Here is a 113624-nt window from a genome sequence, read left to right as displayed (position 1 = left end):
AAGATTAACTTGGTCAATCGGTGTGTTTTTTAGTTCTTTCCAATATTTTCCGGGTGTGTCATTAAAAGAGATTTTTCCTTTTGCTTTTGCATATCCACCAGCTGTAGCGGTAAATAATTTACTGACCGAACCTAGTTCAAAAATGGTACTGCTATTTACGGCTTTTTTATCCTGAACAGATTGTAGGCCATAATATATTTCATATTTTTTATTATTTTGAATGACCCCCACGGCCATACCAGGCACATCATATTTATCTAATAAAGGCTTAAAATTTTGATCTATCAGTTTTTTAACTTCTTGTTCTTTGGGGGTGTTTCCCGCATAAATTGAGGTACTAAAAATAAAAAGAGGCGGTAAAAGTAGGCAAGAAATTTTTTTAAATCGCATGATGAACTCATAAATTATTTAAAAAGAAAGATGCGTACTTTTATAACAAAAATCACTTAATTTAATTGTTATGTTTTATAGATTAAGTGCTTTAACTAGATATAAAAAAGCCCAACGTCGTCGGGCTCTTATTTTTGCATTAAAACCAGATTAATAACTTTCTGGTACTGCGCTTAAAAATTCACGGCGTGCTTCTTTATCGGTTTTAAAATCGCCGACAAATGAAACTGTACGAGTTGTAGATTCTTGTTTACCTACACCACGCATCATCATACACATATGTGCTGAATCGATAACTACAGCAACACCACGAGCGCCAGTCACTTCAGCAACGGCTTCTGCGATTTGTTGAGTCAAATTTTCCTGAATTTGCAAACGGCGAGCAAACATCTCGGTAATACGTGCAAATTTAGATAGACCGAGAACTTTGCCTTCCGGTAAATAGGCTACATGAACACGGCCGTAGAATGGGAGGAGATGATGTTCGCAAAGCGAATAGAATTCAATATTCTTCACCAATACCATTTCATGGTTATCTGATGGGAAAACAGCATTATTGGTGACTTCTTCTAAAGTTTTACTATAGCCAGAAGTTAAATATGAAAAAGCTTTAGCCGCACGCACAGGCGTATCTTTAAGGCCGGGACGATCAAGATCTTCACCGACGGCAGTCAGGATATTTGCGTACGATTGCTGCATTGACATAAGACGTATAAGTTTACTCTATTAGACAAGCTCGGCATTGTATCAGAAACATGACCTGATGTTCATAACTCCTCGCACTATATTTATTCTGGTTTTATGCGTGCTTAATAAAAGATGAATAAATTTCATGTTTTTTATCGTTAATAGTCAAGAGTTTGAACGTCAAATGTGTATTTAATGTTGATAGGTTCTAAATGATCGCCTAATGGCATCATATTTGCACAGATGCAGTGTTATAGAGCATAAGGATAAAACATGTCAGAACGTCCAATCACCTTCTTTTTCCGTGGTAGCCAGCAGCAAGTTGAAAATGTAACACCCACAATGACAGTTTTACAATTTCTGCGAGAGTATATCCAAACTGGTAAGACCAGGCAGACCGCCACAAAAGAGGGCTGTGCTGAGGGCGATTGTGGTGCATGTACGGTAGTGATTGGTGAGTTGGTCAATGAAAGCTTGCAATTACGCAGTGTGAATGCTTGCATTCAGTTTTTACCCACTTTAGATGGTAAGGCTTTATTTACAGTAGAAGATCTTTGTACATTATTGCCTAAAAAGGATGGGGCACTTCATCCGGTTCAACAGGCGATGGTCGATATGCATGGTTCACAATGCGGGTTTTGTACTCCCGGTTTTATCATGTCTTTATGGGCAATGTATGAAAATGAGCAACACTGTCCAAGCAAAGATCAAGTCAGTAATTATCTTTCTGGAAATTTGTGTCGTTGTACAGGCTATCGCCCTATTTTCGATGCAGCACAAAAAGCATATGACTATCCACGTATTTTATTAAAACGTCAAAAAGTAATTGAAGTATTAAAAGAGATCAAAGCATTGCCTGCGTTGCATTTGAATGATCATGGTCAACAATTTTTTGCACCAAAGACTTTACAGGATTTTGCCGCTTTACGGTTACAGTTGCCGCAGGCACGTATTGTTGCTGGTAGCACAGATGTTGGTTTGTGGGTCACAAAGCAAGGCCGTAATTTAGGAGATATGCTTTATATCGGTCAGGTTGAAGAACTCAAAAAAATTGTAGTCACAGATCATGCTTTAACGATTGGAGCAAATGTAAGTTTGAGTGATGCACTCATCAAAATTTCAGATGTTTATCCTGACTTTCAAGAATTACAGCGCCGTTTTGCTTCCATGCCGATTAAAAATGCAGGAACGCTAGGTGGAAATATTGCCAATGGTTCGCCTATTGGTGACTCAATGCCAGCATTAATTACGCTAGGTACACGATTGATTTTGCGCGCAGGTAAACAGACCCGTGAAATTGCTTTGGAAGACTTTTATATAGATTATCAAAAAACAGCATTACAACTTGGAGAGTTTGTTGAGGCAATTATTGTTCCGCTTCGTGAAGGGCAGACGCGTTTTAAATTTGCCAGCTATAAAATTGCTAAACGTTTTGAGCAAGATATTTCTGCGGTATGTGCGGCCATTTCATGCGAGTTAGATCATTATGATGTCGCTCACAATGTAAAAATTGCTTTTGGTGGCATGGCAGCTATTCCCAAACGTGCAAAATATGCAGAAGCCATATTGGAAGACCAGCAACTTACAGCGGAATTGATGGCTAAAGCACAGCAAGTGTTATCGCAAGATTACCAGCCTTTAGATGACGGACGCGCTAGCTCGGCATATCGTTTACAAGTCGCAAAAAACTGTTTACAGCGCTTTTATGTAGAAAAAATCCTGTCTCAAACGATCACTCGTGTGAATGACTTGATTGCTGTGGTGGAGATCTAACATGAATCAAACGATTGACTTCAGTGTTTCTAAAAAATCGGCTAAAGCTGGCGACTCCATTCCACATGAAAGTGCGCATTTACATGTGACTGGACAGGCAACTTATATTGATGATTTACCCGAGCTTGAAAATACGATGCATCTGGCAGTGGGATTTTCAAGTTGTGCCAAAGGCAAAATCAGTAAGTTTGATTTGGATGCCGTACGTCAGGCTGATGGTGTTTATGCAGTTTTTTCGGCAAAAGATATCGAGGTTGAAAATAATTGGGGACCAATTGTTAAAGATGACCCGATTTTTGCCGAGGGGCAGGTTGAGTTTTATGGACAAGCTTTGTTTGTGGTTGTTGCTGAGACTTATCAGCAAGCTCGTCAGGCAGTTCGCTTAGCAAAAATTGAGTATGTGCCTGAAACTCCGATTTTAACCATTCAAGATGCGATTGAAAAAGAATCGTGGGTTTTACCGCCTGTAGAATTTAGCCATGGTGAAGTTGAGCAGGCATTTCAAAACGCAGCACATCTACTATCAGGTTCTATTGAACTGGGCGGGCAAGAGCATTTCTATCTTGAAGGGCAAATTTCCTATGCGATTCCACAAGAAAATCAGAGCTTAAAAGTCTATTGCTCTACACAACATCCAACCGAAATGCAGTTACTGATTTGTCATGCACTAGGCATGAATATGCATCAGGTCAGTGTGGAAAGTCGCCGTATGGGTGGTGGTTTTGGTGGTAAAGAGTCACAGTCGGCACAGTGGGCATGCATTGCATCTTTGGCAGCACAAAAAACAGGCCGTCCGTGTAAATTACGTTTAGATCGAGATGACGACATGAGTGCTACAGGCAAACGTCATGGTTTTGCTTATGAGTGGTCTGTGGCTTTTGATGACAGTGGTGTTTTGCAAGGCTTGAAGGTTCAATTGGCTTCAAATTGCGGTTTTTCAGCTGATCTTTCTGGGCCAGTGAATGAACGTGCGATTTGTCATATTGGCAACGCTTATTATTTAAATGCGGTTGAGCTACGTAACTTACGTTGTAAAACCAATACTGTTTCCAATACGGCATACCGTGGTTTTGGTGGACCACAAGGCATGTTTGTCATTGAAAATATTATTGATGACATTGCTCGTTATTTAGGTTGTGACCCTCTTGAAATTCGACAGCGTAATTTCTTTGCTGAGCAGCCTGGCGCCGGACGTGACCGTATGCACTATGGGGCAGAAGTCCGTGATAATGTTGCTCCTCGACTGGTGGCCGAATTATTGCAAAGTAGCGATTACGCGAAACGTAAACAGAGCATTCATGCCTTTAATCAGAGCAATGACATCATTAAGCGTGGTATTGCGCTAACACCATTAATGTTCGGTATTTCGTTTAACGCCGTGCATTACAATCAGGCAGGTGCACTAGTCTATGTGTACATGGATGGCACTGTTGCGATTACGCACGGTGGTACAGAAATGGGACAGGGGTTATATACCAAAGTACGGCAGGTTGCTGCACATGAGTTGGGTTTACCCATCGATAGTGTTCGTTTAATTGCAACCGACACTTCTCGGGTGCCAAATACTTCGGCAACTGCAGCATCGAGTGGAGCAGATCTAAACGGTAAAGCTGTTCAAAATGCTTGTATTAAGATTCGAGAGCGTCTGGCAAAACTTGCAGCAGACATAAGTGATAGTGACGCAGAGCAAGTCCAGTTTGAAGATAGTATGGTTTCAACAGCGAATGGTCATTCATGGACATTTCCTGACTTGGTTCAACGGGCATATATGGCACGTGTACAACTATGGGACAGTGGTTTTTATAAAACGCCAGAAATTCACTATGATCAGGTCAACCATTTAGGGCGTCCATTTTTCTATTATGCTTATGGCGCAGCGGTCAGCGAGGTCGCAATAGATACGCTAACTGGCGAAATGAAAGTGTTACGTGCTGACATTTTGCATGATGTTGGACGGTCAATTAACCCTGCAATTGATATTGGACAAATTGAAGGTGGTTTTGTCCAAGGGATGGGGTGGCTCACGACAGAAGAGTTGTATTGGCAGCCTCAAGGACCGCACGCAGGACGCTTATTTACCCATGCGCCTTCAACGTACAAAATCCCGACCAGTTTTGATATTCCGCATATTTTTAATGTCAAACTGTTTGATAACCAAAATCAGGCAGATACCATCTATCGCTCCAAAGCGGTAGGTGAACCCCCATTTATGTTGGCATTATCTGTTTTCTCTGCAATTCGTCAGGCTGTACAGGCGGCTATTCCAGAAAATGCACCGCTCGTACTCAATGCTCCGGCAACTGCCGAAGAAATTTTACGTGCAATTGCGATTGGGCGGGGACAAGCTTTGGCTAAACGTCCACAAGCTAAAATGTAGAAGATTATGCAACATTTACAATGGTGGACTGATTTTGTAGCGTGGCAAGTCGATGCTCTACCTATGGTATTGGTCACAGTGGTCCGCGCTGATGGTTCAACACCACGAGAAGTTGGTGCAACAATGTTATTGCGGTTTAATTTGCAACAGCAATGGCAGCAGTCAGATACGATCGGTGGTGGGCATTTAGAGTTTCAGGCCATTGATATTGCTAAAGCAATGTTAAAAGAATCGGAAACTTGTGTGAGGTGTATTGAACGGTTTACCCTCAGTGCTCGGTTGGGGCAGTGTTGTGGTGGAGTAATGTGGTTATTGTTTGAAAAAATATCACCCTCTGTAACTCCGTCAGATTTATACATGAGTTTGCAAGCATGGCGAGCTGGAAGGCATATATGGCGTACCGTCTCAAATCAGTATGCATCCACTTGGCAGATTATGGATATGGAACAACAACCAAGTTTCAAGTTTCAACCTGTCAGTAATGAAGAATGGCAATTTGGCCAGCAGATTCAACCATATGCCATGCAAGTGCTGATTTGTGGTGCGGGGCATGTGGGTGAAGCAATCGTCCGTTGTTTATTGCCTATTGGTGTTCGGGTGAAATGGATTGATCCACGTGATGATATTTTCCCATCCGATTTACTGGAAAAGGTTCAATGTTTAACGACTGATACGCTTGAAGCCGAGATCGAGCATTTTGACCGTTCAGGTGCAATTTTAATATTAACTCACGATCATCAATTAGATTTGCAACTATGTTTTGCAGCCTTGAAACCTACGACAAAACCATTTGCTTATGTTGGGATGATTGGCTCAAAAAGTAAAAGGGCTATTTTTGAGAAACGTATGCAAGTACGCGGTTATACTCCGGAAACATTACAACGCTTAGTTTGTCCTATTGGTATAGAAGGGATTTCATCGAAACAACCTGCAACGATTGCCATTGCAGTAGTTGCTCAATTATTGCAGGTGTTTGATATAAAAAAATGATCCCAAAGGATCATTTTTTTTGTTCGAACTTCGGATTTTTTTCTGCTCGTTTAAGCAGTACGAGAACAGCACCTGTGCCGCCTTGATTTTCTGGAGCACTTACAAAAGCCAAAACATCGCGGTGTTGACGTAACCATCCGTTGACATAGGTTTTTAAGACCGCTTCTGGGCCTTTTCCATGCACAATTTTGATGACATTTTGATTTTCATCTTTTGCCATTTGGATAATTTGTAAAACTGCATCACGTGCTTGTTCAATGGTACAGCCGTGTAAATCTACAGCTTCAAACCAACGCATCTTGCCTGCTTTTAAGTCTTCAAACACTTTATGTTGAAGAGTCGCAATGCGATAGCTTAACGTTGCTTGGCTTGCGACTGGATTTAAAGCAGCTTGTGTATCAGATAGTTCGGCATGTTCGGTGTCACGACCACCTTCGGCAGCTGCCCGTTTCGCTAGAGTTTGTGCGTCGACTTTTCTGGCACGAGGTGTTTTTACATCGGCAACATTACTATTGTTGATGCGTTTAACGCCAGCAACAGCCTGTTGAAATAGATGTATACCTTCCAATTCTTCAGACTCAGCCTGAGCTTTTTTAGACTCAGGCTGATTTGCGATTTTGCTTGAATGAGGATTGGAGATTTGCTTTTTAAATTGCTTCAATAACTTTTGTTGCTCTTTAGAAAGCGATGAATCTTTATTACTCATATATCTTCATTAAACCGTTTGAGATTGTCCAAAAAGTGCAGTAAAAGCTTGATCTGGACGTGGTTGTTTCATAAAACTTTCGCCCACCAAGAAACTGTGAATATCATGCTCTTGCATCATACGCACATCATCTGGTGTCGCAATACCACTTTCAGTGATTAATAAACGTGAGGTCGGAAGTAATTTTTTCAATCGAATGGATGTATTTAAATCTACATCAAACGTTTTTAAATTACGGTTATTCACGCCTAATAAACATTGCTCAGAAAGCTTTAAAGCTCGTTCCATTTCTTCTTCATCATGAACTTCAACCAATACATCAAGTTGATATTCAAACGCAGTTTTTGACATTTCTTCGAGTTGCTGGTCAGACAAACAAGCAACAATTAATAAAATACAGTCCGCATGCAAAGCACGTGCTTCAACTACATTATATGGATCGACCAGAAAGTCTTTACGTAAAGCAGGTAGGGCACAATGATTGCGAGCGATGGCAATATTTTCATCTGCACCCTGAAAGAAATCAACATCGGTCAGTACCGATAGACATGCTGCTCCAGCTTGTTCATATTGCTGGGCAATTTCGGCAGGATTAAAGTCTGCGCGAATGATTCCTTTTGATGGAGAGGCTTTTTTTATTTCAGCAATCACACCAGGGCGCTTATGTTTTAAAGCGTTGGCAAAGCCACGCACTGGAGTCGCAGCTTTTGCTAATTCTTCAACATCTTGCAAATTACGTTGTTTTAAACGCGCAGCAAGTTCCTCATGTTTACGGTCAACAATTTTACCTAAAATGGTATTTTGAATATTAATCATGAGAAATCCTTAATCTGCCTGAGATTGCTTTAATGTTTTGGTAAATTCAGCCAAAACACTCATTTTTTCTAAAGCTTGTCCGCCATAGATAATATCTTGAGCGAATGTAACAGCTTGAGCATAGGTTTGAGTAATGCCTGAGACATAAATACCTGCCCCCGCATTAAGCGCAATCATATTTGCTGCTTTTTCACCAATGTCAGATTTATTTTTACCCAATGCATCTTTGATCAGCTTTAAGCTTGCTGCAGCATCTGCTACCACTAAACCATTTAAAGTTTGTGATTCAATCCCGACATCTTCTGGATTAAGCGTCCATTCGGTAATTTCACCATCTTTGAGTTCAGCAATAGCGGTAGGAGCAGCAAGGCTAATTTCATCAAGTCCATCTCTTGAATGAACCACCATGACATGTTCAGCACCAAGCTGCTTCATAACCTCGGCAATTGGACGGCAAAGTTCATCTGAAAATACACCAATCACAAAGCGTTTTACGCCGGCCGGATTCGTAAGCGGGCCGAGTAAATTGAAAATGCTACGAACACCAAGCTCACGACGTGGGCCGACAGCATATTTCATTGCTTTGTGGTGGTTTGGAGCGAATAAAAAGCCTACACCCATCTCACGAATGCAGCGCTCAGTTTGTTGCATATCTAAATCAAGGTTAATACCTGCTTGTTCAAGTAGGTCAGATGAACCTGATTTACTTGAAACGCCTCGGTTACCATGCTTTGCAATAGTTGCGCCTGCTGCTGCAATGACAAAGCTTGATGCTGTAGAGACGTTAAATAAGTTTTGCCCATCGCCACCTGTGCCTACAATATCAACTAAATGTTTGATATCGCTAACATCGATCTTGATCGCAAATTCACGCATGACACGTGCAGCAGCAGTAATTTCGTCAATACTTTCACCTTTCATGCGAAGGCCCATCATCAAAGCACCAATTTGTGCTTCGGTTGCCTCACCTTGCATGATGCTACGCATAATGTCTTCCATTTGCGGCTGAGTTAGGTGAATATTTTTTGTTATATGGTTAAGTGCTTGTTGAATATTCATAGGGACCACTTATGCATAAATATCTAAAAAGTTTTTAAAGATTTGATGGCCATGTTGACTCAAGATCGATTCAGGGTGGAACTGCACGCCTTCAACAGGCAATGTCTTATGTTTAACACCCATGATTTCTTCCATGGAGCCATCTGCTTCATTGGTCCAACACGTTATTTCAAGGCAATCAGGCAGTGTTTGCTGATCAATCACCAATGAATGATAACGAGTTGCTGAGAAAGGGCTAGGAAGATTACTGAAAATACCTTTATTGCTATGGTACATATCAGATAAACGTCCATGCATCACCGTTTTGGCTCTTACAATTTTTCCGCCAAAAGCTTGCCCAATACTTTGATGCCCTAAACACACGCCAAGCAAAGGAATTTTTCCAGCAAAATGATTAATTGCAGGAATTGAAATACCAGCTTCGCTTGGAGAGCAAGGACCCGGACCAATCACGAGATATTTTGGTTGCCATCGTTCAATATCCTCTAATGTGACTTGATCATTGCGAACTACTTTTACTTCCTGATTCAACTCGCCAAAATACTGGACGATGTTGTAGGTAAAAGAGTCGTAATTGTCGATCATTAGAAGCATGATGAACTTAACCTCATGATAATTAATATATATTTAATAAGTGACTAAAATAGTTACCCATATTGATACCCGTTTTCAGAAAGGGCTTTCTAGATATATAAAATAAGAAGCCGCTTTCTAATGGGCTAATATAGCAAAAAAAGAAGTAACCAGTTTAACTATTTCATTCGTTAGAAATTTGCAGAAAAAAAGGCTTTGGGAAGGTGGAGCTTTTTAAAATTATAGATAAGTATTAATAAGACAGAATATGCTTTTTATTAGAAATAAAAATTATTCTGCCTTATTCACACAAGAAGATTAAATTTTACGTGTGTTATAAATCAGCCAATCTAAAACATCGCCAGATAAATGTTCGGCCAGTCTTTCTTGAACAGTTTGATGATAACCATTTAACCAGTCTTTCTCTTCATTCGTTAGCATGTCAACGACGATACAATCTAAATGAATCGGGCAAAGGGTCAGCGTTTCAAACTCTAAAAATTCACCATAAGTTTTTTCAAATCCAGAGTGAAGTTTGTTTGCAACCAGATTTTCAATACGAATACCGTATTGTCCCTCATGGTATAAGCCTGGCTCGTTAGAAATAATCATTCCTTCACGCAATTTGCTATAGGCATGAATAGGTGCGTAATAAGAAAGAACTTGCGGACCTTCATGAACATTAAGCGCAAAGCCTACACCGTGGCCTGTTCCATGTCGATAATCTAAACCATGTTGCCATAAAGTATTGCGACAAATTGAATCGAGTAAAGGAGCGGCTAAACCTTCTGGATAAATCGTTTTTGCCAAGGCAATGTGACATTTTAAAACCAATGTGTAGTCACGTTTTTGTTGCCCTGTTGGCGTGCCTACAGGAACAACACGAGTAATATCCGTTGTTCCATCAACATATTGGCCGCCAGAGTCAATGAGTAATAGACCATCACCTTCGATAAATGAATAGTGCTCTTCAGTTGCACGGTAGTGGGGTAGAGCACCATTAGCATTAAAGCCAGCAATCGTTGAAAAACTCGGTCCTATAAATCCATCTTGCTGAGCACGGAAAGCCGTAATTTTCTCATCAATAGTTAGTTCTGAAATGCTTTCACCATGATGAAGGGCTTTCTCTAACCAGTGGAAAAAGTGGCAAAGCGCGACTCCGTCTTTCACCATGGCATGACGGATATGGGCAATTTCACTTTCATGTTTACGTGATTTAAAAAGTGTACTCGGGTTGATGTCGTATACAACTCGAATATCTTTTGCGATGACTTGTTCATGAAAAATCGAGACTTTGGCTGGATCTAAAAGTACTGAAGCATCAGAGATATTCGATAAAAACTTAGCTGTATCTTCGTAGTTACGAATTTCAATACCATCGGCTGCCAAAGCTTGCTGAATGCGTACATCAACTTTTTCAGCATCAATAAAAAGAATAGCTTGCTCTGAATTAATATAAAAATGAGAAAGAAAAACAGGGTTATATTCTACATCTTGCCCGCGTGCATTTAGGACCCATGCAATATCATCTAAAGATGAAATAAAATGACCCGCAATATTCTTGTTAGCTAAGCTCTCGCGAATTGCCTGAATTTTTTCTTTACGAGAGAGGGCATTTAACCCTTCAGGCATTAAATGGATTTTTTCTGATGGAAGTTCTGGACGGTCTACCCAAATCTCTCCGACTAAATCTTGCTGGGTTTCAAGTTTATAGTGATTAAGTCGTGCAGTATGTTCGAGCGCCTTAAATTGTTGAATGGATAAAGTATGCCCATTTACCACAATGACTGATTCTGATTGTAGATTTTTTTCAATCCAAGCGAGATGTGTTGAAGATTCATCACTTGTTAATTTTTGAAGATCAAAGCCACTTCCAATAAGTTGTTGCTCGGCTTGTACCCAATAGCGACCATCCGCCCAGAGACCAGCAAACTTTTGTGTCACCACAAGCGTACCAACCGAACCACTAAAACCGCTTAACCACTGCCTTGCTTTCCAGTAGTCTGGTAAATATTCTGACATATGGGGATCGGCACTCATCACAATCAAAGCATCAACATGCCGATTGCGCATGAGTTCACGAAGTTTCTCAAGTTTTTCTGGAACAGTTAAAACGCTCATATAGTTTCCAAGTCAGGTTGAACTTTGCTGGTACTTTTGTTCATTAATCTATTGATAGGTTTCTTTAATAAAAATAACACGATTGCACCAACGATTAATGCCAAAACGCATCGCATAAAGAGAGTCGGTAAATGATCAATACCATCTGACGATACGTGCCCGCCAATGAGACCAGCGATGAGATTACCTAAAGCTGAGCCAGTAAACCATAGTCCCATAATTTGGCCTCGAATTACATCAGGTGCAAGTTTAGTCATGGTTGATAACCCAATCGGGCTTAAACAAAGTTCTCCCATGGTAAGCAAAAACAAAGTACCGACTAACCAAAATGGTGAAACTAAGCCGCCAGCAATTGCGAAACGACTAGCAAAGGACATAACGAGAAAGCCGCCAGCTGCAAGTAACAATGCAATGATAAATTTACTGATATAGCTTGGATCTTTATTTGATTTACCCAGTCTTGCCCAAAGCCATGCTGCAATTGGAGCGAATATAATAATAAAAAGGGCATTGATGGATTGGAACCATACAGTTGGGATTTCAAATCCGAAAACCATACGATCTGTATAGTCTTGCGCAAATAAATTAAAAGAAGTGGGTTTCTGTTCAAAAGCAGACCAGAACAATGCTGATGTTGCTAATAAAACAAAACAAATAATAATTTTAAATTTGTCATGTTGCTCTAAATTCAAGAAAAGTAATAAATAAGCAAAGTAAGCAATAATGCCGATACCAATCCCAATTGTTAAATAAGTTGCTACCGCGACCGGATTAATATGAATGACACCAAATAAGGTAAGCGTAATAATGACTGCAACTGCGAATAAAAAGCTAAATACAATTTTAGGCGCATTTTTATTTTCTACGACAGGCTTATTGCAGTTGTCAGTTTGTTGGCGCAACTGATTGAAAGACTGTAGCTGTGGAATCGCTAATGTACGAAAAATAAGTAAAGCAATCAACATTCCAAGGCCGCCAATCCCAAAACCTAGATGCCAGCCATGATCGCGAGCCAATATACCTGTAATAAGTGGGGCAATAAACGACCCCATATTAATCCCCATGTAAAAAATGGAAAAACCAGCATCGCGCCTACTATCCTGAGCTTTGTATAATGTTCCCACAATTACCGAAATACAGGTTTTAAATAATCCTGAGCCAATAACAATAAGGACTAAACCGAAATAAAAAAAGAATTGATCAAAAATGGTAGTGAGGGCAATAGATAAATGACCTAGTGCAATAATAATAGAACCATACCAGACCGACCGTGCCTGACCTAACCAGTTATCGGCAATCCAGCCACCAAAAACTGTCATTAAATACATAGATCCAGCAAATAACCCAACAATCGCGGCTGCAGTTGGACGGTCAAGGCCTAAACCACCGTCATTAACCATTGCGATCATATAAAGAACGAGTAAAGGCCGAATACCATAATAAGAAAATCTTTCCCAAAGCTCTGTAAAAAATAAAGTTTTTAATGGTTTTGGATGGCCGAAAAAAGCTTTATCCGATTGTTCAAAGTCATATTTCATTATTCAAATCCTTGAATGCTTTTAAGTTTTTTATAAACATAACTTTTGGTTTGTTTATTTATAACAAAAATTTATGCATATAGTTTTTAGTTTTTTTTAATAATAAAAGCAAGTTTGGCCTGTATAAAAAAAGTGAATGAAAAAGAACATGAATAGTAAAATTTAATTTTTGCCGAGTAATGTGAGATCTACTATATGTGGTCTTATTAACTGCTTAGATAGCGACTAAATAGTCCATTTATTTAGAAAAATTCATAAAAATGAAAAATAATTATTAGATTTTAACTAAAGCACAAGGCTTTTAACTGATGGTTTAAGTCATAAATTTAAGTTGCTGAAATAAACAAAAGAAACTCATTGAGGAAAATTGATGTCAAAGGAGTGATTATTTTCAGGTAATCCGATAAGAATCTCAGCATTATATATAAGAAAGTATTATGATCATGGACGACTGTTAGAAATTGATGCAGTGCGTTATATCAGCGCAACAATTTTGCACTAAATTAGGGCAATAATGAGCTATTTAAATATGCCATAATTTGAAAATGTGTGAATATGGTGCATTTACACAAGCAAACAGTATAATGGGTTCAAGACAAGGGGCCTAAATCATGAATACTTATAAGTAATTCAATGTTTTAGGTAAGTCTTATGAAGTTGGTATGAGAATTGCTTAATAAATACCAGCAACTAACACGCACTCAACAAGTGCAACAAAATTTCATTGGAGCAAAATGAGCATGGCGAACAAGGTCCTTCAACTCATACAAGAAAGTGGCGCAAAATGGGTCGATTTTCGCTTTACTGATACTAAGGGTAAAGAGCAGCACGTAACTTACCCAGCTGATTCTATTGATGAAGATACTTTTGAAGACGGTAAAATGTTTGATGGTTCTTCAATCGCTGGTTGGAAAGGCATTGAAGCATCTGACATGATTTTACGTCCAGATGCGGAAACTGGTTTTATCGACCCGTTCTTTGCTGAACCAACTGTAGTTGTGACTTGTGACGTTATTGAACCTTCAACTGGTCAAGGTTATGAACGTGATCCACGTTCGATTGCTCGCCGTGCAGAAGAATACTTAAAATCTACAGGTATTGGTGATACTGCATTCTTTGGTCCAGAGCCAGAATTCTTTGTATTTGATGAAGTGAAATGGGACATCGATATGTCTGGCGCTCGTCATACATTAATCGCTGAAGAAGCTGCTTGGTCTACTGGTAAAGATTACGAGTCTGGTAACTCAGGTCACCGTCCACGTGTTAAAGGTGGTTACTTCCCAGTTCCTCCAGTTGACTCTGCACAAGATATGCGTGCAGAAATGTGTGCAAAAATTGAAGACATCATGGGCCCAGGTCGTGTAGAAGTACACCACCACGAAGTTGCTTCTTGCCAATTAGAAATTGGTGTGAGCTTCAATACGCTTGTCCGTAAAGCTGACGAAGTTCAACAGTTTAAATATGCTGTTTGGAACGTTGCACACCAATATGCAAAAACTGCAACCTTTATGCCTAAACCAATGGTAGGTGATAACGGTTCTGGTATGCACGTTCATATGTCTATCTCTAAAGATGGCAAAAACTTGTTTGCTGGTGATGAATATGCAGGCCTTTCAGAAATGGCATTGTATTTCATCGGTGGTATCATCAAGCACGCTCGTGCATTGAATGCAATCACAAACCCATCTACAAACTCATACAAGCGTTTGGTTCCTCACTTCGAAGCACCAATTATGCTTGCTTACTCAGCACGTAACCGTTCTGCTTCTATCCGTATTCCATACGTTTCTAGCCCTAAAGGTAAGCGTATCGAAGCTCGTTTCCCAGACCCAATGATGAACCCGTACTTAGGTTTCGCTGCATTGTTAATGGCTGGTATCGACGGTATCCAAAACAAGATCCATCCGGGCGAAGCTGCTGATAAGAACTTGTATGATCTTCCTCCAGAAGAAGAAGCAAAAATCCCAACTGTTGCTCATAGCTTAGATATGGCTCTTGAAGCACTTCAAGCAGATCACGAATTCTTGTTAAAAGGCGGCGTGTTCACTAAAGAAATGCTTGATGCATACATCGAACTTAAAACTGAAGATGTACGTCGTCTTAACACGACTACTCACCCAGTTGAATTCGATATGTATTACAGCCTGTAATACATATTTCATAAAAAAGCCTGCTTATGCAGGCTTTTTTTATTGCTTGGAATGTTGATTGAATTCTCTACGTTTTTTATCAAAAATTTGGAGTAAACTAGGTGCGAGTTTTCATGTGAGCAGATTATGCGTAAACGACAACCAGTACTTAAACAGGAAAAGGCTTTAAATCCTGAGTTGAAAACATGGTTGTATGCTTCTGGTTCTCTGACTCAACAATTAACTGAGCTTGGTGGTGGACAGTTCAGTGTGAAGCCCTTTAAAGAACACTTTCAGCGTTTAACTTTTGCAGATAGTCAATGGATGAACATGCCTCATGCTCATACTTCATGGGTGAGGGAAACCTATTTATATGGCTGTGAAGCAGAGCCGTGGGTGAAAGCAAAAAGTATTTTTCCAATTCAAAGCTTACGTAAAAGAGCGCGTATATTTCAGCACATTGGTTCTAAACCGATTGGCTTTTTTCTATTTCAAAGAATAACTCCGCTTTGTGACCGTCGTGTCATTCATTTGCCAGAAGGCTGGACGCGACAAAGTTGCTATACTTGGCATGGATGTAAATTTATCGTCCAAGAAACATTCTTACCGGCTTTTGAAGCTTTTTTAAATCAGCAGCACGACAAGGAATTACTATGACGACTGCAACAGGCACAACATGGCGTCAGCGTTTAGAAGCTTATTATTATCTATGTCGATTTGATAATCCAATTGGTACTGAACTGGTGTTTTGGCCAACCATGTGGGCACTTTGGGTTGCATCAAAAGGAATACCTGATTTAGGTATTTTATTTGTCATGATTTTAGGCATCATTTTTATGCGCGCTGCTGGATGTGCGATTAATGACTTTGCTGATCGTAAAGTAGATGGTCATGTAGAGCGTACTAAAACCCGTCCGCTCGCAACTGGAATTATTCGTGCAAGAGAAGCTGTATATGTATTCTTGGGCCTTGTTTTAGCAAGTGCGTGTCTGTTGTTCTTTTTACCGATCGAAACCTTCTACTGGTCATTTGGGGCATTGTTTCTGGCGTTTATTTATCCATTTATGAAACGCTATACCAACTTACCTCAAGTATTTTTAGGCGCAGCATTTTCATGGTCTATTCCTATGGCCTTTACCGCTGTAGGTAAAACTCCAGATTTAACTTGCTGGTTGCTCTATTTTGGTAATTTGGCTTGGACTGTGGCTTATGACACTCAATATGCAATTACAGACCGTGAATATGATTTAAAGATTGGTGTGAAATCTACAGCTATTCTTTTTGGTCGATATGACATCCAGATTATTGCGTTTTTACAAGCATCTAGCCTTGTTTTGATTGGTACTGCGCTATATTTAGAAAATATTTTATTCCCATGGGCAATTATTGCTTTAGCTGTAGTCGCATTTGATTTTGTATATCAAACAATTAAAACCAAAGACCGCAACCCTCAAGTCTGTTTTTGGGCATTCCGTCACAATCGTTGGGTAGGATTAATCATTTTTCTAGGAATATTTTTAAATTTCATATAGTAAAAATGACCGTGAGGTTGAAAAGTGTTCTATGCAGAGCACTTTTTTTATGTCTTAATATTTGTGCATAAAAAATATGCGGAATAAAGAACACATAAAAAGGATATTCTATGAAACGGTCAAAAATTGCTTTAGCTATAACATTATCAATTTCAGCATTATTTCTTACAGCGTGTAATGACGATGATGATGACTATATTGGTGTTAATCCCGATAAAACTTATGTTTCTGAAAAAGCCTATTCTAAGGATACCTTAAGTGGTGCTTCATCTATAAAAGTAATGACTTATAACATGATGAATGTACAAGGGAAAACAGCTGAAGCAACTGCTTTAGTCATGTTCCCGAAAGTTGCTCAACCAAAGGATGGTTATCGCGTAGTGGTATGGGAGCACGGCACTGTAGGAGTAGGGGATAGTTGTGCACCAAGCAATAATACGATTAATCCACGCTTCAAAATTTTAGCTGATACTTTATTAGCTGCTGGATATGTGATTGTAGCCCCAGATTATGAAGGTCTTGGTACAAAAGGAATCCATCCATATCTTAATTTAGCGAGTGAAGCAAAATCAGCATTAGCAGCTGTTAGAGCAGTAAAAGATCGTTATGGCTCACAATTAAACGGCGATTGGATGTCTGTAGGTCAGTCACAAGGAGGTCAGGCATCTATAGGTACTGCTGAATATGCAAATACAGATATAACATATAAAGGTGCAGTTGCAGGCGCGCCTGCGTCGAGTTTGGGAACAATTATTCTTGATGTAGCACCAAATGCATTAGCATTAATTGAGCAGCAAGAAATTGCAGGTAATGTAGCTTTAGATAAACGAGTTTCTATTGACTCTTATGCTACTCTGCTAGCTTATGCTGCTTTAACTGGTGTTGGTATTAAAGCCTATGAACCACGTTTTGAATATAGAGATATATTTCAAACAAGAGCGAAGTCTTTAGCTGAGTTTGCAGAAGGAACTACAGGAGAAAATGGTCTTTGTTTAGATAGTGCTGATCCGAGCCTTAGTCTAATTAATAAATTTAAAGATGATATTATTAAATTTATGACTGATAACCCAGGTAAAAAAGTTATGGATTATCCGGGACTTGATGTTACTAATTTCAGGTCAAATGAGACGGTTCAGAAATTTTTACTCGCAAGTCAGCCTGGTACAAAGCGTTTAGATAAACCGGTATATATTGCTCAAGGTAAAAATGATACCAATGTGCCTTATCCAATTACTCAAATGATGGTAGCTGGATTGGTAACTTTAGGTTCACCTAACATTAAACTAGATTTAGTAGAAAATGCTACGCATACTCAAGCAATTGTTTGTAAAAATGCTGATATCTATCAATTTATTCAAACTAATATGCCCGCTAAGACAAATGCAGTTGTAGATCCATCCATAATTGATGCTAGTGGAAAACCAGAATGTACTGGAGTCGCACAATAATTTTTTGGATTTAAAATATTCAAATTAAAAGGGTCCTAAAGTGGGCCCTTTTTTTGTTATATTGTTACGCATTCTGAAATCGATACTATTTGAGTTTGAAGAACTTATGAGCCAGCAACCTATTGAAAAAAAATCTGTTCCTTGGTTATTAATGGGATTAGGTTTACTTATTCCTTTTCTGATTATTGGAATACTTTTCTTGGCTGCAAAAAGTGATGCTAAGAATAAAAAACAATATGAACAGCAGCGTTTAGAGATGGCAAAAAGAATAGCTGAGAAAGAAGCTGCAAATTCTGAAACAAAATAGCTTGTTAATGAATGTCCTTTTGTAATTGGCGTACAGTAGGAATATTTGTGTAACGCTTTACAAGGTAACCTGCTTCAGTGAGCATTTGATCACGAATACGGTCATCTTCTACTTTTTCAAGATGGGTAGGGTCATCTAGCTCAATAATGGCCATGACTTCCATATTATCATTTAGTACAACAAAGTCAGTGACTTTACGGTTGAACTGACTACGAATTTTATAGTCATTACTGGTAATTAATGCACTAAAAGCCACTTGTGCTAACACATGATAATTTGGAAAACTTTGTTTTAAACGTATAAACATTTGAGTTTCAAAATTTGTAATGACAGGACGAGCAAAGAATTTTTGTCTTGGAAATAAATATGGACGTAAACAGACAAGAAGAAAAATACAGGTGCTTATGCAACCCAAAACAATAAAAAATAAATGACTCGATTCGAACATGTTAAAGCATCATACAAATAAAAACCCACTCATGATGAGTGGGTTTTTAAGAATCTTGGCTCTCCCACCTGGGCTCGAACCAGGGACCTGCGGATTAACAGTCCGTCGCTCTACCGACTGAGCTATGGGAGAATCTGGAAAAGGATTTTAGGCAGGAAAGGGGGCTGGGTCAAGCCTTAATAGCAGAATTAGAGTGAATATCTCATCGTTTGGTTTAAAAATACTCGAAACGTTGATTTTATTAAGAATAATAAAAAGTACTAAAAAAAATCAGAAAAGAAAAAGCCCGCAATAAATGCGGGCTTTTAGAATCTTGGCTCTCCCACCTGGGCTCGAACCAGGGACCTGCGGATTAACAGTCCGTCGCTCTACCGACTGAGCTATGGGAGATTAGTAGATGGCTCTCCAACCTGGGCTCGAACCAGGGACCTGCGGATTAACAGTCCGTCGCTCTACCGACTGAGCTATTGGAGAATCTGATGCGCATTTTATGGATGAAATCTAAAAGCGTCAATAAGAATATTAAAGAAAATGAATCGTTTGCTTGATTAATATGCTTTTGCTGTATTAAAAATAAAAAAACCACCCAAAAATAGGGTGGTTTTTTCATAAAGAAATAAAATTATTTCTCTACACCAGCTGGTTGACCTGCAAGTTTTGCATTTGCATAGTCCCAGTTGACAAGGCTTTCTAAGAAAGTTGCGATGTATTTAGGACGTAAGTTACGGAAATCGATGTAGTAAGCATGTTCCCATACGTCAATTGTTAATACAGCAATTTGACCATGTGCAAGTGGAGTGTCTGCATTAGAAGTTTTAGTAATAGATAATTTACCATTTACTTCATCAGCAACTAACCAAGCCCAACCTGAACCGAATTGAGTTGTTGCAGCAGCAGTAAATTCTTCTGCAAACTTTTCGTAGCTACCAAAAGCTTCGTCAATTTTAGCAGCGATTGCGCCAGTAGGCTTACCACCACCGTTTGGCTTCATGCTGTTCCAGTAGAAAGTGTGGTTCCAAACTTGAGCAGCATTGTTGAAAATACCAGCTTTAGATGCATCACCAGCAGTTGCTTTAATGATTTCTTCTAAAGTTTTACCTTCAAGGTCAGTCCCTTTGATTAAGTTGTTTAAGTTAACAACATAGGTATTGTGGTGTTTATCGTGATGGTATTCTAAAGTTTCTTTACTAATATGTGGCGCTAAATCATCATAGCCATATGGAAGTGCAGGTAAAGTAATGGTTGTCATGTTCCTATTCCTTGCATTTGCTGGGTTATACAATTAAGTGGCTCTATTGTAAATGATTCTAGTCACAATAGGGCATCGTTTTAAAGAACTATACACAATAAAGATCTAATTAATACGCATAACACAGATTGAAAAAAAGACTTAATTAAATCGGATTATTCAATTCAAAATATTCAGCTTCAATTGAAAACTGTTTTGAGATCGCTTGTGTCAAACGCTGAACTCCATAACGCTCAGTAGCATGGTGACCACAGGCGAAATAGTGAACTCCTAATTCTTTTGCTTCATAAAAAGTTCGTTCACTGACTTCACCTGAAATGTAAGCATCACAATTTTGCAAAGCAGCTTTAGCAATAAAATCTTGAGCCCCACCTGTGCAGAAGCCCACTTTTTGAATGCTTTGTTTTTCTGCTGGCAAATGAATCACCTTAAAATCAAAACTGTTTTGTAGTTTTGTTTTAAATTCATCCACAGAAACTGCTTGCTCTAAATAACCAATATTACCAATTGGATGTTTCTCTGTTAAATCGAGTGGTTCTAAATTCTGCAAGTTTAGTTTTTCTGCAATGGCTACATTGTTACCCAAAGTTGGGTGGGCATCTAAAGGTAGGTGGTAAGCGACTAATGAAATATTATTTTGAATGAGTTTTTTAATGCGATTGCCTCGCATTCCCGTAATTGGATACGGTTCGCCTTTCCAAAAATAACCATGATGTACGAGTAATAAATCTGCATTTTGAGCAATTGCTGCATCAATTGCATCTTCGGAAGCAGTAACCGCACAAACGATACGTCTTACTTCAGTTGAACCTTCAATTTGCAGGCCATTTGGTGCGTAATCTTTAAATTCTGCCGCTTTTAAGGTTTGGTCGCACCACTGAATAATTTCATGCAAATTCGCCATGATATTTCCTGAATTGAGTAGTAAATAATTGCTAAAGCTATAGAAACATATTTTGTTGTGTAACTAAAGCTAGACAAATCTTTTTTGACTTTTTTATGTATATCGACATATTTAATTTAAAATGCTTAACTGAAAACTCTTTTTGTTCAATATATTAATTTAATTAAAAACTTCTTTGCGTAGAGGATATGAACGTGCGCCGCACCTTTACATGGTTACCTTGGGTGTTACTTATTATTGTAATTGCCAGTTTTATTGCATGGCAAAAATACCATCAGCCGAAACCAACTGTTGCAGTTGATGGGGTGCAAATGCCTGCTGAGAAAGTTGAACCACTCGTTGATACTTCGCGAGCGGGCGGGGTGGTATCTTATAGCGCTGCGGTAAAAGTTGCAGCGCCGGCAGTTGTTAATATTTTTACGACCCAGAAAGTTAAACAAAATCATCCTTTATTAAGTGATCCGGTATTCCGCGAATTTTTTGGAAATCAGCTTCCTGAACAACAACAGCAAAATGAAAATAGCTTAGGCTCTGGGGTTATTGTACGAGCTGATGGTTATATTCTGACGAATAATCATGTGATTGCTCAAGCAGATCAAATTGTAGTGGCATTACATGATGGCCGTCGTGCAGAAGCAACCATTGTTGGAACAGACCCTGATACTGATTTAGCTGTAATTAAAATCGATTTAGATAAATTACCTGTCCTACCATTTAAGCTAAGTGGTAATGAAGTAGGTGATGTGGTCTTAGCAATTGGTAATCCATTTGGTGTAGGGCAAACGGTAACTCAAGGTATTATTTCTGCCACTGAGCGCTCTGATTTAGGTATCAATACCTATGAAGACTTTATTCAAACAGATGCTGCAATTAACCCCGGTAACTCAGGTGGAGCATTAATTGATGTCGCTGGGAATTTAATTGGGGTAAATACGGCTATTTTTTCTCAATCAGGTGGTTCTTTAGGAATTGGTTTTGCAATCCCAGCTAAAGTTTGCCAACAGGTATTAAACTCGATTTTGAAAGATGGCCGTGTAGTACGTGGATGGTTAGGGATTAGTTTGGTACCGCCTACACAAGCAGATGTATTAGCACCTAAACAGCAAATTGGTGTTGTGGTTGCAGATGTCTTGAAAAATGGGCCAGCTGCATCAGCAGGTATTAAGATTGGCGATAAAATTATTCAGGTGAATAATGAGCAAATTACTTCAGCGTCTCATTTGATTAATTATGTTGCATTACAAGCACCTAACAGCGAAATTAATGTAATTGTTGAGCGAGATGGGAAGCAACAAAACTTTGTGGTGACAGTAGGGGAAAGAAAAAACCAAAATACTCAATCACAATTTATACCGCTGCCTAAACAGTAAAGATAAAAAAAGCCTCGTAATGAGGCTTTTTTCTTGGTGTCAATTACGTATGAGATAATGCTTGATGTTGATGTTTGAACTCAGTTAAAGCATCAATACGGTACTGAATTAGCATTTCACCAATCTCAGCACCTTTAATGTTTTCAGGTAAATCCTGAACTTTAATAGAGCGAACGATTTGCATCGCATCTAACATGTACTGAGCTTGAGGATACGGACGGTCTTCTAAACCTAGTCTTCCTTTAGCATCACATTCACATGCTTGTACAAATGCTTCCACTCTCTCAGGACGACGTAATACATCTAGACGCTGTAATAGACGCCATACAGTTCCTGGTTTTAACGACATAATCTGATGGCATTTTAGATGTTCTTTACATACTGATAATGCCAACTGTCTAGTTTGAGTTGGAACTTTTAAACGTTCACATAACTCGGTAACAGGTTTGACTCCACGTTCTTCATGCATGATGTGGCGAGGGAGTTCATTAGCTGGAGTTAATGCTTTACCCAAATCATGTACTAACACAGCAAATCGAACATCAAGCGAATAGTTTGATTTACAAGCTTGCTGTAACGACATTAAGGTATGTATGCCGCAGTCCACTTCCGGGTGATATTCAGGGCGCTGTGGTACACCAAATAATGCGTCAATTTCAGGGAAAAGATGTTTTAATGCCCCACAGTCACGCAATGTTTGAAAATAAACATCTGCATGATCTTCTAAAAGTGCACGAGAAGTTTCTTTCCATACACGCTCTGGTGTTAAGGCATCAAGCTCACCTGACTCAGCCATGGTTTGCATAAGCTGCATGGTCTCTGGTGCAATTTGAAAACCATATGAAGAATAGCGAGCCGCAAAGCGTGCAACACGTAAAACACGTAAAGGATCTTCAGCAAAAGCTTCTGAAACATGACGCAAAGTTTTATTTTCTAAATCTGTTTGACCGCCATATGGGTCGTATAGCTTGCCATCTTGATCCATTGCTATGGCATTGATAGTTAAATCACGGCGAATTAAATCTTCTTCTAAACTTACTGTGGTATCGGTAAAAAATTGAAAGCCGTGATAGCCTTTACCAGATTTTCTTTCAGTACGTGCAAGTGCATATTCTTCTTTCGTTTCAGGATGAAGAAACACAGGAAAATCTTTGCCTACAGGTTGAAAACCTTGGGCGAGCATGTGTTCCGGCGTTGCACCGACAACAACATAATCTTTTTCTTGATAGGGATGCCCAAGTAAAAAATCACGGACGGCACCGCCTACTAAATACACTTGCATGAAAAAACCTCTATTCTTCAAGCAATCATGCTACAGAATAGAGGTTTTCTCAAGTCATTAGAGATGCTTTTCGTAAAAAGCAGTTTCTAAATTACTTTTCTTGTTGTTGGATTTCAGCAACAGTTAAAGCAGTCATATTGATAAGACGACGAGTCGTTGCTGTCGGTGTCAAAATATGAACAGGTTTTGCTGCACCAAGTAAAATTGGGCCAATAGTAACGTTGTTACCAGAAGTCGCTTTCAACAAGTTAAATGAAATGTTTGCTGCATCTAGGTTTGGCATAATGAGCAAGTTTGCAGAACCTTTGAAACGTGAGCCTGGGAATGCAAATTGACGAATGTTTTCGTCTAATGCTGCATCACCGTGCATTTCACCTTCAACTTCAAGCTCAGGAGCTTGCTCAGATAAAATACGATAAACTTCACGCATTTTTTGAGCACTTGAGTCAGTCTGGTCACTACCAAAACTTGAATGAGAAAGTAGGGCTACACGTGGAGTAATACCAAAGCGGCGTACTTCTTCAGCCGCTAAAATAGTCATTTCAGCAAGTTGTTCAGCAGTCGGGTTTGTATTTACGTATGTATCAGCAATAAACAAGTTACGATCTTCAAGCATTAATGCATTTAAGGTGAAGAAGTTATTCATACCTTCTTTTAGACCGATGACATTACGTACAAAGTCAAGGTGAATGTTATAGCTACTGTAAGTACCACATAACATACCGTCTGCTTTACCGAATTTAACCAGTAAAGATGCAATTAAAGTTGAACGGCGACGAGCTTCACGTTGAGCATATTCAACAGTAATGCCTTTGCGTTGCATTGTTTGATAGTAGTCTTTCCAAAACTCTTCATACATCGGGTTTTGTTCTTGATCTACGATCTCAATATTTACGCCATGTTGTAAACGCAAGCCTAATTTTTTGATATTAGCTTCAATAACAGCAGTACGACCTACTAAAATTGGTTTAGCTAAATCTTCATCAACTGCGATTTGCACTGCACGTAATACGCGCTCATCTTCACCTTCAGCATATGCGATGCGTTTAGGATCAGTTTTTGCTTGAGCAAAAATCGGTTTCATCAAGAATGCAGAATTATAAACAAACTCAGATAATTTTTGACGGTATGCAGAGAAATCTTCGATCGGACGAGTTGCAACACCTGAATCCATTGCAGCTTTAGCAACAGCAGGGGCAATTTCTAAAATTAAACGTTGATCAAGTGGACGTGGAATTAAATAGTCACGGCCAAATGAAGCAGATTTTTCACCATAAGTTGCTGCATCGGCTTCTACGTGTGCCATACGTGCAATTGCATGTACACATGCAATTTTCATGTCTTCATTAATCGTTGTTGCACCAACGTCAAGTGCACCACGGAAAATGTAAGGGAAACATAATGCGTTGTTTACTTGGTTTGGATAGTCAGAACGACCAGTTGCCATGATTACATCAGGACGTACTTCATGTGCATGTTCAGGTAAAATTTCTGGATCTGGGTTTGCCAAAGCAAAAATAATAGGGTTCTCAGCCATCTGTTTCACCATTTCTTTGGTGAGAATACCAGCAGCAGAAAGACCCAAGAACATATCAGCACCAGCCATTACTTCATGTAACTGAGTTGCTTTGATGTCTTGAACATAACGTTTTTTTGATTCATCCAAGCCTTCACGTGAAGTAGTGAGTAGACCGCGAGAATCGGCAACAATGATATTTTCTTTATTTACGCCTAAAGCACAAAGTAAATCTAAACAAGAAAGGGCAGCAGCGCCTGCACCTGAAGCTACAATTTTGATTTCATCAATTTTCTTATTTACAAGTTGCAATGCATTAAGCAAAGCTGAACCTACAATGATACTTGTACCGTGTTGATCGTCATGGAATACAGGAATTTTCATGCGTTCGCGAAGTTTCTTTTCGATATAGAAACATTCTGGCGCTTTAATATCTTCGAGGTTGATACCACCGAAAGTTGGTTCAAGAGAGGCAACAATATCTACAATTTTATCTGGATCGTTTTCTGCAATTTCGATGTCAAATACGTCAACACCAGCAAACTTTTTGAAGAGAACGCCTTTACCTTCCATTACAGGTTTAGACGCTAATGGGCCAATATTACCTAAACCAAGAACAGCTGTACCGTTACTAACTACGGCAACCAAGTTTCCGCGAGCTGTATATTTTGCAGCAGCAGATGGATCACGTTCAATCTCTAAACATGGCGCAGCAACTCCTGGTGAGTAGGCTAAAGCCAAATCTCGTTGGTTGACAAGTTGCTTACTTGGGGTGACGCTGATTTTCCCTGGGTTTGGATATTCATGGTAATTTAAAGCGGCCTGTTTTAAAGATTGATCGTCCATCTGAGTCTCTATTTGATACAAAAAAGCAAACTAGTCAAATTGCTCATTTAGGGAGAGGCAATTCAATTTTTTACTATGCTTTAATTTTTATCAATTAAGAGAATAGTAGACGAATTGCCAATAGCCCCGTAGTGAGCTAAATGCTAAAGAATATAACACTACTTCTTTATTTCTCACAGTCAAAAACGCTCATTTTTGGAAAAAGCAGCATAGGTAAAATAGATGATTAGAACAATTAAGAAATATGTGGTTTTGTTTGCAGATAAGGAATAATTTGCTCAGCAGGAATCGGGCGACTAAAGAAATAACCTTGTAAAAAATCACATTGCTGTTTTTGTAGATAGGTGACTTGTTCTTCTGTTTCTACACCTTCGGCAACCAATTTAAGCCCCATGCTTTTACCCATCGCGATCATTGCATTTACAATTGCTTCTTGTTTGTGGTCACCAATTTTAGAAATAAAAGCACGATCAATTTTTAATACGTCAATTGGGTATTCTGTTAGATAGGCCAAAGAAGAATAACCCGTACCAAAGTCATCTAAGGCAATTGAGATATTTCGTTGTTTTATCGCATGTAATAGCGTTTTTACATTGGCAGTATTGTCTAAAAGGGCTGACTCTGTAATTTCAAGTTCTAGGTCTGAACCCTGTATATTATATTTTTGCAAAACTTCATCTAGATCATTGAGTAATAAGCCTCGATGTATCTGTTGAGCGACAATATTTACAGAGACTTGAATATTGAAATAACCCGCATCTTTCCATTCTTGTAGTTGCTTTCCAACTTTATCCAAAACAACTTTACCAATATCTGAAATTAGGCTACTACGCTCAGCAAAAGGTATAAACATATTTGGCATGACTAATCCTTTTTCAGGATGTTGCCAACGAATTAATGCTTCAAAACCGATAATAGATTGATCATGTAGATTAATTTTGGGTTGGTAATAAATGACAAATTCATCATTTTGTATGGCTTTACGTAATTCTTGCTCTAAATCGGCAGTTTTATATGAGTTATTTGTTTTATTGCAATAATAGCAAATTGTATTACCACCTAAGCGTTTTGCTTCGGACAATGCTTGTTCCGCATGGTGGTTGAGGTGATCAATTTGTCTACCATGTTCAGGAAAACATGCGACACCAATAGATGCAGTAATAAAATATTCGTGATTATCAATATAAAAAGGTGCATTGAGCGCTTGTAAAATATTTTGGCAATATTGCTCAATATTTGGATGAATTGGGGAAATTTCATAAATAATTGCGAAATCATCACTATTTAAATAGGCAACTAAAATTGCATTGATATTGATTAAGCGCAATCTTTGAGCAAACTGCTTAAGTAATTCATCACCACTATCATTATTTAAAAATTCATTGAAAGCTCGGAAGCGGTCAATGTTCACTCGTATTAATGCTAAGTTTTTAATGTTATATGACGGATTTACAAGATATTGATGTAATTGATTGTAATAGTAAAGGCGGTTAGGCAGGTGGGTGAGGCTGTCGTAATTTTTTAAATAAGATAGATGTTGTTCTTGACGTTTTTGCTCAGTCAGGTCGCGTGCAAACCCGATATAATTGGTAATTTGATTGAACTCATCTTTGACTACATTGATATGCAACCATAAATATACGCTTTTACCAGAACTAAATTTTTCGTCAAACTGACCCATATATTCTCCTGTCTCTAGGAGTTGCTGTGTTATTGATGTATGAAACTGCTGTTGTAATTCTTTTTGATTGATTGTTATGCTAAATAATTCTTTATTAACAAGTTCTGATTTAGAAAATCCTGTTAATTTTTCATAGTAGGGATTTACATCAATATAGTTTAGGCGCTCATCTAAAATAAATATTCCTTCCGCAGCTTGCTCAAGCACAATTGCAGATAGTCTTAGATGTTCTTGATCTTTCTTCTCTTGATGTATATCGCGAGTCATTCCAACCATACGAAGCGCTTTTTGTGTTTTAGGATCTCTAGTGATGACACGGCCTACATCATGAATCCATCGCCAAGAACCATCTCTACGTAAAATTCGAAAGGTGATATTAAAATGATCTGTAATGCCTTCCAAATGTTGTTTTAAACGTTCGTCAAAAAGTTTTTTATCACTTGGATGTATACGATCTAATATCGTATTGAGATGAATAACGGCAGTCTGAGTTTGTTTTTGTTGATCGAAAAATGTAATTTCTAATTTTTGACTTTGAATATCCCAATCCCAAGGTCGAATACCTGCAGTTTCATGCGCAAAAGCTAAATTGTAGTGATGGCTTTCGAGTTGTTCATTCATTTTTGTGAGATCGTAAGTGCGTTCACGTACTTTTTGCTCAAGCAGATGATTATTAAATTGAAGCTGGGCTTCGATATCTTTAGATTTATTTACTTCTTGTTGGAGCTGTATACATAATTCTTCAGCCCATTGCGTATGTTGATCGGAAATTTGAACAAGCTGTTTGTTTTTTAATAATAATTGAGAAATCTTTTGATAATTACGTTGCGTAGCATATGCACAAAGTACAGTGGCCACAAAGGTAAGATTATAGGCAAAGTAAAAAGGTAGCTGAGTAATTGGGTTATGTGTGAATTGAGCTAGTAATAAGGGCAAGGTACTTGGAATAAATAAGAGATAAAAATATCGTGGTTGCTGTGTTAAAAAAGTAAGGCCAATGATATGAGCCGAAGTAATAAATAAAGCAATTAAAATATGAGCATCTGGTAGAGCGACTAACTCAGGGGGAAGATAAAAATGAATAATTGTGACGTTTATTCCAATTAAGATGCCTGAGATCAAACAAATACTTTGTAAAATGTGATTAGCTTTTTTTGTAAAATCAATTGCACGGTAGTGAGTTAAAATATTTGGAATAAATAATAAGCCGATAAGAGATGCTACAGTGAGGCCAATAGACCAGCTAAAAATTGTTATTACAGATGAAAAATAATAAGAAAAAATACCATATGAAATGAGACATAGCAGTATTAAGCTAATCAAATACCAGCGTATATATTGAGTTGAAAGTTTCAGCTGTTCAATTTTTGTTTGATGCTGTAGATATTCTTCCTGAAGCCCAGACATAAGATTTTTCTATCCTATTTTTTTTACATATATACAGAAAGAATCTGATTTATCAGTGAAAAAGAATTTGAAATTTTATTCATACAATAAAAGTAAGTTAACTTTAAATAACGATTTAATCAATGTTCACTGAACTCAGGTGGATAAAAATCGATAATTTAAAATAGACAAGGCAACAACAGGTGCGGTTTCTGTACGTAAAACACGGTCGCCAATGCACCAGTTCATAAAACCAGCTTGATTGGCTTGAGTAATTTCATTTTCACTTAACCCACCTTCTGGGCCAATAAGTAAAGCAAGATCAGGTTGTATTCCTGCCAATACATCTTTTTGTTCTTTTTCTGGTGCTAAAACAAATTTAGATTGGGGAAGCTCAGAAGAACTTAACCATTCATGAAGAGAAATTGGTGCTAATACTTCGGGAACTAAGTTCAGCCCACATTGTTCACATGCTGCAATTGCTACAGCTTGCCAGTGATCTAATTTTTTTTGATCTCGATCATATTTTAAGCGCATTTCACAACGCTCACTTGTTAGCAATTGAATCTGACTTACACCCAATTCAGTGGCTTTCTGAATGGCATAATCCATTCGATCACCCTTACTCATGACTTGACCTAAAACAGCTTTAAAAGGGGCAGCACGGTTTGCAGGGTTAAAATTCTCAATTGTGACAAACGCATTTTTTTTATTAATTTCGGTTAATGACGCGAGATATTCACCACCTTGTCCATTAAATAGAGTCGCTTGTTCTTGTAATTGTGCACGTAAAACGCGAACCCAATGATGGAATACTGATTCTGTCAGTTGAATTGTTGAGCCAACTGTAAGTTCAGTTTCGATAAAAAAACGGTTCATTGGGTACGCCTTACAAAATTAATTTAAACCAAGATCAACAACGAGTTGACGAGTTGGTTCGACTTGATTCATTGAATAGAAGTGTAAGCTTGGTGCACCACCTGCAATCAGGCGTTCACATAGCTTAACAACAACTTCATGACCGAAAGCTTTAATACTTTCACTGTCATCGCCATAGGCTTGTAATTGCTTACGGATCCAGCGAGGAATTTCAGCACCAGTACCATCTGCGAAACGGATTAAATTGCTTGCATTGGTAATAGGCATGATTCCTGGAGCCACTGGAATGTTAATTCCAGCTTGCTCTAAACGTTCGATAAAATAAAAATACGAATCTGGATTAAAGAAGAATTGAGTAATTCCTGCATTGGCACCAGCTTGTACTTTTTCAACAAAACGTTGGATATCTGAATTAAGGCTTTCAGCTTGAGGATGCATTTCTGGATAAGCTGCAACTTCAATATGAAAATGATCACCTGAGTGCTCACGAATAAAACGTACTAAATCTTGAGCATAAGGAAGCTCACCAAGCCCAACCTGACCAGATGGTAAGTCCCCACGTAAAGCAACAATACGGTCAATGCCTTGAGCTTTATATAAATCCAGTAACTCAGCAATACGAGCTTTATCATCACCAATACAAGAAAGATGAGGTGCAACAGGAGTACCTTTACCGTTGAAATCTTCAATAGCGGCAAGTGTACGTTCGCGAGTAGAACCACCAGCACCATAAGTAATCGAGAAAAACTCTGGATTTAATAGCTGTAATTCTTGGTGAACAATACGAAGTTTTTCGGCACCAACATCAGTTTTCGGCGGAAAAAACTCAAAAGAAATAGGTGTACGTTTAGTCATGTCAAATCCTTGTAAACAGCGAAACATTTTAGAAAAAAGGGCAGTCGGTTCACCGTCTGCCCTTAAGTTCTTAGTATTTGTAAGCGTCAGATTTGAAAGGTCCCTCAACAGCAACACCTAAATAATCGGCTTGCTCTTGAGTTAACTGAGTAAGTACACCACCAAAACCTGCAACCATTGCAGCAGCAACTTCTTCGTCAAGTTTCTTAGGAAGAACTTCTACACGAATTTTTGCAGCTTTCTCATTTGCAGGAAGATCAGCAAATTTCTCTTGGAATAAGTGAATTTGACCTAAAACTTGGTTAGCAAAAGAACCGTCCATTACACGTGATGGGTGACCAGTTGCATTACCTAGGTTTACAAGGCGACCTTCAGAAAGAAGGATAAGGTAGTTATTTTCATCTTCTGAACGATAAACTTGGTGAACTTGTGGCTTAACTTCAACCCACTTGTAACCACGTAAATACGCAGTGTCGATTTCTGTATCGAAGTGACCGATGTTACATACAACTGCACCAGCTTTTAAGCTGTCTAACATTGCTGCATCACACACGTGGTAGTTACCAGTTGTTGTTACAACAAGGTCAGTGTTGCCAAGAAGGTCGTGGTTAATATCTTCTTTTTTGCCTGTTTGTACGCCGTTTTTGTATGGAGATACAACTTCATAGCCATCCATACATGCTTGCATTGCACAAATCGGGTCAACTTCAGTTACACGAACGATCATGCCTTCTTGACGTAAAGATTGAGCAGAACCTTTACCTACGTCACCATAACCAACTACAAGTGCACGGCGACCAGACAAAAGCATGTCAGTTGCACGTTTGATCGCGTCATTTAATGAGTGACGGCAACCGTATTTGTTGTCGTTTTTAGATTTAGTAACTGAGTCATTTACGTTAATTGCAGGAACTTTCAAAGAACCGTCTTTCCACATTTCGATAAGACGTTGAACACCTGTTGTAGTTTCTTCAGTAATACCGTGAATACGTTCTAAAAGAGCAGGATATTTTTCATGAACAAGAGCAGTTAAATCACCGCCATCGTCCAAGATCATGTTGGCATCCCAAGGTTGACCATTTACATTGATCTGTTGTTCAAGGCACCATACATATTCTTCTTCAGTTTCACCTTTCCAAGCAAAAACTGGAATACCGCGAGCAGCAATTGCAGCAGCAGCGTGGTCTTGAGTAGAGAAAATGTTACATGATGTCCAGCGTACTTCAGCACCTAATTCAATAAGCGTTTCAATAAGAACAGCTGTTTGAATGGTCATGTGAATACAACCAAGAATTCTTGCACCAGCAAGTGGTTTAGAAGCTGCATAGCGTTTACGTAAGCCGATCAAAGCTGGCATTTCTGCTTCAGCAAGTTTGATTTCTTTACGGCCGTAGTCAGCAAGAGAAATATCAGCAACTTTGTAATCTGTAAATGAAGCATTAACCGCGTTCATCAGGATCTCCTAGGAAAAAATAGTATTGATCATTCTGTTCGCGGATGCCGTTGTTGGTTAAAACGAGTGTTTAACCGATCGTCGAGCCTGGCAAATTGATCTTTAGTGCCGATCAATTGTCGCAGCATCCCTCGACTAGCGAAACATTGTACTTGGAAAAGCTTTTAGTGCCAATCCAGTTTTGTTTATTATCTGCGTAATTATCACTTTAGATTCTAATTATGGCATTAAATATTCCCGAGTCGTTGGCAAGCTTAGAGTCAAACTGTGGCGTTTTTGCAGTTTGGATGTTGCTTCAGCATCATGGAGTACAAATTGATGTGGTTGAGCTGATTAATGTTTGCCGACACGATGAAGGAGGCACCTATACTATTGCCTTAGCTGTTGCTTTAAAGAAACTAGGATTTGAAGTGTCATTTCATTCAGATGAGGATCCTAGCATTAGCCAAAGCGAACGCATGAGTTATAAAGAAGCAAAGGTATTAAAAATTCCAACTGGACCAGCGCTGAGCTATCAAGATATTCAAGCTGCAATTCAAAACGGAAAAATGGTGATTGTGTACTACGATACTTTAGAAGGGGTTGGAAACCAGTCGCTCATTTATTCTATAGATCAAAATGAAATCTGCTTTTTTGATACTTTTGAACCGATGTCAGCGGGAGTTTTTGAAAAGCAGCGTCAAGTAGAGGGGATTTGCCGTCAGGCTATTGTGATTGATGATCGTAATTTTCAGATGCATTCATCCAAATTGAATTAGATAAGAAGAGCCAGTAGAGTGCTGGCTCATATTGAAGTTATTTTTGTTGATATTCTTGAATCACTTCTAAAGCAGCGCGAAAAGCTTCTTGTGTAGCAGGGGCGCCGCAATATGGTAGGCTGTGCAATAGTGTTTCTTGAATCTCTTCAACTGTACAACCATTGTTGAGTGCACCACGAACATGGCCTTTGAGTTCAGTTGGTGATTTAAGTGCCGTGAGCATTGCCAAAGTAATTAATGAGCGATATTTACGAGGTAGCACACCTTCACGCTGCCAAGTCGATCCCCATGCATGTTCATTAATCCAGTCTTGTAAAGGCTGGGTAAAGGGTACGGTATTTTCTTGGGCACGTTTTACAAAAGCTTCTCCCATCACTTCTGTGCGAACTTTTAATCCATTTTCGTAATCTTGCTTAGACATTAATTTCTCCTAAAAATAAAAGCGTCGAGTGACGCTTTTATGGCTGCTTATTAATTAATGCGAATCAAAAATGATTGCAATAGTGAATTAGTGGAGGCATCAGTCACTAAATTTGATGAGGGTTTGACAAAGGAAGATCTTTATTTAAATCTTCATCAAACACATCTGTAAGCATGCTGTCGAATCGAATTGCGTTGTATTGCAACAGTTGTTGAGCTTCGCTTTCAGAAATAAAGCCTTCTTTTATCGCTTGTTGAATATTCTCTTCAAAAGTAAGACCTGTAAATTTACCTTTAGATTCAGCCTTTTTAAACTTATCCCAAAGCGGTTCAAGTGTTCGTAGAATTTGGAAGGTATGTTCTAAACGTCCAGTTACATCATCGGCTTTGGTTGAATAGAAGACGTGATGTTTAAGCTGTTCTCTGAAAGGGTGCTCTTGCATCATAAGTTCAGCGACTTGTTGTTTTAACTCATCATCTGGTTTTGAAATGACACGACCAAAAGGGAAACAGATCCATTTTACAAATGCTGCCGGAAGTTTAGCTGGGAAGTTTTCAAATAATCCCCAAAATGCTTCCTGAATATTCAAGAAAGCTTTTTGTAGTGCTAATTTTGCGTGAAGTTGTTCGGCTTCAGTTTTTTGGCCAGCTTCATAAAATTTTAAAATCGCAGTAGAAATAAACAGGTGCGCGTGAATATCTGCCAAGCGTCCTGATAACATTTCTTTGCGTTTTAAGTCGCCTGCAAGTAAACCAAGTGACATATCCGATACGAGTGCGAAGTTGGCACTAAAACGATTAATCGTTTTATAGTAACTTGAGGTGAATTGATCTGCTGACTGAGGCGCATCGCTTGAGCCACCTGTCCAACCGTAAGCAAATGATCTTGCACCACGGTTAAAGGTATAGGCTAAATGTTTAAATAACAAATCATCAAATTTTTTGACCGAGTTATTTTTATCTTCAGATTGAAGGAGTTGTAACTCTTCAAATAGATAAGGGTGACAACGCATTGAACCTTGACCAAAAATCATCAATGAACGGGTCAAAATATTTGCGCCTTCTACCGTAATAGCAATTGGAATTGCTTGATAGGTAAGGGCAAGGAAATTACGTGGCCCAAGTTGAATTGCACGTCCTCCAGCAATATCCATCCCATGATTGACAACTTTACGCATTGTTTCAGTTGCATAATATTTTGCCATGGCAGTCATCACGGCAGGTGTTCCACCTTGGTTTAGGCCACATGTCACTAAATAACGGAATGCTTCAAGCATATAGGCATCGCTGGCAATTTCACTTGTCGCTTCTTGTACGCCTTCAAATTTACCGACAGAAATATTAAATTGCTGGCGAATTTTCGCAAAAGCACCAACGGTTAAATAGCTCATTTCACCTGCGGCTGTGGCTAATGCTGGAAGGGAAATACCACGACCAACGCCTAAACATTCCATGAGCATACGCCAGCCTTTTCCGGCATTTTCTTGACCACCAATAATCCAGTCAATAGGAATAAAAACATCTTTTCCTTCTACTGTTCCATTCATAAATGGAGAGCCGGGATAATGACGTGCTCCTATTTTTACACCCGCATGGCTTGCAGGGATGAGTGCACAGGTAATACCGTATTCGGTTTTATTTTTATCGCCGAGTAGACCTTCAGGGTCATAAAGTTTAAATGCTAGACCAACAACAGTTGCAATTGGTGCAAGCGTAATCCAGCGTTTAGAGAAATTCATGCGAAGTCCAAGGACTTGAGCACCTTCATATTCGCCGTAGCAAACAACACCCGAATCTGGAATGGCGCCTGCATCTGAACCTGCTTCTGGGCTAGTTAAACCAAAACATGGAATTTCCTCACCTTTAGCAAGGCCCGGTAAATATTGCTGCTTTTGTGCATCTGTACCGTAGTGCATGAGTAGCTCACCTGGTCCTAACGAGTTTGGAACCATACAACTCACAGCTGTGGTGAGTGAGCGTGAAGCAATTTTGCTCATAATACGGCTTTGGGCAAATGAGCTAAATTCTTTGCCACCAAAGGACTTTGGAATAATGAGGCCTAAAAAACCTTTATCTTTAATAAATTGCCAAACTTCAGGTGGAAGATCTTTTAAGTGATGATGAATTTCCCATTCATCTAGCATGCTACAAAGGAGCTCAACTTCATTGTCGATAAAACTTTGTTCTTCTGCTGACAAGGTAGGGTAGGGGTACTTTTCAAACTGAGACCAATCAGGTGCCCCCATAAACAACTCTTTTTCCCACCAACTGGTACCTGCCTCTAAAGCCTCTTGTTCAGTCGTACTGATACTCGGCATTGAGTTTGCTAAAGTTTTATATGCAGGTTGAGTAATCAGATTAAAGCGTAATGGTGCAAATAAAATAATGATACTAAGGGCAATAAGGGGAATACCTAAAATGAGAGCCCATGGCGTTAATATGAGTGCAGTAAATATAGCTACCACAATCGTAATAACACTGCCAATGACGCGATTTAGGTTAAAAAAGAAAATTGCCCATATTGTAAAAAGCTGAATGACAATGCTTAAAACAAAGAGTAGGAAAACCATACTTGCTCCTTGCTAGATAAGCCCTCAAGTTAGAAGTTACAAAAAGCGAGGAGAGATTTAAGGCTTAACTAGCTAATTTTAATGCTGTTTAAATTTAATTTTTTATGTCGCAATTGATGTATATGCTAGAGCAGGGATATATCGTACTTTTAGGTATAAGATATTTTTAAGTGAAAGTGTAATGGGTTGTTTTATCGATTTGTCAAGAAATGTTATTGATTTTCTTATACAAATAAAAAGCCCTCTGAAGTAGAGGGCTTTTATAGATATTAATTTTTAAGCTTCGACAACTTGAACAGCGATTTTTTTAGCTGGATCTACTTTGCGACGAACTTCTGGTACGGGTTCACCGTGGTATTGACGATCAGCAAAGTAACTTGAACGAACCATTGGTGCAGACCAAATATTTCTAAAGCCAAGTTTACGGCCATGCTCTGCATAACGTTCGAACTCTTCTGGCGTTACAAAGCGGTCAATTGGCGCGTGTTGTTTAGAAGGTTGTAAGTATTGACCAATAGTCACATAGTCAACATCGTGAGCACGCAAGTCATCAAGCAATGCAATAACTTCTTCTTCAGTTTCACCGATACCTACCATCAAACCACATTTTGTTGGGATATCAGGGCAATATTCTTTAAACATTTTTAATAAGTTCAAAGAATGTTGATAGTCTGAACCTGGGCGCATCGCTTTATATAGACGTGGCACAGTCTCGATGTTGTGGTTAAATACGTCTGGTGGACATTCAGTCATAATGCGTAAAGCAATATCCATACGTCCGCGGAAATCTGGTACTAAAATCTCAAGCAATGTGTTTGGGCTTAGTGCACGAGCTTCTTTGATACAGTCCACAAAGTGTTGTGCACCGCCGTCAAGTAGGTCATCACGGTCAACCGAAGTAATTACTGCATATTTGAGCTTAAGATTAGCAATTGTCTCTGCCATGTGACGAGGTTCGTCTGCATCGAGTGCATTTGGACGACCATGTGCTACATCACAGAAAGGGCAACGACGTGTACAAATATCACCCATGATCATGAATGTTGCTGTACCACCGCCAAAGCATTCTGGAAGGTTTGGACAAGCAGCTTCTTCACAAACGGTATGGAGTTTTTGAGCACGTAAAGTGGTTTTAATACGCTGAACTTCTTCTGGTGCCGTCATCTTGACACGAATCCAGTCAGGTTTACGCGGCACTTCAACCGTAGGTACAACTTTTACAGGAATTCTTGCGACTTTTTCTGCGCCACGAAGTTTTACACCCTGTTCAGGTTTACGGTGTTCTGACATATTTAACTTTTCCACTCGTTTATAGAGACATTGACATTGTATTATAGCGAACTTCTGCAGTTAATAGCGGAAAATAACTATTCATATAATAAATGTGGTTATTCAGAAATATAGGGTTGAGAAATACATAAATTCACCGCATATTAGCCATAATTTATTATAAAATATGGTCATTCAAGTGAGGAAGGAGCTTTCAATGCCACGTAAAAAAGAGGTCGTTAGTGGGAATTTCGTTAAATACGATGCGGTAGTTCTCGGTTCTGGACCTGCAGGTGAAGGCGCGGCAATGAAGCTTGCAAAAGCGGGTAAGCGTGTTGCAATTGTAGATGTGCGTGATCAACTGGGTGGTAACTGTGCACACGTAGGTACCATTCCAAGTAAAGCATTACGTCAAACAGTTTCTAGTATTATTCGCTATCAGCGTGATCCAATGTTTCAAAAAGTAGGTGAGTGGAAACAGTTCACCATGAAACAGGTTTTGCGTAATGCACACAAAGTGATTCAACAACAGGTTGATACGCATACACGCTTTTATGACCGCAACAAAATCGGCGTATTTCATGGCCGTGCATATATTCAAGATAAAAATACAGTTTTAGTTTTTAGCCATGAAGGCATTAAAGAAACAATCATCTGTAAGCAAATCGTAATTGCGACAGGTAGTCGTCCTTATCATCCACAAGGCCTCGACTTTGATCATCCTCGTGTATTTGATTCAGATAAAATTCTTGATCTTGATTATTCAATTCAAAAAATTATTATTTACGGCGCTGGCGTTATTGGCTGTGAATATGCCTCAATCTTTATTGGTTTAGATCATAAAGTTGACTTGATTAATACTCAGCAAAAACTCTTAAGCTATCTAGATGATGAAATTGCTGATGCTTTGTCTTATCACTTACGTGAACAGGGTGTATTAATTCGTCACAACGAACAAATGGATCACCTAGAAACATTTGATGACCACGTTGTACTACATTTACAAAGTGGTAAAAAGATTAAAGCCGATGCGATTCTTTGGTGTAACGGTCGTTCAGGAAACACTGAAGGTTTAGGTCTTGAGAATGTTGGGTTGGTACCAAATAACCGTGGTCAACTTTCAGTAAATGATCAATATCAAACTGAGGTTGAAAATATCTATGCTGCTGGTGACGTGATTGGTTGGCCATCACTTGCTTCTGCTGCTTATGACCAAGGGCGCTGTGCTGGCGCAAACATGAGTGGTGAAGATGCGAAGCCAGTACGTGATATCCCAACGGGTATTTACACCATTCCGGAAATCTCATCAATTGGTAAAAATGAACAGGAATTAACCGAAGAGAAAATTCCGTATGAAGTAGGTCAAGCTTCTTTCCGTCATTTAGCTCGCGCACAAATTACTGGTGATACAGTGGGGGAGTTAAAAATTCTTTTCCACCGCGACACTATGGAAATTTTAGGTATTCACTGTTTTGGTAATAACGCTGCCGAAATTATCCACATTGGGCAAGCAGTTATGCACAGCCCAAACAATACTTTGAAATATTTTGTCGAAACAACATTTAACTATCCAACAATGGCTGAAGCATATCGTGTAGCTGCACTTAATGGTATGAATCGTTTGTTTTGATTTTAAATAAGTTTTCCATAAAAAAACCCGCAAACTTGCGGGCTTTTTTATTTTCATTAGACCATAGGTTTTTTATATTTTTATGACAATTTGCAGTATGCATCTGGTTGTCTATATCTCTAGTGGGCACAAAATGCTTGATTAAAATATACAAATAAATCAGGAGTTTGTTTCCATAAAATGATTGAACAGGCCAGCAGAGTAATCACGAGCAAAGTCATAATTGTTTTCAAAAGTAAGGTATTATGCGTCATGAATAACAGCCTCCTCATTTACAAAGAAATGTACGATTACCCCTAATATACTCAATGCTATTGAACATAGCCAAATCGCATTGTAATTACCTGTTAAGTCATGGTTAACACCGCCAAGCCAACCGCCAAAGAAAGAACCGACTTGATGGGTGAAAAACACAATGCCGCTCAGCATTGAAAGATATTTAACACCAAACATATTTGCCACAATACCGTTGGTGAGCGGAACTGTAGAGAGCCATAAAAGTCCCATAATGACGCCAAAAGCATATACCGTATAAGTGCTTAGAGGTAATAGTAAAAATGCGATGATTGCGATGCCTCGGCTACCGTAAAGCGCCATTAATAATTTAGGTTTTGAGAATCGATCTCCTAGCCAACCTGCCCCATAAGTTCCCACAATATTAAATAGTCCTACTAGTGCTAGAAACACAGTACCTGTAGCTGCATCAAAGCCGTGATCGATTAAATAGCCCGGTAGATGAACACCTAAGAAGACCACCTGAAATCCACACACTAAAAAGCCTAAAGCTAACCACCAGAATGGCTTATGTTTTCTAGCAATATTCAGTACTTGTTTAAATGTGAGCTGAGGTTGAGTAATTGCTTTTGGTGTTTGATTGCTTGGCCCTTTTAGCATCCACGCTAGAGGAATGATAAGCGCAATTAACAACGCACTCACCATTAAAGCTGACGACCATCCTACCGTTTTAAGCAAGAGAAGGGTGGAAGGTAGCATAATAAACTGACCAAAAGAGCCTGCTGCACTGGCAATACCCATTGCCATACTTCTTTTTTCTGGAGGGGCGGCACGGCCTACTGCACTCAGTAAAACCGTAAAAGAGGTTGCTGATAAAGCTAAGCCAATAATAAGACCTAAGCTTAAATTCAAAATGAGTACACTTGAACTAAAAGCCATTAAAAGTAGGCCTAGGGTATAAAGTAAGCCACCCACAGCAACTACAACTTTACTGCCATATTTATCTGCAATTGCCCCGGTAAAAGGCTGAACAGCTCCCCAGATCAGATTCTGCATGGCTATCGCAAGACTAAAAACATGCTGTCCCCAGCCAAATTCATGGCTCATCGGTACAAGGTAGAGACCGAAACCATGCCGTACACCGAGAGAAAGTGCCAGAATAATTGCACTGCCAATCAGCATATAGATGAGGGACTGAGAAAATTGGTTGCCAGTTTTAGTCATGATTAATGGAAAATTATAATAATGATGATTTATTGTAGAAGATATATCGAAAAATATCGATATATACAGCAAGAATACTTAAGAAGAATTAAAAAGTAAGTATGAGTTGTATGCTTTTATAAAAATAAGGGAGTAGAAAAAATCCTGATTTCTACTCCTTATAAAAATTAAGCAGCAGAGTTACGTTCCAGTAAGGCTTGTTCAAAAAGAATTTGTTCTTTTGCTTTATGTTCTGTTGTAAAGCGAATCAAAATTACGCTACAGCCTGCAACTATAACCAGACCGCCTAAAATAAACAGGCAAGTTTGAATATCAAGTAAACCCTTAAGCAAGAAACCAGCTGCGACAGCACCCACATTTCCGCCTGCACCAATAATTCCTGCGACACCACCTAATGCATTACGATCAATAAATGGTACGAGAGCATATGTCGCGCCACAAGCCATATGAGTAAACAGGGCAAAAATTGTCATAGAGATGATTGCAAGTGCAACGACATTCATTTGAGAGAAAAGAATTAGGAATAAACCTTCGCCCAAAATCATCAGTACTAATACTTTAGTGCGGCCATCTAAACCTTTTTTAAGTGCGACTTTATCGGAAATAATACCGCCAAGTGCACGAGCAAAGAGTGCAAGAAGGCCAAATATCCCCGCGGTTAAACCAGCGGTTTTTAAATCCATCTTGAACTGATCAACATAGTACATTGCTGCAACGTTATGGATAAAAATTTCAATACCGAAACATGCACCGTAAGCCACAAATAAAATCCAGACACGGTAGTTGCGAGCAGCTTGCATTAAAATAGCCATACCACCTTTTTTACCACTGCCCACTTCAATACCTTGTGCGCGGACTTCTTTAAAGTTTCCTTGAGGGCAGTCTTGGGTTAATTTCCAGTAAAGAATGCCGACAATGACCATCATCAAGCCTGGTACGATTAATGCAACACGCCAACCCATAGTTTGCTCAACACCAAACATGACAATTGCGCCAAGTAATAAAGGCATTAGAGCTTGAGTTGCACCGCCACCAGCATTACCCCAACCAGCAGCAGCTGCATTTGCCGTGCCTACAACATTAGGCGCAAACATAACACTTGTATGGTATTGCGTAATAACAAAGCTTGCGCCAATTGCACCAATTAGTAGGCGGAAAAATAAAAAGGATTCATAACTGTTGGCAGCAGCAACACCAAATACAGGAATACTGCCAAGCAAGAGAAGAGCTGTATAGGTAATCCTCGGGCCATATTTATCACAAAGTGGACCGACAGCGAGTCGTACTAAAATCGTAATTGCAACGGCGGCAATATTAATATTGGCAATTTGGTCTTTGGTTAAGCCGAACTCACCTTTAATAACCGGCATGAGTGGTGCGCAAGCAAACCATGCGAAGAAGCACACAAAGAATGCGAGCCATGTCATATGGAAAGCACGCATTGCAGGAGTAGAAAAGCTAAATAATTTTATTTCAGTTGCTTTTTTTGCATCTCGATTGACATTTGAAGACATACGGCGTCCCTCTGAACTGAACGAAATTTTAATTTGCAAGGCGATTTATTGCCTATCTGCAAACCGATCAGAGCGGACATCGTTGGCCGTCTTGTTTATTCATTGAATCATCGTTGACTCATCTTGCTATGAATAAAGCAAAGCTTGTGCCAAAAAATTAATTTTACTAAAAAGGAAAAATTACTTTCTAATTCTATTGAGTTAGTTTATTAAAAATAAAATTAATTAAAAATAGAAATAAATCAGTAAATACTCATAAGAGAGGAGAGTAGTAAATTTTTTCTATTGGCTTCATAAAAGTGCTCATTTTTTTAGCGTTTTGATTTAAAAAGAAGCAAAATCTACAAAAAAGAAAGCTATAAAAACGTGCATAAGTTTTTATAGCTTTGTGTGACACAAAAGTTAGAAGCGGTAACCGATACCTGCATAACCTAAAATCGGATTAATTTCGATATCTGCTTTTGCATTAATTAATTCGCCATATTTGGCATCATTGACTGTAATAGTCGTATCCGTTTTTAAGTGAGCATAAGAAACGGAGCCAACCGCATACCATTTGTCATTGAAATCATAGGTGAAACCCAAAGTTGCTACGGGCGCAATTGCATCAGATGCCTCAAGGTCTACTTTAGGATCACCAGAACTAGTTTTTCTTTCTAAAGCAGCACCCGATTTACCATCTTTAATATTCACAATCATATGACCAGCACTGACTAAATCATTTTCAATTTCAGGATTCATTTCTAATTCACTGAAATAGGCATACATCACACCTAGTCCAACATACGGTCTAAATTTATTTACGCCAGTTTTGCCAAAATGGTACTGAAGTTCAAAAGCTGGTGTCCAAGCTCGAGCTGATGCAGCACTTCCATGAGCTTCAAGATCGGTAATAAAAATATTATTTTCAAGCTCCATCGATCCAAGAATTCCGCCAGCAGGTTTTGCAGTAGCAGAAAAAGGGGCATAAATCTTACCTTTACCTTGTAGATCTACTTTAGGTGGAATTCCTGCTTTTACTTCTAATGAGACATTATCTGTAAAAAAATAATTTGTCATGAGACCTAGAGTAGTTACATCATCAGCTTCTAAGCCTGTATTCTCAGCTTCCCATTGACTCAAACCGCGAATTTCAGCTGTTCCACTTAACCATGCGGGAATAGTATCAGTACCTAAACCAATAACATCAATAAGTTCTTCAAGAACGACATTACTATTACTATCGGAAATATTGTCTTGAATAGTTTTTACCTTAATATCTCCGACTTTAGATTGCTCATTTTCTTTAACAGAAGTATTAATCCTAAAAGGCTGAGCTTTTCCTGTTGGTTTGACATATAAAGGACCAGCAGAGACAGAAAAACGTTTGAAGCCATCACCATCTTTAAAACTAAAATATGGTGACGCGGCATAAGTGGATGTTGGCAGAGCAAAAAAGGCAGCTGTCATACAAAATAATGACTTTCTCATCATAAAAGGACTCCATGTCCGGCATTTGTTTACTGATTTTTATTGAGCCCACCATACCGTGTTTTATTAAAATGATTGTGTATTAAAAATTAATAATTGTAATTTTTTTGAAATATTTGTTTATATTTAGAAAGATTTATTAATAAAAAATACATAATAAGTAATAAAAGGCTACATAAAGCAGCCTTTTATTTAAGATTTTTTAAATTATTGGTTGAAGCGAGATAAGTCTTCTTCAGGACGAGCAGTTAAGACTTCAATGCCCGTTTGAGTAACTAAAATAGTATGTTCATATTGAGCTGAAAGTTTATGGTCTTTCGTTACGACAGTCCATTTGTCACCTAACAATTTAGTTTGCCATACACCTGCATTTACCATAGGTTCAATCGTAAAAGTCATACCTGCTTCAAGACGCATACCTGTACCAGCTTGACCATAGTGTAATACTTGAGGTTCATCATGGAAAACGGTTCCAATACCGTGACCACAATATTCTCGTACTACGCTAAAACGTTCTGATTCGACATACTTCTGGATTGCGTGGCCGATATCGCCTAAATATGAACCATCTCTAACGGTTGCCATCCCGCGATACATCGCTTCTTGAGCAACTTTACATAGACGGTTTGCTAAAATAGAAGTTTCACCACCCACGATATACATCATGTTGGTGTCGCCGTGATAACCATCTTTAATGACAGTGACGTCAATATTAAGGATGTCACCATTTTTTAAAATTTTATTTTCAGAGGGAATACCATGACAGACAACATGGTTAACCGAAGTACAAATAGAGTGTTGAAAAGCAGGGCGCCCAGGAGCTCCACCATAACCTACACATGCAGGAATAGCATGCTGCACATTTTCAATGTGATTACGACAAATGGTATCAAGTTCAAGCGTACTTACACCTGCCTTAATATGGGGCTTGATCATCTCTAGAACTTCAGCCGCCAGTCGTCCTGCAATGCGCATTTTTTCAATTTCATCTGGAGTTTTGATTAATCGACGTGGAGCTGTATAAGTACTGTTCATGATCTCTAAAAACTTTTGGTAATTTACAAGCGTCTATGGTATAAATAGCCGCCCATTTTATCAAATGCTTTTCGTGAATATCTTTTACGAAGAATTTTGATAGATGGAGTAAAAAATCCGCACATATATCGTCACATTACTCTGGGTGCCCGTAAAAAGGTGGAGAATGCGGATATATGGAGGCCTAACCCAACTTTTAAGGTAAAGAAAATGGCAGATTACAACGTAAGCATGCGCGACCTTCTTCAAGCAGGTGCGCACTTTGGTCACCAAACTCGTTTCTGGAACCCAAAAATGCGTCAATACATTTTTGGCGCGCGCAACAAAATTCACATCATCAACCTTGAGCACACTGTTCCTGCGTTAAATGATGCTTTGAACTTCGCTAACCAATTAGCAAGCAAAAAGAACAAAGTTTTGTTCGTTGGTACAAAACGTGCTGCTTCTAACATCATCCGTGAACAAGCTCAACGCGCTGGTCAACCATATGTAGATCACCGTTGGTTAGGTGGTATGTTGACGAACTGGAAAACACTTCGCCAATCTATCAACCGTTTAAAAGATCTTCAAACTCAATCTCAAGATGGTACTTTTGCTAAGCTTACTAAACGTGAAGCTTTAGAACGTGCTCGTGAGATGGAAAAACTTGAGCGCTCTTTAGGCGGCGTTAAAAACATGGGTGGTTTACCTGACGCATTATTTGTAATCGACGTTGATCACGAAGCGATTGCAATCAAAGAAGCTAAGAACTTAGGTATTCCTGTTATCGGTATCGTTGATACAAACTCTAACCCAGACAACGTTGATTACGTTATTCCTGGTAACGACGATGCGATCCGTGCAGTAACTCTATATGCTTCAGCTATGGCTGACGCAATTCTTGCTGGTAAAGAATACGCTCAATCTCAAGCGAACGCTCAAGCAAAAGGCGATGACGCTGCGAAAGACGCTTCTGAGGCTTAATGCGTTTTGACGCAGGCTTGTCATTTTTGCGACATGTAATGGTGGCAAATTAAGCGTCGAGAATGCAAACGGCCCAGAGTTTCTTTGGGCCGTTTTTGTTGAAAAGATTTATTTTCTACCGATTTTAGGAGATCAACATGACTGCAATTACTGCAAGCATGGTAAAAGAATTACGTGACCGTACTGGTCTTGCAATGATGGAATGCAAAAAAGCATTAACAGAAGCGAACGGTGACATCGAGCTTGCTATTGATAACCTTCGTAAATCTGGTCAAGCTAAAGCTGCTAAAAAAGCTGGTAACATTGCTGCTGACGGTGCAATCACAATCGTTCAAGAAGGCAACAAAGCAATTTTAGTTGAAGTTAACTGTCAAACTGACTTCGTTGCTAAAGACGAAAACTTCTCTAACTTCTCAAAAGCTGTTGCTACTGCTGCTTTAGCGGCTGGTGAAACTGATGCTGCTAAAATCGCTGAATTAAAATTAGCAGACGGTCAATCAGTTGAAGAAGCTCGTATTGCACTTGTTCAAAAAATCGGTGAAAACATCCAAGTTCGTCGCGCGAAAATCGTTGAAGGCGAAAACTTGGCTATCTACAAACACGGTTTAAAAATCGGTGTTGTAGTTTCTTATACTGGTGATGCTGATACTGGTAAAGGTATTGCAATGCACGTTGCTGCATTCAACCCAGTAGCTGTAAATGCTGAAGCTGTTCCTGCTGACCTTATCGCTAAAGAAAAAGAAATTGCTGAAGCGAAAGCGTTAGAATCTGGTAAACCAGCTAACATCGTTGAGAAAATGGTAACTGGTTCAGTTGATAAATACTTGAACGAAGTTGCTCTTGATCGTCAAATGTATGTAATCGACAACGACAAGAAAGTTGCGGATGTATTAAAAGCAACTGGTACTACTGTTGCTGAATTCGTACGTTTCGAAGTTGGTGAAGGTATTGAGAAGAAAGCAGAACTTAGCTTCGCTGAAGAAGTTGCTGCTGCTCAAGCTGCTGCGAAGTAATTCGTATCACAATAAAAAAAGCCCCATTGGGGCTTTTTTTATCTCAGTTAAAATAAGGGTATACAATGACAAATAAAAAAAATCTCAGTATTGGTGGTGTGATTATTTTATTGATTGCTGCGTATTTTGGTCTGGATTTATCTGGACATAAGCAAAGTCAATCACCATCATCAACTATACCCGCAGCTCAGCGTAATGAAACTACACTTTCAAATAATGGGGTGGACACTGTAAAAGCTGCTTATGACCAGAGACAAAGTAATGTTCAAGTGCAGGGAAGTGGTCGAGTCAAAGCAATTTTAAGAGATGATAATGATGGGTCAAGACACCAGAAATTCATTCTAGTATTAGAAAATGGCCTTTCAATTTTGGTTGCACATAATATCGATTTGGCACCTAAAATTTCTAATCTAAATAAAGGTGATGTCGTTGAGTTTTATGGCGAATATGAGTATAACCCAAAAGGTGGTGTACTACATTGGACTCATCACGATCCACAAGGTCGTCATGAAGGTGGGTGGCTTAAACATGACGGACAGATCTATCAATAAAGCCCAAGTAAACGTTTAATCAGATTATTTTCATAGAGCAATTTTGTTCTATTCAGTTTGTTAAAACATGCTATGGTTTTTTTATTGAATAGATGAGACGTATTTATGCAGCGGGAGCAAGCCGATTATCTGCATGTGCGAGAGTTGGGCGGTTTAGAGTTATTAAAAGCACATTATCACCAAACACAATTTTCAAAGCATACTCATGAAGGGTACTGTATTGGTGTAATTGAAGAAGGAGCACAGTCTTTTTTTAGGACGGGACAGCTACATGTAGCTCCTAAAGGTGATATTATTTTAGTTAATGCTGACGAGATTCATACGGGTTCATCGGCTGTTGAATCAGGGTGGCGTTATCGAGCGATCTATCCAACACCTGAAATGTTAGCAGAAGTTAGCCAAGATTTTTTTGAAAATCCACATGGAGCACCATGGTTTCCTCAAGCTGTGATTCGCGACCTAGGTTTGGCTCAACAGCTTTGCTTACTTTTTGATTTATTAGAACAAAAAGATAATTTTTTACTCAAAGAAACGATGTATTTAACAACTTTAGCTTGTCTGATGAAGAGGCATAGTAAATCAAATCATACTTTTTGTGATTTGCCAGAAGCATATTCAAAAATATTAAGAATTAAAGAATTGCTCGTAGAAATGCCTGAAACCAACTTTTCTTTACAAGACTTGGCTGACATGGTCGGCTTGAGCGCTTGGCATTTCTTAAGGCAATTTAAAAAATATGTGGGCTTGCCACCTCATGCTTGGCTTGTACAAGCACGTTTACAAAAAGCAAGACAGTTATTAAAACAGGGGGACCAAATTGCCATGGTGGCACAACAATGTGGTTTTTCTGACCAAAGCCATTTTAACCGTCACTTTAAAAAAGCAATGGGCGTCACACCCACTCAATATGTAGCAAGTTTGAATATATAAATAAATTAGTTTTAAAGCAATTTTATCCAATATAAGTCGGCACTCATCAAGCATGGTATAGAGATGTTACTTATATTGGATTTTATATATGAATATTCAGCTTAATCAGCCAGTTGGGTTTTCAAAAAATAAGCCATCCTATTTATTTTTACGTGGTGCAATGGATATTTTGCCCTTGTCAATTTCTGTTATTCCGTGGGCAATCTTAGCGGGATCTATGGCAATTCATGCAGGATTATCTTTCTATAAAGCACTAGCAATGTCTGGACTCGTCTTTGCTGGAGCTGCTCAGTTGGTTAGCTTAAGCATGGCTATGGAAGGAGCATCTGTTTTTACAATTTATTTGACTATTTTCTTTTTAACGGCTCAGCATTTTATTTATGCATTAACTTTAAGAAATGACATTTCTATTTTGTCCCTACCTAAACGATTGAGTTTAGGCTTTTTATTAACAGATGAATTGTTTGCGGTGAGTGCTCCATTTGAAAAAAGAAGTTCGGAATATCTGCTCGGAGCTGGACTGTGTTTTTATTTATTTTGGGTTGCTTTTAGCTTGGTGGGAATACTGCTGGCGACAGTGATACCTGATCTTTTAAATTACCATTTGGATTTTTCGATCGTTGCTATTTTTATTGCCATGATTGTGCCTTTATGTAAAGGATTTCCGGTCATAGCTGGTGTGCTAACAACTTGTTTAAGTGGGTTTTTATTTAAATTTTATCAAATTGAGGGGGCGATTTTACTTTCAGGATTAATGGGAATGTTAATTGCTGTTTTAACTGAAAAAATAGGTAAGGAGCAATAATATGTCTTGGTTTATGATTTTAGGCTTGGCAGCAATCGTCTTTTTTAATCGCTATTATTTTTTAGAACCTCAAGTAAAAATTAAACTGCCGCTTATTCTGAATAAGATGCTTAACTATTCTGCACCTTGTTTGTTAACTGCAATCTGTATTCCAGTTATTTTTTTCGATGGTGACCATTTAAGAGGTGTGATAAATAATTCTTATATTTATGCAGCAATATTTTGTATTGTAATCGCTATTTACCTAAAAAAAGTTCTTTTAAGTGTGATAGCAAGTTTAGGATTTTTTTATTTTATAAATTTTCTAATCAATTACTAACATGCAAAAGCTGAATCGAAAGGATTCAGCTTTAAATTCATCTTTAAGCAAGAGCTTGTTTTTGTCTGCTTTTCCATTTAGGTAAGATTTTTGAGAGATAAGCATCCATACACCAAACTGGTCCAATTAGTAGGAATTGTAAATCTTTAAAGAAAGACGGTTTTTTGCCTTCGACTTTATGTCCGTAAAATTGTCCAACCCAAGCAATCACAAAAATAGCGATATAAAATCCGACTCCTACAGGTAGGGTGTAAATGAGCCATGCCATAACAACAAGTAAGGCAGCCATTGCAACAGCAAGTACAAGATCTAAACGTGCATAAAATACTAAAGTCAACACAAGTAATAAAGCAGTAAGCAATGTGCTGAAATGCGCAATAATTCCAATAATAGAAAATAAAATGGCGGGAACGCAAAGCCAGTGAATTTGTTTATTGATTGGATTTTGATGACTTTCGCTATATTCATCAAACCATTCAGTAATGGATTTCATTAGTAGCACACTCCTTGTTTTAACTTTGATTTATTTTTTGTGAGTATATTTTAGCCTGTTCTTGAGGATCTCGACAAGAAACTAACACTATTCAACTATAGGGAGCATTGCGTTAAAAAAATCTAGGAAAGAGCAGACGAAAAAATAATGTGACTGTGATTGAAAAAAATGGTCAATTCGACCTCAAAAATGATGCAATTTTTCATAATATTTTTTTTTGTATTGCTCAATGATGAAATCATCTAAAAAAGGGTGATTTTGAGATTGATGGGAAAATTGTATGAAAAAGCTCTACTCATCTACTCTAAAAACGCCATAAATAGCCTTTATTTTGGAAAAATGGTACTAGGGTAGCGCAAATTTAATAAAGTCGCTCTAAACGCAAATTAGAGTTGAAATTGACTTGTACTAAATAAACATGGTTTTTTGTTTAAAAAATATTCAAATTCGGAGTTAGATAAGGGTTAAAAAGAGGATTTTTTAACTTTAAGTTAGGCATCATTTTAATAACTTAAAATATAAAAAAAGCCGCAAAAAAATTGCGGCTTTTTACATGAACTCGAGAGGCTATAACTTATGAAGTTGGGCCATCAACACGCTCAATATTTACTTTTGCAGTTCCGGCATTAGTAATACCAAGACGTTTAGCTGCACCGTATGATAGGTCAAGTACACGATTGCCATGGAAAGGACCACGATCATTTACTTTTACAACTACACTTTTACCATTGTCCTTATTCGTTACGCGAATGTAACAGTTCAATGGTAGGCTACGGTGAGCAGCAGTTAGAGCATTCATATCGAATGTTTCACCACTTGCAGTTTTACGACCATGGAATTGGCGACCATACCAAGATGCTACACCAGTTTGGCTAAACTTACGAACAGTGTTTGAAGCTACTGTGTTAAGTTTTTCAATCACTGAAGGCTCATCTTCAGGGATTTCAATTTTTGCTGCGATAGCTTGACGACGGATTTGATCGCCAGAACGTTCAGTGATTGAAAGACTGTTAATGTTAGAAAAACGAGAATTAAAGTTTTGAGTATCTTTACTCAATACACGTGCTGCTAGATTAGGACCATCTACATCACTGTTTAATGATGATGACTGCACCATTTCGGCGTGCAGTGGGGCCATACTTAAACTAGCCGTCAGTGCAAGAACGTATTTCAGCGATAACTGCATTTGTATAAACTCCTGAGAACATGTACTTTTTTCTTTCAGCCATTGACTGAAATTTAAAGTGAACATGCCTTATTATTCACTTTTGCAATTGCTATATTGGGGTGGATAATATTCATCGGTTACGGAGAGTGTCTAGTCTTTAACGAGAAATCTTTACAAAAAGGGCAAAAACTTACAGTTTTAGGTTAAAAAATAATCAATAATGTAACAAGTTATTAAAAATGTATGTATTGTGATCTATTTAACAAAAATATTTATTGACTTTTACATAAAGTATAAAAAAGCTAGCCTATCGGCTAGCTACTTCAGTGCCTAATAACCATACAGCAGTAGCATACATGCGGCTCTTGTTATAAGTCGTAATCACTTGAAAATTTGGGTAAGTTAAATAGTAAATTGGACCATTATAGTCTTGTAATTGAATAACATTCACCATATCGAGATCATCAATTTTAACTAAAGGATTCAACGGAGAAATACCGAGCGTCTTTAATGCGCCATATGGAAAAGGTTGCGTTAAATCTTTAGCAATAATGCTTTCCGGATTTGACCCAGTGTAACGTGCCATAAACCCAATTGGTTGATCCCGTTGCCAACCCTTTTTTGCTAAATAGTTTGCAATTGACCCGATTGCATCTTCTGCTGAATTTCTTAAGTCGATATGTCCATTACCATCATAATCCACCCCATATTTACTAATATTGCTTGGCATAAATTGTGGATAGCCAATCGCCCCTGCATAGGAACCTACAATACTATTTGTTGGGTAGCCTTCTTTATAAGTCCATGCAATAAGAGCAGCTAGCTCATCACCAAAATATTCAGCACGGCGAGGGTAGCCAAAAGCAAGTGTGGCCAAGGCATCACGTGTAATAAAAGAACCTTTATTTGCGCCATAACCTGTCTCAACACCCAAAATGCCTAAAATGACAGATTGAGGTACGCCATATTGTTGCTCTGCGCGATTTAAAGCATCTGCATATTGATTTTTAAAACGGACACCGCGTTGAATTGTTCCTTCAACCAAAAACATAGAACGATAGTCATACCAAGGCTTACTTTCACCTGGGCGAGTCATAATATTTAGAATGTTTGGTAAATTTTTTGCACCACTCATGGCTGCATCGACTTGGACGCTACTTAAACCATAAGCGCTCATGGCTTTTTGTTTAAAATTCAAATAATCAGGATGTGTGGCAAAATCGTTGGCCTGAGCGAAATGACTTGTACTGATTAGACCAGTACACAAAGCGAGCATTTTTAAAGTTTTATTTAAGTGTTGAGACAACATATCGTTTTAAAATTCCAGATTATCGATGTGTATGAATGGACATGACTAAACCAAAGGTGGCCATTAAAGTAATAATAGCTGTTCCACCATAACTCATAAAAGGTAAAGGAACACCTACTACAGGTAAAATACCACTGACCATTCCCGCATTTACAAATACATAAACAAAAAAAGACAAACCAAAGGCGCCAGCAACTAAACGTCCATAGTTATGGAAGCTTTGTAAACCGATCTGGAATGTTCTAAAAATAATAGCAAAATAAAGAATTACTAAAATTAGTACACCAATAAGCCCAAATTCTTCGGAATACGCAGCAATAATAAAATCAGTATGTCCTTCGGGTAAAAAGTGTAAGTGAGATTGTGTACCTTCGAGGAAACCTTTACCTGAAAAACCACCAGAACCAATTGCAGTTTTAGATTGAATAATATTCCAACCCGTACCGAGTGCATCTGCCTCGGGGTCAAGTAAAGTTAAAACCCTTTGACGTTGATAGTCGTGTAAAAGAAATTCCCACGCAATCGGAATTATTATCGCTGCACATGCCGCTGCAGCTCCAATCATCCGCCATGATAGTCCACTTAAAAATAAGACAAATATACCGCTTGCCAAGACTAAAAGTGATGTCCCTAAATCAGGTTGTTCAGCAATCAGTAAAAAAGGAATACCAATTAACATTAATGATAAAACAACTTGTGAAAAACTAGGGGGAAGAGGTTTTCGTGCTAAAAACCATGCAATCATCATTGGCATGCCGATTTTCATGAACTCACTGGGTTGGACACTTCCGAAACCGGGAATATCAATCCAGCGCTGAGCACCCATTCGGACTTCACCAAATACCATAACTGCCACAAGCGAAAATAGGCCAAACAAATAAAAGTAGGGGGAAAATGCTTGATAGACCTTAGGCGGAATTTGGGCTAGACCAAACATCACTAAAAAGCCAATACCAAAACTCATTGCTTGTTTACTGACTAACCCTACATTCTGTGCCGAAGCACTATATAGTACAGTTAAACCTAAGAGTGCATTTAAGAGCAAAAATAGACATAACCACGGGTCAATGTGGAGTTGTTGCCACTTAGATGGTTGCATAGCGGTGCTAAGACCATCTCGAGGAGCTTGGCGTAAAAACTTATATTGTGGGCTAGGAGACATGCGGTGTTAACTAGGTCAATCAGTGCTTGGCGCATGCTAACATAAACCTGATTAATGGCAATGTATATCAATATTTTGCAATAAAAAAACCTAGCTCTTGCTAGGTTTCCGATAGGCTATTTTTTATTAGTTAAAGAATAGACTGTCATGATATTCAGCCATCGCTTTTAGCTCAGTGCGATTTAAGCTAGGAATTAATTTATCGATCGCAATATGAACTGCTTTTGTTACAGCTGCTGCACCAATATCAGCTGCTTTACGCTTGATCATGCCAAGATCTAATGTCTTGTTAAAATCAGACATAAAGTGTCTCACCATAGCATCGCCAAACTGTTTATATAGTTCAGCTAACGCTGCTTTATTAATATCATTGCCTGCCTGAAGTTCTGCAAAATTATGCTTAAGGTTGGTCACTAGGCCAGCATCTAAAGTTACGCCTACTTTATATTGACCTTGTGGATCTTTAAATAAGCTTTTTTCAGAGAACTCTACTGACTGTTTAACAACATCGTTCGGTGCTTTGCTTAACAATTGTTTTAAAAGAACAGCAACTGTTGATTTGACATAGCCTGCAAGTTTTTCGGCAGTATCGCGCTTTTCACTTGCAGGGAAGTGCTGAACTAACTGAATTAAGACATTATCAATAATCTCTTCATTAAGTTGTAAAGCAATCTTATCGCGAAGTGGATATAAAGGCTCACTAGAATTTTTGTTCGCAATTCCAGTTTGTATATCGTTCAATAAGCCTTCAGAAGGGGTAAAACCAAAAAACGGCATGGTATATCCTCAAATTATTCGTTTTATTGTCGTGCCAATCGAATCGGTTTTGGCATCCATGAAAGATCCGATACTCGGCAAGGGTTAATATCAAGTCCGCCGCGACGAGTATAAGTTGCATAAACCATCAGCTTTTCAGGCTGCAAATTTTGCCAAATATCAGCAAAAATCTGCTCGACACACTGTTCGTGAAAGCCGTTATGCTGACGGTACGAGATAATATAAGCTAAAATACTACGATAACAAGGTTTTTTGCCCTTAAAACGGATAAAAACTGTACCCCAATCCGGTTGTCCTGTGACTGGGCAGTTACTTCTTAAAAGATGAGAATACAGTTCAATTTCGACTTCTTCGTCAGACGCATCTCGTTTCAAAAGAGTCGCATCTGGATGTTGCTCTAAACGCTCTGGATCTAGGTCATCAATACAAATGCCTTGAGGCTTAGAAATCTCTAAATCATCTACTTGAAATAACGTTAACTCAACTTTTGCACCTGCCGCAGCAGATAGATCCTTTTCAACCGTTTCAATAAACGACTGTTTAGAGTCAAACTGAGTGAAGTTAAGGCTATTGAAGTAAAGTTTTAAAGACTTTGATTCAATCAAATTTGGTGAAGAGGCGGGCAGTGTAATTCTGCCAATAGCAACTTGCGGGATGGCATGAGCATTTAACCATGAAATTTCAAAAACATGCCACCAATCTTTACCTTGCGTAATACCTTCAATATGCGAATAAGCCTCACGAGACTGAGTACGAGCAATTGGAAATAAAACATCAGGTTGATAGTTAGTTGGATATTGAGTTTCTTTACCCAATAAAGATTGTTCGACACTCATTCACGCATTCCTGAACCACGAGCAAGTAAATAGTAAGCAATTCCGTAAAGTACAGCACAGCATAATGTCACAATGATTAAAGAGAACGTAACGTTCACGTCACTATGACCTAAAATGCCGAAACGGAAAGCGTTAACCATATACACAATAGGATTAATTAAAGAAAGTTTTTGCCAAAAAGGGCCAAGTGCACTAATGGCATAGAACACACCACCTAAATAGGTTAAGGGTGTAAGGACAAAGGTTGGAATAATAGAAATATCATCAAATGATTTTGCATAAACTGCATTAATAAAACCACCTAATGAGAAAAGAACCGAGGTAATTAAGACTGTATATATAGTCACGAACCAGTTATGTATAAAAAGGTCTGTAAAGAACATACTCATTGTCGTCACAATTGCTCCGACCAATACACCACGGCAAATACCACCAATGACATAGCCCCACAAAATAATATGTAGTGGTACAGGACTCATAATCAGTTCTTCAATGCTCTTTTGGAATTTCACACTAAAGAAACTTGAAGATACGTTAGCATAGCTGTTGGTAATAACAGCCATCATGATGAGGCCAGGCACGATAAACTGCATATAGCTCACGCCACCCATTTGTCCAATGCGAGATCCCACCAAATTACCGAAAATGACAAAGTACAAACTCATCGTAATCGCAGGTGGTAATAGGGTTTGTGGCCAAATACGTAGAAAACGGCGTACTTCTTTACGAACTAGAGTCCAGAGGGCAATTTGCAGTTGGCTAAAATTCATTTTGCCTCTCCTTCAAGATTTTTCTCGACCATTTTGACGAATAGCTCTTCTAGACGGTTCGATTTGTTACGCATACTACGAACACGAATACCTTGTGATTCTAAAAGTTGGAATAAGTCATTTAATGTATGTGCTTTATCCATCGTCACTTCTAAAGTGCTGCTATCAATTAAGTTGAACTTCACGCCAATAATATTTAACTGGAGTGGGGCAATCGGTTCTGCCAAATCGAAAATAAAAGATTCTTCACTCAACTGGTTTAAGAAACTTTTCATGCTGGTATCTTCTTTAATGACACCGCGGTCAATGATGGCAATTTGACGACATAACATTTCTGCTTCTTCGAGATAATGTGTAGTCAAAATAATAGAAGTTCCGCTTTCGTTCATTTCGGTCAGAAAATCCCACATAGAACGGCGTAACTCAATATCTACACCTGCGGTAGGCTCATCTAAAATAAGAAGTTTAGGCTCATGCATCATGGCACGTGCAATCATGAGGCGGCGTTTCATACCACCAGATAACATGCGTGCTTGTATATTACGCTTTTCCCATAGGCCTAGTTTTTCTAAATAATGTTCAGCGCGTTTTTCTGCAATCTTTTTATGTATGCCGTAATAGCCAGCTTGGGTGACTAAAATATCGAATGCTTTTTCAAACTGACCAAAGTTAAATTCTTGAGGGACAACACCAAGTTGTTGTTTTGCCAAGGATGGATGAGTGTCGAGATTATGTCCAAAAATCTCAACTGTTCCTTCGGTTTTTTTCGTGAGGGAACTGATAATACCAATGGTTGTCGATTTGCCGGCACCATTTGGGCCTAACAACGCATAAAATTCACCTTCAGGCACAGTGAGGTTAATACCTTTTAACGCCTGAAAACCATTACGATATGTTTTGGACAAATCTCTTAAAACCAAAGCATCAGTCATGAAATTCTCACATTATGAAAGAGGGGTATATTTTGAGCGATAATGATTAATAAACCAAGTAAAATAGTCGGAATTTTATAAAATTGAGATAAGTTTATGAAGTTATTATATATAAACTGGTGCGCCCGGCGGGCACTTGATCAAAAATAACAACTTCTTAGGTTTTTTTATCTTTTCTTATTATTTCATACAAAACAATCAAATGCCAAATTAGCCAATAATCTGTACTTCTATTATTTCTTATTTTTTCCTATTATTTCGGTTATCACAATTACGCCAAGATTACGCCACAAAATTATGGCTTCATTTAGACAACGCAACGACACATGGCGAGCCGAGATAAGTGTAAACGGAATTCGCGAAAGTTCAACCTTTGATACAAAAGCTCAAGCTAGGGCTTGGGCATCTAAACGCGAGACTCAGTTACGCGAACAATCGCATGGCAAATTACCAGATCACTCTTTTTTAGAAGCTATTGAACGCTACTTAAGTGAAGTGAGTGTTAAAAAGAAAACTCATGAGAATGAAGTTAAGCGAATGGCTTTCTTTAAACGTGAGTATAAAAAGCTATGTCAAAAACAATTGGCCAAAGTCACAACTGACGATTTAGTCCAGTGGCGTGACTCCCGTTTAAAAGAAGTGCAGGGTGCTACTGTCAGACGTGAAGCAAATATTTTGGCTTCTTTATTTACTGTTGCCCGTAAAGAATGGAAATGGATTAAAGAGTCGCCTATGGCTGACCTCACTTTACCCCCACCATCAAAGCACCGTGATAGACGAATTACCCAAGATGAAATTGATAGATTATGTCTTGCAGCAAATTGGGATAACAATGTCCCGGTAAACTCTACGCAGCAAATTATTATTGCCTTTCTTTTTGCAATCGAAACTGCAATGCGTGCTGGTGAGATTGTTGGCTTGACTTGGGATCGAGTTTACTTAAAAGATCGATATCTTGTTTTGAACGAAACAAAGAATGGCACAAAGCGAAATGTGCCTTTATCTAAGCGTGCTGTTGAGTTACTTACTTTATTAAAAGGTCTTGATAAAAAGCAGGTCTTTACTTGTAATTCCCAAAGCTTTGATACGCTTTGGCGTAAATTGAGAGATAGATGTCAAATCACTGACTTGCACTTTCATGACACACGCCATGAAGCTTGTACACGCCTTGCAAGGAAATTAGAAGTTTTAGACTTGGCCCGTATGATTGGGCATAAAGACTTAAGAAGTCTGATGGTCTATTACAATGCTACTGCAAGCGAAATTGCAACGAGGCTTGATTAGCCTCGTTTGCGTGGTCTTCCTTTCTTTGGCTCATCATCTGACTGTTCATTCAACCAGTTTGATAGCTCTGCCAAGTTCCAGCGTCTTCCTTGACCGCACTTAATAACATAGCGCGGTTTAGGGAAGGTTGGCAGGCAGCAAACTGCTGCCTTGAAGTGAACATCTTTATAGCCTAAATATTCTGCTGCTTGTAAATCATTAAGCCAAATTTCTGATGGTGGTAACGCTACAACAAAGTTACTACCAATATTTGCAATTGCTGTCATTTCACCCCTCCTTACTTTCCGCTTTTCTAAAATCAGTGCCTTCTGGATCTATCCCAAAATATTCACAAATTTCTGTAGCTTTTGTCGCACCTGGCCCATGTCTGGATACATGAACCCAATTCAAAACGTACTTTGGCTTTTTACTATTCATGAGAGCCATTAGATAAAGTTGCTCAAAGTTAAATTCACTCATCCCTCAGCTCCCGATTCGCTTGCTTCAACCATTTTCTTCCAGATAAATTCATTGCGAGTGTTGCTACTCATCTCAAGAATTTCTTCGTCAAAATCCCAAGTAGCATCAATCATCTTAGGTGTTGGCAGCTTAGGCACAACAACGTGTGTCTCTGGCACCGCCTGATCATTATTAATCTGTGCATACAAATCTTGTCTTTCATCAAGCAATTCAGTGATTCGATCTTGAAGACGACCAATCTCAAAAGATTGTTGCACCGCCTGAGCTTTGGCTTTTTCTAGCTCTGCTCTAAGCCTGTCAATTTCACATGCTGCATGGTTACAAATAACACGTAATTCATCTTCGTTATATTCATCGCTATGCATCATCATTAAATGACTGATTTCAGTTCCTTGGTGGCTATCTCCATCAAAGACCCAAACAGCACCATCATCTTGCTCAAAGCGTAGATTAACTTCACTTCCCTTATTCAAATCTGTCATGTCATCACCCAATTACTGTAAATTTTAAATTCTTTAAGTTAATAGCAGTCATCTTGTTGCAGTGCTGACACTTGGTTCGGGCTCTTTTCTTTAGCTCCTCAAGGTCTTCACTAACCTTCCTTTTCTGCTCTGTAATCCTTGTTTGTTGTATTGACCAATACTTCATAGTGTCTTTGATCCACATCACAGGATTTACTTTTGCTCCGCACTTCATGCATATAAGTTCCAAAGCTTTAGTGTCAATTTCAACTTGAGAATGTTGGCACTTATGCAGATTCGTTCTTGGGAAGGGCACTACGTTTTCTTCAACATTCAAAACAATGTGATCTTGAAAAGGGTAGTTCATATTCCCTCTGTATTCTTGATCTGTCATGCTGCCACCTTCAGTGTTTTTATTGCGTCATTTATAGCTTTGTTGAAGTTGCGAACATCTTGCTCTAGTGCTTCGATAGCCAAGTCTTTCGCAAACACACGAATAATGATGATCTGTAGTCCTTCTGGTAAACGTGGGTCATAGCTCACAAAGTCACACCATTCACGACGAGTACAAGCCAATTGACTAGTGATTTGCGGGATGTGCTCATCTGGCACTTGCTTAGTCAGAAGGGTATTCAAATGCGTTGTAGTGTCTGGGCACTTAACTTCGATTTGCCCGTTATCACTTACAAGCCCATCCGGTGAAGCTCCGAACATTTCAATGAAAGGATGGTCAATTAAACCCGTACCAACTACAAAGTTACCCGTTTCATTTTCATAAGCTGCTATTGCATGAGGCTCGTTATCGATACCCCATTGCATAGCTTGGTTTGTGAATATTTCCTTCTGAACGCCAGTGAGGCGCTCAGCTAGAATTGTTAAACCCAATGCATTTAAAGCTTTGCCCTTATTAGGCTTTGCATTTAAATCCTTTACTCGGCTTGCTGTGACTTTGCCACAGCGTTCCGAATGCCAATCTTTACTACGCTGGAGAATGTTCATACACTTGTCCTTGTGGTTGATCAGCATGTTGTGCTGCTTCTTTCAATGACGCACTATGTTTAGTCCAGAAGTATTTTTTGCAGTCGCCTTGAGGTAATTCAGCGTAGCCAGTTTGCAAGGCTTCTGTACCTTCCATCGCTAAGGCGCGCATATTATCTAAATGCTGCTGTTCATAAGCTTCATAACTTTGTGGCACATCTGAACTAACAGTCTGAACGGTAGGGATATGACAATCATCAATACGACGAGCTTCGTCTTCGTCATAAATACCTGAGAAGCCGAAGGCAACACGGGCACATTGAATTAAAGCCTTATGACGTAGCATCCGTTTTGGGTATTTTTTCCAAGGTTCTGAATTACCCTGACACTCGGATAAATACTCAGTCACAACAGTAGGGTGGTTGCGGTCTTTACGGAAAATCTTGCATGTGCATGATTCATCATCTTGTTCAAACTGGATGCCATCACATACAGGATTGTCATTAATAATGCGCGCCCATCCATCAATACCAACAACAGGTGTGATGCCGCCACCTTTGGCAGGGAATGCATAAATTTCTTTTGTAAAAGGGTTTAGCTTGTACTGGTTTGCAACAATTAATAGAGAGAGAAATTCATCATTTGTTGCTTTCTTAAATACTGTATTAACAAGAGTATTTGCTAACTCAGCAGGATCAACATCTTGCATATTAAAAGCTGATGCAATCTTGCTAACTTGCGACAAAACAATATTACTCATCTTCTAATCCTCAAAACTTAATAGATACGTGTGGAACTAGGCCTTTATTGATTGCCTGCAAAATCTCTTTGCTTTTTGCTTCATCAATACCCAAAGCCAATAAGCCTTTAAGTGCTTCATTACAGATTTTTTTACGATGTGCTTGGTTTGCTTGGCGAGCTTCTTCTGCTTTGCGTTCAGCCTCTAGCTTTGCTGCTTGCTCAGCCTCAATACGTTTACGTTCTGCTTCTGCTGCATGTTGTGCACGTAATTCAGCAGCTTCTTTTTCAGCAACTAAACGAGCTTCACGTTCAGCAGCTTCGCGTTTTTCACGCTCTGCTTTAGCAACAGCTTCTTGCTTTTCACGTTCTACACGTTCGGCTTCTTCTTTAGCTTTACGCTCAGCTTCTAGGCGGGCTCTTTCAGCTGCTTCATGTGCAATGCGTTCTTCGTGTTCACGTTGTAAACGTTCTTGTTCAGATTTGCGTAGGCGCTCTAACTCTACTTGCTCAGCTTCACGTTTTAATGCAATTTCAAGTGATTTTTTATATGAGCTAAGGGCTGCATCTTTTTTGATTGCTGCTTCATTGGCAAATTCAGCAAAGCTTTCATCAATTGCCGTTGCCTCAACTTCACTTATGATTGTTTGAATAAGGTCGCTAGTTGAAAAGGTATCAACGCGACCAGCATCAAAATTAGAGATGCGATCTTTAATTGACTGAATGCGATCTTCTTCAGCTTTTTCCCATTCATCTAGTGGCTTACGAATTTCATCACGTAAAGCATCACACTGATCACGCCATGCTTTACGGTCACGATCAATCACATCAGCTTGCGCCTTAATACCTGCCACCAAGTCTTTTCCATGGTTATCTACAGCAGTTTTAGACTTACTTACCTTGTAAGCTTGAGATGCAATAGCATCACGTCCTTTTTTAGTTGAAACATCAGGAACAATTGAACGTGCTTGCTCAGCCATGCGATTGAATAATTCTTGAATACCGTTTTCTTTGCCGAAAGCCGCTACAATCACGTTTTGTTCTAATACTTGCAATTCATTAACTTGTGTATTTACTGGCGCATTCATAATCTTCTCCTAATTCTTTGGTGGTTCTGGTAGTGGCATCCAGTGAGTGATAACAAAGCAAGACTCACTTGCTGAAAAGTGGATGGAATGCTTCCCCTGATTTTTACGTGAGTACAAACCATGAGTTTTTTTTGCCACTTCACGATCAGGTGTAAAAAATGAGTAGTTAGTGGATAAGTCCCCACCTGTGTAATGTTTCCTTGAAACTAAGCAGTAGCAATATTCAACTGGTAATCGCTCTTCAACACTAATCCACTCCATCACGCCACTCCCGCTTCTTCATCTGCCAATTCTTCGGCGTAGTATTCAAGCTGTTTGTTTAAGTCAGCCACTTGTGTTGATGTAAGTTGAAACAGAAGGCCAATCGGTGTCTCTACATATTCAGTACCAACAACTTCAACATGTGTGCGGTCATCTACTACGAGTTGGTCGTAAAACTGGTCCTTGCTGTCTTCTGGATTCATAAGAGAGCCAACCACACGAACTTGCTTAGTAACATCGGCAACAATCTTGCATTTCAGAGTTGCACAACCGCTTTCCAGTTCAAATGAAACAGTGTTGTCTTTAACTTCAAACTCACTAGACACTTGAAGCATCGGGAAAGAAGGGCACAATAGCTCTGGCTTGCTAACTAACATATTCATGAGTTAGTACCTCGTATCTTTCTGAGTTGCTCTACGACTTGCTTGATCTCGTCTTCGGTGCGCCACCAGCCAAAGTAGGAGTAAATGTCACTCCCATATTCAGCAGATCGCGAGTAGCCACATTTGCTATTGTCATCAATAAACCAAACTTCTTGACCAACTTTAGGCTCAAAAGGCTTCGGCAGCTCAAGTTCAACCTTGATGGTTTGGGGTTTGAGGCGATACTTAAATCCACTTGACTTGATACGCTCTTCATCAATAAAGTTTTTCGCATTGATGTTTGTGATGTCTAAGTCAGTCCAGTTAGGAAAGTCTTTACTTGTCCATTGAACAAGGCGACCACATGCCAATGCTCGCAACGCCTCAGCACCGCTAATCAAGGCTGGGTCTTGGGGTTGGGTGATTAGTGTTAAACTATTAGCAATATAGTTTTCGTAGTCATTTGATTTGTTTATAGCTGAGTTAAGCCACTCAGCATCCCAGTAATAAATAACTTTGTCGCTAGTTAAATAAATAGAATTTTGCTGCTTGTCGCGATGAGTCGCATCCTTCACATCATTCCGCTTCAACACAACAAGGTCGCGGAGTTGAGGGAGGGTGAGTTCTTTGCAAAGATCATTGTAGTAAGCCCAATGCTCCATCGAGTCACAGCCAATCTCACCATTTTGAGTGTAGACAAAGCCAAATCGTTTGCTCTGTCTGTTTGAATACCCAAGCTGCACAAACAACTCCTGAGCCTCTTTGCTCTCAGCTTCATCTTTAACTTTGATTTTGTAGTTATCCATGAGAGGGCTCCTTAACCTTTATTCAAAATGTCGCCAGACATTGTTGAAACTGAGCCAGAAATATCGCCACACTTAACATCGCCACTCATTGTTGAGACGTTGCCAAATACATTCCCACAAGTAACATCGCCCGACATAGTCTTAACTTGCTGTGCAGCTTCTTTAATATGAACATCACCAGAAGTTGTGTTCACTGATTCACAAGAACCAAGAACCTCGACTTTGATATTTGGCTCAAGGCCGCTAACTGTATTGCCATCAACGGTTACTGATGTGCCATTAACAACTACAGATCTACCGAAGTAGCTTTTGCCATTAATCTTTACTTCACCAACATTGTTTGTTGTGATGTTTAGGAATTCGTTATTGTTTGACATTAGTTATCTCCTTCCACTTGCACACGCACATACATGTTCTGTTTTGCTTTGAGTTCGTTGGCGTATTGCTCGTCGGCACAACCACGTAAAAGACCTACAGCTAAAAAGAAAACTACCCAGAACAATAAGAATCCTGACGTACCATCAACAAACGCTTGCTTGATTGAATATTTATTCTCAGTCATTGCTAGATTCCTCCTGAACTGGATGAACGTAGCTATCACACATATTCAAAAGCATTGATTTGTGTTGATTCCAAAATTCAAGCGCTTCGCTATCCATGCGCGTGATACGCGCATCATCAAATGATTTCCAATCTTCAACACTGTGTTCTTGGCAGCCAATTCGCGTTTTGCCCAAGCCATTAATAATCACATCCCAACGTAGCCCGTAGACAATGAGCGGGGAGGCTTTGGCACAGCTAAGGTTGGCACAGCTAAGGTTGGCACCGCGAAGGTTGGCACCGCGAAGGTCGGCACCGCGAAGGTTGGCACCGCGAAGGTCGGCACCGCGAAGGTCGGCACCGCGAAGGTTGGCACCGCGAAGGTCGGCACCGCGAAGGTTGGCACCGCGAAGGTCGGCACCGCGAAGGTCGGCACCAAAAAGGTCGGCACCAAAAAGGTCGGCATCTTCAGCAATAGCACTTTCCAATGCATGACGAGCAATCATTCCTGATTCCATTCCATCAGGAACATCACATGTAAAAAGGACTTCTTCTGTCCAACGATTTTTAATTTCGAATTTCTGTGTCATAATCTTCTCACTCATTGAGTAGCCCCGCATCCGCCAAGATTGTTCGGGGCTTTTTATTGGTTGGTGAGATAAATATTAGGTACTCCTAACTATTAAGTCAATAGGTATTCCTAATAAAATTAGATAAACCTAATTTTTATGCTTTAATAGACAAAAGAAAACCCACACGGGGTGGGTTATTTGGAGTTTATTATGAGCAAGAACATTGCTGTTATACCAAAAGGTACTAAAATTCAAATTATGGGTTGTTCGTACATCTTACAAGAAGATGCTCTTGTTGATGGAGATCAGGCTATTCTTGAAGCCACCCTCAAAGCGCAAGAAAACTTCGATAATGGTGTTGGTGTAGTAGGCGGGCATGGACTCAAGAATGCAACCAATTAAGGGTTTCTCTTGGGATATTCCATGAAGCCCAGTTTTCTGGTTTAACCTCAATTACAAATAAAACATCATCAGAATCAATGTAATTTTTAAGGAAATCCCTAATCTGCTCAGATGTTTTAGTTGAGGTAATAATCCATTGGGATTTTGTTGGTTTCGCCCAATTATCACCAGAAACTTTTTTTATTCCCTCAATAATTCTGGAGTAATCTTTTGATTTAATAAGATCATAAGTTACAGAATATACAGCCATTTTACTTCTCCACCCGAGGCGCAATATGTCGGGTTCACAGTGAGTTTATAGATATGAGTAATGAAAGCAATTATCTGATAATGGCTATGAGTCTAGTAATAATAGCAACGTCACTTCCTGCAATTTACTGTAACCTCATGGTCGTTGGAATGTGTTATGGCGCAGCGCTTATACTCATCATTGCCTCCATAAAACTGAAAATAAAAAGATACAAGAATGGCGATAATTGCTAAGGTTTGAGATATAAATGCATTCGGATGTCGTTTTATTGAATTAATCAGGAATATGAAGAAGCCAACAGGGTAGGATAATAATTTAGCCGCCCAATGACGATATGGTTCTCTTATAACTGTATCAATACCAGTTGCAGGGTTGCTATCAATTAGTCCTGGATCTCCTTTGTACCAAGCCTTAATCTTTTTTATTAATTCTCCAAACATATGTTATTATCAATTTATCAATTATCTTGTGATATTGGTGGGCGCAACGACTAATGCTGCCAACATTAGTCAATCCAAGGCCTTCCTAACCTTGGATGGAAAGACCGACTTACTATCGGTCTTTTTTTATTATTTTATTTTCTGCCCAAGCTTTCCTTCTTTTACCAACTGCACAACCTGCTCATTAGTAAGCACAGGAATAAAGACTTTGTCGCCAATATCTTTGGAAAGAATCTTCACTTCTTCGGCTGTTAGCACCAAAGCTTCACCATGTTTCGCAGCATCATTGATGCGAGCAATAATCTGATTGATTGGTAGTTTTGAATTGTCCATAAGTCTTCCTGTGATTAATGCGAATAAGGATGTTCTTGTCTGTGCTGACTTGGCGGCACGATATCTGTAATAGCGGTAATACTTTCAACTTCATCCATGTCAAAAGATAGGCGTTCGCCACCATTAACAGCCAACAAACTCAAAACCCCACCATTTATTCCAACAAATTCCTTAATTGTGCAGCGTCCATCCTTTAAGCACACTTGTACAAATTCAGTTGGAACCGGTTCAGCATCTGGATCGCAAACTACATACCAGCCATTACGAATTGCTGGAAACATTGAGTCGCCAGTGCCTTTAATGCCATAGGCTCGTGGACCTGCTGTATGAGTTGGAACATAGCCATCACCTGCGTTCCCATCATATCCCATATCTGTGAAATACCCATCCATACCCATCTTTGAATAGGCTTTAACAGGGACATATCTTTTTTGAATAGGGAATGGCTTATCTGATGTTTGAACAAACTTAACAGCATCTTCACTATCTGGAATATTGTATTTTTTCTTAAACGCTTCTACATCTAGGATCTTTAAGTGCTTTTTCCCATCAGCTAGATCAGAACTACTTTTATTTTGTTCTGGAGTTGGTTCTCCCGCACCCGTTGCCAACCACAAAGCATTGACCTTTAAATATTTTGCAGCTCTTAATAAATTTTCACCTTCCATCTTTTTTGATTTTCCTGATAGCCAATCACTAACAGAAGGTGGCTTTACACCAACAGCTCGAGCAAGATCAACCCCCTTAATTTTCTTAGGTGGCAAAACTTCCATAGCGTATTTAAGGCGTTCAGCAAGAGTATTCATAAAACCATCCCTACATTGTTAGGAAATCCTAACATAAATTAAATTAGGTATTCCTATTGCTTTAAAATAAGGAATGCCTAATAATATGTTAATAATTTAGGAGCACACTATGAACGACGCTGATCTCATAAAGGCTCTTGGTGGAGTGAATGCTGTAGCAAGACTTCTTGATATCACAGCACCATCGGTTAGTGGTTGGAATGCAATTCCTTTAGACCGAAAGATTCGTTTAGCTGTTATTGCAGAAGATCTAGGAATTGCAACACGGAAAGAAATTTTTCCAGACGATTATCAAGATATCTGGATTGAACTCAGACCACGTAGAAAACCAAGTAAGCAACTTAAACAATTAACCGCTTAGGAACTAAACCATGAGCAAAGTATCAACCGAATTGAGTGCAAGGGCTAGAAATGAAGTTTCTAGAGTTTTGCAAGCCCTTGCATCAAGCAATCAAAGTCAGGTTGCTGAACAGTTGGGGATTGATCCAAGCACATTATCACGAATGAAAAATGATAGAAAATCCAATGGCTTGACTGAGCTTGAGAACTGTTTAGTGCTGTTGGACATTCTTGGATTTAAGACTGTCCTCAAGAAATATCGAATGATTAGCGAAGAAAAGCTGAATGCGCTTTTTGTGATGTCAAAAGCGTGGATGGAAAGCAAGCAAACCATTGACGATCTTTTTCAAGATGACATTGAAGATTTCGGAATGTGTTTTGAGCTTGGATATAAAGAAAAAGCCTGATTTCGTCGATCAGGCTTAGTGTTCAATCGGAGAAGGACCAAATGAACCATCAAATATTAGCAGACATTGAACTAAATCGGAAGATTAGTTTGTTTCAAAAAGCGGTTGAGGCTTATGCAATAGAACGCAGTTTAAAAAACTCGGTTGCTGTAGCTGAGGCTAAAAGTAACTTGGAGCGTCATTACTATGAATCCTACAGCTTTGCGGTTCATAAGGGAGTATGAGCATGAAGTTTATGAAGGTGCGAAATATGCACGCCAGTATGGTGATCTTCAAAGGCTTTACGATGCTTCAAGTGATGAATTCTTCATTGAAGAAATCAACGATGCTTATGAAGAGTTTAAGAGGAGCCTAATATGAGCTTAGATGCAACTCTATGGGCTTGGAAGGCCCCTGTTAACTCTGCCACCCAAAGATTGGTACTTGTGTCTCTAGCTGATAGAGCAGGTGAGGATTTTACTTGCTATCCAAGCGCAGAAAGACTTCATAGAGACACTTTGCTAAACAGAAAAACCATTCTGAAAGTTATTTCAGATTTGATTGAATTGGGTCTTGTTTTGGACACTGGCAAGAAAATTGGTAACGGAGTGCGTGTACTAAAATTAGTTGGTGTTGATTGCCGTGAAAACCAACCAACCAGTACCGAAATTGGTACAGGTACCAAAATTGGTACTGGTACCGAAATTGGGATACCTACCAATCCCAAAAACGGGACCTCTACCCATCCCAATTTTGGGATACAGAATCTCCCAATGAATCTACCAAAGAACCTCCCAAGAGAGAAAACCGAAAAATCAAAAGCGAAAAATGAGTATTCCGAGAATTTTGAGAAGTTCTGGTCTGCATATCCAACTTGTAAACGCAAATCAGACAAGTCTGGCACTTATAAAACTTTCACAATGCATGAAGGAAGTTTTGCGATTGAAACACTTCTTTTAGTTCTTGAAAAACAAAAATCTGATGTCTCTTGGACAAAGCAGGATGGTGAGTTCATTCCATCACCTAGCGTTTGGCTAAACCAAAAACAATGGGAAAACGAGTATTGGTTTCAAGTCAACAACCCTGTGGTAGCTCCTGATTTCTCTAATGCCCAATTGCAATACGGAGATTGGTAATGAGTACAAACATTCAAAATATGACAATTGAGCAGAGTGTGCTAGTCGCTTTGATGACAGTGAGCCATTCCCTAGAGGTTGTCGCAAATGATCTTACCGAAGAACATTTTTACGCTGGTCGTCACAAGATTATTTACAAGGCGATTGTCGAGCTTGCTAATGCTGATAGGCCATATGACTCAGTGTTTGTCTGCAAGCATCTACAAGAGCGAAACCTTCTCAATGATATTGGTGGAGAAGAGTATTTAATTGAACTTAACAGTGCAGTTGGTAGCGTACACCACCTAGAATATTTTGTTGCTGAGTTGAATAAACTTAAGCAGCATCGCGAAGTTGAAGATATTGGTCTCTCGATTGCGGAGTGCGCTAAAGATCTGACTATCACTGATGTTTACTTGGCTGCTGAGAATTTATTTAGTTCATCTAGTAATTCTATTGAGCAAAAGCAAACAGGTTTTGATTTTAACCAGGCATTAGAAAAAACACTTGAGCGATTTGAGAAAAAGATTGCTCAGAAGGAGCAAAAGGGCTTCATAGGTGTTCAGTTCAATATTCCTCATCTCGATAATCTTTTGGGAACAATTGAAAAGGGTCATTTTTGCGTAATTGGTGGTCGTCCAGGTAGTGGCAAGTCAACACTCGCGCAGATGTGTGCAATGCAAACTGCTAAGCGCTACAACATGCCTGTTTTATTTATCTCTGCTGAGATGGATACGCCGACCCTAACCAACCGCATGATCTCGGCATTAGGTGCAATCCCGTATAACAATCTTCACAACGGTGAAATCTATGATGGGATGTTTGAGAAGCTTACTGGAACTATTGCTCAATTTAGAAACCTACCAATTTTTATTGAAGAAAAGCAAAAGCCAACGATTGCTGAAATCCAAAGTTATGCACGTAAGGCAAAGCGTAAGTACAAGGCTTTGGGTTGCATCATTGTTGATTATATCGGCTTAATCCGAGACCCATCTAAGAAGGATCGCGTTCAAGAAGTTGCATCAATCAGCCGTGACTTAAAAGCTATGGCAAAAGAGTTTGATTGCCCAGTAATTGCATTGGCTCAACTTAACCGTGGAGCAGAAGGACGCAAGCCAGTTGCAAGTGATCTTAAGGATTCTGGGCAAATCGAGCAGGATGCGGATCAAATCATCATGGTTCATCCAATCCTTGAAAAAGAGACTAATGCGCCTACTGGTGTAACCGAGTTAATCATTGCCAAAAACCGTCATGGCAAGCGTGGATTTGTGAATGTTCAAGACCGTTTAGATATTTGCCGTTTCGTTGGGATGTCATTCCCTGTGGAAGAGAGAGGTGCGGCATGAAAGCAATAAAACGAGTTAAAGCATTCCAAAACATTTTTGACATTTTGTTATTCGCTACACATGCAACACAACCTTTCACGATGAAGGATTTGCATGACTATGTGCTAGATGCGCCCAACAACACTATCCAGTGCTATGTGCAGGAATTAATTAAAAGCGGCTACTTGGAAAAGGACTCATACGCAACTTACAAAGCAACTCAGTTTGCAAAGGACTTGCTGAATGTTAAAGGGGAGCTGAAAGCATGATCGAATTTGTAGATTACCCATCAATGATGAAGCTGCGTAGAGATTACAACCTCGGAACTCGTAATAAAGAAACTAGAGCAGCAGCAAACCTCTACGAGAAATTAAGAAAGCTGAAAATGCTAGACCAGCTTAAGCAGGAAGCCATGACTAGACGTTACAAGGAGGCGGTATGAGCAAGAAAAAGGAGCCAGCCATGAGTGAGTTTAAAGTCGGGGATAAGGTTGTTTTGAAGAATAGCAGCCAAGACAAGGTAATGGTCATACAGGATTATTCACAAGAATTTATTAGAGCTTATTGGGATAACAAGCACTACTCATTTGCTCATGAACGCAATTTTCGCCCTGCAACCTTGGCAGAGAGCAGAATTGGTTGCCGCATTGATAACCCATGCAAATGCTGTAATGGACATGGCGAAGTTGGAAACATGTTTGAGTCATTCGTATGTCCAGATTGCAATGACCATCGAGTTGAGCACAACGACATGGGCGACGACTCCCACATAGAAAACCACATCAGCCAGCTGTGTAAATCAAAGGATGTTTGAGATGGATAAGTGTAGAGAAGAGTTTGAGAAGCAAAAGTACTGGATTGGGCTATTTAGAGACGCGGTTGATTTTGATGAGGAGCTTGGTCGATATGTTTTAAACGGTCAAAGAAAGCTTTACGCATTTCACCTCGATTCATTTAACGAAAAATGGGCAATTTGGCAGGAAGCATGGCAGCACCAACAAGCGAAAGTGGAGGAGCTGCAAAAGCAATTAAGTGAATACATATTTGTGGCTGAAACTATTGATGAAATGTATGTGAAAGAGGTTAAGAGCAGTGAGGAACTGCAAAAGCGGGTGGATCAACAGGGACTAATCATTGCAAAGGCTATGTCTATTGCATCAGACCTTCAAAAGAGCTGGTCAATGTTTGAGATTGGCAAGAAGTTAGAGCAAGCGCTCAAGGGGGAAGGACAGTGAACTTTGATAATGAAATGATTAAAGGTATTTCTCAAAGTGAGTTTGAAAAAGCTTTTGCAAAGCAGATGATGAAAGATCGAGTTTCTGATCAGATGCAAAAAGATATGGAAGCTCTTCAAAAACTTAACAGTGGCAATTATGTGATTGTGCCAAAAGAGCCAACTCAAAGAATGCTAAACGCTGGTCATGTCGCAATGAATCCTATCAAAGGGTCAGACGTCCATTCAGGGACTAATCAGAAGCGTCGTGAGTGCTACAAGGCAATGTTAAGGGCTTATCAGGAGTACGGTGACCAATGACCACATTCAAAGAGGCTCAAAGGGTCCAGTCACAGAAGGCAGCTCGTTCAAAGAGATTCAATAGAGTGCCAACAGAAGATCAAGAACAGATGACGCTCATGAGTTGGGCGCATCGTGTGAAGTATGGTTCAGGTCGCTTGAGTGATTACTTATTCCATATTCCTAATGGTGGCTCAAGAAACATAATTGAAGCTGCAAAGTTCAAGAAGTTAGGCGTAAAGGCTGGTGTTCCAGACCTTCAGCTAATTGTTCCAAATGGTGAGATACACGGGCTTTGGATTGAATTGAAATCAAAGAAAGGGAAGTTGCAACCAAGTCAAAGGCTCATGATTCAACGCTTAGAAGAACAAGGTTACATGTGCAAAGTCTGCTTCGGTGCAGATGAAGCCATAGATGAAATTAAAAAGTATTTGATGATTTAGGGTGACGGTATGAATGCGGCAGTAAATCACATTATGCAAACAACGGACTGGACCAAATACAGTCTAGAAGAATGGCTTTATCAATTTGGGGCTTGGATGTACTCAAATTCTGGAACTTGTGGAAAGAGCATAAACCCGATTGCTGTCGCTATGGATCAGGCTGCTAAGAAGCGTAAGCAAGAAGTGAAAGGCAAAGAGCAGATCATAGCAGATTGGTTGTGTTCTGATGATGATACGCCTATGCCCAAAGTGCGAGGCAAGGGGATTACATGTGAAATTACGGACAATGAAGCGCGTGCAGTTCAGCGTCTTATCCTGGATATGCAAGGACAGTCAGAAATCCTTGATGAGTGGCTTGATGCTGTGATTGATCGCTATCTTTATGGTAACTCATGGTCAGACATGGTGATTAAAGTAGGGCGTGTAGATAACCCAACCATTCTCCGTACCCAACACGATGCTCGTGAAGATGTTCGCTGTGGTTTAGCAGCTATGCATTGTAGATACCCATTCATTCGTTTTGACTTAAAGAATAGAGACAAGTAATCAGGTTGACCTTGCGCAAGTTATATGGCATATTTATGTTAGAGTGGTGCGAAGTGTAAGTAAGGTGCCACTAGGTGATGGATTCTTACAGCGTCTTTCGCCGATCGAGATTAAATATGCCCTAGAGTGAAATAGTCTGTAAGCCTCAAGGGTTCTCACCAATTTTAAAAGCTCATCATCCGATGGGCTTTTTGCTTTTTGGAGCATTCAAAAATATTAAAACCCATAATCAAAAGTTTGCTGATTAGCTAAAGACTGTTTAAGCAAACACGTTTAGGCACCACGAAAGAGTGTACAACCCATGCAGTTCATCGCGCATGGATGGGATATGCAGGAAATACATACCAGATTGGGAGTGATGACCCGCCATTAAAATCGATCTGAAAGCTGAAACGTAAAATACTGTGCCCATCCAGTGGTTTTATAAAGTAAGTGAGTAGCGGTAGGCCACAGTACTGTAATAAAGCTGTGGCAATTCTTTTTGGAGGTTCACATGCTCCGAATAATCAGGCAAGTATTCTGTTTCCATGTTTGGGAATATGAATCCGACATGTTCAATCAGAAAGAATGCAGAAAGTGTGGAAAGATAAAATATAATTAACTATTGAGAATTCAAATACTTATTTGCAATTATGTATGTTTTGTAGTCTACTGAGCATGTCTTAATCTTTGAGAGAAAATGCTTGTGTTTGGCTATATTGAAACTTTAGACGTGATTGACTCTAATGGTGATAAGTCTCAATTAGAGAAGTGTAGAATCGATTCAAATGAGGCAGTCTACACTCAAGGTGATCTAGAAGGCATACATATTGGCAACATGCTCATTAGAACTTATTCAGATGGGTTTACTGAGCGATTCAAAATTATAGGCATATCTGGACCAACACTAATACCTGGTGTTAAAAAGATTGAAGTTCTAAAAGTTTAATTAAATGCCCCGCCAAGTGCGGGGTTTTCTTTTTTGGAGAATAAGAAGTGGACAACCAACATCGCAAAATTAATACATATCGTGAATTAACTCAGGAAGAAGTTGATTTGATGAACGAGATCAAAGCACTTGGACCACAAATCCAATCAATCATTGAAAAAGTGCAAAGCCATGTTTCGACTCAGCGTTACAACTGTAAATGTGATGCTGGGCAACAGGTACACAATGTGGATGAATGGGATCGCCTAGAGGCTGCGACTCCTGAGCGTTTTGCTGCAATGGCTAAGACCGAGTTCCAAACTGGGTTGATGTATTTAGTGCGTGCGGTGGCTCAACCTACTGGATTTTAGGTGGTCTATGGATACAATCGAAGCGAAGAAGAATTTAAATGCTTTGTGCAATGAAATAGAAAAGCTTCAAAACCTTTCACGTAGTTTGATGACTGCGAAAGAAATGGTAGAAGTTGACGCGAAGATTAAACGACACAAAGACCAAGTGAAGAATATTAGAAGTAACCTTCATGCGTGATGCAAAGCGACTTGCTGCAATAAGAAAATTACCATGCGTTAGATGCGGTAAGCCACCACCTAGCGAAGCGTGTCATGCAAATTGGTCGGATTATGGGAAATCATTAGGTAAAAAGGCATCGGATGAATTCACGATTAGCTTATGTAGGTTTTGTCACCATTCTCTAGATACATATAAAAATCTAAGTCGTGAAGAGGCAAAAGCTCTTTTCAAAGAATTGCTCAAAAAGACTAACTTAATGTTAGAAATTAATGATTTAAGCGATACTTTTTAGTATAATAAATAAACGAAAAGCCTAGTTGCTGGTAACAACTAAGCCTTTCTAATCAACCTGTTAATTCGAGTAACAAGATGACTAAAAGAGATTATAAGCGACCTAAAGAACGTGGTCAAAAACACATGCCATTATTTCTTACTAAAGAGATAATCATTGAGCGCTTTAGGAAGAAACATGGGGATAGATATGATTACAGCCTTGTAGAGTTTAAAGGTTGTGACTCGTATGTATCTATCATTTGCAAAGAACATGGTGTATTCAACCAAAGGGCTGATGGACACGCGGAAGGAAAAAATTGCCCTAAGTGTGTAAAAAGACACAAGCCAACAACAAGAGAATTCATAGAGAGCTGTTTAAACATTTTTGGTGATCAATTTGACTATTCCAAAACAGAATACATAAACACAAGAACCAAGATAGCCGTGACCTGTAAAGACCATGGTGATTTTGAAATAGGCCCCTTTAATCATAAAAAATCAAAATTTGGAGGGTGCCCAGACTGTGCACCAAACAAAAAACATGATGTGCAAAGTTTTATTAAAAAAGCCATTAGCATACATGGCGATAAATATTCTTATATCCATATAGGTGATTTAAAAAATACAAGGGCAAAGATAAAAATTGAATGTAAAGAGCACGGAATATTCATTCAAATCGCAGACCAGCATATTCATGGTCGAGGATGCCCTAAGTGTGCAATGGTGAAAATTAAAGCGAAAACTTCATTAGGGCTAGATGAATTTATTAGACTGGCTAACCAAATTCATGATCATAAATATGATTACTCAAAGGTTAAGTACATAAATGGCTACACTAAAGTAAAGATTATTTGTCCAGCCCATGGGATATTTGAGCAAAGACCACATGGTCATCTTCAAACAAGAGGGTGTAAAGAGTGTGGAAATGAAAGTAAGTTTAACTTTCAAAGATCATCCTATATTGAACATTGCGACAAAGTATCAAGGGGATTGTCTAATCTTTATGTGATCCTTTGTAGAAATAATGAAGAGGCTTTCTATAAAATCGGAATTACTCTGCATAGTGTGGAGAAGAGATTTAAAGGTGTAATGCCCTACAAATACAAAAAAGTAAAGTTAATCCGTGGTAACGCAAGTTTTGTATGGGATTTAGAAAAAAGACTTCATGGGATGCTTAAAGAATACGCATGCAAGCCCCAAATAAAGTTTGCTGGTGATACAGAATGCTTTTCTCAGCTTACCAAAGATGTAGAGAAGCTTTTGGATAACTTTGATAGCACCAATCAAATGCAGTTAATAGCTTGATTAAACCAAAGCCACCCTCGGGTGGTTTTTTATTGCTTGAACATTGATCAATTCTCGGGTAAATTAAAGTTTCTAATGTATATCTAGTTACTTTAATAAACTATCAATAAACCTTGAGGATACAGACATGAAAAATCTAGCTAAATTTTAATTAAGACTTGCTGGTCATATATAGAATCCAAAAAGGCGCTTAACAGCGTCTTTTTTATTTCGAGGTCAATATGAATAGTAATGATATTGCAACAGCTGTTATCGTTGCGGCCTGCTTTGTTTGTGCAGTTGTAATTCAGGTGTACGGTATTTAGCGAGGTCAAAATGGAACCGCGATTCGTCATCAAAAACCATTCTGACATCAACTATGTAATTGGCTATCTCAATACTAATCATGCCAAGGCAGCGAATGAAGGGAAGCCTTTGGTTGTATTGATAGCACCTCAAGAGAAAGATCGTTCAAAGGCTCAAAACCGTTTGTACTGGATGTGGCTTAATCAGTGGGCTAAGAAGCAGGGAACAGATAAAGATTATGAACATCTGTTCTTCAAGAAGAACTTCTTAGCAAAGATCTATGATCGTGATGATGTAGGCCAATACAAGAAAACATTCAAAGCTGTAAGAGAGCTTAAAGATTCTAAACATCCACTCTACCAAGATGTAGCAAACGGTCTATGCGAGCTAATGAGCACTACAGATGCAAGTACAGCTCAATTCACTGAATACCTAAATGACATTCACGCATTCTGTAATAAAAACGGGTGTTATTTGGAAACGCCTGATGATCTTAAGTATGTACTTGAATAGTTACTGATTTCATATTATTAATGTCTCTCACTTTATAAAATGAGAAACTAACAAATGACAATGAATTCTATTGAAGTAGAAGCGGTAATTGAATGTGAAAAGATCAAAGGTAAAGCAGCAATTGCCGTGGCAATATTAAGCAATTGTGGTGGCCATGGTGTTATGGATTTAAGCGAGTTAAGTAGAGATAATTTACTTAAGTATATTAAAGAGGTTCAAGCAACCTTAGATGAATAATACGAACCGCCCAAGTGGCGGTTTTTTAATGAGGTAAATATATGGCGGCTCCAATCGGTAATAGATTCTGGGAGCAGCGCAGCTCTCATGGTCGTAAACCGATCTTCGAAGATCCGGAACAACTATGGGAAGCTGCCTGTGAATACTTTGAATGGGTTACAGATAACCCACTAGAAGAGGCAAAGGCATTTGCATATGAGGGGGAAGTGACGATTGAAGACTTACCTAAAATGCGTGCAATGACCATTCAAGGTTTGTGTTTCTTTCTTGATATCTCCGATGAGACTTGGGCAACTTACTGCTCTAAAGAAGGTTTTATTGGAATCTGTAGCGATATCAAACGGGTTATCTTCACTCAAAAGTTTGAAGGGGCAAGTGCTGGATTGCTTAATGCTTCTATTGTTGCTCGTGAGCTTGGCTTAGCTGATAAACAAGAGAATAAGCTGACACTTGAAGTTCAGTCGTTATCCGAGTTGATGGATGAAATAGGGAAGGATGCGTAACTATAAGGAGTAGCCATGCTGAATCCTGAGCATAAAGCGAAACTTAAAGACCAGTTGTGGCGCTTAAATAATCTTTACTACATTACGAATAAAGAAGGTAAGCAAGTTAAGTTCAAGATGACACTTGAACAGCTTGAATACTTCGAAAACGAATGGACACGTAACATCATCTTAAAGGCACGTCAGTTAGGTTTTACCACTGAGATGTGCATGATTCAGTTAGATGCTGCATTGTTCATGTCTGATAAGTGTGCATTGATTGCCCACACGTTACACGATGCCAAACGCCTGTTCCGTGAAAAGGTTAAGTACGCTTATGATCGCTTACCACACTTAATCAAAGCAGCCAATCCCTTAGAGATTCAAACTAAGGACGAGCTTGTTTTTAGTAAAGGTGGATCAATCACAGTATCGATATCATTCCGTGGTGGAACATTAGACCGATTACATGTGTCTGAATTCGGTAAGATCTGTGCGAAGTTTCCAGATAAAGCCCGTGAGATTGTTACTGGTGCATTTGAAGCTGTAAGTCTTAAAGGACGCATCACACTTGAGAGTACTGCTGAAGGTAAAAGCGGCTACTTCTATGAATTCTGTCAAATAGCAGAAAAGTTATTATTACTCAGCAAAAAACTAAGTCCACTTGATTGGAAATTCTTTTTCTTCTCCTGGTGGAAGAATGCTGATTATGAAATTGAACCAACTGAAGAACTACCACAGCGACTAGTTCAATACTTTGAAGATCTGGAAGCAAAGCACAACATTAAAACAACGGCCAAACAAAAAGCTTGGTATCACTCAAAAGAGAAAACTCTTGGCGAGGATATGAAGCGGGAATATCCAAGTATTCCAAGCGAAGCTTTTGCACAATCTGTTGAAGGTGCTTACTACAAGAACCAGTTTAAATTCTTGTATGCCAATAAACGAATTGGTTCATTGCCTTCAAATGATCATTTACCTGTCATGACCTTTTGGGACTTGGGGGTCTCAGACTCTATGGTGATCTGGTTTATTCGGAAGTTATCAGATACTTGCTACCAAGTTATCGATTACTACGAAAACTCAGGCGAAGGTATGCGGCACTATTTCAAAGTGCTTAAAGATAAAGGCTACAAATACAGCAAGCATTACGCTCCACACGACATCAAAAACCGTTCTCTTATGAATGATGGTAAGTCTCGTCTAGATATTGCCAAAGAGGGCTATGTGCTTGATGACGGTGAGAAGTATTCAGTCAATTTCGAAGTGGTGCCAAGTATCACGGTGATGGATGGTATTGAACAGGTCCGTGAGATTCTGCCTCTATGCGAATTTGATGAATACAAATGTGCAGAAGGTATCACTCATCTTGAGAACTACCGAAAAGAGTGGAATGACAAGCTTGGATGTTGGAAAGACAACCCACTTCATGACATTCACTCACACGGTGCAGATGGTTTCCGAATGTTTGCTGTGGCTATGAGCAAGAAACAATATGTAACTTCATTAAAACTAGGATTTGCAAGATGACAGACGTTACTACTAAGCATCCTGATTACTTAAAGAACGTTGATCTATGGAGCAAGGTAGAAGACGTTTGTGAGGGTCAGCATAAAGTTAAGGCTGCTAAAGAAAAGTACTTGCCGAGACACAATAAGCAAGACAATTCAGCAGAGGCTATGGCTGCATATGATTCCTATTTGGAACATGCAGTATTTTATGGAGTCACTGGTAAGACATTGGGGAGTCTTATCGGTGGTGCCTTTTCCCGATTACCAAACTTTCAAAGACCAGATGATCTTGAATATTTGGAAAGAAATGCGAATGGACAGGGAGTGGGTGTTTATCAACTTGCACAAGCAGCTTTACGACATGTTTTAAAGACTTATCGATGTGCCTTGTATGTTGATTACCCGACTGTTACTCCATCCAGAACTAGATCTGAGGATGCAGCTAAACAAGCATTTCCAATGGTTCACGTGCTCGCTGCAAAGTCAGTTATCAATTGGGATACTATCATCATTGGCAACCAACAAAAGCTTTCACTTGTTGTTATACATGAGCAGGTTTCTAACCGGGCACAGGGTGGTTTTAACTTCGAGATACAAGATCAATATCGTGTCCTTCGCCTAGAAGAAATAGAAGGTAGATATGTTTTTACCATTCAAGTTTACAAGCAAAATACGGATGGTGTTTTAAGTGAGGGGTCTAAGACTATCCCTACAGATTATAACGGCAAGCAATGGGATTACATTCCATTCACTTTCGTTGGTGCAATTGATAATACGCCCGCAATTGAAAGCGCACCACTGCTTGAGTTGGCAGATTTGAATTTGGCTCATTATATTGACAGTGCTGACTTTCAAGAGTCGGTTTATTTTGTTGGGCAGCCTCAATTCTTTATGGAAAATGTTGATACAACTATGTATGAAATCATCAAAAAAGATGGTTTGTATATCGGTTGTAAGAACGCATTCCCTGTGAAACTAGGGTTTGCACAAGCTAACCCAAACACGCTCTCTCAAACTGCAATGGAAAAGAAATGGGAGCAGATGAAAGAGTTGGGTGCCCGGTTGGTTCAAGCAGGGTCGGCAAATAAAACTGCTACTGAGGCCAACAACGACGATGCTGTGCAGCATTCAGTACTTTCTCTTTGTACTGTGAATATCAGTGCAGCTATTACTCAAGCACTTCGTTGGTGTGCAAAGTTTGCTATGACTAATGTAGATTCAATATTGCCCGAAGAGTTGGTATTTGAAATCTCGAAAGAGTTTAGCAAGCCACAGTTTGATAATGAGCGTTCTAAGCAACTCTATGAAGCTTGTGTTGCCGGGAAATATCCGTTTAAGGTGTGGCATGAATATCAGCAGACAGGTGAGTTTCCTGATTATTCATTTGAAGAGATTCAAGACATGCTTGAAGAAGAGCAAATGAATAGCCCTATGCCTGGATATAACATGAATGGTGTGAACAATGGATCAAACAACCCAGCAGGATCTGTTTAATAATCTGGTTCAGCACCAAGCTTACTTGTATCGATTGTCTTCTGCTGAAATCGGCAAACTCCTAGATGAATTCAATAAACTTTCATCTGAGATGCTTTCTAAGATCAGAGATTTATTGGATGAGCTATCAGAGGCAGAAAAATCAGCTTTGATGGCAGGTCAGTACACAACACCAGCATTGAAGGAAATTCGGTCTGCTATACAAGCATGGCAGTCTTCAATCCTAACGGCATTACCTGAAGCATTTACAGCTTCTGCTATTGCATTAGCGGCTCACGAAGCTGTGTATCAGGCGCGAGTTTTAGGCGAGAAGATAAAAGAACCTAATGCCAAGACGTTGTACGGGAAAATCAAAAAACAGCCTATGTCTGGTGGCGTGCTACTTGATTATCTCTTTAATAAGATTGCGGATGACTCAAGAACGCGAGTTGAGCAAGTTATTCGAGATGGCTTATCACAAAGCCAAACGAATCAACAAATTGTCCAGCGTATCAAGGGTAAGAAGGCTCTTAATTATCAAGATGGCATCTTGGAGCAATCACGGTCTAGTATTTCCACTATGGTTCGCACAGCTAGAAGTCATGTTTCGAATCAGGCAATGCTTGATACATATAAGGTCTTAGACGTTACCTATGTGAAGTTTGTTGCAACATTGGATAGTCGGACAAGTAAGCAGTGTGCAAGTTTGGATGGAGCCGTTTACAAGGCAGATGAACCTCATCCGACTCCGCCACTTCACCCAAATTGCAGAAGCATTATCCTTCCAGTTACCAATAAGGAAGGCACAACAATTGGGAAGAGGCCATTCAATTCTAAGGCTGGTGATACAGGTGAAATTAGCACAGTAGATTCGAACACCGCATTTAAAAATTGGTTTGAGGGTCAGACTAAGGTGTTTCAACAGCAGTGGCTAGGCTCATCTCGATACAAGCTATTCAAAGAGGGTAAATACACTCTAGATAAGTTTGTTGATCCATTAACAGGTCAGCCATTCACTCTAGCTGAACTCAAAAAGCTTGATGAAGAAATGTTTAAGAGGTTGGGATTGTGATTACCACAGAACAGCAAATTATTTTTGACTTAATTTTGAATGCTTGGACAAAACCAAAATGAAAGAATATTTAGGCAGCGAGATAATTGCACGGTTCGAAAATGAAGTGCCTCTTGAAGACACACCATTTTTTAAATCCATGGCAGAGAATCAAAAGCGGATCTATTTCGAGTCGGGCTGATATGCCACATATGCAACCAAAGATATTGCAAATATTCCCTTTAAAATTGGGCAAAAAGTTGATGTCGAATATCAAGGTCCATGCGTAACCATCATTTAAAACCCATTCAAACCTTAGCACCTTCGGGTGCTTTTTTATTGTCTGCTGAAAGCGGATGCCTACAGCGATCGAGTGGAAACTCATTTATTTAGAAAAGGTTGGATAACCAATGAAACTTAAAACGACAGAAGTAAACGGTAAGAAATATGCAGAACTAGATGCAGGTGGCTTGCCTATCTATGTGCATGACGATGGCAAAGAAGTTGGTTTTGATGCTGCTCAGGCAGTGGGAAAAATCAGTTCTTTAAATGCGGAAGCTAAAACACATCGTGAAGCAAAAGAGGCTGCCGAAAAATCCTTAAAAGTTTTTGAAGGGCTAGATCCTGAGAAGGCAAAAACTGCATTAGAAACTATGGCTAATCTTGATGCTAAAAAGCTTGTGGATGCAGGCGATATCGAGAAGGTTAAAGCAGAACTTACTGATGCACTGAAAAAATCATATGAGCCACAGATTCAGCAACTTACCCAAGAACGTGATTCGGTTCAGGCCCAATTACATAAAGAGCTGATCGGTGGTGGTTTTGCTCGTTCGAAGTTCATTCAAGAAAAAATTGCAGTACCTGCTGACATGATCCAAGCAACCTTTGGCAATAACTTCAAAATTGAAGATGGAAAGGTTGTGGCTTATGGCATTGATGGCCAAAAGATCTATTCACGAACCAAGCATGGTGAAGTTGCCGACTTTGATGAGGCTTTGGAAACACTAGTTGGAGGATACCAACATAAAGACTCAATTCTTAAAGGCAACCAAAGCACTGGTGGTGGGTACGGTGGTCAAGGTGGCGGGGGAAATAACAACAATGTCGGCAATATGGGCGGATCAATCCAAGAACGCCAAGCCGCTATTGCAGCCAAATTTAATTTAGATAAGTAATTGGAGAAATTATGTCTTTATCTCAAATGCAGGTTTTCAATGAATACATCATGCCTGCCACAATTGAAACTCTCGCTCAAATGGTGCAAAAGTTTAACGCTGCATCTGGTGGCGCGATCCGCTTGACCACTGATGGATTTACGGGGGATTTCTTACAAGAGTCTTTCTTTGCTTCACTTGATGGTGCTCAACGTCGTGTAGACCGATATGCTGCTAATGGCACAGCGCCTATTACAGATTTGTCTGAGATTAAGCACTCAAGCGTAAAAGTTGCAGGCGGTATTGGGCCTGTTCGCTACGAACCTTCTCAGATGACGTGGTTGCAGCGTCCAACAGCACAAGGTATTGAAGTTGCATCTCGTACTTTTGCAAGCTTAATGCTTAAAGACCAGCTCAACACAGCAATTGCAGCTCTTGTGGCGGCAATCTCAAACCAAGCAGATGCAACAAATGACGTATCTGCAACTGGTGGTCTTACTTACAGCGCCATGAATGGTGCACATGCTAAGTTTGGCGATCATTCAGGAAATATCATCACTGATGTTATGAATGGTGCTGCTTACCATAAGCTGGTTGATAAGAACTTGGATAATGCTGCGAAGCTTTTCCAAGCTGGTAACGTTCGCGTTATCGATATTCTTGGTAAGTTGGTTGTTGTAACTGATGCGCCAGCTCTATACACAGCCGGCACTCCTAACAAGCTTAAAGTTCTTTCTTTGACTGATGCTGCGGCTATCGTGTCAGATGGTGGAGATGTTGTATCAAACATTGAAACTACAAACGGTAAAGATCGTATTGAAACGACTCTACAGGTTGATTACTCATTCGGTGTTGGTCTTAAAGGCTACACATGGGATGAAGTCAATGGTGGCAAATCTCCAAGTGACGCTGAATTAGCAACAGGTACAAACTGGGACAAATCAGCAACTAGCATCAAACATACTGCTGGTGTAATCACCATTGCAGACGCAGCGCAATAATTAATAGGCAGCCTTCGGGCTGCTTTATTTTTGGAGTTGAAAATGTCTAAAGAACAGAAAGTAATTTATGAGCCGCATCCTGTTAGTGAAGAACGTAAGCGAGAACTGAAAGGTAAAGGCTATAAGATTTTAGATGCAGCTTTTAAGCCTGATGACTTTGAAAATGATGAATTTGATGAAACAGAAGCATTAGAAGCTATTAGTGAGTTGAACCGAGAATTGGCTGTAGAAAACAGTCAGTTAAAAGAAGCACTCGCAGGATCAGAAAAACTTGCATCAGAAATTGAAGCCCAAAAAACGCAACTATCAGACGTGACTCAAGAACGTGATGCATTAGCAATTAAAGCGGCTGAGCTAGAAAAAACTGTTGAAAGCTTAAACAAAACTATCGCAGATCTGGAAAGCAAAAATAAGCAGAAGCCTGCTCAAGAGCCAAAGAATGCTAAACCTGAAGATCAGCCAAAGGAATAAGACATGACTTTTATCACCATTGCAGATGCAGAAACAATCTTAGGAGCTGACTTTGCACCGGATGGTGATAAGGCTCGTTTGGTTTTGCTGGCTAATACCTGGATGAAAAATGAGATTGGGTTTGTGCCAGTTCCAGTCACAGAAAATCTCAAGCTTGCTGCATGTGAAATTATTAAAGGCATTCGGGCAGGCGAGATTTACAGCGGCAAGGAACAAGAGCTTAAGCGCAAAAAAGTAAAAGCCGGCACGGTAGAGTCTGAAAAAGAATACCAAGATGGAAGCTTTGCATTATCAAGTTTTGAACAAATTGCCTTGGCACTCATTGAGGCTGAGAACTTGCCAAAACATAAGTTTTTCACAATACCGTTAGTGAGAAATTGAAATGGGCTTACGCGACGAACTTCAGGCAGATATTGCCGAAGCATTAAACTCCGATTTATCTGATGCCGCAGATACATTCAGTTGTACTCGAAAGAAGCTAACTGGATCTAATCCCGCTACAGGTGAAGATACTTACACCGAATACGTATATAGCGGTAGAGGCGTTCTATTTGGCTCTTATTTAAAAGATTTGGTCAAGCCTATAGATTACCGCGCCACAGACTCCAAAGCCGTGCTCCTGCAAAATGAAGTGGTCTCAAGTGATGGTGCTTTAGTTGAGCCAGATGTTAATGATGTTTGGGTGATTGATGGCGGAAATTATCGAGTTGTTAGCTACGGAAAAGATCCTGCGGACGCAACATGGGTTGCTCAGTTAAGGAAAGTGTAATGGTTGATTTGAAAGTAAGGGCTAGCAAGCGCAAGCCAAAAGGAGCAACTCATTTCCATTATTTTGACAAATTCATTTACTACGCTGTTAAAGATGAGAATGTGTGGCAGTTTGGTGATGATGGAATTTGGCGCATTCGTAAAGAGATCATCAAAGCACCTATGATGGAATTATATTGAGGTGATTCTTAATGAGCTGGACAAAGAAACCAACTAGCTTTATTCAATCTGTTGAAGCCGACCTAACCAAAAGACAAAAAGAAATTGTGATTGATGCCCTTGGCGGGGTGGTTATGCAAAGTCCTGTCGATTCAGGCGCTTTTAGAGCTTCGCACAGGGTTAGCATTAATCAACCTGACCAAGCCTACAACGAAGCAGAAAAGGACAAAGGCGGGTCTTCAACAATCAGCAAGGGCACAAGTGCTTTATCTCGATTGGTTCCTTACTCAACTGTCTACATTCAGACCAATAGTCCTTATGGCACGAAGATTGAGTACGGGAACTTCACTGATAAACCATCCACACCTAAAACCACAGGCGGCTACTCTAAGCAAGCGCCCCAAGGCGTTTATGCCACAACCTTTAATTATATTGCTCAAAAATACGGTGGTTAAAATGGCAATGACTTTAGATCAAGCACGACAAGCCATTATCACTAGAGCAGTGGCATTTACTGGAATTGAGCAAAATCGTATTCAATACCCTAATGGCCCATTGATTAGTATTCCTGTAGATGGACTTTGGTGTGACTTAAATATTCTATGGGGCGGTTCAATCATTGCTGGTGTAGGTGATACTCCTTGCACCAGAAGAACAGGGGTTATTTCAATTAATTGCCTTGCAAGACCTCAAACTAATGAGGCTGATATAACAAAACTTGCAGATGCTTGGTTAGCTCATTTCGAATATTACACAACTGGCCAACTAGAGATACTCCAAGGTCAAGTACAAAACCTCGGCAGTAATGGGGATTTCATTCAGTACAACATTTCAATAAATTATCGCGTCAATTAACGAATTTAACTTTTAAACGAACCTGTCCTTAGCGGCAGGTTTTTTTATGCCTGAAATTCAGGCGAACACTGGCTAGGTTGATCCCCGAAAAGCACACTTTTCATGTTCAGTGTGCCTGCCAGTTCTTTTCTTTGAACATGAGTATGTAAGAGGAAATCTTATGAACATGATGACAACACTGAATTTACGAGCTTTGGTTACCAATGATAATGGCGAGCCAAAAACAACAAGTTATGCAGTAGCAGAGGCCTTTAATAAGAGCCACAGCCATGTAATGCGAGATATTAAGAAAATCATTAAGCAATGTGGTGAAGAATTTGCTAAATCCAATTTTGGATTAACCTTTGAAAACAAGAAGATAGGAAACACAGAACGCAAAACTCCTTTCTTTAGAATTTCAAAAGACGGGTTCATGTTGCTTGTTATGGGTTTTACTGGCGAAAAGGCCATGAAAACTAAAATCGAATTTATTAATGCCTTTAACTGGATGGCTAATCAACTTAGCCAAGTCTTTCAATCTAAATGGGCTAGATATAACTCTCTAACGAATTATCACCAAGGCAGAAAAGCACAAATCAGTGGATGTGCGAGCGCAATGGGCCAGTGGCGATGGGAAAAAGAACCGCTGGAGAATGAAATTAAGGAATTGGAATATCAGCTTCAGCCACAACTTGACTTTAAGGATGCCAAATAATGGAAATCGCATACATTGTTGCTGAATGCCGTCCATCCACGGACGAAGATAATTATGCCGATATTAATATTGGTGATGATAGCTACATTTTTTGCTCAATTGAGCCTGTTATGGATACGGGTAATTGGCAGAAAAACATTCAGGCTGCAATTCTAATTGGTATTGATATTGAGCGAACTAGGCCAGAACACAAACATATAACCCTTCATGCAGAAAGCATTTTGAAACTTTGCAGGGGTATTCAAGGTAAGCCCTTAAATGCCTGAGAACACAACCAAACAACGCCCTCAATTCGAGGGCTTTTTAATGCCCGAAAATTAAGGAGAAAGCCATGTCGAGTGGTGCACGTCAGATAACACAAATCGCGAAGGAAACCACTGTTGGTACCACACCATCACCCTTCGTACGTACGACCTTTGAATTTACTGAAAATGGCCTTGATGCGACAGTAACAAAGGAAGACTCTAACTCAATCACAAGTGGCCGTATTGCACGTTCATCAATGATTACCGGTGCAGAGTATGCCGGTGAATTAAAATGTGAAGCGAAGTACAGTTCATTAGTTCAAGACTTAATGGCTGCAGCTGCTTTTAATAATTGGTCGTCAAATGTATTAACTTTTGGTGGCACACTTCGTCAAACATTTTCTGTTTTACGTGGCTTTGAAGATGTTAATGACTACCATGTTTTCCGTGGGTGTCATGTAAACACTTTTGGAATTGATATTCCTGAAGCTGGCTTAATTACAATGACTTTCGGCCTTATGGCTCTTGGTCGTACAAACTTTTCTTCAGCACCGGCTGGAACAATTACAGCGGCAGATAACAATCCTAAAATGTCGAATGTCTCTGTAGGTGACATTTTAATTGACGGCGTTTCTCAAGCTGGGATTTCATGCTTGACCGCTTTTACATTTAATTGGGATAACACAATGCAGCTACAACGCTGTTTAGGTGGTGGTATTGATGCACGTGCAATCCTAGAAATGCTTGCAACAGGTACAGGTTCATTTACCGCAGCTTGGTCACGCAATACATCCGATATGTATGAAAAGCAATTCACTAACAAAACGATTTCATTAAAAGTTCCAATCACTGATACAGGTGGGAATAAATATGAAATTTTTATTCCTAAAGCTGAAATTACTGCTCCATTACCTAGTGGTGGTAATTCAGATCTTTTAAATGCTTCATTCGAATATAAAGTCGTAGAAGTAGCCCCAACCATCACTCGTACACCAGCAGCAGTTCCTGCGCCTTAATCAATCTGATAGCAGCCTTAGGGCTGCTTTTTTTGGAGATATAACATGGCTCTTGAAGTCAATATTCAAAGAAATAAAGACGTCAGTTTGTGGCGCGAATACAAAGATACTGAAGGCAATGTACTTGCTGAGTTTAAGATCCGTGGTATTGGATATAAGCCTTATCAGGTGGCACTTGAACGAGCAAATAACCAGATCTCATCAAAAGGCTTTGACGTAGCAAAGGCAACAGCAGAAGATAAACTCTTTCATGAATTAGTTTTAGAAGCAGTTGCATGCCATTTAATTGAAGACTGGAAAGGTGTGGTTTTTGTTGAAGAAGGTCCTGAAGGTGAGCTGGTAAAAACAGAGCCTACTTTCAATGGCGAAAATGCATTTAAGTTGCTCAATATGGGCGATTTAGGTGTTTCTATTTGGTCTTTTATCCGCACTGAATCTGAAAAGATCCAAGCTGAAGCAAATCAATATCGAGATGATGTTGTGGGAAAGTCGTCAGCCTCTACGAGTGGACAAAGTTCGGCTCAGAAGAAGAAGCGAGCGACTACAGTAAAAAGCAAAGCGCAGTCGCAAAAGCTTTAAATCTCAACAACACTAAGGTTTTAACTAAACCTGACTATTCTTATGTAGCTAATTCCATTCTGTCTGCATATAACACAATTGCACGATCTAGACGCTATGAACAAGGTGTTCCTCTGGCGTTAGATATTTCCGCAATTAATGCTTATGTTGAGCAATATGATTTACCAGTTGAGCGTTACATCTTTAATGACTGTATCTTTACGCTTGACGATATGTTCTTGGATGAGGCGCATAAGAAGGCGACGCAACGAGCGACGAAGACTTAAATGCTGACGTGCGATACTTAACTGTGAACAAGCGACGTGATATAGCGCACTTGATGTTACATAATACGCCTATGCCCTTGACATTCCCGTTAAAATTCCTTATTGACAGGAATGTCATTATCAAATATTCTATCAATGTAGTCGCAGCGCGGTATAAATACACCACGCCTAGATTGAGGTACGATAAACACTGCGATAATCGTAAACGTATTGTAAATACGTTGCCTCTAGGTGCCGAATACAATATTAATTATAACCCTGCTTATCTTTACCACCTCTTATCAAGTCTAAACTTATGGAATTGCCAGCTATGGATAATCTTTTTTTATTTGATGAAAAAAAGTTGACCCAAGCAGCAGCTTTTTTTCTGTTTAAAGCTAATGGACATTTGCCAATTCTTAAGCTCATGAAATTACTTTATATTTCTGAAAGAGAGTCTTTTAGAAAATTTCATCGCCCATTTATTGGAGATAGTTTAGTTTCCATGAGGCATGGTCCTGTTTTATCAATAACATATAATGTTATGAATGGGGCTGTTCGTCATCAAGAGTTTTGGAATGAGTGGATATCTGATCGCTCAAATAATGAAGTTGCATTAAGAGATAAGAGTATGATTCGAAGCGAAGATGATTTGCTTGAATTGAGTGATAATGATATCTCTTTATTAAATAATGTATGGCAACAATTTGGGCACTTATCAAGATGGGATTTAGTTGATTGGACTCATACTCATTGTCCAGAGTGGAGTGATCCTGGTGCGAGTAGCACTCCAATTCGCTATGATGATTTATTCTCTGCATTGGGATTTAATCAAGAACTTCAGAAGCATATTATTGAAGATATGGAATCTGAAGTTAGAATGAATCAGGAAAATGAAAACTTATGTTGTTAGGATGCTGATTACTAATGAACTGGGAAGGTAAAGTTGGGGATGCTTTTTTTCGTCCAGATGGCTTAAAGGACCATCTGAATGTTGTACTATTTGACCCAAGTAAATACACTCAACTTGGTTATGGTAATAAAATTTGCATTGTAAGAGTTAACATCACAACACTCTATGTGGATAAGTATTACGATTCAGCCTGTATAGTTAAAAAAGGCGAACATCCTTTTGTTCAGCATGACAGTTATGTGCTTTATCGAAAACTTGAAATAGAAGATTTTGAACATGTGATAAAATGTGTTAATGATGGTCCTTGGCGTCCAGCCGATCCGGTAAGTGCAGAATTGTTATTAAGAATGCAACGGGGTGTAAACATCTCTGGAGATACTCCTAGAAAATACAAAGTTCACCTTCCTGAAGTTGATGCAAATAATCAAACTGAATAACCACCAGAAGGTGGTTTTTTATTGCGCCTTTATTAACCAGTTTGTTAAAGTTAGTACACTTTATAATAAACGGTGAAATTCATGAAAAAATTATTGGCTACTGGATTATTGAGTTTGGGATTAGTTGGGTGTGCTACTACCCCTCAGCAACCATCAGAACCTGTAAAGTTTGAAAAGGTTTATCAAATAGATGGATTAAAGCAAGGCCAAATTTATGATGGCGCACGTCAATGGTTTGCAACAGCTTTTCGCTCAGCAAATGCAGTAATTCAGTACGAAGATAAGACTACGGGTTCAATTATTGGCAAAGGTAATATGCCATACCGTTGTTCTGGGTTTGCTGATTGTATGACTGTTACTGCTGGTGATCGAGTAGATTTCACAGTGCGCGTAGATACAAAAGATGGAAAAATGCGAGTTAGCTACGACAATCTTAGCCACTACAAACCTGCACAGGTGATTAGTGGAGTTCGCTACAATGAAACTAATAGACCTATTACTGAAAACTATCCATCAGCAAAATTAATTGTAGATGAATTAAATAAATCATCTGATGAAATGGCTGAAAAAATCAAAACACAGCAAAAAGCTAACGCGGATTGGTAATTAACATGAGCACAGAAAGTCAAGGCATGACCGAGAGTGAAGTTTGCAATGCTCTTGGATGGGGAATAATTGTTCTAGGTATTATTTCTGGATTTATTTTTATACTTGTATTTGGGCGAGTTGAAGTGCCAAGAACTTATTATGGTACCGAGACCGTATGGTCAGGAATCATGGTGATTACAGGTATTGGGATAATCTTTAATGGATTTTTAGTAGGCTATCTGTTCCAAAAGATTGCCAGTATATTGAGATATCACGAGAACAAGAGCGCATCTTAAGCAAAAACACTAACCCAAAAATCAACCTTAACAACCCACTCATTGAGTGGGTTTTTTATTGCCTAGAGGAAAGTAAGATGGCACAAGAATCACGTCTCGTCATTGTAATTGATGCAAAAAATGCAGAGCGTAATGCGCGTAATCTGGGCAATGAATTGGACAGTATTGAGCGTAAAGGTGACTTTGCCACGAAGTCTATGGATGGTTTATCTGTTGCTACACGTCAGCTTGCAGGTTACATGGCTGGATTGGTTACAGTTGGGGCCGCAGTTTCAAAGATGGATACTTACACGGGCATTCAGAACCAACTGAAGCTGGTGACGGATGGGCAAAACCAACTAAATACAGCAATGGATAACACTTTTGAAATTGCACAACGCTCACGCTCATCATGGGAATCGACTGCTACTGTCTATCAAAAACTAGCAATGAATGCCAAAGATGTCAGGCTTGCTCAAGAGGATATTGGGCGATTAACAGAAACAATCTCTAAAGGAATTGCGCTATCAGGAGCAACAGCAGCCCAAGCGGATGCTGCAATTATGCAATTAGGTCAGGCCCTTGGTAGTGGTGCTTTACGAGGAGATGAGTTCAACTCAGTTATGGAAAATGGCTATGGATTAATGCAGTTGATAGCAAAAGGGATGAATGTTCCTATTGGCCAACTTAAATCTATGGCAGAAAATGGAGAACTAACATCTGAGAAAGTCACAAAAGCTCTATTAAAAATGTCGGATGAAGCTGACAAGCAATTTGGCAAAACAGATGCAACAATTGGTCAATCACTGGGTTTGCTAAGCAATAGTTTAACTCAGTTTATTGGAGAAGCGGGTCGAAGCTCAGGTGCTGCACAAGTGCTTTCAGGTTCCATAGAAGGGCTTGCAAACAACTTTGAATTATTGGCAGATGGTGCTGTTGTTTTAGGAATTGGTGCAATCACCAAAGCGATAATCTCGAAAACAGTTGCAGTTCAAGCTGATCTTGTTGCTTCTGCTGCTCAAAAGGTTGCTGATCAAGCACAAAAACAAGATGCACTCATCCTCGCTACTTTAAAAGTAAATGAAGCTAAAGCGCACCTTGCAAATGTTCAGGCGACTAATGCTGAGACGCAAGCAAAATTTGGGGCAACTGCTGCAAATGCACGATACAAAATTGCTTCAGATGCAGTAACGCAAGCGGTAATAGCTCAAACTGCGGCTCAAAATGCGTTAAACACAGCAACAAGCGTAGGTTCTAAAATTTTTGGTTTAGTAGGTGGTTGGGCAGGCGTTCTAACTATCGGTGTTACAGCATTAGCTGCTGGCTACATGTATATGCAAGACCGAACAGAAAAGGCCAACCAAAAACTTAAAGAGCAAGCAGAGGTGGCAAATCAAGCAGCAGAAGAGTTACGTAAACTTCATGGTGTGGAAAAACAGTCAGCTATAAATGATATGACAGCTGCGTTAGAAGCCCAGAACAAGGCTTTACGCGATGCAGAATTAGCAGCAGGTGCGGCTTTAATTGATATTCAAAACTTTGCACAAGGAAATGTAGAGGTAACAAAAATATCCAATGAAGCTCGTCTAGGAACAATTAGCTACACAGAAGCACTGAGAAGACTCAATGGCATGAGTATTCCGCCAGACCTCTATAACGCACTTAAAAAACAAGTTGAAGGGTATGATCAGGCATATTTTGCAGGCGTAAAGTTGGTAGATGGCTTAAAAGCTGTAGGTATAGAAGCAAAACTTCAAGGTAATGCAGCACAAAACGCAGCTAATCAGAATAATATCCATGCGAACAGTTTGGATGGTGTTGCAGGTGCTGCAAATAATGCAACTAATGCACTAAGTGACTATCTAAAGAAATTACAGCAAAGTACTTTTAAGACAGAGCTTTCAAACAAACTTATTGGGAATTATGGTTTTGACCCTGAAAGAGCAAAAGCCTTTGCTGAGGCATATGTTCAGAATGGCAATAAGATATCTGCGCAAGATGCAAAAATTATTGATCAGAATCTTGCCGCCAACCGAAAACTCCAAGCAAGTGAGGAGGCAGTCGCCCAAGCTAAACGTAATAGTGCAGCTGCTGCACGTAAGTCTAATTCGGAGTCAAGCAAAGCAAATCGAGAAGCCATAAAAGAGGCGAACGAAGCTAAAAGATTGTTTGAGGAACAAGCTAGATTACGTGATCAATTTGCAGATAGTTACGCTCCTAAATTGACTCAAATTGAAAATGATTTACAGCGTGAATTGACTGAAATCCGAAAGGCAAACTTTGGAAATGAAGAGAAAGACTATATTGCAAAGGCTACGGCTCGTGCTGAATTAAACAAAGAATTGTATTTGCGTGAATTAACATATGAGATCAATCAATTTCACTGGAGTGAAGAGCAGAAACTCAAATACTCATATGAAACTAAGCAGATGCAAATCAAGGAAGGAACTGAGTTAACGGATGATTTAAAGCAGATTCGTCTTGATGCACTTAAGCAGGAGTACGATCAAGAAGTTGGGATGATTCAACTCGCTCAAGAGCAACGTCTTTTTCAGGCTAAACAAGCTCTACTGACAGAAACCCAAGCCATGCAGGAACGTTACAGACTCGAACGGGAGGAAATTCTTAAGAATACTGAACTTTCCATTAAAGAGAAGCAAAAGCGAATCGCATTATCTAAAGCCAATCAGGATAAAGAGATACGCGATAAAGTGAATAACGCTGTTCAAAACTGGGGTGGTATTCAGGCGAGTATCACTGGTAATAGTGGTCAATTCGCTTTAGAACAGGAGCGCTTTAGCCGTTATGATGCTTCTCAAAAAGTATTTGATAGCCAGCTTGCTGATATTGAAACTCAGGAACAAGATCCAAATGCAAATTTGGAAGCTCTGAATGCACAACGTGAACAAATCATGAAAGAACACTTTGAGCGCCTGAAACTGATTGAATCGACATATCAAAACGATTCAATGAGTCTTCAATTAGGTTATGGAGCTAATGTTACAGGGGCATTAGCTGGCATGTTTAAAAATATGCTTGGTGAGTCATCAAGTGCATACCGCATTCTTTATGAAAGTCAGCGGGCATTCGCATTGGCGCAGGCTGGAATGAACATGTGGAAAGCTGCTTCAGATGCTTACGCAAATGAGCCAGGTACTTGGTACCAAAAAGCGGCAGCAGCAGCGATCGCGACAATTAAATCAGGTACATTTGTATCTCTCATCCAAGCTGCAACCCCGCAAGGATTTGCGGATGGCGGTTATACCGGTAATGGTCTTAAACACACTCCAGCAGGGATTGTGCATAAAGGCGAAGTCGTATGGTCGCAAGAAGATATCAAACGCTGGGGTGGTGTTAGCGTTGTTGAAAGCATGCGTCAAAGTAAACCAAGTGGTTATGCTAACGGTGGCTATGTATCAAACAATCAAACGGATGCAATTGCAACAGTTAGAGAGCATAGACAATTTGATGCGATTAATTCTGGAAGAACTGAGAAGTCTCAACCTACTGTTACCATTATCAATAAAACATCAGAAAAAGTGGATGCTACCTCTGAATGGGATGGTAAGGAGTTAACAGTTATCTTAAAAGAGTATCAGAAACAAAATGAGGCAATGGTGGATGCAAAGATTGAAAAACGATTCCGAATGTCCAAACGACAGGGATGGTAAAGAAATCACATTGCTACCATCATAAATTAGCTTGAACCCACTCGAATGAGTGGGTTTTTTAATTCCAAAACAAAACCCCGATGTTGACGCATCGGGGTTTTTGCATTTCCACCAACCGACGAAAGTAAGAGGAAAATAAATCTATATGGAAGATTTTATCAAATTAATTAACTGGTGTCTAAAGGAAATGAATGAAATGAAAGCATGGCGCTTTGTTGCGATCCTTATCACTTTGATTATCTGTACATATCTTTGGAAAATGTAATGAAACTAAATATTTAAACCGACCCATTTAGAGGTCGGTTTTTTTATGGAATCAATTTATGAGCGACCTTAAATTCACATTTGAATGTGACTTAGATGGCAATAGTAATACTCAGCGCTTTAATACGTTATCAAGCAAATTTGGTGATGGGTATGAACAGAATACTTCAATTGGAATTAATAACCGATCTGGTGAATGGACTTATCAAAGAACGGCTTATAAAGCCGAAATTATGCAAATCAAAGCATTCTTTGATGACCATAAAGGAGCTGACTCGTTTCTTTGGGATTCACCTTTAGACGGTGAGGTCCGAGTAAAAACAGATGAATATCAACCCCGTTGTTTAGGTGGTGATGTTTGGCAAATCTCAACGACGTTCACCCAAGTTTTTTACCCTTAATTTAAACCCCTTTAAAGCCCCTTTTTAGGGGCTTTTTTTATGCGAGTAAGAAAATGACTAAGCAAGTTATTAATGTTGGTTCAGCTGCAAATGACGGATCAGGAACACCAGCTCGAACAGCTTTCCAGTATGTGAATGCCAACTTTTCTGAGCTATATGATTTCCTAACCGGAACCACTAATGCAACCACACTCCCCACAGCTCTACCAATTGCAAAAGGGGGGACAGGCGCAACTTCGGCAGCGGCTGCACGAACTGCATTAGGATTAGGTGATGCTGCAACAATGACAAAAACCACCAGTAATACAGATGCAACTTTAGGGCGATCTTTAGCTGTTGGAAATTTTGGTATCGGGCGTGGAATTCGAGTTACAGACACAGATGCATCTGGAGATTTAAATAAGGTTATTACTCCTGGTTTTTATGGTAATGATACATTTGCGTCTGGAACATTGGCTTTAAATTTCCCAGTTGCAGGTCAAGTGGGGACATTGATTGTCACTGATGTCAGTGGGGCAAATAACTATAGAGCACAAATTTATATTCCGTTAACTGGTGGTTCAGTAAGCGGAAACTTTTACTTTCGATCCACTTCAGATTTAGGTGCGACTTGGAGTACGTGGACACGTTTAATTAGTAGCAATTCATTAGACTATCAACGATTACTTAACAATGGTTTTGCAGCAAATAAAAGTTTAGGTTCAGCAGCATTATCTAGCTTTGATAATGGTGGTTCATATATTGGGTTACAAAGTACTGGAGCTGGTGCTACCTCAGCTGGTGATTATCCTACGGCACAGGCCCAGTATATTCTTGGGCTGAATGCGGGTAGTGCTAATGAACATGCTGCTAATTTAAGTATTGCAACTTCAGCAACATATATCGGCTTTAGACGTAAATCATATCAAGGCTCTTATACACCGTGGTACGCATTGCGCGGAGAGCATAACACCACAGTCGATGCAAACGGATTTATCAAATCCGCTTCACCCGTTGCTAAACTCTTTGCTGATTCAATTGAGTTAAACGATGACGCACAAAAACAGCCGATTACTTTAGAAAAATTAGGTGTTGGTGATTATCTGATTAAAGGCTCATTAGGTTTTGCTCAAGAAGGTTGGTATATCGAAATGCCAAAGGATGCAAACGGTAACGTGTTGGTTGCTGTAGCTTATAAGCAACTTGAAAATAATGACATCTCAATTAAGACATACAAGAAGAAGTTTGATATTGAAACTGCTTCGATTGTTCCTGATCTTGAAAATCCTGTAGATATCCCTGAAGGGCGTAATATTGACATCCGTTTCCATGAAGAAGTTGTATTAGAGGAGATACTACCAGATGACACTGAATAGTGATTTCCAGAAACTTTATGTAGACGGCCTTATAACATTGTATGAATTAGATGCCAGCAGCTTAGGTGCTGGCATTTTACGTTTCCATGGGCATATTTCTTATGAAGATTGGGAAAAGATTTATGTCTCAGCGGATTTGACGAGCTGGAAAGCTGACACAGCAACAATCAAGGCCGATAAAGTTTTTAATATTGGCGATCAGAAAGTATGGATGCGAAATATTATTTGGCAAGGTCAAGTATTTGAGCCAATGGCGCTTGAGGTCTCTGGCCTTGAAATGCGTTCGGATGGTAAAGCTTCTGCACCGACTTTAAGTATGGCCAACAATATTAATGGAATTCAAAATGCTGTATCTGCCTATTGTTTGCAATTTAAAGACTTCGCGGGAGCCAAGCTTAAAGTCATTACCACGCTTGCTAAATATCTGGATGCCGAAAACTTCACGGCAGGTAATCCTACTGCTTCAAATGAGTTCAAGGAGCAGCTTTGGTATATCGAGCAAAAAACATCCGAAAATGCCCAGCAAGTGACCTTTGAGCTTTCAAATCCAATTGATTTTGAAGGGTTGAAAATTCCTGTACGTCAAATTACTTCACTTTGTCATTGGTGCATGATGGGAAATTACCGTGGTGAGGAATGTGGATATACCGGAGCGGCAATGTTCACCGATAAAGATGAGCCTACCAATGATCCAGCTTTAGATCGATGTAGTGGGAGTTTGCGTTCATGCCGCTTACGATTTGGTGAAAACAAGCCATTACCTTTTGGCGGGTTCCCTGCATCAAGTTTATTGTGAGGTTTTATGAAACTTACAGCAAAAACCAAAAAAGCAATCATGGCCCATGCCGATGAATGCTATCCGCATGAATGCTGCGGGGTAATTGTTGGAAAAGAATATATCCGCTGCCGCAATGTTTCCGCTCAATCTGATCAGTTCGAAATCCATCCTGAAGATTTAGCTATGGCTGAAGATCAAGGCGAAATCTTAGCTTACGTGCATTCCCATCCAGATGGAACAACAAGAGCATCGGAACTCGATCTGATTCAGATTGAACTACATAAAAAGCCATGGGTAATTTGTTCATATCCGGATCTGGATTTTCAAATATATGAGCCTTGCGGTTATCGCGCCCCTTTAGTGGGGCGTAATTATTTTCATGGCTGGCAAGATTGCTATGCGCTTGTACGTGATTTTTATAGTCGTGAATTAGGTATAGAGCTTATGGATTTTAAGCGGGATGATGCATGGTGGGAAGATAAAGACCATCCATCACTTTACCTTGAAAATTACGAAAAAGCAGGTTTCTTTGAAGTAGATAAACCAAAATATGGCGATATGCTTGTTTGTCGTGTTGGACGTACTGAACATCCAAATCATGCGGTTGTCTGGCTCGGAGATAACGGAAAATTGAAATCAGAAGAAAGTGAAAACTGCATTGGTTCAGCGTTAATTCTTCATCATCCATATAACCGCAAATCTGTTCGGGAAATATATGGTCAACAATGGCTTGAACGTACTGTAAAAATCTTGAGGCATAGAGATGTTAAAAACAATTAAGTTGTACGGCATCTTGGGGCAAAAATTCGGTCGTGAATTTAAGCTCGATGTCGCAAATACACGTGAAGCCATGCGTGCATTATCTGTTCAGATCGCTGGCTTTGAACACTTTATGTTGCATGCACATGAGCAGGGCCTACGCTTTGCCGTATTTTTAAAATCAAAGAACTCAAGTAATAAGCGAGGCAAGAAACGCCCAGCAATTTACGATCATGAAACTAAGCGTCTAATCACTGGTGACAATATCGGTGAAGAACAGCTTGATATGAATACTGAAGCTGAGGTTATTCATATTGTTCCACGTGTAGTTGGTGCAGGCGGTAATGGAATATTACAGACTGTTTTAGGTGCTGTGATGGTCGTGGTGGGAGTCTTAGTAACTGTAGGCACATTAGGCGGTGGAGCACCACTCGGTGCTGCATTGATTGGTTCAGGTATTGGAATGATGCTTGGTGGTGTGGCTATGATGCTTATGCCGAAGGTTGATACTACTCAAGACCAAAACCAAGATGGAAACAGAGCGAATAAAGGCTTTGGCGGTGCAGTTACCACAGTTGCACAAGGTAATCCTGTTCCAATTCTTTATGGTCAACGGGAAATCGGCGGCTTCATTGTGAGCGCAGGTCAATATCCTGAAGATCAGATGTAATTTTTAATTATTTAACAGGCGCTTTCTAGCGCCTTTTTTATTGCGTGAGATTTCTTATGAATGCAGTAGTAGGCGCAAAAAAAGGCAGTAAAAAACAACGGCAACCTGTCATTTCACCAGATTCTGCTCAATCGAAAACCTTTATCAAGGTTCTATATGGTTTAGCTGAAGGCGAGATTGAAGGTTTAGCTAATGGGCTTCAGTCAATTTATTTAGAAGAAACTCCACTTCAGAATGCAGATGGAAGCCTTAACTTTGAAAATGTAAAAGTTGATTTTAGAAATGGTACTAATGATCAGGAATACATTGAGGGTTTTCCTGCTGTTGAAAATGAGACAGCAATAGATGTTGAGTTGAAATCAGGCACGCCTTGGGTAAAAGCATTTAATAATCTAGATCTGGATGCCGTCCGTGTACGTTTCAAATGGGGTCCTTTGCGTACTCAAGACGCAACAAATGGGGATGTGAGCGGATTAACAATTGAGTATGCGATTGATTTGCAGACTGATGGCAATAGTTGGAGTGAAGTATTAAGAGCTAAAATTTCAGATAAGACTTCGGCAAATTATGAGCGTGCTCACCGTATTGACCTGCCAAAGGCTGATAGTGGCTGGTTATTGCGAGTTCGACGTATTACCCCTAACTCATCTTCTGAATATATCAGCGACAAGATGTATGTATCTGCGGTAACAGAGGTAATTGATGCAAAATTACGTTATCCAAATACTGCTTTACTTGGTCTTCAATATGATGCCGAGACTTTTGGAAACGTAGCAAAAGTTGCTATGGATACAAAGGGTAGGCTCCTAAAAGTTCCTACTAATTACAATCCAGCAACACGGCAATATGTTGGAATGTGGGACGGCACTTTCAAAGAGGCTTATTCCAATAACCCGGCATGGATCTATTACGATATATGCACCGTAGACCGTTATGCTTTGGGTGACCGATTAACCCCGCTAATGGTTGATAAGTGGTCCTTATATCGTTTAGCACAATACTGTGACGAAATGGTACCAGACGGTCTAGGCGGCCAAGAACCACGCTTTACTTGTAATGTTTATCTTCAGAGTGCCGAAGGTGCCTTTGAAATTTTAACGAAATTAGTTGGTGTATTCCGTGCTATCACATTTTGGGATGGTAATAGCATTATTTGTGATGCGGATATTCCCCAAGATACGTATTTCACTTATACGCGTGCCAATGTCATTGATGGCAATTTTGAATACTCAGGAACCCGTGCGCGTGATCGCCATAATGTTGTAAAAATTGCGTGGGATAACCCAGCTAATCACTACAAAACCGAATATGAGTTTGTTCGTGATGAGAAAGCAATTGCTGAAGCGGGCCAAGTTCGTATTTTGGAAATTGATGCTTGGGGATGCACTTCGCGCGGACAAGCGCAGAGAGCAGGTCACTGGGCTTTAAAGTCAGAGCAACTTGAAACACGCACAGTGTCTTTCAAAGTTGGTCTAGATGGACACATTCCTTTGCCGGGGAAAGTAATTGAAGTTGCTGATCCTCTATTTGCAGGTCGTGCAAATGGTGGTCGTGTATCTGCTATTTCGGCAGATCGTAAAAGTATTACTTTGGACCGAGATAATGTGGTTGCAAAAGCTGGCGACCGACTCGTAATTAATGGTGAAAATGGCAAAGCCCAAACACGTATTGTTCAGTCAATAGCAGGTAGAGTTATTACAGTAACCACGGCTTTTGATGTGAATTCGATTGCTGTGCAAAACATTTGGGTTTTAGATGCTCAAGACTTGGCAACAATGAAGTTTCGGGTTATCTCTATTACTCAAGATGATAAACATCAATTTAGCATTACTGCTCTTCAATACAATCCTTCAAAGTTTGATGCAATCGACACTGGAGCACATTTTGAAGAAGCACCTATTTCAATTGTTAATCCTACTGTTCAGGATGCGGTTACAAACGTCACCATTACAAGTGAAAGCCGAGTAGATCAAGGTATTAATGTTGCCACAATGATTGTGTCATGGGCGCAGGCGCGTGGAGCAGTTAAGTATCTGGTTGAGTGGCGTAAAGATGACGGTAGCTGGATTAAACTTCCACTGACAGGTAATAACTCGGTAGAAGTACCCGGTATTTATGCGGGCCAATATCAGGCGCGTGTAACAGCAATTTCAGCATTTGAAATTTCATCTTTACCGTCATACTCAGTATTGACTGCTTTGACTGGTAAGCAAGGGTTGCCACCAAAATTAGCTTTTATCCGTGCAGTTGGCACAATGTTCGGAATGAAAGTGGAATGGGGATTTCCTGCAACTGGCGCATTAGATACTGCATATACGGAAATTGAATATTCTACGACTTCCAATGGTGCCAATATTCAGCCTCTGGGTTCTTATGCTTATCCAACGACTTCACTACAGCAGCAGGGTTTGGCTGCTAATGTGACACTCTGGTATCGGGGGCGGTTGGTTGACCGGATCGGTAATAAAGGGGATTGGTCTAGTTGGGTTAGTGGCACTTCAACTGCACAGGCGAATGATATTCTTGATGCGCTTGATGGCTTAATTTCTGCAACGCAGTTAGATCAGGACTTAAGAGATACGATCAATAAGATTGATACGATTGAAGGTCTTGATGGAGATATCGGAAATTTAATTGACAAAGTTACTGCTCTTGAGGGTGAAATTGATTCTGCGAATGCAGCAATCGATGCTGAAACCCAGCAAAGAGTAAGTGAAGTTAAGCAAGTTTCTGATGCCGTTGCGAAAGAAACCAATGACCGCATTGCTGCAGTTAAAGGTGTTAGTGATGGTTTAACTCAAGAAATTCAGGCTAGAACTGATGGTGACCAGCAGATTCTTAATGCTGTCACTACCTATAAAGAAAGCACCGACACATCAATTGCAGCTGTTCAAGAATCGGTTGATATTGTTGCAGATGATTTACATGCTACAGCAACAAAACTGGACGGTGTTTACGCACAGGTAACACCTTTAACTGCTGACCAAAACAGTTGGACAGCGGATAGTGGTAGCAACCAAGCAGGGGCGTGGACAATTCAGTCTGCTTATGCTGATGGCGATTTAGCTTTAAGTAAGCGCATTGATACTGTTTCAGCTTCAGTTGGTGAAAACACTGCATTAATTCAACAGGAAGCTACAGCAAGAGCGAATGGTGATGCTGCTACGGTACAAGCTTTAAATGTTTATAAAGCGAGTAACGATGCAGCTTTATCAGCAGTGAGTCAACGAGTTGATATTAATACCGCAGACAATGAGGCAACTGCTTTAAAGGTTGATGCGATTGATGTCAGGGTTAAAACAACAGAGGAGAAAACAGGGCAGGCTCTCGAAAATAGTGCCACAGCGGTAAGTAAATCTGAAGCAGCAGTTTCGGAAGCTGGGTCTGCTGTTACTGTAGCAAATCAGGCAAAAGCAACAGCTGGCACTGCAAGTAGTGATGCTGCAACTGCAAAAACCAATGCTGCAACTGCTATCAGTAAAGCGCAAGCTGCTGCTGATGCTTCTAGTGCTGCAATTGAGCGTGTTGAGTCTGTAGAGGCTGAGCTTAGTGACAAGGCCTCAACAGGTTATGTGGATAGTGTGAAAGCTACCGTTGATGAGCAGGGTGATTTGATCAATGCAAATACTGAGCGATTAAGCGGAGTCTATGCAAAAGTTACCCCACTAACCGCAGATAGTACTTCACTAACTGCGGACAGCTCATCAACAGAGGCTGGCTCATGGTCATTACAGTCAGCAGCAGCTGAAGGTGACTTGGCTCTAAGTAAGCGGATTGATATTACTCAGGCTCAGATAGATGAAAATAAGGCAACTATTGCTTCTGAATCTACTGCGCGTGTAAATGCTGATAGCGCACTTGGGCAACGTATTGATACTGTTCAAACTCAGTTTGAAAGTAACAAAGCAACAGTTCAGAGCCAGATCAAAACGCTTACAGATAGTCAGTCTTCACAAGCTACTCGAATTGATACTGTTCAAGCTTCTGCTTCATCTGCGAATGTAGCGGCGGGTAATGCACAAGCTACAGCCAACAGTGCACAACAGGCTGCACAAGCAGCCGCGACGGCAGCGGGTAATAAAGGGGAGGTAATTTTTGGATCAACAGTACCCGCAGCCGATAAACGCCTTGCACAAAATCTCTGGATTGATACAACAGGTGGCGCGAATACACCTAAGCGTTGGAATGGTTCAGCGTGGGTAACAGTAACTGATAAGGCAGCAACGGATGCGGCAGCGGCAGCTAATGCAGCTCAAAAAACTGCAAACGATGCCCTAGATAAAGCAAACACAGCAAACACCAATTTGGCAACAGTTCAACAAAAAGTGAATGCTGTGGCTGATGCTCAGAATGCGACAGCAGAGAAAGTTGATACTATTCAAACAACTGTTGACGGACATACAGCATCGATTCAGGAAGTGTCAAAAAGTGTAGATGGTGTCTATGCAGAGCAATTCATGAAGTTTGATGTGAATGGCCATGTCTCAGGACATGGTTCAATGAACGATGGTACAACATCAACATTCATCTTTAACTATGATGCAATTCAGTTTGGTACGCCTGTCGGTGTTGATGGTGTAGAACCTAAACCATTAATGACCCTGCAAAACACGCCTGTGACTTTGCCTAATGGCACAGTTATTCCGCGTGGCTTATATGTTGATAATGCTAGTTTTGGGTATATCAATGCGAATCGAATTTGGGCAGAAAACTTAAGTGTTATTAGCGCTGATCTAGGTTCAATTAAAGTTAAAACTGCGAATATTGAAGATGGCGCAATTGATACTCTAAAGATCAAGGATGAGGCTGTAACTGTACCGATAGGAGTTAAAGCAATTGATATCAAAACTATCAATAGTTTTTCAGGAGGATCAACTGGTGGGTTGCCTAATAATGATTTTAACAACCACCTATCAGCGTGGGAAAACCATATAGGCACACTTTTACAAGTTACTCTGAATAGAAGTGGTGGAAAAGTTAGACTTGATGCCTCAGTAAATATTTGCACCCCAACCTTCGGGGCATTTAGTGTAAGTGATGGACGAGGTAATTCAATTGCAGCTAACGATAGGGCAATGGCTTCCTTTTATATTTCAATATATAAAAATGGGTCTTTAATTGGCAGGGGCTCTCTGGGCGCGAATATTGAGACTGGTAATATTAACGTTAATTTTAATGGTACAGCGGTTATCGTTTCAGCTATTGATGATAACAGTACTATTGGCAATGTTACCTACACACTTAAAGCAGGATTTGCTCGACAGGAGGGCGTTAATATTCCATTAAATGTGGAATCAAGAAGCAACTTTATGATTACTTCGAGAACGTTAAGTGTTATTGAAATGAAAAAGTAACAGCACCCAACCGGGTGCTTTTTTATTGCCTAAACGAAAGGGGGAAGGCATGACTGAAAATGAATCATACGGGTTGAGATTTGAAAAGAAAATTGACTCAATTCAGAGTGATATTCGCATGTTGTCAGATCATGTTACTCGACTGACTTTTATTAATGAAGCACACAAAGAGACTAGCGAACAGAACAAAAAGGATATCGATACATTGGATATCAAAGTCGCCAATTTAGAAAACCGCACAGCAGCGCAAGATGGTGGAATTTCTGTATTGCGTGTACTGCTTGGCATCTTTGCAGGAATCGTATTTTCGCTGTGCGCTTGGGTTGGATCTTCAATTATTCAATTAAGCCAAGATCAATCTTTAATTAAAGAGAAGGTTTCACGGTTAGAGGAAGCAGGACGATGAATAGTGAAAACACAAGAGCTTATCTAGCTTTCGCATTAGTGGGACTGATGTTTGTTTTAGTGATTGCTTTATTTTTTGTGGATATGCCGCGAGAAAACAGCAATCTGATTAATACGGCATTGGGTTTTATTGCTGGGGCTATGACAACTGCATGTGGCTTTTATTTTGGTAGCTCTGAGTTAGAGAAAAAGAAAGGTGAATCCAATGACAACTAAACCATTCTTTGATGCTGCTCGTGTGATTGCAGGTGGCAAGCTTACACAAGCACAAGTAGATGATCTAAATAAGGTGGTCGATAAACTTGCGCCTTCTGGCATGACTACAAGTGATGTTGGTGTAAATCTAATTTCAGGATTTGAAGACACACGATTCAAAGCTTATGACGATGGTGTAGGTATCTGGACTATTGGCACTGGCACTACAATTTATCCTAATGGCGTGAAGGTAAAAAAAGGTGATACTTGTACACCTGAGCAAGCTAAAGCCTACTTTAAACACGACTTGGCCAAATTTGAAAAGGCTGTAAATGAATCTGTGACAGTGCCACTAACTCAAAATCAGTTTGATGCATTGGTGTCGCTGACATACAACATCGGCTCAGGTGCTTTTAATAATTCAACATTATTGAAGAAGCTTAATAAAAGTGACTATCAAGGCGCTGCTGATCAGTTCCTTGTATGGAACAAAGCAGGTGGCAAAGTTATGAAAGGTCTAGTTCGTCGACGAGAAGCAGAACGAGCACTCTTTTTAAAGAAGTAACTTATATGTGCAAACGTACCAAAGTTGCATCGATCATCACATTGCTGTGCTTAATCTTCTCAGGTTGCACAGCTCACACTATAAATAGTAATGTGAATGTCTCGATTTGTGTGAGAGCGCTTTAATGTCTAGTCAGCTAATTAAGATTCATGATTTTGCCAATACTCGGACAGAGGATCTTTTAGCAGATCTAGACAAAAATGGTGAAGTCACCAAAATTTACGACCTTAACGGCAATGAACTGAAAATTAACTTCTTGCGTAAAGAAGTCTACTATAGAAAAACTTGGTGGAAGTTTCAGAAGAAGCAAAATTAGGCCAAAAACCTGTGGATAAAAAGCGCATTACGCCAAATCTACGCCAAAATATAGTTAAGTAATTGATTTTATAAAATGAATTGGTGCGCCCGGCGGGGATCGAACCCACGACCCCAGGCTTCGGAAACCTGTACTCTATCCAACTGAGCTACGAGCGCACATGTGTGGGCCACATCATAGGAAAAAAACACCAATAGGTAAAGCACGAAATAGGTAACAAGTGAGTTTAATGCTTAATTAAACAGCAGCTTGTTGCTTTTTTAGATGCGTTGTTGAATAAGTTGAATTGAATAATTAATAGAATGAAGCGTATATGCTAGTTCATGAGGCGGAATACGCGACTCCTGTAAGCTGGTAATCCATTGCATTTGGCACATTTTAAGCTCTTGAAGCGTTTTTATTTGTTCTATTTTTTGAATAAGCGGTTTTGCCATAAGCCCACAATATTGACTCAAGCTTTGCTTCATCAAATATTGTATTTCTTCAAAAGAGAGTGTTTGAACTGGAACTGGTGGCTGGGTAATTTCAGTATGTGAAAGTTGAAAAGATGATGATTGAGTAACCTGAATTTCACTAACTGTATCATCACTTTTATTATCATCTATAGTGCTTTTTTGATGAGCTTCTATTGTAGTTACAGGTGATTGTGGGAAAGATATTTGTTCATTTAATTCTGAAGAATTTTCGCTAGAAGAAGCAATAAGTTTTAAGTCGATGAGCTGTTGAATAAGCTCTGGAGATGCAATACGTTTTTTAAATTCACTATTTAAATTTTGAAAATCTTCGTGATCTATTAATAGTAGTAAACGTCTTTGTTTTGCATTTAAACTAATGTTACGTTGTTGAAGCGCGACTCTTCCCAAATTGGTTCGATAAAAACCAGCCATCATTTTTCCCCAAATAAAAAAATCAGACTGTTCAATTTTCTCAGTTGAACAGTACTGTTTTTAATAAAATATAAATGGGGTTAACCATAAAACTCAAAAATGACAATATGATGAAGAATTGATGAATATCATCTATTTAAGACTTTAAAATGCGCCTTCTAATGCTTTACGTAAATACACATCCAGTTCATCTTGGCGTAATAACCATTGAATATAGTCTTTAGGAAGTTCAGCAATTGCTGTGCCTTTATGCTTACCAAAATTAATAGTCGTAGGGATGCGTGCTTCTTCAGAAACTCGGTAAAGCTCTTCAATGTCCTGAATATTTAAATGATAGACAATATGCATCAAAATATTAGCGGTCAAAATAATATCCGCATCGGCTCGGTGCGCGCCTTTGAGCAATTCTCGAGCTTTACTGCTGCCTTGAGAAATCATATAGATGAGTGCTGAAATATTATGTGCTTCTGCTTCAGGCCAAGTTTTGCGTGCTAAAGCTAGTGTACAAATCGGTTTGATATGAGAAACATCTACACCACAACGAGCAATCGCAGCAATATCGTAATCAATATTGTGACCAATAATATAAGTTGTAGTTTCTGGCAATTTAAAGTTTCTATAGTGGGGTTGGTTTTCTAAATCTGATTCTAATATATGGTGTACTGCCATAGCCGCGAAAGAGATAGGTGCACCAACCTGATAAAGTTGATCAAACAATTTGCTCTTATCTAAAGTCAGCTTACCCTCGTTAATTTCAATTGGGGCATACGCAATTTCAATAGGCAAACCATTTAGCGTATGTGTTTCTGTATCTAAAATAATGGTTTGCATAACTGGCCCTTTAAACAATCACGAGTAATCAAGAATGTTAACAGTTGGCTACCCACTTTAAAACATGAAGTGAGGCCTAAGAGTAGCGAGAACGTTAATTTATATTAAAAATAAAGTTTTCAGAGATTAATTTCATCCAATAGAACTTGCGGAAAATAAAGATTAGGCGTAAATATTTTTAAGACATTAGGAAATGTTGATTAAAAACTAAAGCAAAACAAAAATGGAATTTAAGGGAAAATATACTAATGAAAATGAAACTATTAATGACGAGCGTTCTTAGCACGAGTTTATTTTTAGTCGCTTGTGGAGGGGGGGGGAGTGACGATGGCTTAGCTCCTACTAATCCATCTGGGACACCAATCAATAATATTCAAAATCCAGTTGTTAAAGTTGAGGCTTATACAAGCACCAACTTAGGATCAGTTGCCGCAGAAAGTAGTATTTTGACTTATAAAATGTTGGGTCAAAGTGGCCAGGAAGTGCAGGCAACAAGTTTGGTATTTACACCAAATACTCCACCACCAATAGGGGGGTGGCCAATTGTGGTTTGGGCACATGGCACTACGGGTGTGGCAGATACTTGCGCACCAAGTAAAGCAGCTTTAGCAGATAGTACAAAAGATTTGATTAGTAAATTACTAGCTGCAGGTTATGTTGTGGTCGCACCTGACTATGAGGGTTTAGGTACACCAGGCATACATCCTTTTTTAAATGTTAAAAGTGAGGCTTTTTCAATTACAGATGCGGTGGTTGCAACACGTAACTATTTATCACAACGTAATTTATTAACCTCAAAAAAATGGTTAACAGTAGGACATTCGCAAGGGGGGCATGCTGCATTAGGTGCTGCACAATATGCGAGCCGTGCACAACTAGACTATAAAGGTACAGTAGCGGTAGCACCTGCTTCTAATTTAGGCTTTATTCTAGTGGCGGGAGAGCAAACTGTTGCTAATGCAACTCTAGATAAAAAAATATCAATGTATGCTCAACTTGATACTTATACAGCTTTAGTTAGTGCGGGTATCCGCAACACACAACCCACTTTTGATTATCCACAAGTCTTTACTTCGCAAATTTCTGGTATTGCAGCGCAAGCAGAAACAATTTGTTCCGGACCATTGGGCCAAGCTTTTGGCGCAGGTATGACTAAGTATGCTACAGATCACAATGGAACACTGGATGGGTATACACGTACACAACCTAACTTTATGGCTGTGCCATTGGTAAAAACATTCTTAGATAAAGATTCTCAACCTCTACAGGCAAAAGTCACTACACCGATTATTATTTATCAGGGGGTAGCTGATACAACTGTTCCGAAAGTAGCTACCGATATTTTGATATCTAATGCCACTGTCGTAGGCACTAAAATTAATAGTTATGTGACGGGTAACTGGGACCATGGCACGGTGATGAGCAGTAACGTAGATAATATTGTTGGAAATGTTCAAACTTTACTGTCAGCTCAATAGAGTTGTTGATATTTAAAGAATTTTTAATGTTTTTCTAAGCTAAAATGAACGATGCAAAAATTTAAAATATAAGCTTTAAACGTGCTTTTTATTTGATTTATAAACAATGGCTCATTTTTTATAAAACTTGAGCCATTTTTATTTAAAACTGAGCTAACTTCATTCTGTTTAATTATAAAGTTCATGCTACAATATGCCGCAATCTTAGCACGGCTTAAAAGCCCTAATTTATAGGACCCCCGCTAATGTTTGCCAATATTTCCATTTCTGAATTTGATCCAGAATTAGCTCAAGCAATTGCTTCTGAAGGTGAGCGTCAAGAAGCACATATCGAGTTAATTGCATCTGAAAACTATTGCTCTCCTGCTGTGATGGAAGCGCAAGGATCAAAACTTACGAACAAATATGCAGAAGGTTATCCAGGCAAACGCTATTATGGCGGTTGCGAGTATGTGGATATCATCGAGCAAATGGCGATTGATCGTGCTAAAGAACTTTTTGGTGCAGATTACGCAAACGTTCAACCACACGCTGGTTCACAAGCTAACTCTGCTGTTTATTTAGCGCTTCTTAACCCAGGCGATACTGTTTTAGGTATGAGCTTGGCTCACGGTGGTCACTTGACTCACGGTGCTAAAGTAAGCTTCTCTGGTAAAACTTATAATGCAGTTCAATACGGCCTAAACGCTGAAACTGGCGAGATCGATTACGAAGAAGTTGAACGTTTAGCATTAGAGCACAAGCCACGTATGATCGTTGCTGGTTTCTCTGCTTATAGCCGTGTTGTAGATTGGCAACGTTTCCGTGACATCGCGGACAAAGTTGGCGCTTACCTTTTTGTTGATATGGCTCACGTTGCAGGTCTTGTTGCTGCTGGTGTATATCCAAACCCAGTTCAAATTGCTGACGTAACTACAACTACGACTCACAAAACGCTTCGTGGTCCACGTTCTGGTTTAATCCTTGCGAAAGCGAATGAAGAAATTGAGAAAAAACTTCAATCAGCTGTATTCCCTGGTAACCAAGGTGGTCCATTAATGCATGCGATTGCTGCTAAAGCAATCTGCTTCAAAGAAGCTATGTCTGATGACTTCAAAGCTTACCAACAACAAGTTGTGAAAAATGCTCAAGCTATGGCTGAAGTATTCATCGCTCGTGGTTATGATGTTGTTTCTGGTGGTACAGACAACCACTTGTTCTTGTTATCTTTAATCAAACAAGACGTAACTGGTAAAGATGCAGATGCTTGGTTAGGTGCTGCTCACATTACTGTGAACAAAAACTCAGTTCCAAATGATCCACGTTCTCCATTTGTGACTTCTGGTATCCGTATCGGTACTCCAGCAGTAACAACTCGTGGTTTTGGTGAAGCGGAAGTTCGTGAACTTGCTGGTTGGATCGCTGACGTGATTGATAGCAAAGGTGACGAAAAAGTTATTGCTGAAGTAAAAGCGAAAGTTGAAGCACTTTGTGCAAAATTCCCTGTATACGCACAATAAGTTGTAAATATAAAAAAAGCGCCATATGGCGCTTTTTTTATATCACGTTAATTAGTTGAAACAGCCTGCCATCCACCCCCTAATGCGCGGATTAAATCTACACTAGCCATCATTCTACTGCCGTTTAGCTGTGCAGAAAGTTGCTCTTGTTGCAAAATAGTCCGATCTGAGTCAATCACATCAAGATAGCTAATCGCACCTTCTCGATAACGTAAATGAGACAATTGATTTGCATGACGAGAAGAAGAGAGTGCTTGGCTTTGAGCCTGAATTTGCTGATCAAGAATTCTTTGATCTGATAAACCATTTTCAACTTCGCGAAATGCATTCAATACAGTTTGGCGATAGTTTGCAACGCTTTCTTCATAGGCAGCTCGTGCTTGAGCAACTCCAGCCTTACGTTGCCCGCCGTCAAATAATGGCAAAGACAAAATAGTACCTGCCACAGGACCAAGCAAGAATGTACGGCTCGACCATTTACCCAACTCACCTAAACTTGATGATTCATAACCGAGGGCACCAGTTAGGTCCAGTTTTGGGAAGAAAGCAGCACGCGCAATTCCAATACGCGCATTATCTGCTGCCATAGCACGCTCGGCAGCCGCAATGTCAGGTCGTCTTTCAAGTAAAGCCGAAGGTAAACCTGCTGGAAGACGAATGCTGTTTGCAGTTAAAGGTTGAACTGCCAAGCTAAACTCAGCTGGTGTTTTGCCTAACAATACCGCAAGTGCATGCTCTGCATTGGCTCTGTTGCGAGCAATATTTAATGCGCTCGTTTGTGCTGTAGCAAGTTCGGTCTGTGCGCGAGAAACATCTAATTCACTGACTAAACCATTTCTAAAACGTGTTTGAACTAAGTCGCGTGTCTCGCCAAGTAACTTAATAGTACGATTATAAATTGCTTGTTCAGCATCAAGCTGACGAATGAGAAAGTAGCCTTGGGCAACATCTGCTTGTAAAGCTAAAAGCGCCGATTGATATAGAGCTTCTTGTTGCTGTACATCAGCTGTTGCTGCATTGACACTACTGGCAATACGGCCAAATAAATCGAGCTCATATGAAACATTGGCTTGAGCACGCCATAAGGTCTGTGCAGACGTATGAGCATTGTCATCTAGACCCAATGAAGCGGGAGAAGGTTTTTGCCGAGTTGGACCAAAGCCAGCACTAATACTTGGCAAGCGTTCAGCTTGTGCTGCTGAACGTAATGCGCGGGAAGCTTGAATATTAGCAGATGCCGCTTTTAGACTTTGGTTCCCAGAAATAGCTTGTTGTTCTAGCTCATTTAATTGAGCATCATTAAAAACACGCCACCATTCACCTCGAACTTGCTGATCGGCAGGTTGGGCGATTTTCCAGTTATTATCCTCGAGTTTAGGGTCAGACTCTTTAAATTTGACGGGAACTATGACCTTTGCAGGTTGATATTCCGGAGCCAAAGAGCAGCCTGCAAGCAGCAGGCTTCCCATGAATGAGGACAATAATAAGCTTTGTTTTGCTGTAGCCATCAAATGTCCTCCTTAATGATCATGTGGGGTAGATAAAGGTGCTTCATGAACTGCTGCCGAATGTAATTTATGTTTGCTGTTTAGTGTACGAATCAGGACATAAAAGGCAGGGGTCAGGAACAAACCAAACAGCGTTACACCGATCATGCCGAAGAACACTGCAATGCCCATGGCATGACGCATTTCAGACCCTGCACCAGTTGAGGTAACAAGTGGGACTACACCCATAATGAATGCAATAGAAGTCATTAAAATTGGGCGTAAACGTAGACGACTTGCTTCAACAGCAGCTTTGAATGCAGTCGCACCTTGCATTTCGAGTTCCCGCGCAAACTCGACAATTAAGATGGCATTTTTGCAGGCCAGTCCGACCAGTACCATCAAACCGATTTGGGTAAAGATGTTGTTATCTCCGCCTGTCAGCCAGACACCTGTCAGAGCTGCCAAGATTCCCATTGGTACAATTAAAATTACAGCTAAAGGCAAAGTTAGACTTTCATATTGAGCGGCTAAAACTAAGAACACCAGTAAGACACTAATTGGGAATACCCAGAGTCCTGCATTACCAGCCAAGATTTTTTGGTAAGTTAAATCTGTCCATTCAAACTTGATACCACGTGGTAGAGTTTGAGCAGCAATACGTTCAACCGCAGCTTCTGCTTGGCTAGATGAATAACCTGGTGCAGGGCCACCGTTAATATCGGCTGATGTGTAACCGTTATAACGCACCACCATTTCTGGGCCATAAGTTTGAGTTACATTCACCAAAGAAGATAACGGCACCATTTGTCCGGCACTGTTACGGGTTTTAAGCTGCAAAATATCTTCAGGGTTAGCACGGAAAGGAGCATCGGCTTGTGCACGAACCTGATAAACACGTCCAAAGCGGTTAAAGTCGTTAACGTACTGAGAGCCTAAATAAATCTGCATGGTGTTGAAAACATCTGTCACGGCAACACCTTGCTGTTTGGCTTTTACACGGTCCAGATCTACATTTAGTTGAGGTACGTTAATTTGATAACTTGAGAACATTGGACCAAGTTCAGGGGCTGATTGTGCTGCTTTCATAAAGTTTTGTGCAGCATCATTCAAGGCTGAATAGCCTAAGGCACCTCGGTCTTCAAGTTGTAGTTTAAAGCCGCCCATGGTCCCTAAACCCATCACTGGTGGTGGTGGGAAAACTGCAATATATGCATCTTGAATAGCTGAATATTTCTGGTTAAGAGCACCAGCAATTGCATTTGCAGATAAGTCTTTAGCCTTACGTTCGTCGAATGGCTTTAAAGTCACAAAGACAATACCTGCGCTAGAGCTATTAGTGAAACCATTAATTGAGAGGCCAGGGAAGGCAACAGCACTTTCTACACCAGGCTGTTTAAGTGCTGTGTCACTCATTTTACGAATAACCGCTTCAGTACGATCTAATGAAGCGCCATTTGGTAGTTGAGCAAAGCTAATCAAGTATTGCTTGTCTTGAGCGGGCACGAAGCCACCTGGAACAATATAAGAAATCCCAACGGTTAAGCCTAACAGTGCTGCATAGACACCCATTGCCGATGCTTTATGAGAGATAACACGACTTACGCCTTTACCATAGTTGTCTGACGCACGTGTAAATACACGGTTAAACAGCGCAAAGAAACGTCCAAATAGACGGTTCATAATGCGTGTTAATGCATCAGGTTTAGCATCATGTCCTTTTAGTAACATGGCTGCCAAAGCAGGAGATAGGGTAAGGGAGTTAAATGCCGAAATGACCGTTGAAATGGCAATGGTCATGGCAAATTGTTTATAAAATTGTCCCGTTAAGCCTGTCATAAAGGCAAGAGGTACGAACACGGCAACGAGCGTTAAGGCAATGGCAATAATCGGTCCGCTTACTTCTCGCATGGCGCGATAAGTTGCATCTCTTGGGCTTAAGCCTGCTTCAATATTCCTCTCGACATTTTCGACGACCACAATGGCATCATCGACCACAATGCCGATGGCAAGTACCATCCCGAATAGTGATAGCGCATTGATTGAGTAACCAAAAGCGAGCATGAGTGCGAATGTACCAATAATTGAAACCGGTACAGCAAGCAATGGAATGATTGAGGCACGCCATGTTTGCAAGAATAAAATAACAACCACAACAACCAGTGCAATTGCTTCAAGTAAGGTATGAACGACCGCTTTAATACTTGCACGTACGAATTGAGTCGGGTCATAAACAATGTCGTATTTAATTGAAGATGGGAAATCTTTTGAAAGCTCCTTCATCGTGCTACGCACTTGATCGGAAACTTGTAAAGCATTAGCACCCGGAGCTTGGAAAATTGGAATCGCGACTGCTTGTTTATTATCAAGTAATGAACGTAAGCCATATTGTGAAGCTGCGAGTTCAACACGAGCAACATCACCCAATCGGGTAACCGCGCCGTCGGGTGCAGTTTTTAAAATGATATCTGCAAATTCTTGCTCAGTCGTTAAGCGGCCTTGAGCATTGACTGAAAGCTGTAAAGGTGAATTACTTGGTGATGCACCGATTGTACCCGCTGCAACCTGAATGTTTTGTTCACGGATTGCATTCACAATTTCGGTCGCGGTGAGGTTACGCTGCGCTACTTTTTGCGGGTCGAGCCATACACGCATCGCGTAGTCACCAGAACCAAATAATCCGACTTCACCTACACCTTGTAAGCGAGCCAAACGGTCTTTTACGTTCAATACTGCATAGTTACGTAAGTAGGTCATGTCATAGCGACTATCTGGTGAGGTCAGATGCACTACCATGGTTAAAGTCGGTGAGCTTTTTAAAGTGGTGA

The 113624-nt window shown here is 39.6% G+C and carries 125 protein-coding genes and 4 tRNA genes (2 of these 129 running past the window's edge); 71 read left to right on the top strand and 58 right to left on the bottom strand.

The features are described from left to right. A protein-coding gene (locus tag ACXM0J_RS03550) for an extended-spectrum class C beta-lactamase ADC-265 (RefSeq protein ID WP_086265799.1) crosses the window boundary here: on the bottom strand, positions 1-390 show its beginning. The gene continues 762 nt to the left of window position 1, outside the view; 390 of the gene's 1152 nt are visible here — the first part of the coding sequence; its start codon is at positions 388-390; its stop codon lies off the left edge, out of view. A gap of 150 nt (positions 391-540) precedes the next feature. Beyond that, positions 541-1089, bottom strand: a complete 549-nt coding sequence (gene folE / locus ACXM0J_RS03545) for a GTP cyclohydrolase I FolE (protein ID WP_002118643.1) — start codon at positions 1087-1089, stop codon at positions 541-543. A gap of 261 nt (positions 1090-1350) precedes the next feature. Here folE and xdhA point away from each other — a divergent pair, with 261 nt between their 5' ends. Genes xdhA through xdhC form a run of 3 tightly spaced genes read left to right on the top strand, consistent with a single transcriptional unit; the run spans position 1351 to position 6217 of the window. Continuing rightward, positions 1351-2850, top strand: a complete 1500-nt coding sequence (gene xdhA / locus ACXM0J_RS03540; RefSeq protein WP_086265800.1) for a xanthine dehydrogenase small subunit — start codon at positions 1351-1353, stop codon at positions 2848-2850. A 1-nt stretch (position 2851) separates the two neighbouring features. Further along, positions 2852-5227: a xanthine dehydrogenase molybdopterin binding subunit gene (xdhB, locus tag ACXM0J_RS03535; protein ID WP_086265801.1), complete on the top strand. Its 2376-nt coding sequence runs from the start codon at positions 2852-2854 to the stop codon at positions 5225-5227. A 6-nt stretch (positions 5228-5233) separates the two neighbouring features. Next, positions 5234-6217 carry a xanthine dehydrogenase accessory protein XdhC gene (gene xdhC, locus ACXM0J_RS03530; protein WP_086265802.1) on the top strand — a complete coding sequence of 328 codons (984 nt, stop codon included), beginning with the start codon at positions 5234-5236 and terminating at the stop codon, positions 6215-6217. Between the two features lie 10 nt (positions 6218-6227). Here xdhC and ACXM0J_RS03525 read toward each other — a convergent pair whose 3' ends face one another. The 6 genes from ACXM0J_RS03525 to ACXM0J_RS03500 form a co-directional block, all read right to left on the bottom strand. After that, a complete protein-coding gene (locus ACXM0J_RS03525; RefSeq protein ID WP_262470012.1) occupies positions 6228-6923 on the bottom strand; it encodes a Smr/MutS family protein in 696 nt (231 codons plus the stop codon). 9 nt (positions 6924-6932) lie between these two features. Continuing rightward, positions 6933-7739, bottom strand: coding sequence for an indole-3-glycerol phosphate synthase TrpC (gene trpC / locus ACXM0J_RS03520; RefSeq protein ID WP_086265804.1), 807 nt, complete (start codon positions 7737-7739; stop codon positions 6933-6935). A gap of 9 nt (positions 7740-7748) precedes the next feature. Further along, positions 7749-8798, bottom strand: coding sequence for an anthranilate phosphoribosyltransferase (gene trpD, locus ACXM0J_RS03515; protein ID WP_086265805.1), 1050 nt, complete (start codon positions 8796-8798; stop codon positions 7749-7751). A gap of 9 nt (positions 8799-8807) precedes the next feature. After that, positions 8808-9392 carry an anthranilate synthase component II gene (locus ACXM0J_RS03510; RefSeq protein ID WP_086265806.1) on the bottom strand — a complete coding sequence of 195 codons (585 nt, stop codon included), beginning with the start codon at positions 9390-9392 and terminating at the stop codon, positions 8808-8810. 297 nt (positions 9393-9689) lie between these two features. After that, entirely contained in the window at positions 9690-11492 is a 1803-nt protein-coding gene (locus ACXM0J_RS03505) for an aminopeptidase P family protein (protein ID WP_086265807.1), read from the bottom strand. Further along, a complete protein-coding gene (locus ACXM0J_RS03500; protein WP_086265808.1) occupies positions 11489-13030 on the bottom strand; it encodes a peptide MFS transporter in 1542 nt (513 codons plus the stop codon). The genes ACXM0J_RS03505 and ACXM0J_RS03500 overlap by 4 nt, the downstream gene beginning before the upstream one ends. Positions 13031-13764: 734 nt before the next feature. Between ACXM0J_RS03500 and glnA the strand changes: the two genes are divergently transcribed. The 5 genes from glnA (at position 13765) to ACXM0J_RS03475 (ending at position 18446) form a co-directional block, all read left to right on the top strand. Further along, positions 13765-15180, top strand: a complete 1416-nt coding sequence (gene glnA, locus ACXM0J_RS03495; protein WP_170248687.1) for a type I glutamate--ammonia ligase — start codon at positions 13765-13767, stop codon at positions 15178-15180. Positions 15181-15306: 126 nt separating this feature from the next. Next, positions 15307-15816: a chorismate--pyruvate lyase family protein gene (locus tag ACXM0J_RS03490; protein ID WP_086265810.1), complete on the top strand. Its 510-nt coding sequence runs from the start codon at positions 15307-15309 to the stop codon at positions 15814-15816. Further along, positions 15813-16691 (top strand): 4-hydroxybenzoate octaprenyltransferase, encoded by an 879-nt coding sequence (gene ubiA / locus ACXM0J_RS03485; RefSeq protein WP_479750258.1) that lies wholly within the window; start codon positions 15813-15815, stop codon positions 16689-16691. The genes ACXM0J_RS03490 and ubiA overlap by 4 nt, the downstream gene beginning before the upstream one ends. Before the next feature lie 110 nt (positions 16692-16801). After that, positions 16802-18139 carry an alpha/beta hydrolase gene (locus tag ACXM0J_RS03480; protein WP_086265812.1) on the top strand — a complete coding sequence of 446 codons (1338 nt, stop codon included), beginning with the start codon at positions 16802-16804 and terminating at the stop codon, positions 18137-18139. Positions 18140-18245: 106 nt separating this feature from the next. Further along, positions 18246-18446 carry a hypothetical protein gene (locus tag ACXM0J_RS03475; protein WP_032035709.1) on the top strand — a complete coding sequence of 67 codons (201 nt, stop codon included), beginning with the start codon at positions 18246-18248 and terminating at the stop codon, positions 18444-18446. A 4-nt stretch (positions 18447-18450) separates the two neighbouring features. On the opposite strand, the gene ACXM0J_RS03470 is transcribed toward ACXM0J_RS03475, so the two are convergent. The 6 genes from ACXM0J_RS03470 to ACXM0J_RS03445 form a co-directional block, all read right to left on the bottom strand. Further along, entirely contained in the window at positions 18451-18894 is a 444-nt protein-coding gene (locus tag ACXM0J_RS03470) for a DUF2726 domain-containing protein (protein ID WP_068563337.1), read from the bottom strand. A gap of 56 nt (positions 18895-18950) precedes the next feature. Further along, positions 18951-19026: transfer RNA gene (locus ACXM0J_RS03465), tRNA-Asn, on the bottom strand. Positions 19027-19208: 182 nt separating this feature from the next. Further along, positions 19209-19284: transfer RNA gene (locus ACXM0J_RS03460), tRNA-Asn, on the bottom strand. An 8-nt stretch (positions 19285-19292) separates the two neighbouring features. Next, positions 19293-19368, bottom strand: a tRNA-Asn gene (locus ACXM0J_RS03455). Between the two features lie 148 nt (positions 19369-19516). Next, complete coding sequence (locus ACXM0J_RS03450) at positions 19517-20143, bottom strand: superoxide dismutase (protein WP_000208083.1); 627 nt, start codon at positions 20141-20143, stop codon at positions 19517-19519. A gap of 145 nt (positions 20144-20288) precedes the next feature. Continuing rightward, positions 20289-21047 carry a Nif3-like dinuclear metal center hexameric protein gene (locus ACXM0J_RS03445; protein ID WP_086265813.1) on the bottom strand — a complete coding sequence of 253 codons (759 nt, stop codon included), beginning with the start codon at positions 21045-21047 and terminating at the stop codon, positions 20289-20291. A 194-nt stretch (positions 21048-21241) separates the two neighbouring features. Here ACXM0J_RS03445 and ACXM0J_RS03440 point away from each other — a divergent pair, with 194 nt between their 5' ends. Then, a complete protein-coding gene (locus ACXM0J_RS03440) occupies positions 21242-22417 on the top strand; it encodes a S1C family serine protease (RefSeq protein WP_068563339.1) in 1176 nt (391 codons plus the stop codon). 43 nt (positions 22418-22460) lie between these two features. Here the strand turns inward: ACXM0J_RS03440 and ACXM0J_RS03435 are convergent, their stop codons facing one another. The 6 genes from ACXM0J_RS03435 to ahcY all read right to left on the bottom strand — a co-directional run bounded on the left by ACXM0J_RS03435 (position 22461) and on the right by ahcY (position 32315). Next, complete coding sequence (locus tag ACXM0J_RS03435; protein ID WP_017398614.1) at positions 22461-23699, bottom strand: multifunctional CCA addition/repair protein; 1239 nt, start codon at positions 23697-23699, stop codon at positions 22461-22463. Positions 23700-23790: 91 nt separating this feature from the next. Then, positions 23791-26061 carry an NADP-dependent malic enzyme gene (locus ACXM0J_RS03430; protein WP_002118176.1) on the bottom strand — a complete coding sequence of 757 codons (2271 nt, stop codon included), beginning with the start codon at positions 26059-26061 and terminating at the stop codon, positions 23791-23793. Positions 26062-26296: 235 nt separating this feature from the next. Further along, on the bottom strand, positions 26297-29149 hold the full coding sequence (locus ACXM0J_RS03425) for a putative bifunctional diguanylate cyclase/phosphodiesterase (protein WP_086265814.1): 2853 nt from the start codon (positions 29147-29149) through the stop codon (positions 26297-26299). A gap of 135 nt (positions 29150-29284) precedes the next feature. Then, positions 29285-30007: a 16S rRNA (uracil(1498)-N(3))-methyltransferase gene (locus ACXM0J_RS03420; RefSeq protein ID WP_086265815.1), complete on the bottom strand. Its 723-nt coding sequence runs from the start codon at positions 30005-30007 to the stop codon at positions 29285-29287. An 18-nt stretch (positions 30008-30025) separates the two neighbouring features. After that, entirely contained in the window at positions 30026-30862 is an 837-nt protein-coding gene (metF, locus tag ACXM0J_RS03415) for a methylenetetrahydrofolate reductase [NAD(P)H] (protein ID WP_086265816.1), read from the bottom strand. A 70-nt stretch (positions 30863-30932) separates the two neighbouring features. Further along, positions 30933-32315 carry an adenosylhomocysteinase gene (gene ahcY / locus ACXM0J_RS03410; RefSeq protein ID WP_086265817.1) on the bottom strand — a complete coding sequence of 461 codons (1383 nt, stop codon included), beginning with the start codon at positions 32313-32315 and terminating at the stop codon, positions 30933-30935. Between the two features lie 221 nt (positions 32316-32536). On the opposite strand from ahcY, the gene ACXM0J_RS03405 reads away from it, so the two are divergent. Next, a complete protein-coding gene (locus ACXM0J_RS03405; protein ID WP_086265818.1) occupies positions 32537-33073 on the top strand; it encodes a cysteine peptidase family C39 domain-containing protein in 537 nt (178 codons plus the stop codon). 37 nt (positions 33074-33110) lie between these two features. On the opposite strand, the gene ACXM0J_RS03400 is transcribed toward ACXM0J_RS03405, so the two are convergent. From ACXM0J_RS03400 to lipA, 3 genes are all read right to left on the bottom strand, one after another. Beyond that, positions 33111-33494: a carboxymuconolactone decarboxylase family protein gene (locus ACXM0J_RS03400; protein WP_000043120.1), complete on the bottom strand. Its 384-nt coding sequence runs from the start codon at positions 33492-33494 to the stop codon at positions 33111-33113. A gap of 106 nt (positions 33495-33600) precedes the next feature. Next, entirely contained in the window at positions 33601-36063 is a 2463-nt protein-coding gene (locus ACXM0J_RS03395; RefSeq protein WP_086265819.1) for an acyl-CoA dehydrogenase, read from the bottom strand. A gap of 276 nt (positions 36064-36339) precedes the next feature. After that, positions 36340-37353: a lipoyl synthase gene (gene lipA / locus ACXM0J_RS03390; RefSeq protein ID WP_002118167.1), complete on the bottom strand. Its 1014-nt coding sequence runs from the start codon at positions 37351-37353 to the stop codon at positions 36340-36342. A 196-nt stretch (positions 37354-37549) separates the two neighbouring features. On the opposite strand from lipA, the gene sthA reads away from it, so the two are divergent. Beyond that, the gene (gene sthA / locus ACXM0J_RS03385; RefSeq protein WP_002118117.1) at positions 37550-38962 is read left to right on the top strand and encodes a Si-specific NAD(P)(+) transhydrogenase; all 1413 of its coding nucleotides are present in this window, start codon (positions 37550-37552) and stop codon (positions 38960-38962) included. A 243-nt stretch (positions 38963-39205) separates the two neighbouring features. Here the strand turns inward: sthA and ACXM0J_RS03380 are convergent, their stop codons facing one another. The 4 genes from ACXM0J_RS03380 to map all read right to left on the bottom strand — a co-directional run bounded on the left by ACXM0J_RS03380 (position 39206) and on the right by map (position 44439). Beyond that, the gene (locus ACXM0J_RS03380; RefSeq protein WP_086265820.1) at positions 39206-40420 is read right to left on the bottom strand and encodes an MFS transporter; all 1215 of its coding nucleotides are present in this window, start codon (positions 40418-40420) and stop codon (positions 39206-39208) included. Positions 40421-40587: 167 nt separating this feature from the next. After that, positions 40588-41934 (bottom strand): MFS transporter, encoded by a 1347-nt coding sequence (locus ACXM0J_RS03375; protein WP_086265821.1) that lies wholly within the window; start codon positions 41932-41934, stop codon positions 40588-40590. Between the two features lie 402 nt (positions 41935-42336). Beyond that, positions 42337-43407, bottom strand: coding sequence for an OmpW/AlkL family protein (locus tag ACXM0J_RS03370; RefSeq protein WP_086265822.1), 1071 nt, complete (start codon positions 43405-43407; stop codon positions 42337-42339). Between the two features lie 204 nt (positions 43408-43611). Next, a complete protein-coding gene (gene map / locus ACXM0J_RS03365) occupies positions 43612-44439 on the bottom strand; it encodes a type I methionyl aminopeptidase (protein WP_032004590.1) in 828 nt (275 codons plus the stop codon). A gap of 210 nt (positions 44440-44649) precedes the next feature. Here map and rpsB point away from each other — a divergent pair, with 210 nt between their 5' ends. From rpsB to ACXM0J_RS03335, 6 genes are all read left to right on the top strand, one after another. Beyond that, a complete protein-coding gene (gene rpsB, locus ACXM0J_RS03360) occupies positions 44650-45402 on the top strand; it encodes a 30S ribosomal protein S2 (RefSeq protein ID WP_002118204.1) in 753 nt (250 codons plus the stop codon). 137 nt (positions 45403-45539) lie between these two features. Beyond that, positions 45540-46415 carry a translation elongation factor Ts gene (tsf, locus tag ACXM0J_RS03355; protein WP_002118238.1) on the top strand — a complete coding sequence of 292 codons (876 nt, stop codon included), beginning with the start codon at positions 45540-45542 and terminating at the stop codon, positions 46413-46415. A gap of 65 nt (positions 46416-46480) precedes the next feature. Continuing rightward, positions 46481-46966 (top strand): DUF3465 domain-containing protein, encoded by a 486-nt coding sequence (locus ACXM0J_RS03350; protein ID WP_086265823.1) that lies wholly within the window; start codon positions 46481-46483, stop codon positions 46964-46966. A gap of 105 nt (positions 46967-47071) precedes the next feature. Then, complete coding sequence (locus ACXM0J_RS03345) at positions 47072-47896, top strand: helix-turn-helix transcriptional regulator (RefSeq protein WP_086265824.1); 825 nt, start codon at positions 47072-47074, stop codon at positions 47894-47896. Positions 47897-47984: 88 nt separating this feature from the next. After that, a complete protein-coding gene (locus ACXM0J_RS03340) occupies positions 47985-48701 on the top strand; it encodes an AzlC family ABC transporter permease (protein WP_078225149.1) in 717 nt (238 codons plus the stop codon). Between the two features lies 1 nt (position 48702). Then, the gene (locus tag ACXM0J_RS03335) at positions 48703-49020 is read left to right on the top strand and encodes an AzlD domain-containing protein (protein WP_086265825.1); all 318 of its coding nucleotides are present in this window, start codon (positions 48703-48705) and stop codon (positions 49018-49020) included. Between the two features lie 43 nt (positions 49021-49063). Here ACXM0J_RS03335 and ACXM0J_RS03330 read toward each other — a convergent pair whose 3' ends face one another. The 8 genes from ACXM0J_RS03330 to ACXM0J_RS03295 form a co-directional block, all read right to left on the bottom strand. Next, positions 49064-49513 carry an Mpo1 family 2-hydroxy fatty acid dioxygenase gene (locus ACXM0J_RS03330; RefSeq protein ID WP_086265826.1) on the bottom strand — a complete coding sequence of 150 codons (450 nt, stop codon included), beginning with the start codon at positions 49511-49513 and terminating at the stop codon, positions 49064-49066. 574 nt (positions 49514-50087) lie between these two features. Further along, the gene (locus ACXM0J_RS03325) at positions 50088-50699 is read right to left on the bottom strand and encodes a septal ring lytic transglycosylase RlpA family protein (RefSeq protein ID WP_086265827.1); all 612 of its coding nucleotides are present in this window, start codon (positions 50697-50699) and stop codon (positions 50088-50090) included. Positions 50700-50988: 289 nt separating this feature from the next. Continuing rightward, a complete protein-coding gene (gene mltB, locus ACXM0J_RS03320) occupies positions 50989-51990 on the bottom strand; it encodes a lytic murein transglycosylase B (RefSeq protein ID WP_170248670.1) in 1002 nt (333 codons plus the stop codon). Between the two features lie 19 nt (positions 51991-52009). Then, positions 52010-53152: a rod shape-determining protein RodA gene (rodA, locus tag ACXM0J_RS03315; protein WP_086265829.1), complete on the bottom strand. Its 1143-nt coding sequence runs from the start codon at positions 53150-53152 to the stop codon at positions 52010-52012. 126 nt (positions 53153-53278) lie between these two features. After that, positions 53279-53929, bottom strand: a complete 651-nt coding sequence (locus ACXM0J_RS03310) for a hypothetical protein (protein ID WP_033847654.1) — start codon at positions 53927-53929, stop codon at positions 53279-53281. A 23-nt stretch (positions 53930-53952) separates the two neighbouring features. Beyond that, complete coding sequence (gene queF, locus ACXM0J_RS03305) at positions 53953-54765, bottom strand: NADPH-dependent 7-cyano-7-deazaguanine reductase QueF (protein WP_086265830.1); 813 nt, start codon at positions 54763-54765, stop codon at positions 53953-53955. Then, positions 54762-55535 (bottom strand): ABC transporter permease, encoded by a 774-nt coding sequence (locus tag ACXM0J_RS03300; protein WP_002118099.1) that lies wholly within the window; start codon positions 55533-55535, stop codon positions 54762-54764. Before ACXM0J_RS03300 ends, queF begins: the two co-directional genes overlap by 4 nt. Beyond that, positions 55532-56467 (bottom strand): ABC transporter ATP-binding protein, encoded by a 936-nt coding sequence (locus tag ACXM0J_RS03295; protein ID WP_002118101.1) that lies wholly within the window; start codon positions 56465-56467, stop codon positions 55532-55534. The genes ACXM0J_RS03300 and ACXM0J_RS03295 overlap by 4 nt, the downstream gene beginning before the upstream one ends. 297 nt (positions 56468-56764) lie before the next feature. On the opposite strand from ACXM0J_RS03295, the gene ACXM0J_RS03290 reads away from it, so the two are divergent. Further along, positions 56765-57751 carry a site-specific integrase gene (locus tag ACXM0J_RS03290; RefSeq protein WP_479750254.1) on the top strand — a complete coding sequence of 329 codons (987 nt, stop codon included), beginning with the start codon at positions 56765-56767 and terminating at the stop codon, positions 57749-57751. Here the strand turns inward: ACXM0J_RS03290 and ACXM0J_RS03285 are convergent. The 13 genes from ACXM0J_RS03285 to ACXM0J_RS03225 are packed head-to-tail and all read right to left on the bottom strand — an operon-like array spanning position 57748 to position 64034. Further along, positions 57748-58017: a hypothetical protein gene (locus tag ACXM0J_RS03285; RefSeq protein WP_000123993.1), complete on the bottom strand. Its 270-nt coding sequence runs from the start codon at positions 58015-58017 to the stop codon at positions 57748-57750. The two genes, ACXM0J_RS03290 and ACXM0J_RS03285, sit on opposite strands and share 4 nt — an antisense overlap. A 1-nt stretch (position 58018) precedes the next feature. Then, positions 58019-58210, bottom strand: a complete 192-nt coding sequence (locus tag ACXM0J_RS03280) for a hypothetical protein (protein WP_001288762.1) — start codon at positions 58208-58210, stop codon at positions 58019-58021. Next, the gene (locus ACXM0J_RS03275) at positions 58207-58692 is read right to left on the bottom strand and encodes a hypothetical protein (protein ID WP_479750252.1); all 486 of its coding nucleotides are present in this window, start codon (positions 58690-58692) and stop codon (positions 58207-58209) included. Before ACXM0J_RS03275 ends, ACXM0J_RS03280 begins: the two co-directional genes overlap by 4 nt. 4 nt (positions 58693-58696) lie before the next feature. Continuing rightward, a complete protein-coding gene (locus tag ACXM0J_RS03270) occupies positions 58697-59065 on the bottom strand; it encodes a hypothetical protein (protein ID WP_170248261.1) in 369 nt (122 codons plus the stop codon). Beyond that, a complete protein-coding gene (locus ACXM0J_RS03265) occupies positions 59062-59670 on the bottom strand; it encodes a lambda exonuclease family protein (RefSeq protein ID WP_479750251.1) in 609 nt (202 codons plus the stop codon). Before ACXM0J_RS03265 ends, ACXM0J_RS03270 begins: the two co-directional genes overlap by 4 nt. Next, positions 59651-60409 carry a phage recombination protein Bet gene (bet, locus tag ACXM0J_RS03260; RefSeq protein WP_068547584.1) on the bottom strand — a complete coding sequence of 253 codons (759 nt, stop codon included), beginning with the start codon at positions 60407-60409 and terminating at the stop codon, positions 59651-59653. The genes ACXM0J_RS03265 and bet overlap by 20 nt, the downstream gene beginning before the upstream one ends. A gap of 10 nt (positions 60410-60419) precedes the next feature. Continuing rightward, positions 60420-61475, bottom strand: a complete 1056-nt coding sequence (locus ACXM0J_RS03255; protein WP_479750249.1) for a hypothetical protein — start codon at positions 61473-61475, stop codon at positions 60420-60422. Between the two features lie 9 nt (positions 61476-61484). Continuing rightward, on the bottom strand, positions 61485-61736 hold the full coding sequence (locus ACXM0J_RS03250) for a DUF551 domain-containing protein (RefSeq protein ID WP_479750247.1): 252 nt from the start codon (positions 61734-61736) through the stop codon (positions 61485-61487). Beyond that, a complete protein-coding gene (locus ACXM0J_RS03245) occupies positions 61736-62119 on the bottom strand; it encodes a hypothetical protein (protein ID WP_272401362.1) in 384 nt (127 codons plus the stop codon). Before ACXM0J_RS03245 ends, ACXM0J_RS03250 begins: the two co-directional genes overlap by 1 nt. Continuing rightward, a complete protein-coding gene (locus ACXM0J_RS03240; RefSeq protein ID WP_479750245.1) occupies positions 62116-62904 on the bottom strand; it encodes a hypothetical protein in 789 nt (262 codons plus the stop codon). Before ACXM0J_RS03240 ends, ACXM0J_RS03245 begins: the two co-directional genes overlap by 4 nt. Positions 62905-62915: 11 nt before the next feature. Next, positions 62916-63281 carry a DUF4097 family beta strand repeat-containing protein gene (locus ACXM0J_RS03235; RefSeq protein WP_000069634.1) on the bottom strand — a complete coding sequence of 122 codons (366 nt, stop codon included), beginning with the start codon at positions 63279-63281 and terminating at the stop codon, positions 62916-62918. After that, complete coding sequence (locus tag ACXM0J_RS03230; protein WP_479750243.1) at positions 63281-63466, bottom strand: hypothetical protein; 186 nt, start codon at positions 63464-63466, stop codon at positions 63281-63283. Before ACXM0J_RS03230 ends, ACXM0J_RS03235 begins: the two co-directional genes overlap by 1 nt. Continuing rightward, positions 63459-64034: a pentapeptide repeat-containing protein gene (locus tag ACXM0J_RS03225; protein ID WP_479750241.1), complete on the bottom strand. Its 576-nt coding sequence runs from the start codon at positions 64032-64034 to the stop codon at positions 63459-63461. Before ACXM0J_RS03225 ends, ACXM0J_RS03230 begins: the two co-directional genes overlap by 8 nt. Before the next feature lie 192 nt (positions 64035-64226). On the opposite strand from ACXM0J_RS03225, the gene ACXM0J_RS03220 reads away from it, so the two are divergent. Next, complete coding sequence (locus ACXM0J_RS03220; RefSeq protein WP_000041806.1) at positions 64227-64418, top strand: hypothetical protein; 192 nt, start codon at positions 64227-64229, stop codon at positions 64416-64418. On the opposite strand, the gene ACXM0J_RS03215 is transcribed toward ACXM0J_RS03220, so the two are convergent. The 4 genes from ACXM0J_RS03215 to ACXM0J_RS03200 all read right to left on the bottom strand — a co-directional run bounded on the left by ACXM0J_RS03215 (position 64399) and on the right by ACXM0J_RS03200 (position 66247). Continuing rightward, positions 64399-64668, bottom strand: coding sequence for a hypothetical protein (locus ACXM0J_RS03215; protein WP_099476216.1), 270 nt, complete (start codon positions 64666-64668; stop codon positions 64399-64401). The two genes, ACXM0J_RS03220 and ACXM0J_RS03215, sit on opposite strands and share 20 nt — an antisense overlap. 110 nt (positions 64669-64778) lie before the next feature. After that, complete coding sequence (locus ACXM0J_RS03210; protein WP_099476217.1) at positions 64779-65108, bottom strand: hypothetical protein; 330 nt, start codon at positions 65106-65108, stop codon at positions 64779-64781. A 129-nt stretch (positions 65109-65237) separates the two neighbouring features. Further along, entirely contained in the window at positions 65238-65441 is a 204-nt protein-coding gene (locus tag ACXM0J_RS03205) for a hypothetical protein (protein WP_000370476.1), read from the bottom strand. Between the two features lie 14 nt (positions 65442-65455). After that, a complete protein-coding gene (locus ACXM0J_RS03200) occupies positions 65456-66247 on the bottom strand; it encodes a LexA family transcriptional regulator (RefSeq protein WP_479750240.1) in 792 nt (263 codons plus the stop codon). A 109-nt stretch (positions 66248-66356) separates the two neighbouring features. On the opposite strand from ACXM0J_RS03200, the gene ACXM0J_RS03195 reads away from it, so the two are divergent. The 50 genes from ACXM0J_RS03195 to ACXM0J_RS02950 all read left to right on the top strand — a co-directional run bounded on the left by ACXM0J_RS03195 (position 66357) and on the right by ACXM0J_RS02950 (position 104614). After that, positions 66357-66608, top strand: coding sequence for a Cro/CI family transcriptional regulator (locus tag ACXM0J_RS03195; protein ID WP_002157717.1), 252 nt, complete (start codon positions 66357-66359; stop codon positions 66606-66608). A gap of 10 nt (positions 66609-66618) precedes the next feature. Continuing rightward, entirely contained in the window at positions 66619-66993 is a 375-nt protein-coding gene (locus ACXM0J_RS03190) for a helix-turn-helix domain-containing protein (RefSeq protein ID WP_000049342.1), read from the top strand. A gap of 41 nt (positions 66994-67034) precedes the next feature. Beyond that, complete coding sequence (locus tag ACXM0J_RS03185) at positions 67035-67217, top strand: hypothetical protein (protein WP_031995941.1); 183 nt, start codon at positions 67035-67037, stop codon at positions 67215-67217. After that, positions 67180-67353: a hypothetical protein gene (locus ACXM0J_RS03180; RefSeq protein WP_171292523.1), complete on the top strand. Its 174-nt coding sequence runs from the start codon at positions 67180-67182 to the stop codon at positions 67351-67353. The genes ACXM0J_RS03185 and ACXM0J_RS03180 overlap by 38 nt, the downstream gene beginning before the upstream one ends. Further along, positions 67350-68108 carry a helix-turn-helix domain-containing protein gene (locus ACXM0J_RS03175; RefSeq protein ID WP_111916295.1) on the top strand — a complete coding sequence of 253 codons (759 nt, stop codon included), beginning with the start codon at positions 67350-67352 and terminating at the stop codon, positions 68106-68108. The genes ACXM0J_RS03180 and ACXM0J_RS03175 overlap by 4 nt, the downstream gene beginning before the upstream one ends. After that, positions 68108-69433, top strand: coding sequence for a replicative DNA helicase (locus ACXM0J_RS03170; RefSeq protein WP_479750236.1), 1326 nt, complete (start codon positions 68108-68110; stop codon positions 69431-69433). Before ACXM0J_RS03175 ends, ACXM0J_RS03170 begins: the two co-directional genes overlap by 1 nt. Continuing rightward, complete coding sequence (locus ACXM0J_RS03165; protein ID WP_000644295.1) at positions 69430-69681, top strand: hypothetical protein; 252 nt, start codon at positions 69430-69432, stop codon at positions 69679-69681. Before ACXM0J_RS03170 ends, ACXM0J_RS03165 begins: the two co-directional genes overlap by 4 nt. Next, positions 69678-69854 carry a hypothetical protein gene (locus ACXM0J_RS03160; protein WP_171477900.1) on the top strand — a complete coding sequence of 59 codons (177 nt, stop codon included), beginning with the start codon at positions 69678-69680 and terminating at the stop codon, positions 69852-69854. The genes ACXM0J_RS03165 and ACXM0J_RS03160 overlap by 4 nt, the downstream gene beginning before the upstream one ends. Next, positions 69851-70225, top strand: coding sequence for a hypothetical protein (locus tag ACXM0J_RS03155; protein WP_252508576.1), 375 nt, complete (start codon positions 69851-69853; stop codon positions 70223-70225). Before ACXM0J_RS03160 ends, ACXM0J_RS03155 begins: the two co-directional genes overlap by 4 nt. A 1-nt stretch (position 70226) precedes the next feature. Further along, positions 70227-70646, top strand: coding sequence for a hypothetical protein (locus tag ACXM0J_RS03150; protein WP_140947159.1), 420 nt, complete (start codon positions 70227-70229; stop codon positions 70644-70646). Beyond that, positions 70643-70945: a hypothetical protein gene (locus ACXM0J_RS03145; RefSeq protein ID WP_001008349.1), complete on the top strand. Its 303-nt coding sequence runs from the start codon at positions 70643-70645 to the stop codon at positions 70943-70945. Before ACXM0J_RS03150 ends, ACXM0J_RS03145 begins: the two co-directional genes overlap by 4 nt. Then, positions 70942-71367 carry a VRR-NUC domain-containing protein gene (locus ACXM0J_RS03140; protein ID WP_000206510.1) on the top strand — a complete coding sequence of 142 codons (426 nt, stop codon included), beginning with the start codon at positions 70942-70944 and terminating at the stop codon, positions 71365-71367. Before ACXM0J_RS03145 ends, ACXM0J_RS03140 begins: the two co-directional genes overlap by 4 nt. A gap of 9 nt (positions 71368-71376) precedes the next feature. Continuing rightward, positions 71377-71913 carry a hypothetical protein gene (locus ACXM0J_RS03135; RefSeq protein WP_140974052.1) on the top strand — a complete coding sequence of 179 codons (537 nt, stop codon included), beginning with the start codon at positions 71377-71379 and terminating at the stop codon, positions 71911-71913. Between the two features lie 975 nt (positions 71914-72888). Then, entirely contained in the window at positions 72889-73191 is a 303-nt protein-coding gene (locus tag ACXM0J_RS03130) for an Acb2/Tad1 domain-containing protein (protein ID WP_000369964.1), read from the top strand. A 7-nt stretch (positions 73192-73198) separates the two neighbouring features. After that, on the top strand, positions 73199-73369 hold the full coding sequence (locus ACXM0J_RS03125; protein WP_165757078.1) for a hypothetical protein: 171 nt from the start codon (positions 73199-73201) through the stop codon (positions 73367-73369). Further along, positions 73362-73643, top strand: coding sequence for a hypothetical protein (locus tag ACXM0J_RS03120; protein WP_279720175.1), 282 nt, complete (start codon positions 73362-73364; stop codon positions 73641-73643). The genes ACXM0J_RS03125 and ACXM0J_RS03120 overlap by 8 nt, the downstream gene beginning before the upstream one ends. 77 nt (positions 73644-73720) lie before the next feature. After that, on the top strand, positions 73721-74929 hold the full coding sequence (locus ACXM0J_RS03115; RefSeq protein WP_050680885.1) for a GIY-YIG nuclease family protein: 1209 nt from the start codon (positions 73721-73723) through the stop codon (positions 74927-74929). Between the two features lie 315 nt (positions 74930-75244). Further along, a complete protein-coding gene (locus tag ACXM0J_RS03110; protein ID WP_279720172.1) occupies positions 75245-75727 on the top strand; it encodes a NinB/YbcN family protein in 483 nt (160 codons plus the stop codon). Between the two features lie 54 nt (positions 75728-75781). Continuing rightward, entirely contained in the window at positions 75782-75964 is a 183-nt protein-coding gene (locus ACXM0J_RS03105; RefSeq protein ID WP_279720171.1) for a hypothetical protein, read from the top strand. A gap of 41 nt (positions 75965-76005) precedes the next feature. Further along, complete coding sequence (locus ACXM0J_RS03100) at positions 76006-76467, top strand: terminase small subunit (RefSeq protein ID WP_479750232.1); 462 nt, start codon at positions 76006-76008, stop codon at positions 76465-76467. 15 nt (positions 76468-76482) lie between these two features. Then, positions 76483-77976 carry a terminase gene (locus tag ACXM0J_RS03095; protein WP_479750230.1) on the top strand — a complete coding sequence of 498 codons (1494 nt, stop codon included), beginning with the start codon at positions 76483-76485 and terminating at the stop codon, positions 77974-77976. After that, the gene (locus tag ACXM0J_RS03090; protein WP_479750228.1) at positions 77973-79451 is read left to right on the top strand and encodes a DUF4055 domain-containing protein; all 1479 of its coding nucleotides are present in this window, start codon (positions 77973-77975) and stop codon (positions 79449-79451) included. Before ACXM0J_RS03095 ends, ACXM0J_RS03090 begins: the two co-directional genes overlap by 4 nt. Beyond that, entirely contained in the window at positions 79420-80502 is a 1083-nt protein-coding gene (locus ACXM0J_RS03085) for a minor capsid protein (protein WP_479750226.1), read from the top strand. The genes ACXM0J_RS03090 and ACXM0J_RS03085 overlap by 32 nt, the downstream gene beginning before the upstream one ends. Positions 80503-80891: 389 nt before the next feature. After that, on the top strand, positions 80892-81656 hold the full coding sequence (locus tag ACXM0J_RS03080; RefSeq protein ID WP_009499840.1) for a DUF6651 domain-containing protein: 765 nt from the start codon (positions 80892-80894) through the stop codon (positions 81654-81656). 11 nt (positions 81657-81667) lie between these two features. Further along, positions 81668-82636 (top strand): major capsid protein, encoded by a 969-nt coding sequence (locus tag ACXM0J_RS03075; protein ID WP_479750224.1) that lies wholly within the window; start codon positions 81668-81670, stop codon positions 82634-82636. A gap of 42 nt (positions 82637-82678) precedes the next feature. Next, positions 82679-83107 (top strand): hypothetical protein, encoded by a 429-nt coding sequence (locus ACXM0J_RS03070; protein WP_153518586.1) that lies wholly within the window; start codon positions 82679-82681, stop codon positions 83105-83107. A 3-nt stretch (positions 83108-83110) separates the two neighbouring features. Continuing rightward, positions 83111-83488 carry a hypothetical protein gene (locus ACXM0J_RS03065; RefSeq protein ID WP_479750222.1) on the top strand — a complete coding sequence of 126 codons (378 nt, stop codon included), beginning with the start codon at positions 83111-83113 and terminating at the stop codon, positions 83486-83488. 1 nt (position 83489) lies between these two features. Next, on the top strand, positions 83490-83876 hold the full coding sequence (locus ACXM0J_RS03060) for a glutamate 5-kinase (protein ID WP_479750221.1): 387 nt from the start codon (positions 83490-83492) through the stop codon (positions 83874-83876). After that, entirely contained in the window at positions 83876-84055 is a 180-nt protein-coding gene (locus ACXM0J_RS03055; RefSeq protein ID WP_336236953.1) for a hypothetical protein, read from the top strand. The genes ACXM0J_RS03060 and ACXM0J_RS03055 overlap by 1 nt, the downstream gene beginning before the upstream one ends. A gap of 11 nt (positions 84056-84066) precedes the next feature. Beyond that, positions 84067-84489 (top strand): hypothetical protein, encoded by a 423-nt coding sequence (locus ACXM0J_RS03050; protein WP_336236952.1) that lies wholly within the window; start codon positions 84067-84069, stop codon positions 84487-84489. A 1-nt stretch (position 84490) separates the two neighbouring features. Beyond that, entirely contained in the window at positions 84491-84889 is a 399-nt protein-coding gene (locus ACXM0J_RS03045; RefSeq protein ID WP_479750259.1) for a hypothetical protein, read from the top strand. Between the two features lie 160 nt (positions 84890-85049). After that, positions 85050-85583, top strand: a complete 534-nt coding sequence (locus ACXM0J_RS03040; protein WP_032023568.1) for a Rha family transcriptional regulator — start codon at positions 85050-85052, stop codon at positions 85581-85583. Then, positions 85583-85849, top strand: a complete 267-nt coding sequence (locus ACXM0J_RS03035) for a hypothetical protein (RefSeq protein WP_032023569.1) — start codon at positions 85583-85585, stop codon at positions 85847-85849. Before ACXM0J_RS03040 ends, ACXM0J_RS03035 begins: the two co-directional genes overlap by 1 nt. A 65-nt stretch (positions 85850-85914) precedes the next feature. Continuing rightward, positions 85915-86844, top strand: a complete 930-nt coding sequence (locus tag ACXM0J_RS03030; RefSeq protein ID WP_479750220.1) for a phage tail tube protein — start codon at positions 85915-85917, stop codon at positions 86842-86844. 45 nt (positions 86845-86889) lie between these two features. Continuing rightward, positions 86890-87423: a hypothetical protein gene (locus ACXM0J_RS03025; protein ID WP_032031543.1), complete on the top strand. Its 534-nt coding sequence runs from the start codon at positions 86890-86892 to the stop codon at positions 87421-87423. 561 nt (positions 87424-87984) lie between these two features. Further along, positions 87985-88581 carry a Panacea domain-containing protein gene (locus tag ACXM0J_RS03020; RefSeq protein WP_223234750.1) on the top strand — a complete coding sequence of 199 codons (597 nt, stop codon included), beginning with the start codon at positions 87985-87987 and terminating at the stop codon, positions 88579-88581. Positions 88582-88595: 14 nt separating this feature from the next. Continuing rightward, complete coding sequence (locus tag ACXM0J_RS03015; RefSeq protein ID WP_001103926.1) at positions 88596-89018, top strand: hypothetical protein; 423 nt, start codon at positions 88596-88598, stop codon at positions 89016-89018. An 81-nt stretch (positions 89019-89099) separates the two neighbouring features. After that, positions 89100-89624, top strand: a complete 525-nt coding sequence (locus tag ACXM0J_RS03010; RefSeq protein WP_017394224.1) for a DUF4468 domain-containing protein — start codon at positions 89100-89102, stop codon at positions 89622-89624. A gap of 5 nt (positions 89625-89629) precedes the next feature. Further along, on the top strand, positions 89630-89902 hold the full coding sequence (locus tag ACXM0J_RS03005; protein WP_170248245.1) for a hypothetical protein: 273 nt from the start codon (positions 89630-89632) through the stop codon (positions 89900-89902). Between the two features lie 77 nt (positions 89903-89979). Further along, positions 89980-93552, top strand: coding sequence for a tape measure protein (locus ACXM0J_RS03000; protein WP_479750217.1), 3573 nt, complete (start codon positions 89980-89982; stop codon positions 93550-93552). Between the two features lie 323 nt (positions 93553-93875). After that, positions 93876-94217: a phage tail protein gene (locus tag ACXM0J_RS02995; protein WP_479750215.1), complete on the top strand. Its 342-nt coding sequence runs from the start codon at positions 93876-93878 to the stop codon at positions 94215-94217. Positions 94218-94270: 53 nt separating this feature from the next. Further along, on the top strand, positions 94271-95572 hold the full coding sequence (locus ACXM0J_RS02990; RefSeq protein ID WP_479750213.1) for a pyocin knob domain-containing protein: 1302 nt from the start codon (positions 94271-94273) through the stop codon (positions 95570-95572). Then, positions 95559-96368, top strand: coding sequence for a phage minor tail protein L (locus ACXM0J_RS02985; protein ID WP_017724744.1), 810 nt, complete (start codon positions 95559-95561; stop codon positions 96366-96368). Before ACXM0J_RS02990 ends, ACXM0J_RS02985 begins: the two co-directional genes overlap by 14 nt. Positions 96369-96374: 6 nt before the next feature. Next, the gene (locus ACXM0J_RS02980; RefSeq protein WP_031979436.1) at positions 96375-97130 is read left to right on the top strand and encodes a C40 family peptidase; all 756 of its coding nucleotides are present in this window, start codon (positions 96375-96377) and stop codon (positions 97128-97130) included. Next, positions 97114-97779 (top strand): tail assembly protein, encoded by a 666-nt coding sequence (locus ACXM0J_RS02975; RefSeq protein ID WP_000920728.1) that lies wholly within the window; start codon positions 97114-97116, stop codon positions 97777-97779. Before ACXM0J_RS02980 ends, ACXM0J_RS02975 begins: the two co-directional genes overlap by 17 nt. A 56-nt stretch (positions 97780-97835) precedes the next feature. Continuing rightward, entirely contained in the window at positions 97836-103133 is a 5298-nt protein-coding gene (gene gpJ / locus ACXM0J_RS02970) for a TipJ family phage tail tip protein (protein ID WP_479750211.1), read from the top strand. Positions 103134-103182: 49 nt separating this feature from the next. Continuing rightward, positions 103183-103539 carry a hypothetical protein gene (locus ACXM0J_RS02965; RefSeq protein WP_000138204.1) on the top strand — a complete coding sequence of 119 codons (357 nt, stop codon included), beginning with the start codon at positions 103183-103185 and terminating at the stop codon, positions 103537-103539. Beyond that, positions 103536-103754: a hypothetical protein gene (locus tag ACXM0J_RS02960; RefSeq protein WP_001083663.1), complete on the top strand. Its 219-nt coding sequence runs from the start codon at positions 103536-103538 to the stop codon at positions 103752-103754. The genes ACXM0J_RS02965 and ACXM0J_RS02960 overlap by 4 nt, the downstream gene beginning before the upstream one ends. Next, positions 103744-104298: a lysozyme gene (locus ACXM0J_RS02955; RefSeq protein WP_479750210.1), complete on the top strand. Its 555-nt coding sequence runs from the start codon at positions 103744-103746 to the stop codon at positions 104296-104298. Before ACXM0J_RS02960 ends, ACXM0J_RS02955 begins: the two co-directional genes overlap by 11 nt. Before the next feature lie 124 nt (positions 104299-104422). Continuing rightward, on the top strand, positions 104423-104614 hold the full coding sequence (locus tag ACXM0J_RS02950) for a hypothetical protein (RefSeq protein WP_479750209.1): 192 nt from the start codon (positions 104423-104425) through the stop codon (positions 104612-104614). 81 nt (positions 104615-104695) lie between these two features. Here the strand turns inward: ACXM0J_RS02950 and ACXM0J_RS02945 are convergent. From ACXM0J_RS02945 to ACXM0J_RS02935, 3 genes are all read right to left on the bottom strand, one after another. Further along, a tRNA-Arg gene (locus tag ACXM0J_RS02945) sits at positions 104696-104772 on the bottom strand. 102 nt (positions 104773-104874) lie between these two features. Continuing rightward, positions 104875-105504, bottom strand: coding sequence for a hypothetical protein (locus tag ACXM0J_RS02940; protein ID WP_262470022.1), 630 nt, complete (start codon positions 105502-105504; stop codon positions 104875-104877). A 141-nt stretch (positions 105505-105645) separates the two neighbouring features. Continuing rightward, positions 105646-106332, bottom strand: coding sequence for a putative quorum-sensing-regulated virulence factor (locus ACXM0J_RS02935; protein ID WP_069123715.1), 687 nt, complete (start codon positions 106330-106332; stop codon positions 105646-105648). A 248-nt stretch (positions 106333-106580) separates the two neighbouring features. Here ACXM0J_RS02935 and ACXM0J_RS02930 point away from each other — a divergent pair, with 248 nt between their 5' ends. After that, positions 106581-107810 (top strand): alpha/beta hydrolase, encoded by a 1230-nt coding sequence (locus tag ACXM0J_RS02930; RefSeq protein ID WP_086265831.1) that lies wholly within the window; start codon positions 106581-106583, stop codon positions 107808-107810. Between the two features lie 23 nt (positions 107811-107833). Here the strand turns inward: ACXM0J_RS02930 and ACXM0J_RS02925 are convergent, their stop codons facing one another. Then, positions 107834-107995: a hypothetical protein gene (locus ACXM0J_RS02925; protein WP_086265832.1), complete on the bottom strand. Its 162-nt coding sequence runs from the start codon at positions 107993-107995 to the stop codon at positions 107834-107836. A 60-nt stretch (positions 107996-108055) separates the two neighbouring features. Here ACXM0J_RS02925 and glyA point away from each other — a divergent pair, with 60 nt between their 5' ends. Next, entirely contained in the window at positions 108056-109309 is a 1254-nt protein-coding gene (glyA, locus tag ACXM0J_RS02920; protein ID WP_014207236.1) for a serine hydroxymethyltransferase, read from the top strand. A 47-nt stretch (positions 109310-109356) separates the two neighbouring features. Here glyA and ACXM0J_RS02915 read toward each other — a convergent pair whose 3' ends face one another. Both ACXM0J_RS02915 and adeG read right to left on the bottom strand, forming a co-directional pair. After that, positions 109357-110817 (bottom strand): efflux transporter outer membrane subunit, encoded by a 1461-nt coding sequence (locus ACXM0J_RS02915; protein ID WP_086265833.1) that lies wholly within the window; start codon positions 110815-110817, stop codon positions 109357-109359. Positions 110818-110829: 12 nt separating this feature from the next. Beyond that, positions 110830-113624 carry the 3' portion of a multidrug efflux RND transporter permease subunit AdeG gene (gene adeG, locus ACXM0J_RS02910; protein WP_032062826.1) on the bottom strand. The gene runs 385 nt beyond the window's last position, so the window shows 2795 of its 3180 coding nt (coding positions 386-3180); the start codon falls outside the window, past its right edge; its stop codon occupies positions 110830-110832.

The sequence above is a fragment of the Acinetobacter sp. GRABPA_MV_2 genome (assembly GCF_056725885.1).
Note: the sequence above shows the minus strand (reverse complement) of the source record. Positions and strands in the feature narration are given on the sequence as shown.

Bases quoted from the DNA above. Each gene is read 5' to 3' on its own strand.
- folE (WP_002118643.1), bottom strand. From the start codon at position 1,089: ATGCAGCAATCGTACGCAAATATCCTGACTGCCGTCGGTGAAGATCTT.
- xdhA (WP_086265800.1), top strand. From the start codon at position 1,351: ATGTCAGAACGTCCAATCACCTTCTTTTTCCGTGGTAGCCAGCAGCAA.
- xdhB (WP_086265801.1), top strand. From the start codon at position 2,852: ATGAATCAAACGATTGACTTCAGTGTTTCTAAAAAATCGGCTAAAGCT.
- xdhC (WP_086265802.1), top strand. From the start codon at position 5,234: ATGCAACATTTACAATGGTGGACTGATTTTGTAGCGTGGCAAGTCGAT.
- ACXM0J_RS03525 (WP_262470012.1), bottom strand. From the start codon at position 6,923: ATGAGTAATAAAGATTCATCGCTTTCTAAAGAGCAACAAAAGTTATTG.
- trpC (WP_086265804.1), bottom strand. From the start codon at position 7,739: ATGATTAATATTCAAAATACCATTTTAGGTAAAATTGTTGACCGTAAA.
- trpD (WP_086265805.1), bottom strand. From the start codon at position 8,798: ATGAATATTCAACAAGCACTTAACCATATAACAAAAAATATTCACCTA.
- ACXM0J_RS03510 (WP_086265806.1), bottom strand. From the start codon at position 9,392: ATGCTTCTAATGATCGACAATTACGACTCTTTTACCTACAACATCGTC.
- ACXM0J_RS03505 (WP_086265807.1), bottom strand. From the start codon at position 11,492: ATGAGCGTTTTAACTGTTCCAGAAAAACTTGAGAAACTTCGTGAACTC.
- ACXM0J_RS03500 (WP_086265808.1), bottom strand. From the start codon at position 13,030: ATGAAATATGACTTTGAACAATCGGATAAAGCTTTTTTCGGCCATCCA.
- glnA (WP_170248687.1), top strand. From the start codon at position 13,765: ATGAGCATGGCGAACAAGGTCCTTCAACTCATACAAGAAAGTGGCGCA.
- ACXM0J_RS03490 (WP_086265810.1), top strand. From the start codon at position 15,307: ATGCGTAAACGACAACCAGTACTTAAACAGGAAAAGGCTTTAAATCCT.
- ubiA (WP_479750258.1), top strand. From the start codon at position 15,813: ATGACGACTGCAACAGGCACAACATGGCGTCAGCGTTTAGAAGCTTAT.
- ACXM0J_RS03480 (WP_086265812.1), top strand. From the start codon at position 16,802: ATGAAACGGTCAAAAATTGCTTTAGCTATAACATTATCAATTTCAGCA.
- ACXM0J_RS03475 (WP_032035709.1), top strand. From the start codon at position 18,246: ATGAGCCAGCAACCTATTGAAAAAAAATCTGTTCCTTGGTTATTAATG.
- ACXM0J_RS03470 (WP_068563337.1), bottom strand. From the start codon at position 18,894: ATGTTCGAATCGAGTCATTTATTTTTTATTGTTTTGGGTTGCATAAGC.
- ACXM0J_RS03450 (WP_000208083.1), bottom strand. From the start codon at position 20,143: ATGACAACCATTACTTTACCTGCACTTCCATATGGCTATGATGATTTA.
- ACXM0J_RS03445 (WP_086265813.1), bottom strand. From the start codon at position 21,047: ATGGCGAATTTGCATGAAATTATTCAGTGGTGCGACCAAACCTTAAAA.
- ACXM0J_RS03435 (WP_017398614.1), bottom strand. From the start codon at position 23,699: ATGCAAGTGTATTTAGTAGGCGGTGCCGTCCGTGATTTTTTACTTGGG.
- ACXM0J_RS03430 (WP_002118176.1), bottom strand. From the start codon at position 26,061: ATGGACGATCAATCTTTAAAACAGGCCGCTTTAAATTACCATGAATAT.
- ACXM0J_RS03425 (WP_086265814.1), bottom strand. From the start codon at position 29,149: ATGTCTGGGCTTCAGGAAGAATATCTACAGCATCAAACAAAAATTGAA.
- ACXM0J_RS03420 (WP_086265815.1), bottom strand. From the start codon at position 30,007: ATGAACCGTTTTTTTATCGAAACTGAACTTACAGTTGGCTCAACAATT.
- metF (WP_086265816.1), bottom strand. From the start codon at position 30,862: ATGACTAAACGTACACCTATTTCTTTTGAGTTTTTTCCGCCGAAAACT.
- ahcY (WP_086265817.1), bottom strand. From the start codon at position 32,315: ATGAACGCGGTTAATGCTTCATTTACAGATTACAAAGTTGCTGATATT.
- ACXM0J_RS03405 (WP_086265818.1), top strand. From the start codon at position 32,537: ATGGCATTAAATATTCCCGAGTCGTTGGCAAGCTTAGAGTCAAACTGT.
- ACXM0J_RS03400 (WP_000043120.1), bottom strand. From the start codon at position 33,494: ATGTCTAAGCAAGATTACGAAAATGGATTAAAAGTTCGCACAGAAGTG.
- ACXM0J_RS03395 (WP_086265819.1), bottom strand. From the start codon at position 36,063: ATGGTTTTCCTACTCTTTGTTTTAAGCATTGTCATTCAGCTTTTTACA.
- lipA (WP_002118167.1), bottom strand. From the start codon at position 37,353: ATGTCAGAACACCGTAAACCTGAACAGGGTGTAAAACTTCGTGGCGCA.
- sthA (WP_002118117.1), top strand. From the start codon at position 37,550: ATGCCACGTAAAAAAGAGGTCGTTAGTGGGAATTTCGTTAAATACGAT.
- ACXM0J_RS03380 (WP_086265820.1), bottom strand. From the start codon at position 40,420: ATGACTAAAACTGGCAACCAATTTTCTCAGTCCCTCATCTATATGCTG.
- ACXM0J_RS03375 (WP_086265821.1), bottom strand. From the start codon at position 41,934: ATGTCTTCAAATGTCAATCGAGATGCAAAAAAAGCAACTGAAATAAAA.
- ACXM0J_RS03370 (WP_086265822.1), bottom strand. From the start codon at position 43,407: ATGATGAGAAAGTCATTATTTTGTATGACAGCTGCCTTTTTTGCTCTG.
- map (WP_032004590.1), bottom strand. From the start codon at position 44,439: ATGAACAGTACTTATACAGCTCCACGTCGATTAATCAAAACTCCAGAT.
- rpsB (WP_002118204.1), top strand. From the start codon at position 44,650: ATGGCAGATTACAACGTAAGCATGCGCGACCTTCTTCAAGCAGGTGCG.
- tsf (WP_002118238.1), top strand. From the start codon at position 45,540: ATGACTGCAATTACTGCAAGCATGGTAAAAGAATTACGTGACCGTACT.
- ACXM0J_RS03350 (WP_086265823.1), top strand. From the start codon at position 46,481: ATGACAAATAAAAAAAATCTCAGTATTGGTGGTGTGATTATTTTATTG.
- ACXM0J_RS03345 (WP_086265824.1), top strand. From the start codon at position 47,072: ATGCAGCGGGAGCAAGCCGATTATCTGCATGTGCGAGAGTTGGGCGGT.
- ACXM0J_RS03340 (WP_078225149.1), top strand. From the start codon at position 47,985: ATGAATATTCAGCTTAATCAGCCAGTTGGGTTTTCAAAAAATAAGCCA.
- ACXM0J_RS03335 (WP_086265825.1), top strand. From the start codon at position 48,703: ATGTCTTGGTTTATGATTTTAGGCTTGGCAGCAATCGTCTTTTTTAAT.
- ACXM0J_RS03330 (WP_086265826.1), bottom strand. From the start codon at position 49,513: ATGAAATCCATTACTGAATGGTTTGATGAATATAGCGAAAGTCATCAA.
- ACXM0J_RS03325 (WP_086265827.1), bottom strand. From the start codon at position 50,699: ATGCAGTTATCGCTGAAATACGTTCTTGCACTGACGGCTAGTTTAAGT.
- mltB (WP_170248670.1), bottom strand. From the start codon at position 51,990: ATGTTGTCTCAACACTTAAATAAAACTTTAAAAATGCTCGCTTTGTGT.
- rodA (WP_086265829.1), bottom strand. From the start codon at position 53,152: ATGTCTCCTAGCCCACAATATAAGTTTTTACGCCAAGCTCCTCGAGAT.
- ACXM0J_RS03310 (WP_033847654.1), bottom strand. From the start codon at position 53,929: ATGCCGTTTTTTGGTTTTACCCCTTCTGAAGGCTTATTGAACGATATA.
- queF (WP_086265830.1), bottom strand. From the start codon at position 54,765: ATGAGTGTCGAACAATCTTTATTGGGTAAAGAAACTCAATATCCAACT.
- ACXM0J_RS03300 (WP_002118099.1), bottom strand. From the start codon at position 55,535: ATGAATTTTAGCCAACTGCAAATTGCCCTCTGGACTCTAGTTCGTAAA.
- ACXM0J_RS03295 (WP_002118101.1), bottom strand. From the start codon at position 56,467: ATGACTGATGCTTTGGTTTTAAGAGATTTGTCCAAAACATATCGTAAT.
- ACXM0J_RS03290 (WP_479750254.1), top strand. From the start codon at position 56,765: ATGGCTTCATTTAGACAACGCAACGACACATGGCGAGCCGAGATAAGT.
- ACXM0J_RS03285 (WP_000123993.1), bottom strand. From the start codon at position 58,017: ATGACAGCAATTGCAAATATTGGTAGTAACTTTGTTGTAGCGTTACCA.
- ACXM0J_RS03280 (WP_001288762.1), bottom strand. From the start codon at position 58,210: ATGAGTGAATTTAACTTTGAGCAACTTTATCTAATGGCTCTCATGAAT.
- ACXM0J_RS03275 (WP_479750252.1), bottom strand. From the start codon at position 58,692: ATGACAGATTTGAATAAGGGAAGTGAAGTTAATCTACGCTTTGAGCAA.
- ACXM0J_RS03270 (WP_170248261.1), bottom strand. From the start codon at position 59,065: ATGACAGATCAAGAATACAGAGGGAATATGAACTACCCTTTTCAAGAT.
- ACXM0J_RS03265 (WP_479750251.1), bottom strand. From the start codon at position 59,670: ATGAACATTCTCCAGCGTAGTAAAGATTGGCATTCGGAACGCTGTGGC.
- bet (WP_068547584.1), bottom strand. From the start codon at position 60,409: ATGAGTAATATTGTTTTGTCGCAAGTTAGCAAGATTGCATCAGCTTTT.
- ACXM0J_RS03255 (WP_479750249.1), bottom strand. From the start codon at position 61,475: ATGAATGCGCCAGTAAATACACAAGTTAATGAATTGCAAGTATTAGAA.
- ACXM0J_RS03250 (WP_479750247.1), bottom strand. From the start codon at position 61,736: ATGGAGTGGATTAGTGTTGAAGAGCGATTACCAGTTGAATATTGCTAC.
- ACXM0J_RS03245 (WP_272401362.1), bottom strand. From the start codon at position 62,119: ATGAATATGTTAGTTAGCAAGCCAGAGCTATTGTGCCCTTCTTTCCCG.
- ACXM0J_RS03240 (WP_479750245.1), bottom strand. From the start codon at position 62,904: ATGGATAACTACAAAATCAAAGTTAAAGATGAAGCTGAGAGCAAAGAG.
- ACXM0J_RS03235 (WP_000069634.1), bottom strand. From the start codon at position 63,281: ATGTCAAACAATAACGAATTCCTAAACATCACAACAAACAATGTTGGT.
- ACXM0J_RS03230 (WP_479750243.1), bottom strand. From the start codon at position 63,466: ATGACTGAGAATAAATATTCAATCAAGCAAGCGTTTGTTGATGGTACG.
- ACXM0J_RS03225 (WP_479750241.1), bottom strand. From the start codon at position 64,034: ATGACACAGAAATTCGAAATTAAAAATCGTTGGACAGAAGAAGTCCTT.
- ACXM0J_RS03220 (WP_000041806.1), top strand. From the start codon at position 64,227: ATGAGCAAGAACATTGCTGTTATACCAAAAGGTACTAAAATTCAAATT.
- ACXM0J_RS03215 (WP_099476216.1), bottom strand. From the start codon at position 64,668: ATGGCTGTATATTCTGTAACTTATGATCTTATTAAATCAAAAGATTAC.
- ACXM0J_RS03210 (WP_099476217.1), bottom strand. From the start codon at position 65,108: ATGTTTGGAGAATTAATAAAAAAGATTAAGGCTTGGTACAAAGGAGAT.
- ACXM0J_RS03205 (WP_000370476.1), bottom strand. From the start codon at position 65,441: ATGGACAATTCAAAACTACCAATCAATCAGATTATTGCTCGCATCAAT.
- ACXM0J_RS03200 (WP_479750240.1), bottom strand. From the start codon at position 66,247: ATGAATACTCTTGCTGAACGCCTTAAATACGCTATGGAAGTTTTGCCA.
- ACXM0J_RS03195 (WP_002157717.1), top strand. From the start codon at position 66,357: ATGAACGACGCTGATCTCATAAAGGCTCTTGGTGGAGTGAATGCTGTA.
- ACXM0J_RS03190 (WP_000049342.1), top strand. From the start codon at position 66,619: ATGAGCAAAGTATCAACCGAATTGAGTGCAAGGGCTAGAAATGAAGTT.
- ACXM0J_RS03185 (WP_031995941.1), top strand. From the start codon at position 67,035: ATGAACCATCAAATATTAGCAGACATTGAACTAAATCGGAAGATTAGT.
- ACXM0J_RS03180 (WP_171292523.1), top strand. From the start codon at position 67,180: ATGAATCCTACAGCTTTGCGGTTCATAAGGGAGTATGAGCATGAAGTT.
- ACXM0J_RS03175 (WP_111916295.1), top strand. From the start codon at position 67,350: ATGAGCTTAGATGCAACTCTATGGGCTTGGAAGGCCCCTGTTAACTCT.
- ACXM0J_RS03170 (WP_479750236.1), top strand. From the start codon at position 68,108: ATGAGTACAAACATTCAAAATATGACAATTGAGCAGAGTGTGCTAGTC.
- ACXM0J_RS03165 (WP_000644295.1), top strand. From the start codon at position 69,430: ATGAAAGCAATAAAACGAGTTAAAGCATTCCAAAACATTTTTGACATT.
- ACXM0J_RS03160 (WP_171477900.1), top strand. From the start codon at position 69,678: ATGATCGAATTTGTAGATTACCCATCAATGATGAAGCTGCGTAGAGAT.
- ACXM0J_RS03155 (WP_252508576.1), top strand. From the start codon at position 69,851: ATGAGCAAGAAAAAGGAGCCAGCCATGAGTGAGTTTAAAGTCGGGGAT.
- ACXM0J_RS03150 (WP_140947159.1), top strand. From the start codon at position 70,227: ATGGATAAGTGTAGAGAAGAGTTTGAGAAGCAAAAGTACTGGATTGGG.
- ACXM0J_RS03140 (WP_000206510.1), top strand. From the start codon at position 70,942: ATGACCACATTCAAAGAGGCTCAAAGGGTCCAGTCACAGAAGGCAGCT.
- ACXM0J_RS03135 (WP_140974052.1), top strand. From the start codon at position 71,377: ATGAATGCGGCAGTAAATCACATTATGCAAACAACGGACTGGACCAAA.
- ACXM0J_RS03125 (WP_165757078.1), top strand. From the start codon at position 73,199: ATGGATACAATCGAAGCGAAGAAGAATTTAAATGCTTTGTGCAATGAA.
- ACXM0J_RS03120 (WP_279720175.1), top strand. From the start codon at position 73,362: ATGCGTGATGCAAAGCGACTTGCTGCAATAAGAAAATTACCATGCGTT.
- ACXM0J_RS03115 (WP_050680885.1), top strand. From the start codon at position 73,721: ATGACTAAAAGAGATTATAAGCGACCTAAAGAACGTGGTCAAAAACAC.
- ACXM0J_RS03110 (WP_279720172.1), top strand. From the start codon at position 75,245: ATGGAACCGCGATTCGTCATCAAAAACCATTCTGACATCAACTATGTA.
- ACXM0J_RS03105 (WP_279720171.1), top strand. From the start codon at position 75,782: ATGACAATGAATTCTATTGAAGTAGAAGCGGTAATTGAATGTGAAAAG.
- ACXM0J_RS03100 (WP_479750232.1), top strand. From the start codon at position 76,006: ATGGCGGCTCCAATCGGTAATAGATTCTGGGAGCAGCGCAGCTCTCAT.
- ACXM0J_RS03095 (WP_479750230.1), top strand. From the start codon at position 76,483: ATGCTGAATCCTGAGCATAAAGCGAAACTTAAAGACCAGTTGTGGCGC.
- ACXM0J_RS03090 (WP_479750228.1), top strand. From the start codon at position 77,973: ATGACAGACGTTACTACTAAGCATCCTGATTACTTAAAGAACGTTGAT.
- ACXM0J_RS03085 (WP_479750226.1), top strand. From the start codon at position 79,420: ATGGATCAAACAACCCAGCAGGATCTGTTTAATAATCTGGTTCAGCAC.
- ACXM0J_RS03080 (WP_009499840.1), top strand. From the start codon at position 80,892: ATGAAACTTAAAACGACAGAAGTAAACGGTAAGAAATATGCAGAACTA.
- ACXM0J_RS03075 (WP_479750224.1), top strand. From the start codon at position 81,668: ATGTCTTTATCTCAAATGCAGGTTTTCAATGAATACATCATGCCTGCC.
- ACXM0J_RS03070 (WP_153518586.1), top strand. From the start codon at position 82,679: ATGTCTAAAGAACAGAAAGTAATTTATGAGCCGCATCCTGTTAGTGAA.
- ACXM0J_RS03065 (WP_479750222.1), top strand. From the start codon at position 83,111: ATGACTTTTATCACCATTGCAGATGCAGAAACAATCTTAGGAGCTGAC.
- ACXM0J_RS03060 (WP_479750221.1), top strand. From the start codon at position 83,490: ATGGGCTTACGCGACGAACTTCAGGCAGATATTGCCGAAGCATTAAAC.
- ACXM0J_RS03055 (WP_336236953.1), top strand. From the start codon at position 83,876: ATGGTTGATTTGAAAGTAAGGGCTAGCAAGCGCAAGCCAAAAGGAGCA.
- ACXM0J_RS03050 (WP_336236952.1), top strand. From the start codon at position 84,067: ATGAGCTGGACAAAGAAACCAACTAGCTTTATTCAATCTGTTGAAGCC.
- ACXM0J_RS03045 (WP_479750259.1), top strand. From the start codon at position 84,491: ATGGCAATGACTTTAGATCAAGCACGACAAGCCATTATCACTAGAGCA.
- ACXM0J_RS03040 (WP_032023568.1), top strand. From the start codon at position 85,050: ATGAACATGATGACAACACTGAATTTACGAGCTTTGGTTACCAATGAT.
- ACXM0J_RS03035 (WP_032023569.1), top strand. From the start codon at position 85,583: ATGGAAATCGCATACATTGTTGCTGAATGCCGTCCATCCACGGACGAA.
- ACXM0J_RS03030 (WP_479750220.1), top strand. From the start codon at position 85,915: ATGTCGAGTGGTGCACGTCAGATAACACAAATCGCGAAGGAAACCACT.
- ACXM0J_RS03025 (WP_032031543.1), top strand. From the start codon at position 86,890: ATGGCTCTTGAAGTCAATATTCAAAGAAATAAAGACGTCAGTTTGTGG.
- ACXM0J_RS03020 (WP_223234750.1), top strand. From the start codon at position 87,985: ATGGAATTGCCAGCTATGGATAATCTTTTTTTATTTGATGAAAAAAAG.
- ACXM0J_RS03015 (WP_001103926.1), top strand. From the start codon at position 88,596: ATGAACTGGGAAGGTAAAGTTGGGGATGCTTTTTTTCGTCCAGATGGC.
- ACXM0J_RS03010 (WP_017394224.1), top strand. From the start codon at position 89,100: ATGAAAAAATTATTGGCTACTGGATTATTGAGTTTGGGATTAGTTGGG.
- ACXM0J_RS03005 (WP_170248245.1), top strand. From the start codon at position 89,630: ATGAGCACAGAAAGTCAAGGCATGACCGAGAGTGAAGTTTGCAATGCT.
- ACXM0J_RS03000 (WP_479750217.1), top strand. From the start codon at position 89,980: ATGGCACAAGAATCACGTCTCGTCATTGTAATTGATGCAAAAAATGCA.
- ACXM0J_RS02995 (WP_479750215.1), top strand. From the start codon at position 93,876: ATGAGCGACCTTAAATTCACATTTGAATGTGACTTAGATGGCAATAGT.
- ACXM0J_RS02990 (WP_479750213.1), top strand. From the start codon at position 94,271: ATGACTAAGCAAGTTATTAATGTTGGTTCAGCTGCAAATGACGGATCA.
- ACXM0J_RS02985 (WP_017724744.1), top strand. From the start codon at position 95,559: ATGACACTGAATAGTGATTTCCAGAAACTTTATGTAGACGGCCTTATA.
- ACXM0J_RS02980 (WP_031979436.1), top strand. From the start codon at position 96,375: ATGAAACTTACAGCAAAAACCAAAAAAGCAATCATGGCCCATGCCGAT.
- ACXM0J_RS02975 (WP_000920728.1), top strand. From the start codon at position 97,114: ATGTTAAAAACAATTAAGTTGTACGGCATCTTGGGGCAAAAATTCGGT.
- gpJ (WP_479750211.1), top strand. From the start codon at position 97,836: ATGAATGCAGTAGTAGGCGCAAAAAAAGGCAGTAAAAAACAACGGCAA.
- ACXM0J_RS02965 (WP_000138204.1), top strand. From the start codon at position 103,183: ATGACTGAAAATGAATCATACGGGTTGAGATTTGAAAAGAAAATTGAC.
- ACXM0J_RS02960 (WP_001083663.1), top strand. From the start codon at position 103,536: ATGAATAGTGAAAACACAAGAGCTTATCTAGCTTTCGCATTAGTGGGA.
- ACXM0J_RS02955 (WP_479750210.1), top strand. From the start codon at position 103,744: ATGACAACTAAACCATTCTTTGATGCTGCTCGTGTGATTGCAGGTGGC.
- ACXM0J_RS02950 (WP_479750209.1), top strand. From the start codon at position 104,423: ATGTCTAGTCAGCTAATTAAGATTCATGATTTTGCCAATACTCGGACA.
- ACXM0J_RS02940 (WP_262470022.1), bottom strand. From the start codon at position 105,504: ATGATGGCTGGTTTTTATCGAACCAATTTGGGAAGAGTCGCGCTTCAA.
- ACXM0J_RS02935 (WP_069123715.1), bottom strand. From the start codon at position 106,332: ATGCAAACCATTATTTTAGATACAGAAACACATACGCTAAATGGTTTG.
- ACXM0J_RS02930 (WP_086265831.1), top strand. From the start codon at position 106,581: ATGAAAATGAAACTATTAATGACGAGCGTTCTTAGCACGAGTTTATTT.
- ACXM0J_RS02925 (WP_086265832.1), bottom strand. From the start codon at position 107,995: ATGAACTTTATAATTAAACAGAATGAAGTTAGCTCAGTTTTAAATAAA.
- glyA (WP_014207236.1), top strand. From the start codon at position 108,056: ATGTTTGCCAATATTTCCATTTCTGAATTTGATCCAGAATTAGCTCAA.
- ACXM0J_RS02915 (WP_086265833.1), bottom strand. From the start codon at position 110,817: ATGGCTACAGCAAAACAAAGCTTATTATTGTCCTCATTCATGGGAAGC.